At 57.6% G+C, this 115,343-nt stretch carries 101 protein-coding genes and 1 riboswitch (2 of these 102 cut by a window edge); of the genes, 11 read left to right on the plus strand and 90 right to left on the minus strand.

The features are described from left to right. From ACQCLF_RS12405 to ACQCLF_RS12535, 27 genes are all read right to left on the minus strand, one after another. Positions 1-2,118 carry the 5' portion of a chemotaxis protein CheW gene (locus ACQCLF_RS12405; RefSeq protein WP_426987720.1) on the minus strand. It extends 114 nt beyond the left edge of the window, so 2,118 of the gene's 2,232 nt are visible here — the first part of the coding sequence; the start codon lies at positions 2,116-2,118; its stop codon lies beyond the left edge, outside the window. 129 nt (positions 2,119-2,247) lie between these two features. Next, on the minus strand, positions 2,248-3,048 hold the full coding sequence (locus ACQCLF_RS12410) for a protein phosphatase CheZ (RefSeq protein ID WP_426987722.1): 801 nt from the start codon (positions 3,046-3,048) through the stop codon (positions 2,248-2,250). Between the two features lie 49 nt (positions 3,049-3,097). Next, positions 3,098-3,481, minus strand: coding sequence for a chemotaxis response regulator CheY (cheY, locus tag ACQCLF_RS12415; protein WP_426987724.1), 384 nt, complete (start codon positions 3,479-3,481; stop codon positions 3,098-3,100). A 171-nt stretch (positions 3,482-3,652) separates the two neighbouring features. Further along, positions 3,653-4,396: an RNA polymerase sigma factor FliA gene (locus ACQCLF_RS12420; protein WP_426987726.1), complete on the minus strand. Its 744-nt coding sequence runs from the start codon at positions 4,394-4,396 to the stop codon at positions 3,653-3,655. A gap of 24 nt (positions 4,397-4,420) precedes the next feature. Continuing rightward, on the minus strand, positions 4,421-5,245 hold the full coding sequence (locus ACQCLF_RS12425; RefSeq protein ID WP_426987728.1) for a MinD/ParA family protein: 825 nt from the start codon (positions 5,243-5,245) through the stop codon (positions 4,421-4,423). A gap of 56 nt (positions 5,246-5,301) precedes the next feature. Then, positions 5,302-6,705: a flagellar biosynthesis protein FlhF gene (gene flhF, locus ACQCLF_RS12430; protein ID WP_426987730.1), complete on the minus strand. Its 1,404-nt coding sequence runs from the start codon at positions 6,703-6,705 to the stop codon at positions 5,302-5,304. Positions 6,706-6,728: 23 nt separating this feature from the next. Beyond that, complete coding sequence (flhA, locus tag ACQCLF_RS12435) at positions 6,729-8,948, minus strand: flagellar biosynthesis protein FlhA (RefSeq protein ID WP_426987732.1); 2,220 nt, start codon at positions 8,946-8,948, stop codon at positions 6,729-6,731. Positions 8,949-9,405: 457 nt separating this feature from the next. Further along, positions 9,406-10,542, minus strand: a complete 1,137-nt coding sequence (gene flhB, locus ACQCLF_RS12440) for a flagellar biosynthesis protein FlhB (RefSeq protein ID WP_426987734.1) — start codon at positions 10,540-10,542, stop codon at positions 9,406-9,408. Further along, positions 10,542-11,327 carry a flagellar biosynthetic protein FliR gene (gene fliR, locus ACQCLF_RS12445; protein WP_426987736.1) on the minus strand — a complete coding sequence of 262 codons (786 nt, stop codon included), beginning with the start codon at positions 11,325-11,327 and terminating at the stop codon, positions 10,542-10,544. The genes flhB and fliR overlap by 1 nt, the downstream gene beginning before the upstream one ends. A 191-nt stretch (positions 11,328-11,518) precedes the next feature. Continuing rightward, positions 11,519-11,788 (minus strand): flagellar biosynthesis protein FliQ, encoded by a 270-nt coding sequence (gene fliQ / locus ACQCLF_RS12450; protein WP_426987738.1) that lies wholly within the window; start codon positions 11,786-11,788, stop codon positions 11,519-11,521. Between the two features lie 3 nt (positions 11,789-11,791). After that, positions 11,792-12,625, minus strand: coding sequence for a flagellar type III secretion system pore protein FliP (gene fliP / locus ACQCLF_RS12455; RefSeq protein WP_426987740.1), 834 nt, complete (start codon positions 12,623-12,625; stop codon positions 11,792-11,794). 11 nt (positions 12,626-12,636) lie between these two features. Next, positions 12,637-12,978 carry a flagellar biosynthetic protein FliO gene (fliO, locus tag ACQCLF_RS12460; RefSeq protein WP_426987742.1) on the minus strand — a complete coding sequence of 114 codons (342 nt, stop codon included), beginning with the start codon at positions 12,976-12,978 and terminating at the stop codon, positions 12,637-12,639. Next, a complete protein-coding gene (gene fliN / locus ACQCLF_RS12465) occupies positions 12,978-13,397 on the minus strand; it encodes a flagellar motor switch protein FliN (protein ID WP_426988026.1) in 420 nt (139 codons plus the stop codon). The genes fliO and fliN overlap by 1 nt, the downstream gene beginning before the upstream one ends. A gap of 31 nt (positions 13,398-13,428) precedes the next feature. Then, positions 13,429-14,442 carry a flagellar motor switch protein FliM gene (gene fliM, locus ACQCLF_RS12470; protein ID WP_426987744.1) on the minus strand — a complete coding sequence of 338 codons (1,014 nt, stop codon included), beginning with the start codon at positions 14,440-14,442 and terminating at the stop codon, positions 13,429-13,431. A gap of 33 nt (positions 14,443-14,475) precedes the next feature. Continuing rightward, positions 14,476-15,009: a flagellar basal body-associated FliL family protein gene (locus tag ACQCLF_RS12475; RefSeq protein ID WP_426987746.1), complete on the minus strand. Its 534-nt coding sequence runs from the start codon at positions 15,007-15,009 to the stop codon at positions 14,476-14,478. A gap of 146 nt (positions 15,010-15,155) precedes the next feature. Then, positions 15,156-16,604, minus strand: a complete 1,449-nt coding sequence (locus ACQCLF_RS12480) for a flagellar hook-length control protein FliK (protein WP_426987748.1) — start codon at positions 16,602-16,604, stop codon at positions 15,156-15,158. A gap of 166 nt (positions 16,605-16,770) precedes the next feature. Then, complete coding sequence (locus ACQCLF_RS12485) at positions 16,771-17,115, minus strand: Hpt domain-containing protein (protein WP_426987750.1); 345 nt, start codon at positions 17,113-17,115, stop codon at positions 16,771-16,773. A 17-nt stretch (positions 17,116-17,132) separates the two neighbouring features. After that, the gene (locus ACQCLF_RS12490) at positions 17,133-18,839 is read right to left on the minus strand and encodes a SpoIIE family protein phosphatase (RefSeq protein ID WP_426987752.1); all 1,707 of its coding nucleotides are present in this window, start codon (positions 18,837-18,839) and stop codon (positions 17,133-17,135) included. A 67-nt stretch (positions 18,840-18,906) separates the two neighbouring features. Then, the gene (locus ACQCLF_RS12495) at positions 18,907-19,212 is read right to left on the minus strand and encodes an STAS domain-containing protein (RefSeq protein WP_426987754.1); all 306 of its coding nucleotides are present in this window, start codon (positions 19,210-19,212) and stop codon (positions 18,907-18,909) included. A 120-nt stretch (positions 19,213-19,332) separates the two neighbouring features. After that, positions 19,333-19,794, minus strand: coding sequence for a flagellar export protein FliJ (gene fliJ, locus ACQCLF_RS12500; protein WP_426987756.1), 462 nt, complete (start codon positions 19,792-19,794; stop codon positions 19,333-19,335). Further along, a complete protein-coding gene (fliI, locus tag ACQCLF_RS12505; RefSeq protein WP_426987758.1) occupies positions 19,794-21,290 on the minus strand; it encodes a flagellar protein export ATPase FliI in 1,497 nt (498 codons plus the stop codon). The genes fliJ and fliI overlap by 1 nt, the downstream gene beginning before the upstream one ends. Next, positions 21,287-22,114, minus strand: a complete 828-nt coding sequence (locus ACQCLF_RS12510) for a flagellar assembly protein FliH (RefSeq protein WP_426987760.1) — start codon at positions 22,112-22,114, stop codon at positions 21,287-21,289. Before ACQCLF_RS12510 ends, fliI begins: the two co-directional genes overlap by 4 nt. Before the next feature lie 44 nt (positions 22,115-22,158). Further along, positions 22,159-23,145 carry a flagellar motor switch protein FliG gene (gene fliG / locus ACQCLF_RS12515; protein ID WP_426988028.1) on the minus strand — a complete coding sequence of 329 codons (987 nt, stop codon included), beginning with the start codon at positions 23,143-23,145 and terminating at the stop codon, positions 22,159-22,161. 70 nt (positions 23,146-23,215) lie between these two features. Beyond that, complete coding sequence (gene fliF / locus ACQCLF_RS12520) at positions 23,216-24,940, minus strand: flagellar basal-body MS-ring/collar protein FliF (protein ID WP_426987762.1); 1,725 nt, start codon at positions 24,938-24,940, stop codon at positions 23,216-23,218. A gap of 35 nt (positions 24,941-24,975) precedes the next feature. Then, on the minus strand, positions 24,976-25,344 hold the full coding sequence (gene fliE / locus ACQCLF_RS12525) for a flagellar hook-basal body complex protein FliE (protein WP_426987764.1): 369 nt from the start codon (positions 25,342-25,344) through the stop codon (positions 24,976-24,978). 103 nt (positions 25,345-25,447) lie between these two features. Next, positions 25,448-26,896, minus strand: a complete 1,449-nt coding sequence (locus tag ACQCLF_RS12530) for a sigma-54-dependent transcriptional regulator (RefSeq protein ID WP_426987766.1) — start codon at positions 26,894-26,896, stop codon at positions 25,448-25,450. Between the two features lie 22 nt (positions 26,897-26,918). Next, complete coding sequence (locus ACQCLF_RS12535; RefSeq protein ID WP_426987768.1) at positions 26,919-28,220, minus strand: sensor histidine kinase; 1,302 nt, start codon at positions 28,218-28,220, stop codon at positions 26,919-26,921. A gap of 339 nt (positions 28,221-28,559) precedes the next feature. On the opposite strand from ACQCLF_RS12535, the gene ACQCLF_RS12540 reads away from it, so the two are divergent. Beyond that, positions 28,560-29,921 (plus strand): DEAD/DEAH box helicase, encoded by a 1,362-nt coding sequence (locus ACQCLF_RS12540; protein WP_426987770.1) that lies wholly within the window; start codon positions 28,560-28,562, stop codon positions 29,919-29,921. 59 nt (positions 29,922-29,980) lie between these two features. On the opposite strand, the gene ACQCLF_RS12545 is transcribed toward ACQCLF_RS12540, so the two are convergent. From ACQCLF_RS12545 to fliS, 4 genes are all read right to left on the minus strand, one after another. Then, on the minus strand, positions 29,981-32,737 hold the full coding sequence (locus ACQCLF_RS12545) for a di-heme oxidoredictase family protein (RefSeq protein ID WP_426987772.1): 2,757 nt from the start codon (positions 32,735-32,737) through the stop codon (positions 29,981-29,983). 296 nt (positions 32,738-33,033) lie between these two features. After that, positions 33,034-34,476 carry a sigma-54 dependent transcriptional regulator gene (locus ACQCLF_RS12550; RefSeq protein ID WP_426987774.1) on the minus strand — a complete coding sequence of 481 codons (1,443 nt, stop codon included), beginning with the start codon at positions 34,474-34,476 and terminating at the stop codon, positions 33,034-33,036. A 398-nt stretch (positions 34,477-34,874) separates the two neighbouring features. Then, positions 34,875-35,150, minus strand: a complete 276-nt coding sequence (locus ACQCLF_RS12555; protein ID WP_426987776.1) for a hypothetical protein — start codon at positions 35,148-35,150, stop codon at positions 34,875-34,877. Continuing rightward, a complete protein-coding gene (gene fliS, locus ACQCLF_RS12560; protein WP_426987778.1) occupies positions 35,147-35,584 on the minus strand; it encodes a flagellar export chaperone FliS in 438 nt (145 codons plus the stop codon). Before fliS ends, ACQCLF_RS12555 begins: the two co-directional genes overlap by 4 nt. 124 nt (positions 35,585-35,708) lie before the next feature. On the opposite strand from fliS, the gene ACQCLF_RS12565 reads away from it, so the two are divergent. Continuing rightward, complete coding sequence (locus tag ACQCLF_RS12565; RefSeq protein WP_426987780.1) at positions 35,709-36,143, plus strand: lysozyme inhibitor LprI family protein; 435 nt, start codon at positions 35,709-35,711, stop codon at positions 36,141-36,143. A gap of 32 nt (positions 36,144-36,175) precedes the next feature. Here ACQCLF_RS12565 and fliD read toward each other — a convergent pair whose 3' ends face one another. From fliD to ACQCLF_RS12650, 17 genes are all read right to left on the minus strand, one after another. Further along, positions 36,176-38,206 carry a flagellar filament capping protein FliD gene (gene fliD, locus ACQCLF_RS12570; RefSeq protein WP_426987782.1) on the minus strand — a complete coding sequence of 677 codons (2,031 nt, stop codon included), beginning with the start codon at positions 38,204-38,206 and terminating at the stop codon, positions 36,176-36,178. Positions 38,207-38,423: 217 nt separating this feature from the next. Next, a complete protein-coding gene (locus ACQCLF_RS12575; protein WP_426987784.1) occupies positions 38,424-38,831 on the minus strand; it encodes a flagellar protein FlaG in 408 nt (135 codons plus the stop codon). Between the two features lie 52 nt (positions 38,832-38,883). Further along, complete coding sequence (locus ACQCLF_RS12580; RefSeq protein WP_426987786.1) at positions 38,884-40,608, minus strand: flagellin; 1,725 nt, start codon at positions 40,606-40,608, stop codon at positions 38,884-38,886. Positions 40,609-40,806: 198 nt separating this feature from the next. Next, complete coding sequence (locus tag ACQCLF_RS12585; protein ID WP_426987788.1) at positions 40,807-41,145, minus strand: hypothetical protein; 339 nt, start codon at positions 41,143-41,145, stop codon at positions 40,807-40,809. Between the two features lie 17 nt (positions 41,146-41,162). Further along, a complete protein-coding gene (gene flgL / locus ACQCLF_RS12590; protein ID WP_426987790.1) occupies positions 41,163-42,773 on the minus strand; it encodes a flagellar hook-associated protein FlgL in 1,611 nt (536 codons plus the stop codon). A 14-nt stretch (positions 42,774-42,787) separates the two neighbouring features. Then, complete coding sequence (gene flgK / locus ACQCLF_RS12595; protein WP_426987792.1) at positions 42,788-45,535, minus strand: flagellar hook-associated protein FlgK; 2,748 nt, start codon at positions 45,533-45,535, stop codon at positions 42,788-42,790. A gap of 22 nt (positions 45,536-45,557) precedes the next feature. Continuing rightward, positions 45,558-46,541, minus strand: coding sequence for a flagellar assembly peptidoglycan hydrolase FlgJ (gene flgJ, locus ACQCLF_RS12600; RefSeq protein ID WP_426987794.1), 984 nt, complete (start codon positions 46,539-46,541; stop codon positions 45,558-45,560). A gap of 2 nt (positions 46,542-46,543) precedes the next feature. After that, on the minus strand, positions 46,544-47,650 hold the full coding sequence (locus ACQCLF_RS12605) for a flagellar basal body P-ring protein FlgI (RefSeq protein WP_426987796.1): 1,107 nt from the start codon (positions 47,648-47,650) through the stop codon (positions 46,544-46,546). 23 nt (positions 47,651-47,673) lie between these two features. After that, the gene (gene flgH, locus ACQCLF_RS12610) at positions 47,674-48,378 is read right to left on the minus strand and encodes a flagellar basal body L-ring protein FlgH (RefSeq protein WP_426988030.1); all 705 of its coding nucleotides are present in this window, start codon (positions 48,376-48,378) and stop codon (positions 47,674-47,676) included. Between the two features lie 49 nt (positions 48,379-48,427). Next, on the minus strand, positions 48,428-49,213 hold the full coding sequence (flgG, locus tag ACQCLF_RS12615) for a flagellar basal-body rod protein FlgG (protein WP_426987798.1): 786 nt from the start codon (positions 49,211-49,213) through the stop codon (positions 48,428-48,430). Positions 49,214-49,299: 86 nt separating this feature from the next. Further along, complete coding sequence (gene flgF / locus ACQCLF_RS12620) at positions 49,300-50,040, minus strand: flagellar basal-body rod protein FlgF (protein ID WP_426987800.1); 741 nt, start codon at positions 50,038-50,040, stop codon at positions 49,300-49,302. 198 nt (positions 50,041-50,238) lie between these two features. Then, a complete protein-coding gene (locus tag ACQCLF_RS12625; protein WP_426987802.1) occupies positions 50,239-52,596 on the minus strand; it encodes a flagellar hook-basal body complex protein in 2,358 nt (785 codons plus the stop codon). Positions 52,597-52,628: 32 nt separating this feature from the next. Beyond that, positions 52,629-53,345: a flagellar hook assembly protein FlgD gene (locus ACQCLF_RS12630; RefSeq protein ID WP_426987804.1), complete on the minus strand. Its 717-nt coding sequence runs from the start codon at positions 53,343-53,345 to the stop codon at positions 52,629-52,631. 28 nt (positions 53,346-53,373) lie between these two features. Beyond that, positions 53,374-53,841: a flagellar basal body rod protein FlgC gene (gene flgC, locus ACQCLF_RS12635; protein ID WP_426987805.1), complete on the minus strand. Its 468-nt coding sequence runs from the start codon at positions 53,839-53,841 to the stop codon at positions 53,374-53,376. A 25-nt stretch (positions 53,842-53,866) separates the two neighbouring features. Further along, positions 53,867-54,265, minus strand: coding sequence for a flagellar basal body rod protein FlgB (gene flgB / locus ACQCLF_RS12640; RefSeq protein WP_426987807.1), 399 nt, complete (start codon positions 54,263-54,265; stop codon positions 53,867-53,869). Positions 54,266-54,487: 222 nt separating this feature from the next. Beyond that, a complete protein-coding gene (locus tag ACQCLF_RS12645; protein WP_426987809.1) occupies positions 54,488-55,663 on the minus strand; it encodes a phosphoglycerate dehydrogenase in 1,176 nt (391 codons plus the stop codon). Between the two features lie 32 nt (positions 55,664-55,695). After that, positions 55,696-56,814: a phosphoserine transaminase gene (locus tag ACQCLF_RS12650; RefSeq protein ID WP_426987811.1), complete on the minus strand. Its 1,119-nt coding sequence runs from the start codon at positions 56,812-56,814 to the stop codon at positions 55,696-55,698. Positions 56,815-57,722: 908 nt separating this feature from the next. Here ACQCLF_RS12650 and glk point away from each other — a divergent pair. Beyond that, positions 57,723-58,739, plus strand: coding sequence for a glucokinase (gene glk, locus ACQCLF_RS12655; protein ID WP_426987813.1), 1,017 nt, complete (start codon positions 57,723-57,725; stop codon positions 58,737-58,739). Here the strand turns inward: glk and ACQCLF_RS12660 are convergent. The 4 genes from ACQCLF_RS12660 to prfB all read right to left on the minus strand — a co-directional run bounded on the left by ACQCLF_RS12660 (position 58,702) and on the right by prfB (position 63,674). After that, positions 58,702-59,790, minus strand: coding sequence for a LacI family DNA-binding transcriptional regulator (locus tag ACQCLF_RS12660; RefSeq protein WP_426987815.1), 1,089 nt, complete (start codon positions 59,788-59,790; stop codon positions 58,702-58,704). The genes glk and ACQCLF_RS12660 overlap by 38 nt on opposite strands. A gap of 368 nt (positions 59,791-60,158) precedes the next feature. Then, positions 60,159-61,007, minus strand: coding sequence for a thioredoxin (gene trxA, locus ACQCLF_RS12665; RefSeq protein WP_426987817.1), 849 nt, complete (start codon positions 61,005-61,007; stop codon positions 60,159-60,161). Positions 61,008-61,052: 45 nt separating this feature from the next. Further along, the gene (gene lysS / locus ACQCLF_RS12670; RefSeq protein WP_426987819.1) at positions 61,053-62,537 is read right to left on the minus strand and encodes a lysine--tRNA ligase; all 1,485 of its coding nucleotides are present in this window, start codon (positions 62,535-62,537) and stop codon (positions 61,053-61,055) included. Positions 62,538-62,578: 41 nt separating this feature from the next. Continuing rightward, positions 62,579-63,674 (minus strand): peptide chain release factor 2 gene (prfB, locus tag ACQCLF_RS12675; RefSeq protein ID WP_426987821.1). Its coding sequence is split into 2 segments (ribosomal slippage): positions 62,579-63,601 and positions 63,603-63,674, totalling 1,095 coding nucleotides; the frame shifts between segments, so codons are not numbered across the junction. Positions 63,675-64,058: 384 nt separating this feature from the next. Between prfB and ACQCLF_RS12680 the strand changes: the two genes are divergently transcribed. Both ACQCLF_RS12680 and ACQCLF_RS12685 read left to right on the plus strand, forming a co-directional pair. Continuing rightward, positions 64,059-65,012: a glycosyltransferase family 2 protein gene (locus ACQCLF_RS12680; RefSeq protein WP_426987823.1), complete on the plus strand. Its 954-nt coding sequence runs from the start codon at positions 64,059-64,061 to the stop codon at positions 65,010-65,012. Further along, positions 64,999-65,385 (plus strand): GtrA family protein, encoded by a 387-nt coding sequence (locus tag ACQCLF_RS12685; protein WP_426987825.1) that lies wholly within the window; start codon positions 64,999-65,001, stop codon positions 65,383-65,385. The genes ACQCLF_RS12680 and ACQCLF_RS12685 overlap by 14 nt, the downstream gene beginning before the upstream one ends. 15 nt (positions 65,386-65,400) lie before the next feature. Here the strand turns inward: ACQCLF_RS12685 and cueR are convergent, their stop codons facing one another. Further along, positions 65,401-65,805: a Cu(I)-responsive transcriptional regulator gene (gene cueR / locus ACQCLF_RS12690; RefSeq protein WP_426987827.1), complete on the minus strand. Its 405-nt coding sequence runs from the start codon at positions 65,803-65,805 to the stop codon at positions 65,401-65,403. Between the two features lie 256 nt (positions 65,806-66,061). On the opposite strand from cueR, the gene ACQCLF_RS12695 reads away from it, so the two are divergent. After that, the gene (locus tag ACQCLF_RS12695) at positions 66,062-66,292 is read left to right on the plus strand and encodes a 4-diphosphocytidyl-2C-methyl-D-erythritol kinase (protein WP_426987829.1); all 231 of its coding nucleotides are present in this window, start codon (positions 66,062-66,064) and stop codon (positions 66,290-66,292) included. A 48-nt stretch (positions 66,293-66,340) separates the two neighbouring features. Here ACQCLF_RS12695 and ACQCLF_RS12700 read toward each other — a convergent pair whose 3' ends face one another. The 4 genes from ACQCLF_RS12700 to ACQCLF_RS12715 all read right to left on the minus strand — a co-directional run bounded on the left by ACQCLF_RS12700 (position 66,341) and on the right by ACQCLF_RS12715 (position 71,611). Beyond that, positions 66,341-66,598: a DUF4404 family protein gene (locus ACQCLF_RS12700; RefSeq protein ID WP_426987831.1), complete on the minus strand. Its 258-nt coding sequence runs from the start codon at positions 66,596-66,598 to the stop codon at positions 66,341-66,343. Between the two features lie 281 nt (positions 66,599-66,879). Then, entirely contained in the window at positions 66,880-68,274 is a 1,395-nt protein-coding gene (locus ACQCLF_RS12705; RefSeq protein WP_426987833.1) for an MATE family efflux transporter, read from the minus strand. A gap of 158 nt (positions 68,275-68,432) precedes the next feature. After that, positions 68,433-70,898 (minus strand): ABC transporter permease, encoded by a 2,466-nt coding sequence (locus tag ACQCLF_RS12710; protein ID WP_426987835.1) that lies wholly within the window; start codon positions 70,896-70,898, stop codon positions 68,433-68,435. 2 nt (positions 70,899-70,900) lie between these two features. Then, on the minus strand, positions 70,901-71,611 hold the full coding sequence (locus ACQCLF_RS12715; RefSeq protein WP_426987837.1) for an ABC transporter ATP-binding protein: 711 nt from the start codon (positions 71,609-71,611) through the stop codon (positions 70,901-70,903). 180 nt (positions 71,612-71,791) lie between these two features. Here ACQCLF_RS12715 and ACQCLF_RS12720 point away from each other — a divergent pair, with 180 nt between their 5' ends. Together ACQCLF_RS12720 and sodC are read left to right on the plus strand one after the other, a co-directional pair. After that, on the plus strand, positions 71,792-72,457 hold the full coding sequence (locus ACQCLF_RS12720) for an arylesterase (RefSeq protein ID WP_426987842.1): 666 nt from the start codon (positions 71,792-71,794) through the stop codon (positions 72,455-72,457). 62 nt (positions 72,458-72,519) lie between these two features. After that, the gene (gene sodC, locus ACQCLF_RS12725) at positions 72,520-73,065 is read left to right on the plus strand and encodes a superoxide dismutase [Cu-Zn] SodC (protein ID WP_426987844.1); all 546 of its coding nucleotides are present in this window, start codon (positions 72,520-72,522) and stop codon (positions 73,063-73,065) included. Between the two features lie 76 nt (positions 73,066-73,141). On the opposite strand, the gene recJ is transcribed toward sodC, so the two are convergent. From recJ to ACQCLF_RS12775, 10 genes are all read right to left on the minus strand, one after another. Then, on the minus strand, positions 73,142-74,881 hold the full coding sequence (recJ, locus tag ACQCLF_RS12730; protein ID WP_426987846.1) for a single-stranded-DNA-specific exonuclease RecJ: 1,740 nt from the start codon (positions 74,879-74,881) through the stop codon (positions 73,142-73,144). Positions 74,882-74,970: 89 nt separating this feature from the next. After that, positions 74,971-76,368: a threonine synthase gene (thrC, locus tag ACQCLF_RS12735; protein WP_426987848.1), complete on the minus strand. Its 1,398-nt coding sequence runs from the start codon at positions 76,366-76,368 to the stop codon at positions 74,971-74,973. Positions 76,369-76,465: 97 nt separating this feature from the next. Next, positions 76,466-77,773 (minus strand): homoserine dehydrogenase, encoded by a 1,308-nt coding sequence (locus ACQCLF_RS12740; protein ID WP_426987850.1) that lies wholly within the window; start codon positions 77,771-77,773, stop codon positions 76,466-76,468. A 208-nt stretch (positions 77,774-77,981) separates the two neighbouring features. Continuing rightward, entirely contained in the window at positions 77,982-78,740 is a 759-nt protein-coding gene (locus tag ACQCLF_RS12745; protein WP_426987851.1) for a DsbC family protein, read from the minus strand. Positions 78,741-78,778: 38 nt separating this feature from the next. Continuing rightward, entirely contained in the window at positions 78,779-79,624 is an 846-nt protein-coding gene (gene xerD / locus ACQCLF_RS12750) for a site-specific tyrosine recombinase XerD (RefSeq protein ID WP_426988032.1), read from the minus strand. 261 nt (positions 79,625-79,885) lie between these two features. After that, the gene (gene rplS, locus ACQCLF_RS12755) at positions 79,886-80,236 is read right to left on the minus strand and encodes a 50S ribosomal protein L19 (RefSeq protein ID WP_426987853.1); all 351 of its coding nucleotides are present in this window, start codon (positions 80,234-80,236) and stop codon (positions 79,886-79,888) included. After that, positions 80,229-81,047, minus strand: coding sequence for a tRNA (guanosine(37)-N1)-methyltransferase TrmD (gene trmD / locus ACQCLF_RS12760; protein WP_426987855.1), 819 nt, complete (start codon positions 81,045-81,047; stop codon positions 80,229-80,231). The genes rplS and trmD overlap by 8 nt, the downstream gene beginning before the upstream one ends. A 2-nt stretch (positions 81,048-81,049) precedes the next feature. Further along, positions 81,050-81,604, minus strand: a complete 555-nt coding sequence (rimM, locus tag ACQCLF_RS12765; RefSeq protein WP_426987857.1) for a ribosome maturation factor RimM — start codon at positions 81,602-81,604, stop codon at positions 81,050-81,052. Between the two features lie 19 nt (positions 81,605-81,623). Next, positions 81,624-81,875 carry a 30S ribosomal protein S16 gene (gene rpsP, locus ACQCLF_RS12770; protein ID WP_426987859.1) on the minus strand — a complete coding sequence of 84 codons (252 nt, stop codon included), beginning with the start codon at positions 81,873-81,875 and terminating at the stop codon, positions 81,624-81,626. A 179-nt stretch (positions 81,876-82,054) separates the two neighbouring features. Continuing rightward, the gene (locus ACQCLF_RS12775) at positions 82,055-83,968 is read right to left on the minus strand and encodes a beta-ketoacyl synthase (protein ID WP_426987861.1); all 1,914 of its coding nucleotides are present in this window, start codon (positions 83,966-83,968) and stop codon (positions 82,055-82,057) included. A gap of 178 nt (positions 83,969-84,146) precedes the next feature. On the opposite strand from ACQCLF_RS12775, the gene ACQCLF_RS12780 reads away from it, so the two are divergent. Continuing rightward, positions 84,147-85,157 (plus strand): GlxA family transcriptional regulator, encoded by a 1,011-nt coding sequence (locus ACQCLF_RS12780; protein ID WP_426987863.1) that lies wholly within the window; start codon positions 84,147-84,149, stop codon positions 85,155-85,157. A 103-nt stretch (positions 85,158-85,260) separates the two neighbouring features. On the opposite strand, the gene ACQCLF_RS12785 is transcribed toward ACQCLF_RS12780, so the two are convergent. The 6 genes from ACQCLF_RS12785 to ACQCLF_RS12810 form a co-directional block, all read right to left on the minus strand. Continuing rightward, positions 85,261-85,737, minus strand: a complete 477-nt coding sequence (locus ACQCLF_RS12785) for an Hsp20 family protein (RefSeq protein ID WP_426987865.1) — start codon at positions 85,735-85,737, stop codon at positions 85,261-85,263. Between the two features lie 195 nt (positions 85,738-85,932). Then, the gene (locus tag ACQCLF_RS12790; RefSeq protein WP_426987867.1) at positions 85,933-86,190 is read right to left on the minus strand and encodes a hypothetical protein; all 258 of its coding nucleotides are present in this window, start codon (positions 86,188-86,190) and stop codon (positions 85,933-85,935) included. 82 nt (positions 86,191-86,272) lie between these two features. Then, a complete protein-coding gene (locus tag ACQCLF_RS12795; RefSeq protein ID WP_426987869.1) occupies positions 86,273-87,133 on the minus strand; it encodes a DNA ligase in 861 nt (286 codons plus the stop codon). 242 nt (positions 87,134-87,375) lie between these two features. Beyond that, positions 87,376-88,125, minus strand: a complete 750-nt coding sequence (locus tag ACQCLF_RS12800; protein WP_426987871.1) for a SapC family protein — start codon at positions 88,123-88,125, stop codon at positions 87,376-87,378. Between the two features lie 139 nt (positions 88,126-88,264). Then, positions 88,265-89,182, minus strand: coding sequence for a cobalamin-binding protein (locus ACQCLF_RS12805; RefSeq protein ID WP_426987873.1), 918 nt, complete (start codon positions 89,180-89,182; stop codon positions 88,265-88,267). Between the two features lie 30 nt (positions 89,183-89,212). Continuing rightward, a complete protein-coding gene (locus ACQCLF_RS12810; RefSeq protein WP_426987875.1) occupies positions 89,213-90,139 on the minus strand; it encodes a LysR family transcriptional regulator in 927 nt (308 codons plus the stop codon). Positions 90,140-90,343: 204 nt separating this feature from the next. On the opposite strand from ACQCLF_RS12810, the gene ACQCLF_RS12815 reads away from it, so the two are divergent. Further along, a complete protein-coding gene (locus tag ACQCLF_RS12815; RefSeq protein ID WP_426987877.1) occupies positions 90,344-91,102 on the plus strand; it encodes an SDR family NAD(P)-dependent oxidoreductase in 759 nt (252 codons plus the stop codon). A 24-nt stretch (positions 91,103-91,126) separates the two neighbouring features. Here the strand turns inward: ACQCLF_RS12815 and ACQCLF_RS12820 are convergent, their stop codons facing one another. The 12 genes from ACQCLF_RS12820 to ACQCLF_RS12875 all read right to left on the minus strand — a co-directional run bounded on the left by ACQCLF_RS12820 (position 91,127) and on the right by ACQCLF_RS12875 (position 103,284). Beyond that, the gene (locus ACQCLF_RS12820; RefSeq protein WP_426987879.1) at positions 91,127-92,221 is read right to left on the minus strand and encodes an aminotransferase class I/II-fold pyridoxal phosphate-dependent enzyme; all 1,095 of its coding nucleotides are present in this window, start codon (positions 92,219-92,221) and stop codon (positions 91,127-91,129) included. After that, positions 92,218-93,195, minus strand: coding sequence for a CobD/CbiB family cobalamin biosynthesis protein (locus ACQCLF_RS12825; RefSeq protein ID WP_426987881.1), 978 nt, complete (start codon positions 93,193-93,195; stop codon positions 92,218-92,220). The genes ACQCLF_RS12820 and ACQCLF_RS12825 overlap by 4 nt, the downstream gene beginning before the upstream one ends. Continuing rightward, positions 93,192-93,989, minus strand: coding sequence for an adenosylcobinamide-GDP ribazoletransferase (locus ACQCLF_RS12830; RefSeq protein ID WP_426987883.1), 798 nt, complete (start codon positions 93,987-93,989; stop codon positions 93,192-93,194). The genes ACQCLF_RS12825 and ACQCLF_RS12830 overlap by 4 nt, the downstream gene beginning before the upstream one ends. Further along, entirely contained in the window at positions 93,986-94,570 is a 585-nt protein-coding gene (locus ACQCLF_RS12835) for a histidine phosphatase family protein (protein ID WP_426987885.1), read from the minus strand. The genes ACQCLF_RS12830 and ACQCLF_RS12835 overlap by 4 nt, the downstream gene beginning before the upstream one ends. Further along, a complete protein-coding gene (gene cobT, locus ACQCLF_RS12840) occupies positions 94,563-95,609 on the minus strand; it encodes a nicotinate-nucleotide--dimethylbenzimidazole phosphoribosyltransferase (protein ID WP_426987887.1) in 1,047 nt (348 codons plus the stop codon). The genes ACQCLF_RS12835 and cobT overlap by 8 nt, the downstream gene beginning before the upstream one ends. Then, positions 95,606-96,160 carry a bifunctional adenosylcobinamide kinase/adenosylcobinamide-phosphate guanylyltransferase gene (gene cobU / locus ACQCLF_RS12845; RefSeq protein WP_426987889.1) on the minus strand — a complete coding sequence of 185 codons (555 nt, stop codon included), beginning with the start codon at positions 96,158-96,160 and terminating at the stop codon, positions 95,606-95,608. The genes cobT and cobU overlap by 4 nt, the downstream gene beginning before the upstream one ends. Positions 96,161-96,186: 26 nt before the next feature. Then, on the minus strand, positions 96,187-96,972 hold the full coding sequence (locus ACQCLF_RS12850) for a heme ABC transporter ATP-binding protein (RefSeq protein WP_426987891.1): 786 nt from the start codon (positions 96,970-96,972) through the stop codon (positions 96,187-96,189). Further along, a complete protein-coding gene (locus ACQCLF_RS12855; RefSeq protein ID WP_426988034.1) occupies positions 96,969-98,012 on the minus strand; it encodes a FecCD family ABC transporter permease in 1,044 nt (347 codons plus the stop codon). The genes ACQCLF_RS12850 and ACQCLF_RS12855 overlap by 4 nt, the downstream gene beginning before the upstream one ends. A 4-nt stretch (positions 98,013-98,016) precedes the next feature. Then, positions 98,017-99,528: a cobyric acid synthase gene (locus ACQCLF_RS12860; RefSeq protein ID WP_426987893.1), complete on the minus strand. Its 1,512-nt coding sequence runs from the start codon at positions 99,526-99,528 to the stop codon at positions 98,017-98,019. A gap of 10 nt (positions 99,529-99,538) precedes the next feature. Next, positions 99,539-100,168 (minus strand): cob(I)yrinic acid a,c-diamide adenosyltransferase, encoded by a 630-nt coding sequence (gene cobO, locus ACQCLF_RS12865; protein ID WP_426987895.1) that lies wholly within the window; start codon positions 100,166-100,168, stop codon positions 99,539-99,541. 19 nt (positions 100,169-100,187) lie between these two features. Beyond that, complete coding sequence (locus tag ACQCLF_RS12870; RefSeq protein ID WP_426987896.1) at positions 100,188-102,044, minus strand: TonB-dependent receptor plug domain-containing protein; 1,857 nt, start codon at positions 102,042-102,044, stop codon at positions 100,188-100,190. Between the two features lie 156 nt (positions 102,045-102,200). Further along, positions 102,201-102,357: riboswitch (cobalamin riboswitch) on the minus strand. A 45-nt stretch (positions 102,358-102,402) separates the two neighbouring features. Further along, positions 102,403-103,284 (minus strand): 3-keto-disaccharide hydrolase, encoded by an 882-nt coding sequence (locus ACQCLF_RS12875; protein ID WP_426987898.1) that lies wholly within the window; start codon positions 103,282-103,284, stop codon positions 102,403-102,405. Between the two features lie 264 nt (positions 103,285-103,548). Between ACQCLF_RS12875 and ACQCLF_RS12880 the strand changes: the two genes are divergently transcribed. Further along, a complete protein-coding gene (locus ACQCLF_RS12880; protein ID WP_426987900.1) occupies positions 103,549-109,491 on the plus strand; it encodes a DUF6049 family protein in 5,943 nt (1,980 codons plus the stop codon). 106 nt (positions 109,492-109,597) lie between these two features. On the opposite strand, the gene ACQCLF_RS12885 is transcribed toward ACQCLF_RS12880, so the two are convergent. The 5 genes from ACQCLF_RS12885 to ACQCLF_RS12905 form a co-directional block, all read right to left on the minus strand. Further along, the gene (locus tag ACQCLF_RS12885; RefSeq protein ID WP_426987902.1) at positions 109,598-111,517 is read right to left on the minus strand and encodes a choice-of-anchor I family protein; all 1,920 of its coding nucleotides are present in this window, start codon (positions 111,515-111,517) and stop codon (positions 109,598-109,600) included. 178 nt (positions 111,518-111,695) lie between these two features. Continuing rightward, positions 111,696-112,385 (minus strand): PqiC family protein, encoded by a 690-nt coding sequence (locus tag ACQCLF_RS12890; RefSeq protein ID WP_426987904.1) that lies wholly within the window; start codon positions 112,383-112,385, stop codon positions 111,696-111,698. Next, positions 112,382-114,055 carry an intermembrane transport protein PqiB gene (locus tag ACQCLF_RS12895; RefSeq protein ID WP_426987906.1) on the minus strand — a complete coding sequence of 558 codons (1,674 nt, stop codon included), beginning with the start codon at positions 114,053-114,055 and terminating at the stop codon, positions 112,382-112,384. Before ACQCLF_RS12895 ends, ACQCLF_RS12890 begins: the two co-directional genes overlap by 4 nt. Continuing rightward, positions 114,045-114,674 carry a paraquat-inducible protein A gene (locus ACQCLF_RS12900; protein ID WP_426987908.1) on the minus strand — a complete coding sequence of 210 codons (630 nt, stop codon included), beginning with the start codon at positions 114,672-114,674 and terminating at the stop codon, positions 114,045-114,047. Before ACQCLF_RS12900 ends, ACQCLF_RS12895 begins: the two co-directional genes overlap by 11 nt. Next, a protein-coding gene (locus ACQCLF_RS12905; RefSeq protein ID WP_426987910.1) for a paraquat-inducible protein A crosses the window boundary here: on the minus strand, positions 114,671-115,343 show its 3' portion. It continues 17 nt past the right edge of the window; the window shows 673 of its 690 coding nt (coding positions 18-690); its start codon lies off the right edge, out of view; its stop codon occupies positions 114,671-114,673. Before ACQCLF_RS12905 ends, ACQCLF_RS12900 begins: the two co-directional genes overlap by 4 nt.

Below are 115,343 nucleotides of genomic sequence, written 5' to 3' on the forward strand. Positions count from 1 at the left end.
GCCGAGCGGCTTGATCACGACCTCTTCCTGGCCCAGCAGCTGATCTACCACGAAGCCGACGATGCGAGTGCCAATCGCAACGATCACCACATGAGCTTCCTGCTCCCGTTGTCGAGCAGCGCCTTTAATCAACCAGTCCTTGAGGTAGAAAACTGGAATGGCCCGGTCCCGAATCGTGACGCACTCCTGCCCATCCACCACGTGGCTTTTTCTCATATCCATGTGGAAAATTTCTTGCACACTGGCCAAGGGCAGCGCAAAAGCCTGCTCTCCCAGCATCACCATCAAGGTGGGCATAATCGCCAATGTCAGCGGGACCTTGATGTTCAGCCGAGTGCCTTGACCCTTGGTGGACTGAATTTCGATGGTGCCGTTAAGCTGGCTGATTTTGGTTTTCACCACATCCATTCCCACGCCCCGGCCGGAGACATCGGAAATTTCTTTTTTGGTAGAGAAACCCGGCGCAAAAATCAGGTTAAACGCTTCGGCGTCAGACAGACGGTCTGCGCCATCACGATCCATCACACCCTTATCAACGGCAATATTCCGCAATTTATCAGGGTCCATACCGGCGCCATCGTCAGTAATGGAGAGCAGAATATGATCACCCTCCTGCTCGGCAGCGAGTACCACTTTACCCGCCTTGGGTTTACCCTCGGCTTCCCGAACCTCCGGCAATTCAATGCCGTGATCCACAGAGTTGCGCACCAGGTGAATCAAAGGGTCGGACAGCGCCTCTACCAGGTTTTTATCCAGATCGGTGTCTTCTCCCACCAGTTCCAACGTGACTTCTTTTTTCAGGTTGCGAGCCAGGTCGCGTACCACCCGCGGGAATCGACCAAACACTTTTTTGATCGGTTGCATGCGAGTTTTCATCACGGAGCTTTGCAGATCGGCTGTCACCACATCCAGATTGGAAACGGCTTTGGCCAGGGATTCATTCTCAATATCATCACCCAGGCGCACCAAACGGTTGCGGACCAACACCAACTCACCCACCATGTTCATGATGTCGTCCAGACGCTGCGTGTCCACGCGCACTGTGGTCTCTGCGGGCGTAGCGTCCTTGTCGGTCTTGCCCGGGCCTTTCTCTGGCTTAGCGGCACTGCCGGCTTTGCTTTCAAGAGGCTTATTTGAAGGGGCTTTGTTGGCAGGAGCTGCGCCGGCAGACTTTTTGGTACCGGCCCCAGGGCTACGTCCTTTACCGTGCAATTCATCCAGCAAAGACTCGAACTCGTCGTCGGTAATCAGCGCCTGCTCTTCCTGTTTGGGGGCTGCCGCTTTGGCGGAGCTATCCGGTTTAGCGTTCGTGGTGCCGGGACCCTTGCCCTTACCGTGTAACTCATCCAGCAAGGCTTCAAATTCATCATCGTCGATCTCATCGCCGGACGATGATGAGGTCGCCGAACTTTTATTAGCATTAGCGACATTACCGTCTTCGGTTTTGCCTTCGTGTTTGCCCGGTGCTTTCCCTTTACCATGCAACTCGTCGAGCAACGCTTCGAACTCGTCCTCTTCGATCACATCGCTGGACGAATCCGCTGGCGCAGAAGGTTTGGATGCCGGTCCCTCGTCGGTGATCGCATCCAGCAATTGCTCGAACTCCTCGTCGGTGATATCACCTCCGACGTTACCCGATGCCGAGGCGGGTTGCCCGGTAAACGATACGGGGGCTGCTTCACTATCGACCGCCGGGTCTTCACCGGAAGAATCGCTCTCGGCAACAGGCTGGCCATCTACCAGGCGCTGCAGAGTGGCAATCAGCTCCGGATCAGCCTGCGACATTTCTTCCCGTTGGGAGAGGTCATTAAATTGCTGGTTGATGGTGTCTAGCGATTGCAGCACCACATCCATAAGCTCAGAGGTGACTTGGCGCTGACCGTTTCGGAGAACATCAAACAGGTTTTCGGTAACGTGGCAGCATTCCACCATGGGATCGAGCTGAAGAAAGCCCGCGCCACCTTTGACGGTATGGAAGCCGCGGAAGATTGCGTTGAGCAAATCGGTGTCATCGGGCCGCTGCTCCAGTTGGACCAGTTGCTCCGACAATTTCTCCAATATTTCACTTGCCTCAACCAGGAAGTCCTGGAGAATTTCTTCGTCGTCACCGAAACCCATTCAGCGCTCCTATATACGCTTTATACGCTTTTTTCACACCCGCTCCTGCCTTTAATCGCTTTGGCGCAAGGCTCTCACTCGGCGAGCGGCTTAACGCCGTATCTCAACTGGAAATCACTGCCCCGTCATTTAAAAGCCCAGGCTGGAGAGCAGATCGTCAACTTCATCCTGGTTGGAGACCACATCTTTTCGCTCGCTGGCATTGATTTGTGGCCCTTCACCGGAGCTTTTCTGGCGTGTTTTCACCACTCGCTCTTCGTTATCGGCCTCAACGGTTAAACCTGTAACATCTTCTACCTGTGAGGCAATACACACCAGGCTGACCAGGTCCTGCTCAACATCGTTGATCAGGCCAATCACCCGCTTCAGCACCTGTCCTGTCAGATCCTGGAAGCCTTGCTCCAGTACGATTTCCTGAAGGTTACTGCCAATCTGCTCGGTACCCGACACCATCTGGCCGAGAAAGTCATCCATTCGGTGATACAGATCCCGAAACTCATCCGAGCTCATTTCCCGGCGCTTTAAGCGTGCCCATTCGGTACGCAAAGCGGCTGCCTCCTGACCGAGATTGGTGGAGATGGGCGCGGACTCATCCACCATATCCATGGTCCGCTCAGCGGCCTTCTGGGTCAGGTCGATCACATAATTGAGGCGATTGGACGCATCCCGAATTTCAGAATTTTCGATGCTGGGCGGCTCTGAGCTGAAATCGCCATCAACGTTCATATTGACAATGGCATCGTGCAACCCGCGGGTCAGCCTGCCCACGGATTGATAAATATGCCGATCACGCACTTCGGTGATCGCGTGAATCAATTCCGATGCTTCCTGAAAATGATCGCCCTGCAGTTTTTCAATCAGCAGTTTGGCGCATTCCTTAAGCTCGGAAATGAATGCATCGTTTTCATGCAATTGAGTTGTGGAAGCCATGGGAGTGCCTTATTGTATCCGGCGCTAACAAATGTAACCGCCGACGCGATCAACCAACGCGCTCGAAAATCTTTTCAATTTTTTCCTTAAGGGCTGCGGCCGTGAACGGCTTGACCACATAACCATTGACCCCGGCCTGGGCCGCCTCAATGATCTGGTCGCGCTTGGCTTCAGCGGTCACCATCAGGACCGGCAAGGCATGCAGTTTTTCTTCCTCGCGCACGGCTCGAAGCAGGTCAATACCCGTCATCCCCGGCATATTCCAATCCGTGATCAGGAAATCAAAATCACCACTGCGCAGCATGGGCAATGCAGTCACGCCATCATCCGCCTCGTGGGTGTTACTGAAACCCAAATCTCTGAGCAGGTTCTTGATAATCCGTCGCATTGTCGAAAAATCGTCGACAATCAGGATCTTCATGTTTTTATCCAATGCAACCTCCGTCTCGTATGGCGGGAGCCGTTTGATCGGACGAGGCCTAAACGGCCCCGATACGTTTTACTGATTCGTTACTGGTTTGAACGCGTCACGCTCACCATACCGGCCAATGTGCCAGATGAGAGTCCGTTATCTCAGGCAAGTTACCCAGATTCGGCAGGCTGGTCAATCATTCTCGCGCCAATCTGCCAGACGCGTGCGCAGGCGCAACGCCGCCTGGCTGTGAATTTGGCTGACCCTGGACTCACTGACACCCAGCACCTGGCCAATTTCCTTAAGGTTCAATTCCTGATCGTAGTACAGCGCAAGAACCAGTTGTTCGCGCTCCGGTAATTGGGTTATCGCCTGAGAGAGGGATTGCTTTAGCGCTGAACGCTGGATACCTTCAAGCGGGCTGTGGTGCTCAAGGCTTGAGCCGCTCGTCAGACTGGACTCGTCGTCCCCAAAGGTCTCCTCATAGCTGAAAAGGCGGCTGGCGCTGGCATCGCGCAACATATCAAAGTAATTGTTGAGATCGACACCCAGCTCATCGGCCACTTCGGCATCCTGAGCATCCCGTCCGGTGCGGGCTTCAACCTGCCCTATCGCCTCGCTGATGCGCCGGGCGTTACGGTGCACGGAGCGCGGTGCCCAGTCACCGCGACGCATTTCGTCCACGATTGCCCCGCGAATCCGGATACCGGCGTAAGTTTCGAAGCTGGCACCCCGAGAGGCGTCGTATTTCTGAGAAGCCTCCAGAAGACCGATCATGCCGGCCTGGATCAGATCCTCAACCTGAACACAAGCCGGCATGCGCAGCATCATATGGTGGGCAATCCGCTTGACCAGCGGCGCATAGTCTTCCACCCGAATATCATTGGTGTACTGGCGGGTTCTGTCATACATGGCAAGTTGATCGGTTGCAGCCATTCTCAGTTACCTCAAGCTCACCCATTAGCGTTGATTGGCAACCTGAAGGAGGCGTTCCACAAAGAACTCCAGCCGACCGGTCGGCGCACTGGGCAATGGCCATTTATCCACCTCTTTAGCGAGTTCCCGAATAGCCTGGGCCGCCTTCGCATGCGGGGCGAACTCCAACAATGATTTTTGCTTCTGCACCGCTTTGCGGACGCTTTCGTCAAACGGAATGTGCCCGACGTATTGCAGCGTAACGTCCAAAAACCGTTCGCATACGCTGTTGAGCTTGTTGAACATTGACTGACCCTCCCGGGGAGTACGAGTCATGTTCGCCACCACGCGAAAACGTTGCAGATCATGATCGCGGTTGAGCACTTTGATCAGCGCATAGGCGTCGGTAATGGATGACGGTTCATCGCACACCACGACCAGCACTTCGTGAGCGGCACGAACAAAGCTGACCACGGTGTCAGAAATACCCGCAGCAGTATCTACCACCAGAATATCCACTTGGTCGCTCAGTTCACTGAACGCATTGATCAGCCCCGCGTGCTCACGCGGGCCGAGCATCGTCATGCGCTGAACGCCGGAGGCCGCCGGCACTATTTTCAAACCCGCCGGGCCGTCCACGAGCACATCCATCAGGGAAAGCTGGCCTTCCAGGACATCCGATAATGTATGCCGGGTTTTCAGCCCCAACAGAACATCGACGTTGGCCAACCCCAGGTCGGCATCCAGCAGCACTACCCGTCGACGCAGCTCGGCCAGCGCAATGCTCAGATTAACCGAGATATTGCTTTTGCCAACGCCACCTTTGCCGCCGGAAACCGCGATGACTTGAACCGGACGCATCTGACTCATCTGGTTATTGATCTCCTCCGCTGCCCTTAATACCCCGAATTGGGAGGGCAATGTCATTATATAGCTCGCGCACCCGATGCAGACACAGGGCGATCACCTGCCGGTCGGCTGATCAATCCCGCCGCCCGAGTCACCAGTTGATGGGGTCTGACCACCTCCAGATCCTTGGGAATGTCCTGGCCGTCCGTAGTATAGACGATTGGCACCCCGCCCTGCACCGCCACGCCGAGTGCCTCTCCCAGGCTGGCGCACTCGTCCAGCTTACTCAGCACACACCCCGCCAACGCATCATCGCCGTAAGCGTGCAGAACGGCTTTAAGAACCCCGGGCTGGCTGTTGGCCGGCAATACCAACAGCGGTTGGATGTGAGGCTGGCGTAGCAACGCCTCCCACTGTTCCGTCAGGCGCGAGTCACCTGGCCGGAAGCCTGCTGTATCAATTAGCACAAGCGAATGACGACGCAAACCGTACAACACTGAGCCGAGCTGTTCGCGATCCTCGACCACTTTCAAGGTGACCCCCAATACGCGCGCCAGGGAACGCAACGGGTCGTGTCCACCTATGCGATGAGTATCCAGCGTCACCAGAGCCACCTCTCCGGCCCCCTTGGACATAACGTGCCGGGCAGCCAGCTTCCCAATCGTGGTGGTTTTTCCGGCCCCGGTGGGCCCCACCAGCGCAAATACGCCGCCCCGACTGACGGGATCGTTGCCTTGCACAGGAATCCGGCGAGACAGCTGCGCCAGAGCGGATGTCCAGGACTGCCCCAACGCCTGGCTTTCCGGGATGGATTCAAGCACTTGCGCACTGACTTCGGCGGGCAATCCCAACCGTTCCAGGCGCCGCCCCACACTGGAGTGTACCGGGGAGCGTGGTCCATCGTCTGTCGGCATCATCCGGGACAGCTGCTCTTCCAGCAAATACCGCATTTCAGCCAGCTCGACCTGCAGCGTTTCCAGTCGGGTGTCCTCAACGGGTGCTGAAGGAGGCTCGGACTCATCCCGCAGACCATAGCGCTGCGCAGCGCTCGTGGAACGGGCGCGACGGACCTCCAAATCATCAATGGCGTTCGCCCCCCCGCTGGCTTGCCCTTCCAGCAGTGAGCGACGCACCGGTATTCCGGCATTAACCCGCTGGTTGGGTTGCAGGAACTCGCGAGCGGAGGCTTCCAGCTCACGCTGTCGGTGCTGGCTGGAGCGCGCCATTAGCTGGGCGACGATATCTTCGGACTCAGAGGCGGCCGCCCTGGCACTTGTCACCTCATGGCCGGCCTGAGCAACCGGTTCTGGGGCTTCGGGCGCAGAGGGCTCGGAGATAGCGTTCGTAGCGGGCACCGTCAGCAATTCGACACCGTCTTTGGTACGGTTACTCGAAAGGATAACCGCATCGGGACCCAGTTCCTGACGGACCATTTCCAGCGCGCGTCGCATATCGGCTGCAAGAAATCGTTTTACCTGCATTGTCTACTCCTCATTCAACCGGGCTAGCGGTTGGCCGTGTTGCCGGCACCCACGCTGGCATCGATGGAAATCTGTTTGTTCTCAGGCACTTCGGTATAAGCCAAAACGTGTATGTCCGTCACGCTGTTGCGCGCAAACCGGGCCAGCACATTGCGAAGCGGTGCCGCTACCAGCAAAACCACCGGTTTACCGGCCACTTCCTGCCGCTGTGCGGCTTCCTGCAGCGACTGCCGCAACCGCTCGGCCAGCCCCGGCTCAATAAAGGCGCCCTCATCGGCGCCAGATTTCTGTGCCTGTTGAATGGTGTTGAGCAATAACTGTTCCAACTCGGGCTGAAGTGTGATGACGGGCAGCTCTGCATCAGAGCCCACAATGCCCTGTACGATTTGACGAGCCAGTGCCACCCGAGCCAGGCTCGTTAAAGTGGCGGGATCTTGACTCTTTCCGCCACTGCCGGCCAACGCTTCCGCAATCGATCGCATATCGCGAATTGGCACACGCTCGCGCAAAAGATTCTGCAACACTTTCAGCAGCACATTGAGTGACACCGTATTCGGAACCAGCTCTTCCACCAATTTAGGGGAGGTGCGAGCCAGCATGTCCAACAGCTTCTGCACATCCTCGTGGCCGAGCAACTCCCACGTGTGTTGTTGCAACAGCTGGTTGAGATGGGTGGCCACGACCGTACTCGCATCCACTACGGTATAACCCAGTGTCTGGGCTTTTTCTTTCTGGGAAGCATCAATCCAGACTGCATCCAGCCCAAAGGCTGGGTCTTTGGTTTTTGCCCCGTCGAGCTCTCCAAACACCTGTCCGGGGTTAATCGCCATTTCGCGATCGGCGTAAACTTCGGCTTGCGCCAGGGGCACACCCATCAGACTAATGCGGTAACCGTTGGGCAGTAAATCGAGGTTATCCCGAATATGCACGGACGGAATCAGAAACCCCATATCCTGTGACAACTTGCGCCGCACACCTTTAATTCTGCCCAGTAATTCCCCACCCTGCGCACGATCCACCAGGGGAATGAGGCGATACCCCACCTCAAGACCGATAATATCGACCGGCTGCACATCGTCCCAGTCCAGCTCGGCCGTTTCACGCGCTGGCGGCAACGACGCCGTGTTGCCTTGCGGTGACGACACCGTAGCGCCACCACCGCGCCCGCTATCGCCCGCGCGCTCACGCTGGGAAAACTGACCGGTGTCATCCACCGGCTCAGGCTGCTGGCTGCGCCAATAAATAAAATACGCCAACCCGGCACACAGTAAACCCAGGCCGAGAAACGCAAAATGCGGCATACCGGGAATGGAGCCCATCAGCAGTAAAACGCCAGCGGAGATAGCCAGCGCCTTGGGCGAGGCGAACATCTGGCTCATCACCTGCTCGCGCATATCCTCGGAACTGTTGACCCGCGTCACCAGAATCGCCGCCGAGGTGGACAGAAGAAGCGAGGGAATCTGAGCGACCAGGCCGTCACCAATGGTCAGCAGAATGTAGTTTTGCAGCGCGGTGGAAAAGTCCAGACCGTGCTGGACCATACCGATGCCGAGCCCACCGATGATGTTAATGATCAGGATCAAAATCCCGGCAATGGCATCCCCGCGCACAAATTTGCTGGCACCGTCCATCGCCCCGTAGAAATCTGCCTCACTGGCGACGTCTTTACGTCGCTCGCGCGCCTCTTCCTGATCAATCAACCCCGCATTCAGGTCCGCATCAATGGCCATCTGTTTGCCGGGCATGGCATCCAGCGTAAACCGGGCGCTCACCTCGGAAATCCGGCCAGCACCCTTGGTGACCACGATAAAATTGATAATCATCAAAATCAGGAACACGACCAGCCCCACCGCGTAGTTCCCGCCGATGACCACTTCCCCAAAGGCCTGAATCACTTTACCGGCGGCATCCCCGCCTTCGTGACCATTGAGCAGCACCACGCGGGTGGAGGCAACGTTGAGTGCCAACCGCAGGAGAGTAGCCACGAGCAAAATGGTGGGGAAAGCGGCAAAATCGAGCGGTCGCATGGCGTAGACGCTGACCAGCAATACCACGAGCGACAGTGCGATATTGAAGGAGAAAAAGGCGTCGAGCATCAGGGGTGGAATGGGCAGGATCATCATGCCCAGGAGCATCAGCAACAGGATGGGAATGCCGAGGTTGCCACGACCGAGGCCACGGATCTGCCGGACGGCGTTGCCCCGGTCGAAGTTACGAAGTTGGCTGAAGCTGGGTAATGCCATGGAGGTCGCTTTTTTGACGGTTTTCAATCTCTGAGCGACCTATCGCAAGATCTATACCATTAATGGTTTTTCACAGACAACTCTATTGAATTACGTGAATAAGCGGATGCGGAGTAGACCGGTTGGAGACTCTTGGACGCCTACAAGGATGTAGGTGGTAGAGCGACGCAGGAGCCAAAGCCGAGGCATGGATGCCGACATGAAGCCTACAGGGAAGTATTTACGGCGGGTCTCCAGCCGGTCTACTCCGCAGCCGCTGGAGCCAGATAAAACGCTCGGTGCCTAAGTACAGCCCGGCGGCTACAGCGTTGGTTGTTCGGAGACCCGCCGTGAACCCATCCATGGGGGCTTCATGTCGGCATCCATGCCTCCAAGAGTCTCCGAACAACCAACGCTGCATCCGCCTCATACGTATCATCACGCATGACGGATTCTGGACCGGAAAATCTCAGCAGCGCTAATCAAACTGCATGTTGCGGGGCACTTTGATATTTCGTGGATACTGCGGGCGCTCACCCCTGCCCTTGCGATAGTTACGCAACTGGAACACATAAGCCAGCACCTGCGCCACCGCCATATACAGATCCTGAGGGATTTCCTGCTCCAAATCCGTTGTGTGGTAAATAGCCCGCGTCAACATTGGCGATTCCATAATCTGGATATCATGCGCCCGCGCGATCTCCCGGATCTTCATTGCGGTCTGATCCGCCCCCTTCGCCAACAGCACCGGCGTGTTCATCGAATCCGGATCGTATTTAAGCGCTACCGAATAGTGTGTCGGGTTGGTAATGACGACATCGGCTTTGGGCACTTCGGACATCATGCGCCGTTGGGCCATTTCCCGTTGTAATTGACGAATGCGGCTTTTGACTTCAGGTTTGCCGTCGGTGTCCTTCATTTCGTCTTTCACTTCCTGTTTGGTCATTTTCAATTTTTTGTTGTTTTCATAGATCTGGAAGGGAATATCGATGGCCGCCACGGCGATGGTCACGGCGGCAAGGGCAATGGCTCCAATGGCACTGAGCCACACAGAGTTTTTGATGGCTGTTGCCGGTTCCTGATCGGATAATCGCAGCATATCCTGTTGTTGCACTATTAACAGGCCAACAGCCACCGCCATGATCAGTAACACTTTGCCCAGGGCTTTGGCCAGCTCCACCAGCGCTTTGAGCGAGAACATGCGCTTCAGGCCGGATATCGGGTTCATTCGACTGGCTTTCGGCGCCATGGCTTTGCTGCTGAATAACCAGCCGCCAAGGCCGATCGGGCCAAAGATGGACGCCAGCAATAACAGCCCGAACACGGGCATCATGCTGAGGGTGCCGTGGTAAAGGGAAGCGGTCAGGTGCTCGAGCATGGCGTCGGTGCTGAACACGACTTCCCGCTCAATGGCGAAGTTAAACTGGAGAATGCCGGCGAGTTTACCGGCCATATAAGGACCAAATATTAACAGGCCAATGGTTCCGGCGAGCAACAAAAAGGTGGTGGTCAGTTCTCGGGATCGGGGAATCTGGCCGTCTTCGCGTGCTTTTTCAAGTTTTCGCGCCGTGGGCTCTTCTGTCTTTTCCTGACTGCTGTCGTTTTCTTCGGCCATCAGGGAATTCCTATAATCTCTCGTACGTAACGGAAGGCCTCTTGGCTAAGCACTTCAAATACTGGCAGAAATGCCGGCAGGGCCAGCCACATCACCAGCAGTCCAAAAATCAGTGTCATCGGGAAGCCAACGGTGAAGACGTTCATTTGCGGCGCAGAACGATTCATCGCGCCAAACGCCATATTAATGATCATAATGGCGGTGAACACCGGCAGCACAATCACTAACGCGGCACTAAACATCCAGGTACCGAGGCTGGCAAGGGCTGCAAACTGTGTTGCGCTCAGCCCCGCGCCTTGCAAAGGAAGCGCTACATAGCTGTCAACCAGCATCTGAATCAGAATGAGGTGTCCATTGAAGCTGAGGAATAGCAGTGTTGCCAACATTAAGTAAAACTGGGACAGCACTGAAGTGGAGACACCCGTGGATGGGTCGTTCATGGCCGCGAAGCCAAGACCCATTTTCATGGCGACAAATTCTCCAGAGAGCACGAATACTTGCAGGAATACTTGCAGGATAAAACCCATGGCTACACCGATCAAAAGCTCTTTGGCGATCAGTGTCATGGCGTTCAGCGATACCAGGTCAATCGCGGGCGGCGGGGGCAACATGGGGGCGAGTAGTAATGTGGTGAATACGGCGAGCACGACTCTTACCCGTGCGGTTATCGTTTGTGCTCCGATGATGGGCATCGCCAGGAACAGGCCACTGATGCGGATCATCGGCCACAGGTATTGACCGATGAATTGCATGAGTTGTTGTTCGCTCAGGACCAGTTCGTTCATAGCTGTATTGTGGTATGGGCTCTTTTAACGGTGTAGAGAGTCCGGCTCTGATGGAGGCCTGCGTTTCCAAAACGCGATGGATACGTCCCTGTAGCTCCCCCACTTCTTCCCTGAAGTGAGGGTTTGGAAAGCGTCACCACCACCAAAGCCTCAGAGATAATGTCACGTTCTATTTCTGAACCATTTTTTGGTTAACCGATCAGGTTTGGGACGTTGGTGTATAAGCGGTTGAACAGGTCCATGAATTCCCGCAGCAGCCAGGGGCCGGCGATCATGACCGACGACAGGGTGACCAGCAGGCGCGGGAGGAAGCTAAGCGTTTGTTCGTTGATCTGGGTGGCGGCCTGGAACATGCTGACTACTAAACCGACCACAAGGCCCGGCCCGACGATGACGATTAGCATCAGGACGGTGAGGTATAGGGCGTCGGCAAACAGGTCCATAACGACTTCGGGTGTCATGCTCTAGACTCCAAAGCTGGCGGCCAGTGTGCCGATCAACATGGCCCACCCGTCGACAAGGACGAACAGCATGATTTTGAACGGCAGGGAGATAATTAACGGCGAGAGCATCATCATACCCATGGCCATCAATACACTGGCCACAACGATATCGATCACCAGAAAAGGAATGAAGATGATAAAGCCGATCTGGAAGGCGGTTTTCAGTTCGCTGGTAATGAAGGCAGGCACCAGAATACTGAACGGTGTGTCCTGCGGTGTCTGGATTTCCGGGTTACCGGCGATGCCTACGAACAGGGAGATATCGGACTCCCTTGTCTGCGCGAGCATGAAGCTGTGAAACGGTTCCGCGGTTCTGGCCAGAGCTGTCTGGGCGTTGATTTGTTCGTTGATGTAGGGTTGCAGCGCGTTGGCGTTCACCTGTTGCAGCACGGGCTGCATGATAAACAGCGTCAAGAACAGAGCAAGCCCTATCAATATCTGATTGGAGGGTGACTGCTGCAACCCCAGCGCCTGGCGCAGGATGGAGAAGACAATAATGATGCGTGTAAAGGACGTCATCATCAACAGGATGGCAGGCAGGAAGGTCAGCGCCGTCATGATCGCAAGGATCTGCAACGTAACGGTGTACTCTTCCGAGCCGTCCGGGTTGGTCGTCACGGTCAGGGCGGGCAAACCGGGGATGGCCGGGATCGCACCGCCCACACTGTTTTGTTGAGGGGTGGCCAGTTCCGGTTCGCTGTCCTGCGCCTGCGACAATACCGAAAGACCAAGCAGCATGGCGAGCAATAGCAGGCGCGTTAACAGGCGCGTTAAATAGGAGCGAGGTGAAACCATGGCAGGGCTCATCACTCTTGCGGGGGGTTCTTGTTCATCAGTGTCATGAGCCGATGGCGGAAATCCGGAGTCACTGTGTCCGTCGCTTCGATAATCGGTTCATCGAAAACGTGCAGGGTGCGAATCTGTTGAGGCGTTATCCCCAGCAAAAGCTGTTGCCCTCCCACCTCCACCAGCATCAGTCGCTCGCGGGTTCCCAGCGGCAGGCTGGCCACTACCTTCATAGTCTGACGATTAAAGGGGCCACCGTGGCCAAAACGGCGCAGCATCCAGGCCAGCGCCAGAATGAGACCGACCACCAGTAACAGGCTCAGCGCGATATTCAACAACTGGGTAGCGGCACCGCCTTCCATTAGCGCAGCTTCTTGATACGTTCGGAGGGGCTGATAACGTCGGTCATGCGGATACCGAACTTCTCATTGACCACCACTACCTCACCGTGCGCGATCAATGTGCCATTCACCAGAACATCCAGTGGCTCACCCGCAAGACGGTCCAATTCAATCACTGACCCCTGGTTTAACTGCAACAGGTTGCGGATGGTTATGGACGTGCGTCCCACTTCCATCGAAATGGAAACCGGAATATCCAGAATCACATCGAGATCAGGGTTGGTATTGGGGCGCTCATCTTCGGTTAGTTCATCGAGGGCTACCCGGTCTACATCCTGCTGGGCGTCCGACATCTGGGCGTCAACACTCCCGGTGCTATCAGTGCCTTTCTCGTCGACCGTCTCCTGCTCCAGCATGGCCGCTTCCCACTCGGCTGCCATGGCGTCCTGATCCTGTTCTCCATCGTGGGTGTCATTCTCGTTCGCCACTGGAACCCCCTTCATTTGCCGTAATGTTGTAGGCCGAACTGTGATCGATCAAGCCATTGATTTTCAGTGCCAGATTGCCTCGAATCTGGCCCAGGCGTGTGCGGAACATGGGCACTCCATTCGCGGTAACCACATGGTGGTCGGGCATTTCCATGGGTATAACGTCCCCGGCCTTGAGATTGATAATGTCCCGCAGGGTAATCTCGCGCCGCACAATATCGCATTCCAGATCCACTTGAGCGGCGAGCACATCCTCGCGCAGCGCTTTTACCCAGCGCTCGTCCTGCTCATCGCTGTCACTTTGCAACCCCGAGTCAAGCACTTCACGAATCGGTTCGATCATGGAATACGGCACGGTGATATGCATATCACCGCCGCCGCCATCAAGCTCCACATGGAAGGTGCTGACCACAACAACCTCACTGGGGCTGACGATATTCGCCAGCGACGGATTCACTTCGGAGTTGATGTACTCGAAGGTAATGGGCATGACGGCCTTCCATGCCTCACCGAGATCAATAAAAATCTGATCCAGTACCATTTGCACCACGCGCAACTCGGTGGGCGTAAATTCCCGGCCTTCAATCTTGGCATGGCGACCATCACCGCCAAAAAAGTTATCCACCAGTTTGAACACCAGGCGCGCATCGAGAATGATCAGCGCATTACCGCGCAAGGGGCGGAATTTTACGATGTTGAGGCTGGTGGGCACATAAAGGGTGTGGACGTATTCGCCGAATTTCTGGATCTGAATGCCGCCGACAGAAACATCGGCCGTGCGACGCAACATATTGAACATGCTGATTCGCGTGTAACGCGCGAAACGCTCGTTGATCATTTCCAGCGTGGGCATCCGTCCGCGGACAATACGGTCCTGACTGGTCAGGTCGTAGGCTTTGACCGGATCGATGTCGAGATCATCATCCGTGTCGATATCGCCATCGTCCACGCCGTGGAGCAACGCATCGATTTCATCTTGTGAGAGTAGGTCTTGCACGATCCGTTACCTTAGCGCCGGTTAATCGCCGAATTACTGCATGACAAAACTGGTAAAAAGCACTTGCTCCACGCCGGGCTGCCCGATTTCTTCGTCCATGATCGATTGCACCACCCGCAACGCATCTTGCCTCAGTAACTCTCGGCCTTCCGGGGTTTGCAGATCTTCAAAGCGCTGCCCGCTGAACAACATGATCAAGTCATTTCGTACCCGCGGCAAGTGCTGCTCTAATGCAGCAGGCACGGCATTATCCCGGCACATCAGAGTAATTTCCGTTTGCAGAAAACGCTGCCGCCCTTTGACCTCATAATTGATGAGTATTTTTTCCTTTAATGGAAAATATATCGCCTTCTGATCAGCGGGCTCCACGGGCTCTGCCTGCGCTTCCGCATCGGTTGGCGATGCGGGTTCTTCCCCTAAAAAGTGCAACAAAGCGAGGGTGACACCCACCGATAAGAGGATCAGCACCAATCCCAGAACCGCCAGCTTAATCCGCCGGCTCCGACGAGCTTTTCGGTCGGCTTCCGTCCGTTCTTCCTCAGTCAGTTCTCGTTCTTCTTCGGCCATGCCAAAATTCCGTCACTCATTCTTACCAATAGGAGGGTGAGCAAGCGCCGTGCCAATTACGGCACAGCGCGCAAAGTAGCGATACTGTCACAGGCGGGGAAGACGGGCAAGCGCTCGGGTAAGCGCTTTTTATCCAACACGGAGATTCAGGCGTAGTGATCCACCAGATAATTCGAGCGCAGCACGGTCACTTGCCCGTTCTCGGGTTCGCTGTCCTCCTCACTGCCCGAGGTGCCTCCGCCGCGACGGCTGCCATCCTCGGCCAGCGACTGCTCGCCAGACTGGTCGGAGACGTTCACATCCACCAGATTGAGCCCTTGCTCGGAGAACATCTCGCGCAGCCGGTTGGCGCTTTGATCCAGTGCTTCGCGCACGCCTGTCTGAGGGCTGGTAAACGTGACGCTGATTTGGTCGTTATGGCTGCTGACTCGAACGTGAACGGGTCCCAGATCCGGGGGGTCAAGACGCAATTCAGCACTGCCCAGCTTCTGACTGGCCAGCCAAAGCACCCGCTCGCCAACGGCTTGTCCCCACTGTGCCTGACCCACTGGCACCCGCACTTCGGACTGAATGGTGAATTGCCGTTCAGCCGGCGATAGTGGCTGAGCCCGACTGCCGCCTTCCAATTGCGCGGTGGCGGCCACATTTTGAGAGGAGGACGCCGTCGCTTCATGAGGCTTCGCGTTTTCACCGCTCACCTTCGCAAGGAGCGCCTCCATCAGCACCCCCCTTTCCGCTTTAGGGTCGGAGGCAATGGTTTTATTCAGCGCAAGTAATTGGTCCAGTGACGAGGGCTCTGCGTCCGCTCCCTGAGAGACTGTTAGTAGCGAGGCGGACGATGGGCGCTCTGAGGACACCTGCTGCGTGGGTAACATGGCACCCAATTGAGCGAGGTAAGCCGCGCCACTTCGTCCCAACACATCTTTCAGGGTTTGCGCACCCGGAAACTGGCTGGCCAGTTGGGGAAATGAATGGATCGGAATGGCGTCCAGCCCCGCGATAATATCCTCCAGAGGGGCACCACTTTCCAGGTCTGAGAGCAAATCCTGCAATGCCGCTGTCAATTCCTGAGGAAGCTCGCCAGCGTCCAACGCGGTTTTCAGTTCGCTCAGTATGGCGTCTATATTCTCATTTAAATTTTCCCATTCACCGTCAGACAGTTTTTGCAAAATGGCGCTGGCATCGAGGTCGGAGACGGGGGTGTTTTCCGCGCTCTTGGAGACCGCCTCATTCGGAGCGTCGGCCCTACCCGGTTGAGATTCATTTGCTGTAGCGGCGTCGGCGCGCTGGGGGGAAGCCTCTTGCCGGGAGTGAACCTGTCGGTCAGAGGCATGAGCCGAGGACGCTTTGGAGGGTTCTCTACCCCGCGCTGAAGGCTCCCTACCCCGCGCTGAAGGCTCTCTATTCTGGGCTAAGGGCTCTCCATTCTTCTGAGCTGAAGGCTCTTTAAAAACCGGGCGGTTTTGGCTGGGGTCGGATTGCCGGAATGCCTGTTGAAAAGCGGCACCACCATCGCTGGCCCGAGCGCTGGGTCGGTGTTGGTCCACCCGCGAACCCACAGAGAGAATATCGGCGATACTATTTTGCGTTGGCATCCACACCACTCCGGCAATACAGGCGGCAAGAGTTTGCCGCCCGGTCATTGAATCCGGGCAAATTCCCGGTCGCTGGAGAGAAGATAGCAATGTTGATGCCAATGCATCACGTCGTCAATTTTTTGGCAGGCTATTCTTCGTACAGCCACCGCCCAACGGACATGGGTCACCCCGAGAAGCGTTTCAACATCGGCTTAAGGCGGGAGAACTCGTTCTGGATTTCGACCAGCAGCTGTTCCAGGCCGTCAAGCTCGCCGTCGCGGCCACGCTGCTCCATCCCAGCACAAAGATTGCCCAGTCGTTCCGCACCGATATTGTGGCAGCTGCCCTTAAAGCTGTGCGCCTGCCGGCGGACCATGTCGGCCTCTCCCGAGGCGATTGCCCGCTGTAACTGCCGGATGCGATCTTCGGAATCCGAGAGAAAGGTTTCGATCAATACCGGGAACTGATCTTCCATCACATCCTGCAATGTTTCCAGAATATCCCTGTTCAGGCGGTTATCCGAACTCATGGGCGAAACCTCTTCAATCAATCATCAGTGCGCCACGAAAAGGTCGCCTCAATCCGGCTGCCTTCACCGAGGTATTGAACAGAATCGCACAGTTTCTCCACCAGCGCGAGCCCCCGACCACTATAACGGGAAGGCACTGTTTCCGTTTGAGACGCGCCCCCGCGAAAGCCTTCGCCACTGTCTTCCACAGAAATGCGTAGAATCCCGCCATCCTCCGTGGTGCAATGCCAGAGGTGTATCTGAATCAATCCGTCATTCACTGCGGCCAGGCGCACACGACGTTGTTCATAATACTGCCCAAAGCCTTCGACGGTTTCCTTGAGCGACGAATCCAACCCCAGAATCCCGTGTTCAAGAGCGTTGGAGTAAAGCTCAGAGAGGATGGTGTACAAGGTACCACTGTGTTGGCGCAGACCCGGCACCTCCACCAGAATATTCAGCAAGAGAGGCATGGGGTCGAATTGCCGAAAGCTGGAGGCCAGGATATCGAAGTTCATGGTCCACTCAGAGAGCGTGGAGCGGTTTCGACGCTCTGCCTCCGCCGCAACGGCGTTTATGTTTTCCGGCCGATCCATGCGAACCTCTACCAGCGAGAGATCGTCGTGGTGGTCTCTGGAGCCCACAAAATCACACACTCTCTGTAACAGCCGATCAAACAGCGTTTCATCGTTGTCTGACGACTCATCAAATACCGCTTGCAAGCGATCTTCACCAAACATTTCTCCCTGAGCGTTCCTCGCTTCATGGATACCATCTGACCACAAATACAAGCGGTCCCCCCAGGCGAGGGGGTACGTTTGAAGATCGCCTTTGAAAGCCGCGCTGTCTAATACGCCGAGAGGCAAGTGTGTCGAGGTAATCGGTTCGGTTGCCCCTCCGGCACGACGAAAATACCCCGGTGGCAAACCACCATTCCATACTCGAACACGCTGCTGCCGAAAGTTGACCTCCGCCATGGTGGCGCAACAAAAAATACCGACCGGCAAAATGCTCTTCAGTTTTTCATTGATCTCCCGCAGGATGTCCGTCATCGCAAAGCCTTTGCCCACCATTCCATAGAAGGTAGACGCCAGCGGGATAGCCCCCACGGCCGCCGGCAATCCGTGGCCAGTGAAGTCGCCGAGCAGTACCATCATACTGCCTGAAGGCCGCATGGCAGCCACCAGAATATCCCCGTTGAACACCGCCAGCGACGAGAGGTAGTACTTGACGTTATTGGCATCCAGGCAGCCACTGTGGGCAATGTTGTCGAACACCTGTTTGGCCACCGTTTGCTCCTGCAACAAATGCTCGTGGTGGCGGCTGATTTGATCGCGCTGATCCAGAATCGTGGCGTGCATGGCCCGCATGCGGTTGAAGGCCCGGATCTTGGCTTGAATAATGATGTGATTGTAAGGCTTGGAGAGAAAGTCATCGCCGCCCGCTTCCAGGCACTGCACCAGAGACTCCGTATCGGTGAGCGATGTCAGAAAGATAATCGGCACCAGCGCTTCACCCGCCAGCGCCTTGATCTGCTGAGCGGCGGCAAAACCGTCCAGATTCGGCATCAATGCGTCGAGTAACACCAGATCGGGTCGTTCGCGCTCAAAAACCGCTACGGCTTCCCGTCCATCCCTGGCACTGACCACTCTGTGGCCATCGCGAACCACAATGGCCTCCAGAATACGTCGATCCGGCTCCGCGTCATCGGCGACCAGAATAGTCAGAGGCGTGTCAGCCGTCATACGCACTGCTCCAGACCGCGGGATAATCCAACCAGACCGGGCGACCTCCGTGAACGATCAATGGCATTTACTGGATATCGAACAGCTGGTCAAAATTGGAGATAGTCAGGATTTTGCGGACATCCGCGCTGCAATTGCGGATTTCAATATGAGCGCTGTCCCCACCCGCGTAATCGCGCAGCAGCAACAACATTCCCAGTGCGGAGCTGTCCAGATAGATCGTATCTTTGAGGTCCACGCGATAACGCTCCGCCGGCGGATCCAGGCTTTCATAGGAAGTGCGGAAATCCTGATGCGAACTGAAATCAAAACGCCCCTGAATGTAAATGGTCAGGAGAGTTCCATCGGCGGATAAGGTGGAAGTGATGGCCATAACGCTTTCTCATCCCTATACACTGTCGTTGCCTGCCCAAATACGGGCTACCAGTAAGCTCCTGGAGGGGTTCGGCCTGGAGCGGACGTTTTTAAAGAATAGTCGAATTCCCCAGTGATGTCAGAATTTTCGCGCCGCCCCACCCCGGCCGTGGCGACGCTGCCCGGCCAGATCATCCAGTTCCCTCTGCTGGCGGCGATCCTGTTCTGACAACTCCTCGCGGCGCAGCCGTTTAATCATCTCCTCAAGGGAGCATCGGCGGTGGTAGCGACGCTGCCACTCCATCCGCCCTTGTTCGAGCCACTGGTGAGCCTGGGCAAGCTTTTGCTGCTGACCGGCCAGAGCGTCCCCCAACCGTTGCAAAAACCCACTGTAGCTCTGTAGCGTGGCGGCGTCCACTCCCCGTGTCATTTCTCGGTAATCGGAAAAGTATTGCCCGCGGTACGCCTCCAACTGGGCCAACTGCTGCTGCTCGCGCTCAACGTGGTCCCGCCGCTCCCGCAGACGACTGGCGGCGGCCTGTTCCTCGCGCTCAGCGATGCGCAGCACCACCGCTAGCCGCTCCGAACGCCGCGCCGCCATTAGTGGTCGCTACCGCGGTGTTGCGCCGCCAGAGGGCCGCGGTTACGGGCCGGCGCGGGCTCCTGACTGGCCGCATTACCTCGGGCTGGTGCTCCGCGCAGCGGCACATTCGCCGCCCGGCCAGTGCCATTCGGCTCGAGCGTGCGCTGTAAATGCGTCAGGCTCTCGGCCAGGTGGACTGACTGATTCAACCCCTGCTGGATAAAGGCCCGCAGGTGTGGGAAGCGCTCAATCGCTGCATCGGTTTCCGGGTCGGCACCGGGGGTGTAGGCCCCAATGTTCACCAGGTCCCGGTTTTGCTCATAGCGGGACAATAACTGTTTGAATCGCTGCATGGACTTCAGGTGTGATTCATCCACAATGTTCGGCATCGCCCGGCTGATAGACGCTTCCACATCAATGGCCGGGTATACGCCCTCCTCCGCCAACGACCGGGACAGCACAATATGGCCATCGAGAATAGCACGTGCGGCGTCGGCGATAGGATCTTGCAGATCATCCCCTTCCGAGAGCACCGTGTAGAACGCGGTAATGGAACCCTCGCCTTCCGCCGCATTGCCCGCCCGCTCCACCAGCTGGGGAATTTTGGCAAACACCGACGGTGGATAACCTTTCGTGGCAGGCGGCTCGCCAATGGCTAACGAAATCTCCCGTTGCGCCTGTGCATAGCGCGTCAAGGAGTCCATCAACAGCAGGACATTCCGCCCCTGGTCCCGGTAATACTCGGCGATGCGACTGCACAACTGCGCCGCGCGAAGGCGCATGAGCGGCGCATCATCCGCCGGCGAGGCCACCACCACAGAGCGCGCCATACCCTCGGGGCCCAGAATGTGGTCAATAAACTCTTTTACTTCCCGACCGCGTTCCCCCACCAGGCCCACGACCACAATGTCTGCCGTGGTGTACTTGGTCATCATGCCCATCAGGACACTCTTACCCACACCGCTGCCGGCAAACAGCCCCAGTCGCTGCCCCCGCCCCACGGTGACCAGCGCGTTAATCGCGCGAATTCCCACATCCAGTGGTTCGCTGATCGGATGACGCTTGAGGGGGTTAATATCGTGAGGGGCGAAATCCAGAAAGTCATCGCCGCGCAAAGCACCGCCATCATCGAGCGGCTGACCCAGTCCGTTGACCACCCGGCCGAGCAGTTTCGGGCCTATGCGCATTTGCTGGTGACCGGCCACCGGGATCACTCGGGCACCCGGCTGAAGCCCTTCCACTCGCTTGACCGGCATGAGGTACACAATATCGTCGTCAAAGCCGACCACTTCCGCTTCTATGCACCGGCCGTCGCGATTAATGACCTGGCACTGGCGGCCTACCGAGACGTTGAGCCCCACCGCCTCCAGGGTCATGCCCACTGAACGCGTCAAACGGCCTTCGGCCTCCGGGCGGGGAGCGGGTGGCGGGGAAACCGGGGAATAGCTGCGCAGCCGCTGCAATAACGGGGCAACGCCAGAGGGGGCCGAACGGCGATCCTCTGGTGAATTCACGACGAAAACTCCCCGTCCGTCGGGGCTTGATCTTCCGCGGGCTTGTCACTGTCCTCGTCCGTATCACGACCCAGTTGTCGGTGGACAAAGGCTTCAAGTTGCTGGGAGAGGCGGTGTTCGACCGAAAAGTCCACCCGGCTTTCCTCGGTTTCTACCCGACAGCCGCCTGGCAATAACGCGTTGTCCGTGTGGAACTGCCAGTCCAACTGGTGCTCCTCCGCAAAGGCTTCCACCAGCGCCAGATCATCGGCATTCAGGTAAATACGCATATGTTCGGCCCCGGCTGGTAACGCACTCACCGCGGCGCGCACCTGATCCAGTATCATGCCGGAATCCGTCAGCAGTTCACGGGACACCAGGCTTCGGGTCAGTACACACACGGTATCCAGCAGCCACTGCTCCAGGGCAACTTCCTGATCGGCCAGCGGATCTCGCAATGCTTGGACCAAATGCTGAAAGCGCTGTTGCTCTGCGGCCAGTTTTTGCCGCATTTCTTCCCAGCCCTTTTTCTCCCCGACGTCATAACCCTCCGCGCGCCCCTGCTCAAAACCGGCCTGATAGCCCTGCTCGCGTCCCGCCTGTTCGGCCTCATCAACAATGCGCTGCATTTCCTCGGCGCTCATTCCGGAATGGCCGCCCTGGTAATCCACGTCTTCGATTTTTTCCTGCTGGCGCCTGTCGTCTTCCTCGCGCTGCTTGCGCGCTTCACGCTGCGTCGAGGGCAGCACGCGATCATCCTCTCCATGGATCGGCGGCAGCACCCAGGGCTGATAATCCTCAAGGTCTTCGGCGGGAATGCGGTTAGAGAGTTTCTTGGTGGTCATGAAGAGAGTACCCGGTCAGGCAAGCGCGGCGATGCATGGCCCCATTACAACATTTTTTCGCCGCTGTTGCTCAAAACAATCTCGCCAGCGTCGGCCATCCGTCGAGCGATCGTGAGAATCTCTTTCTGGGCGGACTCCACTTCGGAAAGCCGCACCGGGCCCTTGACCTCCAGGTCGTCGCGCAGCAGCTCGGCCGCGCGCTTTGACATGTTGTTGAAAATTTTGTCCTGTAACTGACCATCTGCGCCCTTGAGCGCCACGATCAGTACCTCAGAGGACACTTCGCGCAGCAGCATTTGAATGCCGCGGTCGTCCACATCTTTGAGGTTGTCGAATACAAACATCAGATCCTGGATCTGGTTGCCCATATCCTCGTCCAGCTCTTTGATGGCGTCCATCAAATCGGCTTCGATGCTGCCGTCGAGATGGTTCATGATCTCCGCGGCGGTTTTATAACCGCCGACGGCTTTGGTCTGGGAGGACGCGTTGCCCGTGAACTGTTTTTCCAGAATGTCGTTCAATTCCTGAAGCGCACTGGGCTGCACGGTATCCAGTGAAGCGACGCGCATCATGATATCGAGCCGCATTTTTTCGCTCAAAAAGCTCAAGACTTCCGCCGCCTGGTCCGGGTCCAGATAGGAGACGACAATGGCCTGAATCTGAGGATGCTCATTGCGAATAACATCGGCAACCGAGCGGGCCTCCATCCATTTGAGCGTATCCAGGCCAGTGGTATTGCCGCCGAGCAGAATACGGTCAATCAGGCCGCTGGCTTTATCTTCACCCAGAGCGGTAACCAGCATGTTGCGAATGTAGGCGTCCGAGTCGGTACCCAGCCCGGTCAAGGTACGCACTTCCTCGAGAAAATTGGTCAGAACCGCATGAACATCCGTCTGCCGAACGTTTTTCATTTGTGCCATGGCTGCGCCAATACGCTGAACTTCCTTCGGGCCCATATGACGCAACACCTCGGCCGCATCCGCCTCCCCGAGGGACATCAGGAGAATGGCCGCCTGGTCCACATGGTTCAGTTTTGAAACCGGTGTCGCCGGTTTGGCGTCAGGGGCCGGAGCCGCCGCTTTTTCTGCCACAGTTCAAACCTCAGTCGTCTCGATTGATCCAGCTTTTCACTACCTGAGCCACACGGCCGGGATCATCCGCTACCAGCCCCTTCACCGCGTTGAGCTGCTGCTCGTAGCTTTCTTCCGGTCCCGGTAATCCCAGAGCTCCCCCGGTCAGCGTTACCGTCTCGTCGGACAGCCCATCGTAACCACCCAGCCCGGACTCTTCCAGAGCAGCCAGTTCGCGCGCCTCTTCCTCTTCGGAGGCACGGCCACCGGTGCGAGCCAGGCTTTTCAATACCGGGCGCAACAAACCGAAGATTAGCAGCAGAATGACGAGAATGCCGGCGGCCTGCTTCAGATAGGGAAATAACCACGGCTGCTGCCACCAGGGCACTTCCGGCGCGGTGAAATCGCCGAGATTTCGGGCACGGAACGGCGAATTCAGAACATTGACGCTATCGCCGCGAGCGGCGGAAAAACCCACCGCGTCACGTACCAGCATCTCCAGTCGTTGCAGCTCGGCGTCCGTCCAGGGTGTGCGCGTTTCAGCGCCACCGGCATCGGTCTGTACTTTGTCATCCACCACGACGGCAACGGACAACCGCCCGAGCCTCCCTTGCTGGAATCGGGTATAACTGACGGTGCGATCCAGTTCATAGTTGCGGGTAGCGCGCTCACGAACCTGACGGCGTGCCTGTTCCCCTTGCGGCTCGCCCGTTTCCGGGTCCACTTGCTCAGGCGCTTCCGCATTAACACCCGGTGGCTGATTGGTCAGTGCGCCGGGAATACCCGCTTCCTCTCCCCCGATCCGGGACTCGTTCAGCGTTTGTTCGCTACGGATGGCAGGCACATCGGGATTGAACGTTTCGGCGGCCTCCTCTGTCGCGGTAAAGTCCACATCCGCGGTCACTTCGGCTCGGAAATTGTCACCACCGATCACCGGTTCGAGAATACGATTCACCCGCTGGACAAAACTCTCTTCCAGGCGACGAGTGTATTCACGCTGCCGGTCTGCCAGCAGCAGCTCACTGTTCTCTTCTTTGGCGGAAAGCAATTCACCGCGCTGATCCACGATGGTGACGGCATCGGGTTTGAGTTCGGCGACACTGGACGAAACGAGATTGACGATGGCCTTTACCTGACTGGCGTCCATGTCACGCCCTGGGTTGACATCAACAAAGACCGAAGCGCGCGGTTCTCTCACCTCACGCACAAACACTGATCGCTTGGGAATCGCCAAATGAACGCGCGCGCCGCGCACATTGTTCATGCTGGAAATCGTGCGAGCCAGTTCGCCTTCGATGGCCCGGTGGTAACGAGTGCTTTCTATAAACTGACTCGTTCCCAGAGGCTGTTCCTGGTCCATGAGTTCAAAGCCAGTCGAGTTGTCTCTGGGAATGCCTGCCTGCGCCAATTTAATCCGCGCGGTATGCATATTGTCGGTGGCTACCAGCAAGCCGCCCGTGGACGGATCGATGCGAAATGGGATTTTATTCTGTTCAAGAATCGTCACGACATCGGGTGACTGCCGAGGGTCCAGGTCGGGCAGCAAGGGGCGGTATTCTTCTCCCTGCGTCCACAGCACTACGGCAAAACCAATGGCCACGCTGGCCGCCAGCCCCACCATCAAACCGGCTTGACGCAGCAGGTTCAGGTTGCTGAAACCCTCGATTAAATCATTGCCGGCACGCTTGCCTTTGCCGCGATCGCCTGCGCCATCATTGGAAAAGGTATCGTTGGTTGCGGAATCCGATGCGGCCATCGCGGTCTATCTCGTGAGTCAGAGGATCGGTGCCATTAAATTGGCATGTTCATTATGTCGCGGTAGGCTTCCACCAGTTTATTCCGCACTTGCAAAGTCGCCTGGAAAGCGACACTGGATTTTTGCGAAGCAACCATGACGTCGGTAATGTCTACGCCGGCTTCGCCCCGCTCATAAGCATCCTGCAAATCACCGGACGCTTTTTGGATATCGTTGACTTTGTTGATCGCCTGGCTCATGACTTCGCTGAAACCGGGAACGTCGCGTGCTTCCCCCACTCGCAAGGCAGACTCTCTGGAAGTTGCTTCCGGATTCAGGCCCTCGGGTTTTTGAAACGCCTGGGTCTGGGCCTTCAAAGAGCGCATTTCCACCAGTAAGCGGTTGATGTCAACGCGGTCAGTCATGATTTTTCCCCTGCGACAAGATTTTGGCGATTCACCCGCGTTCGGGCCACTGAGCGCTTTTTCTGCATAAAGCGGGCCAACTCAAAGAAGAGCGCGAATCGGTCTAGACAACGCCATCAACCGGAAAGCCAGCCTCGCGCAGTCGAGCCATTTTGTAACGCAGGGTGCGCGGGCTGATTCCGAGGCGCTCTGCCGTTCGCTTCTTGCTGCCGCGCTCACTGTTCAACGTGTTGATGATAATTTCATATTCGCGCTGTTTCAGATCACTTCCCAGAGCTTGCGCCTCTGCTGGTGTCATTTCAGCCCCACGTGACGTCGGCACTGCGACGACAGGCGCTTCGGTTTCCGGCGTACCGGTTTCCGCCACCGGCAAGTCCGCTTCCAGCCCGAGATCCATTGCCTCAACGACGTCTCCCGGCTGTAGAATCAGGGCTCTTTGCATTACGTTATCCAGCTCCCTGACGTTACCCGGCCAGTTGTGCGCCACCAATGCCCGCCGCGCGGACTCTCCAAGCTGCACCCAGCCTCGGCGCTGTTTTTGCGCATGTCGGGTCAACAGTTGTTCCGCCAGCGGCAGGATGTCTTCTCGACGATCGCGCAGCGGCGCCCATTGCAGCGGCAACACGCTCAAACGGTAGTAAAGGTCTTCACGGAACTGCCCCTGTGCGACGTGCTCACGCATGTCGCGGTTCGAGGTGGCAATCACGCGCACGTCCAACGGAATCGTCTTGCGCCCGCCGAGCCGTTCCACCTCACGTTCCTGCAAGACTCTCAGCAATTTAGCCTGCAAGCCCACATCCATCTCGGAAATTTCATCGAGTAACAGCGTCCCGCCGTTGGCTTGCTCAAATTTGCCCGGCGCACTGCTGTGAGCGCCGGTATAAGCACCCTTTTCGTGACCAAACAGCATCGCTTCCAACATGTTTTCCGGAATCGCCGCGCAATTAATCGCCACGAACGGCTGGTCGTGCCGGGGAGAGTGATCGTGAATATAGCGGGCCAGCACCTCCTTACCCGTACCGGACTCGCCGAGAATCAACACGGTGGATTCCGACTGGGCCACCCGTTGAGCCAACTGCAACAATTTCAAGCTGGTCTCAGCCCGCACAACCGGTTCGCTGCCAGTGACGGGTCGGCGACTCAGATGACGCTCCAGGGTATCCACCAGTAATTGCGGCTCAAAAGGTTTCACCAGATAATCCACCGCGCCCTGCCGAATCGCATCCACCGACTGGCTGATGCTGGCATAAGCGGTAATCAACATCATGGGAATATGCGGGTAATGGCGTTTAATCGCCAACAGTAATTCCTGCCCGCTGATCCCTCCCATGTTCACATCGGAAATCACCATATCGCACGCTTCACCGGCGCTCAGGTGCGCGAGCGCCTGCTCGCCACTGTCTGCCTGCAATACGTCGTAATCGGCCAGCTCCAGGGTATCGCACAATGCTTCGCGCAATGCCGCATCGTCTTCGACAATCAAAAGGCGCGCGCGAGACCGTACCGATGAGGAAACGCTGCGCAACGAGTGTGAATAGGCGGTTTGAGCCATAAACCAATCTCCAGTGCGATTATCAGGCGCGAGCCGTTGGGTGTGTCTGGGAGGAAAGCTGAGCGTAAGAGGACTGCAACGGCAGCAGCAGCGTGGCACAGGCCCCCTCGCCGGGCGTTGACTGCAAATCAAAAGCCCCACCGTGAGCGCGCGCTACCGCCTGAACCACGGCCAATCCCAACCCTGTACCCTGGGCTTTTGTGGTAATGAACAATTCCTTGACGCGCGGCAACAGCTCGGGATCAATACCGGGGCCATTGTCCGACAGATAAATCGCCAACCAGTCACTCCCTTTGACGGTTTCTTTTTCGAAACGAATGTGCAGGCGGGCCTGACGCTGGGTGGCTTGAATGCTGTTGTTAGCGAGGTTCAGCAAGGCGCCGACCAGGGCTTCCCGGTTACAGCGAAAGGCCACCTCCCCGCAGTCGTTGCACCATTCGCATTCGCTCTGCGATGTGCTCAGCGGCACTTCAAGCGCTTCCGCCAGGCAGCTTTGCAATTCGCTGACGGATACGTAGTCGTTCAGAGGCAGCTCGCCTTTGACGAACAACAACATATCCTGCACTTGTCGCTCGATATGATTGAGCCGATTGGAGAGCTTACCGGCAAACTCCTCACGCTTGCCTTCATCCAGTTGGCGATGGCGTAAATGCCCTGCATAAAGCATGGCCGCCGACAACGGCGTACGAATCTGGTGAGCCAGGGCCGATACCATTTTCCCCAGCGCGGACAAGCGCTCATTGCGACTGACGTCACTTTGCAGACGTCGGGTTTCCGTCAGGTCCGTCAACAGGATAATTTGCCCGTCGTCGCCGAGATTGCGGGTGGCGATGCGAATGCGACGGCCATCGTGCAGCGATACTTCGTGCCCATCGTCACTGCGCGGCTTAAAGGCCCGGGTAATAATCACCCGCCAGGCCAGCCCTTGCAGCGGCTCACCCAGCAGCTCCACCGCAACGGGGTTGCATTCGGTGACCTGTCCGAAGGAGTCCAGCACCACGACCCCACCGGGCAGGAAATTCAAGAGGTTTTCCAGACGGTTGGCCAGTTGTTCTTTTTCGGCCAGTTCCTGCTCCCGCTGGCGGTTTACCGCCGAAAGCTCGCCCGTCAGCGACTCGACACGATGTTCGAGCTTCTCGTAAGAGGCCACCAACTGCTGCGAGACATCGCCAAACAGGTCAAACGCCTGCTTGAGTTCCTCCACATCGGCCGCGGACGGCTCCGCGCGCAGGGGCACCACATCGGCTTGAGGCGGCTTGCTGGATGCAGTATCGCCGCTGGTCGCTTTGCGATACCGCGCTGCGGTGGAGGCACCATCCGCCATGAAAGACTCCCGAGAACATCAGTTACGGTTTTTCGGCATTAAACCGAGGCTTAACCGTCGTTCAGCAAATAAGGTGCCAACATAAAAAACTATTATTTTTCATACACTTAAAGAAAACCGACCCGCAAGCAGAGTCAATTTACCGTCGCCTCGGGAGAGCGCGCCAGCAGATACCGTTGGTGCAGCGCCACACAACCTGCTACACTCCCGCGCCCGGCGTCCATCGGTCGACGCCGCCCTTCTTTTGCTCACATTTCAAGGCTCGCCCGGACCGTAACCGCACCCTGTCTTGTAACGCTGACAGGCTCTGGGGAGTGCGCGAGCCACAGGACATACTTCATGACGTTTTCCGAACTCGGCCTGCGTGCCGAAATACTGCGTGCGCTCGATAAAGCAGGCTATCAGACTCCCACTCCTATTCAGGCTAAAGCGATTCCTACCGTGCTTAACGGTGGCGACCTCATGGCCGCAGCACAAACCGGCACCGGTAAAACCGCGGGTTTCACCTTGCCATTGCTGGAGAACCTGAGCCGCAACACCAGCACGGGCAAGTTCCGCCCGGTGCGTGCGCTGATTCTGACACCCACTCGCGAACTGGCCGCCCAGGTGCACGAGAATGTGCAAACCTACAACCAATATTTGCCGCTGCGCTCCACCGTCGTGTTTGGCGGCGTTAGCATTAACCCTCAGATCGATAAACTGCGCCGCGGCGTGGACATTCTGGTCGCAACACCCGGTCGACTGCTGGATCTGGTTCAGCAACAGGCGCTGAATCTGGACCGAGTGGAAACGCTGGTGCTGGACGAAGCCGACCGCATGTTGGACATGGGCTTTATTCACGATATTCGCAAAGTGCTGAAAATGGTGCCGGCCCAAAAACAGTCGCTGCTTTTCTCCGCGACTTTTTCCGATGATATCAAGGCGCTGGCACAAGGCTTACTCAACAAACCGGATTTGATTGAGGTTGCGCCTCGTAACACCACCGCCGAACGTATCACGCAGCGCGTCCATCCCGTGGATCGCCAGCGTAAGCGCGAGTTGCTGTCTTATCTCATTGGCGACGGAGACTGGCGACAAGTGCTGGTTTTCACTCGCACCAAGCACGGTGCCAACCGACTGACCGAACAGTTACAGCAGGATGGCATCACCGCGGCGGCCATTCATGGCAATAAAAGCCAGGGCGCACGGACACGAGCCCTGGCCGATTTTAAATCGGGCCGGGTTCGCGCTCTGATTGCCACGGATATTGCCGCGCGCGGCATTGATATCGATCAATTGCCTCACGTTGTGAACTACGAGTTACCCAACGTGCCGGAAGATTACGTTCACCGTATCGGCCGTACTGGACGTGCGGAGCGCGAAGGCGTTGCCATCTCTCTGGTGTGTGTGGATGAGCACGAATTTCTGCGCAATATTGAGCGGCTGATTAAAAGCAAAGTGGAACAGCAAGTCGTGCCAGGTTTCGAACCCGACCCGAGCATCAAACCGGAACCGATTGCGCTCGGCGGTCAGAAAACCGGCGGTCGTCGACGTCCTGGTGGGGGCAACTCTTCCGGCAGAAAACAAACGCCGGGAAGATCGGCCTCGGGCAGAAAACCGGGGGGCAATAATAATTCCCGCGCTAATGCGCGAAGCGATGGCGGTCGCCGAAACGACAATGGCGGCCGCCCCAACCAGGGCCGCCGCCAAAGACGTTCATAAAACCGCGCAACACTATCGGGCGGATACGAGCGAAGCTCGTATCCGCCACCCTTCAGCGCTTACAACGATTCGAGGAAACGAATCAGGTCCTGTTTGTCGTTCGCCGACAGGGACTGATAATTGTTGTTGGCGGCCTGCCCTTCTCCGCCATGCCATAGAATCGCTTCTTCAATAGACTCCGCGCGTCCGTCGTGGAGATAGCTGGGCTCCGGTGTACAAACTTCATTGCCCTGCCCTCCAATCGGATTTTCTACCCCACCGGTCACGCAAGCGGAAAGTCCCAGGCTCCACAACGGCGGGGTACGCCATTCAGCACCAGACGCTTCGCCTTCACCCAGGTTATCCGCCAACCCCGGTCCCATATCGTGCAATAGCATATCGGTATAGGGGTAGATCGTCTGGCCTCTCAACTCAGCCAACGGATGATACTCGCTGGTTTCAAAGGATGGCGTATGGCAAGCGGCACAACCCGTGCTTTCGAACAGGGACTCGCCGTTTTGTACCGCTGGATCGTTGTAGTCCCGCTGCGGACGCACACCCAGCAGGGACACGTATTTAACCAGATCATCTAAATGGTGATCGGCCAACTCCGGTCCGCTGCTGCCACAGTTGCTTTGATTGCTGCCACAATCGGGGCTTGGCAGAACGGACGTCATCACGCCCATATCCGTATTAAACGCCGTCGCCAGTTGATGGCGCACACTGACCGTGCCCGCTTTCCAGCCAAAACGGCCGAGACGGGTTTCACTGGTTTGCGGATCAATAATACGGTTCGGGCGACCAGAAATGCCATCGCCATTTAAATCATCGGGATCGGCTTGCGCCAGAATAGCCGATTCAGGAATCGCTTCGAGCAAGCCTATGCCCACCAGGTTCGGGGCAATACGTGCGGAGAAACGCTCAGGCGTTACACCATCGAACGAAAAGACCGGGGAGCGCAAACCGTTGGGCTCTGGCGTCCAGGAAGCGATGCGAACGGCGCCCTCACCACTGGCCCCTTGCGTACCTTCAGGCTGCAATACACGGCCCAACATCGGGTGTGGGTTACCGTTGGCATCCGCCACTTTGAACGACCACTTATCCAGCGGCTGACCAATCGGTGCAGCGGCGGCGCGCCCATTTCGATCATGACAGCTTGCACAACTGGTGTTGATATAACGCGGCCCCGCTTTACCAATCGCATCGCTGAGCGGCGGATTTTCAATCGGGCGCTCATCGTGCACGCCATCCACAAACGAGGAGTGCAGAACGCGGCGGCCACGCACAAAGGGTTGTCCGTTATCGTAGGCGAGGTTAGTGGCCATTTGCAGGAAATGGTTGTCAGTTTCACCGGAAGTGGCCGCATGAATGGTCGTCTCGCCACCCAGCCACGCTTGCTCGGGAATCTTGACAGAATCCTTGATACCCCCGGCGGGCGTCGCGCCACCGACATCCCAGGGCACCAGACCTTCACCCACGATATACAGGTAGGTAGTCCCGTAATAATTCGCACGTCCGTTGGGTACGCCGGGGTCCAGGAACTGACTGATTTCAAATTCCAGTTTATCGCCCACTTGAATGGGACGACCTTCACGGCAATTGAAATCACGCTCTTTATAGTAATTCAGGTTATCGACCACGACCATGGTGCCGTTATCGCAATACTCAGCTACAGTCCCGACACCGCGGTAAAACCAGCGGTTCTCCGCCTCGGTATCACTCAGTTTGAACTCCGTGCGCACATTCATGCGAACGGTATCGCCGCCTTTGGCCACTTCATCGATAATCTCAATGGCGGCGGTACGATCTTCCCAGTAAAAGCTCAGGTAATGATCGTAGGACTGGAACTGATCTTCTTTCGCGTGGCGATCCCGGGCCCGGTCAGAGAAACGGGTCACCAGCGCCGTGGACGTTTCGTACTTGATTACCGGCTCCAGCGCTGTCGTGCCATCGTACAATGGCACGATCGTGCCCAGATCCACCGAGCTGCTGGACGAGCTGGAACTGCTTGATGGGTCAGAGCTTGAGGAGCTGGAGGAACTGGAAGAGGAACTGGAACTGCTTTGGCTCGACGAAGAGCCGCCGGAACCGTTACCGGCAAAGACATGGGTCTGCCATCCGGTATTCTCACCAACGCCGTTGTTGATAATGGTAAACGAGGCGTCGACGCTGTCACCTTCAGAGAGATTACCGATATCGTAGTACCAGCGGCTGCCGTCATTATTCATGCGTACGTTTTGCTGCGCACCGCCATTAACACTGAAGTGAATATCCACCACATCGCCATCGGTCACCACGGCTTGCAGGGTGCTGCTGTCGGTTTCCTGAAGGCAGCCATCATCGCAGCCGGAAAGCGGTTCGCTTCCGTAGACCTCCAGTTCCCAAATGGAATAACCCCATTGGTTACCGGCGCTGCGGCTGACACCGTAGATGCGCACGAACTGATACGTGCCCGACACAGACACCGTGTCGGTGCGGTTGCCAAAGCTGCCACCGGTTTCCGTCGCCAGCGTGGTCCATTGACTGCCATTGGCAGAGCCTTGCACTTCATAGGTCTCAGCATTCGCCGCTTCCCAGTGAACTACCACCTGGGAGAGGTCATAGCTTTGCCCCAGGTTGACGGTGATATGGGAGGGGTCGGTCTGGGCCGCCGAGGCCCAGCGGGTGTTCATATCGCCATCCACCGCATTGCCCGATGGCAAGTCCGCTGTACTGGCACTGGTTAACGCGCTCAACGCGCGATTCGGTGACTGCGCGAGCGCTTGCGCGCCCAACAACATGAAAAACATTGCTCCCACCAAGGGGAACCGATACTTCATACGTATCATTAGAGGCATGATCACGATCCTCACTCTTCAATATTATGGTTATTCAAAGACAGCCCGGATCGCCTACCTGCGACGTTCGCTGAAGCTTGCTTGCCTTCGGGCACGTATTGAGTGACAGCGTTGTGATAGTAGACACAACCTGCTGAGGGGTCGTCCCACTTTGGACGGGAGAAGGAAAGTGGCGCACCGGGAAGCAGCGCCACCAAAAGAGAAAATAATCTTTAAAATCAGAGAGTTAGAAATGTACCACTTTACGTCGGGACTACTGGCACCCGGATGTTGTGAACCGGTTCACTTCCCAACGCTCAGCGCTGCAAATCGTATTTGCGCATTTTTTCCACCAGCGTAGTGCGGCGAACGCTCAGTTTGTCCGCGGCGCGGGCTACTACGCCGCCACAGTCATTCAACGCCTGCTGGATGAGCTCTTTTTCCAGGTTATTAATGTATTCACGCAAGTCGATGCCCTGCTCCGGCAGCAGCGGCGTATCTTTCATACTGACGTAACCGGCCTGTCCATTGAGCGCGTCCTTTTCAGACTCGATGCCAAAGTCCTCATCCACCACATCAACGTGCCGATACTTCGGTGGCAAGTCCTGCACGCCCACCACACCATAGGGGTGCATAATCGCCATTCTTTCCACCAGGTTCGCCAATTCCCGGACGTTGCCGCTCCAGGGGTGACGACACAGAGAGAGAATGGCGGCGGAGTTAAAGCGAATGGAGCCGCGCTCCTCACTTTCCAGCCGGGAGATCAATTCGTTAATCAACAGCGGGATGTCTTCCGAGCGGTCTTTCAGCGCTGGTAGTTCAATGGGGAAAACGTTCAGACGGTAATACAAGTCCTCCCGGAACTGACTGTCCGAGATCATCGTTTCAAGGTCCCGGTGGGTCGCCGCAATAATTCGCACATCCACTTGCGTGGTCTTGTTGCTGCCCACCCGCTCAAAGCAACGCTCCTGCAAAACGCGCAAAATCTTGACTTGCATGTTCAGCGGCATATCGCCGATTTCATCGAGGAACAATGTGCCGCCTTCGGCCAGCTCGAAACGGCCCGCCCGAGCATTAATGGCCCCGGTAAACGCCCCTTTTTCATGGCCAAACAGCTCGCTCTCCAGCAACTCCGCTGGAATCGCACCACAGTTAACAGGTACAAACGGTTTATCGCGCCGGGGTGAGTTGTAGTGAAGGTTACGGGCGACCACTTCTTTGCCGGTGCCGGACTCACCGGTAATCAGCACCGAAACGTCCTTATCCGCGACTTGCGACATCATATCCCGCACATGCTGGATCTGACGGCTGGTGCCAACGAGGCTGCGAAATAAATGCACGGGACGGCGTGTGGGCTGACGTCGGCTGCTCTGCTGAGCCTGTCGATAAAGCTGGGCGCGATGAAGGGTATCCAATAACTGATTGTAAGCCGGTGGGACGCTGAGGGTAGCAATGACCATTCTGGCCAGCACGGGTGAGGCGTCGTTCGCCAACGGTCGCTCATCGAGAAGAATGACCGGCACATCATCCTGCCATTGCCGAACCTCCTGAAGCTGGGACTCCAGGGCACGGGGCCGTACCGACGCACCGAGGAAGACCGCCATAACGCCCCTGTCATCCTCTACCGACTCAACCGCATCTTGCCAGTTCGGCCATGCCGTTTCTTTTACGGTTTTTCCCAGGAATTCCAGGATAACTGCCAGCTCCCGGCGCCTTTGTTCGTTATCATCCAAAACCAGAACATTGGTATTTCGCCACATTCCAGGCCCTTCCATCATTCTTCTGAGCGACGACGGCGAGTGTGCTCCGCGCGTGCCGGCCTTTCTACATAGATAGACGAAACGTTGCAGCCAGTCAAATAATCGACGACTTACGTAAAATCGACTGACTGGTGACGAGATTCGTCAATTTCCCCAAGAAACCGTGACGCAGGTCACAGTCATTTTGCGGATTCTGGCAGGCTTATTCGATTTGAGCAATCCCAAATCGGCAAGAATGACAAAAAAATGGCGAGATACCTGTCAAAAAATCGCCTGGAGCGATTTTTAACATCGTTTACGATGGCCCGAAGGGGGCACGCCAGGGAAGGCGGGCATCAAAAATCGCCTGGAGCGATTTTTAACATCGGATACGATGGCCCGGAGGGGGCACGAAATCACTACAGGGCCATACGGGTCACTTCGTCCTGACAACGCTCAATCAAGCTGAAATAAACCCCCTTAAGGTCGCTCAACGTCTCGACCAGGGCGTCCTTATCATCCAGCTCGGCGTGCAGCACCCGGTCAACCAGGGCGCCGCAAACTCGATCCAGCTCCCGGACTCGGGGCCAATCCCCGTCGCGCAATGCCTTGATGAGGTCATTGCGTACCTCTCGCAGCTGCGAGATGCCCTCCTGTCCCTGATAAGCGGGTGTTGGGACCAGACTGAGTCTCATGCACGAGCCTCGTCGGCAATTCCGTCCCAGGCGCTTTTGAGTTCCCCCAGCAGTCGGCCACATTCATCGAGCCGCGCCTGGCTGTTGTGCAAATTGGCCTCGGTCAAGGCCCGAATGATGTAGTCATAGAGGTCATCCAGATTACCTGCCAGCTGGCCGCCTTCATTATCGCTCAGGCTACCCTGCAACCCCGCGACAATGTTGATAGCCTTACCGATCAACTCCCCTTTTCGGGCCGTTTGCGACTGCTGCATAGCCCCTTTCGCCTGGGCGATTCTCTCCAGAGCACCCTCAAACAGCATTTGAATCAGGCGGTGAGGAGAGGCATCCATCGCACTGGACTGCACTTTCATGGACGAGTAATTCTGAGCCGCGCGAGCGTAGGCGTTCATACCGGTTCCCCGTGGGTGGTTATCGTGGGAGGACTTTGTCATCCGCTTACTCTCTATGGCGGCCATTCTCTACAGAACTTTAGCCGCTCCTCCGAGGTTTTCAACACCCTCCGCTTCACTTTCCCAGGGCACTCCGGCACACTGGAGCGCTACAAGGAGCCTCGCTATGAAATTGAACGTCCTGACCTTTGCCCTCTTGTGTACCCTGGCCAACACGGCCTGTGCCGCGACACCGTGTACAACCAGCGCCACGGGAGAAAACCCGGATGGCAAAAGCACTGACACCACAATGAGCTTTCAGGAAGCCGACGCCGAACTGAACCGGGTATACCAGCAAATACGTGCGGCTTACGCCGACGACGACGCTTTTCTGGGAAAATTGAAAAAAGCGCAACAAGCGTGGATAACGTTGCGCGATGCCGACCTTGAAGCACGCTTTCCGGCCGACAACAAACAGGCGTACTACGGCAGCGTTTACGCGACCTGCGCGGCGAACGTGAAGACGACGGCGACAATTGAACGAATCGCGTTTTTGCAGCAGTGGCTGGACGGGGTGGAAGAAGGGGAAACCTGTGCGGGGTCTATCCGCCGCGCGGAGTAGCCCCCAATTAACCTTTAGTTAACCGTTAGCCTTTAACCTTTTGGCGCCGTGAACGGCAAGCGGTCGATAATACCGTCCAGGAAATCACCCGAGCTGTTCAGGCTGCGTACGATGCGCTCCATGGCCAGGAATTGCGCCTCCTGGCGCGCTCGAAACGCTTCGATGCGACGGTCCAGGGCTTCACGGTCTTCCTCGATGCCGCTGAGATTTTTACCGAGCGTTTCCTCCCGCTCACTGATAAAGCCGGAGTTGCTGGTAAAGGAGTCCACGGCGGACTTCAAGGACGCACCCAGCCCCCAGGAGAAGTTGATCGTTGCGGTATCCACCCCCGGCGCTACTTCCACGGCCAGGCCTTCGGTGGGTCCACCGGAGTAGGCGCGCAGGATATTGCCAAAGCCCATGCCCTCGCGACCGTTGATCGTGCCCTGTACGTCCTGCCCTGTAGTGCCGGCACCTTCATTAATACCGAAGTCTGCCATATCCGCACCGAGCGACAGGAAGTCAATCTTGCTGGACGCGCCGTATCGGCCCGACTCAAAATTCAACGTACCGGTGGCGTCATCAAAGCTGATATTGACGCGCGTATTAGACTCTTTCAGCGCGGCATCACTGTTAATCAGCGTCTGCAACTCTTTGGCCAGCTCGGCGCCGCTGTTATATACCTTGTCTTCCGGCAGAGTGATTTCCGCCGTCTCCCGGCCATCAACCGCTACGACAAAGCTGTAGTCCTTGCCGGTAGTGTCCAATGGAAAGCCGCCCGCCAGCGCGCCCTCTACGCCCGAATAGGTTCCGCGAGTGGCATGCTGAGTAATTTCCACCTCGTAGGTGCCCGCTTGTGTGCGTTCACTGTAATCAAACACATCCAGCCGGGAATCCGAGGACGAGGTGCGTGGTATAAAGATATCTTTCACTTGATCGTAATATTGATCAAACACTTTATCGAAATCCGTGCCCCAACCATTGGACGGAATTTCCAGCGTGCCGTCTTTCTTCGTGACGATACCGATACTGGCCAGCGAACTGAATGCATCGTCCAGCGCCGGAACAGAGCCGGACATCATTTCACGAATCGTGTTCACCACATTGCTGCCAATGGGATCCCCCCGCAAACTGCCCTGCCCGTCTTCACCTTCCTCGTTACTCTGCAAAAACTGCATTTGCTGGATGAAGGTGTTGTAGCTGTCGACAAAATCACGGATGGCCTGCTCAGCCATTGAGCGATCTTCGGTAATGTTGATGCTGATTTCTTCGTCGGGATTGCTGTTGAATACTTCGAACTCAACACCCTCGATCACATCAGAAATCACATTGGAGTTGCGGGATACCTGGAGACCGTTGATGCTCAAGATCGCATCTTTGCCCTCCTGTTGCTGGGTAAACTGCTGATCCGCCTCGTTAAAATTGAATGCAGACAAGCCGGCCACGTCACCCTCTGTGGCCGTAATTTCCATTTCGCGCGTGGCACCAGTTGGTCCGGTCAACAGCAGTTGATAGCTGCCATTCTGGCCAACAATACTGGCCTGCACACCAATATCCGCCGCATTGATGGCATCACGCAGGCCACGAAGACTGTTGTTGCTCTCATTAATTTCAATGGTGGCACCTTCCGCCGAGGCATCCAACGTAAATGCGCCATCGTCCCAATCGCCAAACCGAATGGTCAGCGAGCCCGTTCCCACCGGAGAACTGGTGCTCTCGAACTGGCCTGAACTCAACGATTGGGATTGGGCCACCTGTTCTACCCTGATACGGTAGTTGCCCGGCACCGCTTCGGGGTTGAGGCTATTGACGGCCATCAGCATTGTGTCGGAAATGGAGGCCTGCTTTGCGTTGAAGGTATCGGGATTAGCCAGCGCATCCAACGAAGCGCCAAACTCATCCATCGCGCTGCGCACCAGCCCTAAAGCAGAGATCTGCGCTTCGAGCTTGGCCTCGCGCTGATCGAGCCGATTCTGGGTGGGCGCGCGCTCCAGCTCAACCAGCTGATCCACCAGCTGTTTGGTATCAATGCCGGAGCCGCCCCCCAGTTGGTTGATGATGCTGCTGGAAATATCATTGGCCATATCAGAACCTCGTGTTTTTCTGATGAGCACGCGCTGAATCGCCCGATGTCGGGCCTATATGCCGTTTTCGGCCGCTTTTGACCAAACTTTAACCATCAAGAGAAAAAAGCGGCAATGTTGTGATCAGCTTCACGATTAACGAAGCGTTCCCCCTCACAAAAGCAAAAAGGGTGCCTGTTCAGCACCCTTTTTGCTTTTCATGGAAAACCCGTTAACACTAAACATGATCATTGAAGAAGTGGATAGGTTCCTGTTCACGAATACTGCGTGCCAGTTTCAGAAAAGTCTCATCCGGAATCTGACGCACCACCTCTTCCGTCTGCCGGTCAACCACTTTGACAATCGTCTCACCCAACTCCCGGTCAATGGTAAAACGGAGGTCACGCTGGGTGGACTGGATATACTCGTTCATTTGAGTAATCGCTTCCCGTACCGCCTCAGAAGCATCCTGATGAACCGCCTCTACAGGAGCCAATTTTGCAGGCACAGACGAAAACGAGGGCGGCAATGCCTTGCCCCCCTCTTTTTCCGTTTGCTGGGTTGAGTCCGGTGAAGCGCGCCGGGCACCCATCAAGTCCGGAAACTCAACACGCACCCCGCTGTTAACAATAGCTACTTCACTCATATCGTTACCCTCGAACGGGCTCCGTCAACCGGGGTTGACGGAGCGTTCCGGCTTACTGGAGAAGCTGCAGAACCTGCTGCGGACGGGCATTGGCCTGGGCCAGCATCGCCTGGGCCGCCTGTTGCAACACCTGGCTTTTGCTCAGGTTAGCGGTTTCCGCCGCAAAGTCAGCGTCCATAATCCGTGAGCGGGCCGCTGAGGTCTTCTCACTGATATTGGACAGGTTGGCTACGGTGAATTCGAGACGGTTGTTAATCGCACCCAGATCCGCACGAGTCTGACCAACCTGGTCAATGGCTTCGTCCAAAATACCGATAGCTTTTTGAGCGCCAGCCGCGGTGGAGATGTTGATGCTTGCGACAGAGCCTACACCATTCGCCGCATTACGCTCTTGCAAACCAGTAGCTTCGTACATATTGCTTGCATCCACTGACTCACCATACTGGATAGAAATTTCATCTCCAGTACTTGAACGCAACTTAAGCGCATCACTATCTACAATGGCCACAACCCCTGTTTCGGATGAGATATCGTTGATTTTCTCCGCCAGGATTTCTGCGTTCTCAGCAGCAGTTGCACCATCAAGATTCATTGCTCCCACAGCAACACCATTGATGATGAGGTCTCCCTTATTGAGAGTATCCAAAGTGGGAGCGGCCACGAGATCAGCGCCAAGCAAGTTACCGCTGTCATCGTTGAAGTCAATACCGAGGTTATCGGCCACCGCTTCAGTACCATCACCTGAAATGGTAACGCCACGTTTTTCTGTGCTGGTGTCATTAATCACCAGAGAGAAATTCGTAGTGGTTGCCTCGAGGCCAGTATTATCCAGGGAATCCCCAGTGCCAGCGACCTCGATAGAGGTAGCACCTTCAGCGCTCAGAATCAAACGCCCATTGGTGTCCAGAGACGCTTCGATAGAGCTGCTGCTGTTAATCTTTTCTACCAGCTCTTCCATGTTGTTGGTGTTGGCAATATCAATTTCCTGAGTGTTGTTGTCGCCATCCGTCAGCGTCAACGTCAGTACGTCACCACTGCGCAGCACACCTGAACCACCGCTGTCACCCTCAACCTGCACCAGCGTAGTCACTTCAGCGCCTTTGCCTTCCAGGTCCGCATTAATGATGTTCAACGCTTCGTTCAGAGTGTTGGCGCCATCAAGAGCACTGATATCCGTATCGTTAATGACCAGATTTCCGTCAGTCTCGATAGCCTGCAAAGCGCCCAAACCGGTGGATTCTTCGCCCACCAAATCACCGGAGTTCCCACCCAAAGAGCTGGTGCTGAATGAACCAATGTCCAAACCAATGGTTTGGTTTTGCTCAGAACCTACTTGCAGCAAAGTGTTTTGCAGAGAGCCATCCAACAGCGCTTTACCGTTGAAAGTCGTATCTTTGGCAATACGATCCAATTCCACTTTCAGCAACTGGACTTCTGAGTCCAAGCGAGAGCGGTCGACATCCTCGTAACTACCGTTAGCCGCCTGAATGGACAGTTCGCGCATACGCTGCAGGATATTGGTCGCTTCCTGCAGAGCACCTTCGGCGGTCTGTACCATGGAGATACCGTCGTTGGCGTTACGTACCGCCTGGTTCAAGCCGCGAACCTGGGACGTCATGCGGTTGGCAATGGCCAGACCGGCGGCATCGTCTTTCGCGGAGTTAATGCGGTTGCCTGAAGACAGGCGTTCGGTGGCCTGGTCCAGAGCGTTACCGGATTGCAGCAACTGACGCTGGGCGTTCAGAGAGGCAACGTTGGTATTGATAACGAGAGACATAGTCTTTCTCCTAAATGTATTTTCCGGTTCACAGGCTTTACCAGCCGTGGATCTTCAGTCGGACAGTGAAGCCTGGGAACGCGAACACCAGGTCTTCTGTAAAGGTTATCGACGAGATAGAGGGGAGCTTTAGGAGATTTTTTAACTTTTTGTGCCAGGGGCGTTGATTTTTTTTATTTATTCTTATAAATCAATAATTTAAGGCTTATAGGCGCGAATGGCCTTTTTCTGGACGCTGTGTTGGCGAAGCTGGCCAGCGGCCTCATCCCTGGCCTGTTCGGCAAGAACGCCGATGCGGTCGTTCAGCGCCTGCAACTCGGCGACTTGATCTTTCAGGTACTCTGCCTCGCCCTGTTCCGTTACCGCCTGCAGAAAATCGTCCTCTCCCAGGGCTTGTTGCCAGCCCTGACGCGCTTTGGCCATCGCCTCAAAGGCTTCCCAGTCGCCAGCCTCGGCCAGGGACAACAGCGCTTCTGTACACTGGCGGAATTTGTCCAGTGGGGTCCAGAGGCGGTCAGTCACAGAGGGTTTCGTCACAGGGCACAGACTCACTATTACAGATAGTTGAACAGGTTAAGGTTGGCAACCTTCACGAAGGTCTGCTGGGCGGCGCTCAGCACCAGGCTCTGCATTTGCAGGCGGGTGGTGGCTTTGGCGTAGTCCAACCCCTCCAGATCGCCGATGACTTCTTCGTTGTGAAGACGGGTGTCCAACAACAGCTCCTGACTGGACTCCAGCGTATTCATGCGGGCACCCAGTTCGCCCTGGGCCGACGTCAAGTGAGTCTCGGCGCGGTCAATATTATCGATGGTCTGGGCGATCACTTCGTTCAGCGCCTCAATGGATTCCGGCGAGCCGTCCAGATTCTGCATGGCCAGACTAAAACGGGACACCGTGGTCAACAACCCCTGTTTGTTGCTGGATTCAAGCACGAAGCTGTCACCCGGGGTAGCCAGCTCGCCGTTGGTTGAGGTGGTACCCTGGTTTTGGGTGGTCACGCCGAACACCTGGTCGGTGTCGGCCGTGCCATTGCGAACCGTAATGTTCTGACCACGGGCTGCCTCCAGGCCGGTTGGCGACACCGTCAGGCCCAGATTCGCCAGCTTTTGCGCGTTGCGATCCGCGCCACTGCCCGTTATCTCTTCTGCGGTAGCGGACAATGCAGCAGCCAGGTCGGCGGCGTTGTTGACGAGACGATCCAGTACCAGGGTTTCCGATTTACCACCCACCGTCAGGGTCACGCTTTGCGCCGCCCCTGAGAAGTCCACGAGCGTGACTGCCCCAAAATCAATTGTCGCCGGGGTTGCGGCTTCGCCGGGATAAGGCTGACCGGTAATTCTCACCCGTGCGCCATTGATCTCAATGGCTTCGCCCTGTTCGTAGGGAACGTTCTCCGCCAGAACCCGGCCACGATCATCGGTGATGGTGTAGTTGGTGCCAGCCGGGGAGACGGATTCCGGGGCGTTGAAGGTGATTTTCATATCGCGGGGATAGAACGCCTCGTAGGCGTCCTGATCGATAATTTCCCCGACATCAATACGTGCTGGAGGCACGGCCTGGTTGGCGGCGCTGGGGCGGGTATTGAAGGTGCTGTGCCCGCTGGGAATATCCACAAACAGGTTTTTCCCGGAATCGGACACCGCCACGGAGCCGGTTTCGGACACCTGTATTCTCATTTGGCCTTCGTCGCCCTGATACACGTACTTGCCGCTACCCTCCCGAGTGAACGGCTGGGTATTGCCCTGGTGGCCCGAGAAAATATACTGGCCAGACGAATTACGGGTATTTTGTAAGTCAAACAGTTCACCCAGGCGGCTTTCGACTTCCGCCGCGACCGAGTCATAATCGGACGGCGTCATGGTACCGGTGTTACCCGCCTGAATGGCCAATTCTTTGACCCGCTGCATTAGCGTAATCACCGACTGCACAGCGACCTCTTCCTGATCCAGGCTGTTCTGCGCGGCGCTGATGTTTTTTTCGTACTGTTCAATGCGACCGAGGTGCTGGGTGAGCCTCAGGATGCTGCTTGCGGCCACGGGGTCATCGGCGGGGGTCAGCAGGCGTTTGCCCGCACTCATTTGTTCACTGGTCTTGTTGATCGCCGACTGGGCATTGCGCATCCCGATATCGGAAACGCTGTAGATTTGCAGGGTGGATATGCGCATGACCAATACCCCGGTTAGATCGAGTTCAATAGCGTGTCAAAAATATCCCGTGCGATGGTAATCACCCGGGAGTTCGCGTTGTAAGCCTGCTCGAAGCGAATCAGGTTGGCGGCCTCTTCATCGAGGTTAACGCCGCTGATGCTGTCGCGCATGGACTGTGTCTGCTCAACCAGGCTGCGGGCGGCCTCGGTGTTGGTGCGGGCCGAAGCGCTCTCGGTACCCACCTGCTCGACCAGACGGCCGTAGGCATCACTGAGCCCCATATTACCGTTGCCCATTACCTTGGCCGTTTCCAATGCAGCCATGGCCAGGCCATTGCGGTTGTCGCTGCTGGCGTCGTTGTTGAAGTCCAGAGTAAAGGTATCGCCCGCTTTCGGCTGACCTTTAATCACGGCCTGAAAACCCAGATAGGACGACTGCGCAAAATCCTCCGCCTGGCTGTCGCCGAACAGCTGGCTGTCAGAGGGCGCGGTATTCAGGGTAACACCGTCCGCCAGCGTGAGATCCACCCGGCCACCCACGGTCACCGTGGATTCGGTGCCGGCGCCCTGACCACTTAAACGCACGTTCGGATTACCGTTGCTGTCATTGACGCTGAGCTGGTTCTCACCGGCACCATCCGCCTGGAGACGAATATCCATATCGACACCGGAGGAGGCCACCATCCGTACTTCCAGTTCACCGGTTACCGGGTTGGCACCGGCTTCCGCGCGAAAGCCCAGCGCCTGCAGGTTGGGATTGTCGTTGATGCGTTCCGCCAGATATTCCTGGAATTCCGCTGGCTCGGTTTGTGGATTCGGCACCTCGGGAGAGAGCGCCCCACCCTGGTACTCCAGCAGGTTTTCACCGTTGACGGTGATTTGCAGTGGTGAGCTGAAATCCTCGAAATTGAAATCGGTCAATGTGGCTTCGGTAAACGCATTGGCGGACACCCCCGGCACGCGACCCAGTTGCTCAGCCAAATTCGCCGCCGACATATTCGGCCCGGTCACCACGTTCTGGGTGCTGGTGACGCCGGTTTCCGGATCAGTGATGCGAAAGCGCATCTGCTCCACCGGATAACCGTTGCCCTGGGCAGCGCCTCCGGCCGCCACTACTTGCGCATTGCGGCCATCGGGCAGGCCAAGCTTGCCGCCGTTACCGACCACCCGAGTCTCTCCCGGATCGGAGGTAAAGAGCGCATTGTCCTGCCCCGGCACATAAAGCTGCTCGCGAATGGGCGGCTCCAACGGCTTCGGGTTGGACGGGTCGGAATTATCGAGAATCTCGTAGGTGGTCTCAGAGGTAAAACGGATAATCACCGGAGGGGAGAGCTGCCCAGCGTTGGCAAACGCCGGCAACAAAGTGCCATCGGGCGCAAACATGCCCAGCACTTCACCTTGACTGATTTCCGCCGTGCCTTCGTTGCCGCTGTTCGTGCCAGTCCGTACCGGCGATGCCAACGCCAGATCTTCCGGGCGAGACAAACGTGCCTCCATATAACGGGCCGCGTCGGTGGTGGGTTTTATCGTAAAGGTATCGCCACCCTGAAACGAGCCAGCTTCCAGCGTAACCGTCACCCCGTCGAAAGAAATGCTCTCCGGGTAAGCGCCCGTCAACATTCCCTGCCCCACTACCTTGTCATCCCCCAGCCGGGTAATGACATAGTTATTGGTGTTCTCCAGGATTTCAAACTTGTAGTCACTGGCGGTTAACTGATTAATATCATCGATAGTGACCGACAGTTCCCGATCATCGGGCGCCGCGTTGTTACCGGACACCACACGCTGTTTGGTGAGGTCGGGTGAATTGATGTCTTTGAACATGCGCTCGCCGAAGTCGCCGTCCAGATCCAGCCCCTGAAGCTGTTGTTCATTGAAAACCCCGGAGAGCACCAGAGAGACACGCCCCAACTCATTTTTGGCGGTGTGCAATATGCCATCGCGGAATTCTGCCAAACCGCTGAGCTGCCCGCCCGTGAGTTGCTCGGTGACATTGCGGGTGCGAGACCCCTGGCCCAGAACGACTTCGCCGGCATTGGTAACGCGAAATCGGTTGGCATCAGCCCCGACCACCAGCGCTTGCCCCTGGCCCATAAAAACATTAACGGTGCCATCGCCCTGCGAAACGACATTCACACCCACCAATTCCGATAACTGGCGCAATGCCTCGTCTCTCTGATCCAGAAGATCATTGGGAGAGTGACCATTTCCCCCTTCGGATTTATCGGCTATGGCCGTGTTCAGGTTGGCCACTGTAGCCGCCAGGTCATTGATCTGCTCGGTAATGGCTTCCATTTCCCGGATAACGTTGCGCTCGATATCCATCAGGCGGTCATAGAGTGTGTTGAAACGCGTGCTCAGACTTTCGGCCTGGGTAACGACCAACTGGCGCGCAGGCGTGGATGACGGATCGTCCGCCGCGTTCTGGATGGCCGCAAAAAAACTCTCCAGTCCGCCGGTCAACCCGGTGGACTGGTCGGCAAACAGCTTGTCAATTTTTTCCAGATTCGCACTGTAGCTGTTCAGGGAATGGTAGTTGGTGGTGTCGGTACGCAGTTGCGTCAGCACGAACTGATCAACGATTCGCTTGATGTTCTGAGTCGCGGCCCCACTGCCCACATAACCGGCACCGCCCGCCTGTTGAGCAGGCTGGGAAACATCCTCGGTGCGCTGCCGGCTAAAGCCCGGCGTATTCACATTGCTGATATTGTGGCCGGTGGTGCGCATTCCCGCCTGGCTGACGCGCAGCCCCGAAATCGCCGTGTTCAGTAATCCGGACATATCTGTTCCTGTTTAATCAGAGCTATGTGTTAGGGCCAGAATCGAGTGACGCGAGAGGCGTGGCCGATTCGAAAGACTCCAGAGTCGCGAGCGGGTCAGTGCGCATAATGGTTTTCAGTTTTTCGGCATAAGCCGGGTCGGTGGCATAACCGGCATCCTGCAGTGCGTCCACATAACGGTCGGCGTTCTCACCCGCGGCCAGCGCTTCCTGGTAACGGGGGTTATCACGCAAGAAATCCACGTAATCGGCGAAACTGTCTTCGAAACTGTCGTAACGTCGGAAATCAGCGCGCTCCTGTCGTGGCAGGCCGTGGCGGTATTCCAGTGTCGACACATTGATACGATCACCCTGCCAGCGCTGATCCGCTTTAATGTTGAAGAGATTGAAGCTGCTATCGCCGTTGCCTGAATGGATAACGTGACGCCCCCAGCCCGTTTCCAACGCAGCCTGAGCCACCAATGCCTGCGGCGCTACGCCCAGGGCTTTGGCGGCCCGGTGAGCATGTTCGCTGATATGATTGACAAACGCTTCCGGTGAGTCGGTCATTGCCGCTTTGCCACCGGAAAGCGTTTTAACGGTGGGTGTCTTAGCCGAGACAGAAGCGTCCACCCGGATATCAGCCGTGCGCTCAATCGGATCGCTCTTTGCAAGATCCGGCGCGCGTTCCGGCCCCTGCCCGTAGGCTTTCTCCATTTGCTGATACAGCATTTCCGCCAGGCCCAGCCCGCGACCTTGTGTCAGCTCCAGCGACATTTGTTCATCCAGCATTTGCTGGTGAAAGCGCATTTCCTCACTGTCCAAAAAGCTGTCTTCGCTGAAAATTTCATTGGTGGAGCGCATTTGCTTGAACATCTGTTGCACGAACATGGATTCAAACTGACGCGCCACTTCACGCAGTGCTGACGGGTCACCCTTGCGACCGCGGGCACGCAGCGCCTCCAGCCCATCGTTGTTCAGATGGGTGTCCTTGATGGTCGACAGGCTGGAGGCGCTATTCGTCATCATGATCAAATCACCATCAGCTGGGCTTTCAGGGCCCCGGACTGTTTGAGCGCTTCCAGAATAGCCATCAGGTCGCCCGGGGAGGCGCCCACATTGTTAACGGACCGCACGATGTCCTCCAGGGTATTGCCGGGCGAGAATTTGAACATCGGGTTGGTTTCTTCGGTAATTTCAATGTTGGAGTTCGGCAGTACAGCCGTGTCTCCGCCCGCCAGTGGGTTGGGCTGCACGGCGGTGTAATCTTCGGAAACGGAAACCGTCAGGCTGCCGTGCGTCACGGCCACCGGGGAAACCCGCACATGCTGCCCCACCACGATGGTACCGGTGCGGGAGTTAATCACCACCTTGGCGGCTTCCTCGCCGGGCTCGACATTGATGTTTTCCAGAAGCGATATAAAGTCCACCCGGTGAGACGGATCTTGTGGCGCACTGACGGCCACCGACACCGCGTCCTGCGCACGAGCCACATCCGGGCCGAGCATTTCATTGATGCTCTGCGCGACACGGTTGGCCGTGGTGAAATCGGCGCGATGAAGGTTGAGCACCACCGGCTGGCCGGCGGAAAAATTATTGGGGATCGCCCGTTCGACGGTGGCACCGCTCGGGATGCGCCCCACGCTCGGCACATTCACGGTAATGCGCGACCCGTCCCGACCCTGGGCACCAAAACCACCCACCACCAGATTGCCCTGGGCAATGGCGTACACTTCACCGTCCGGACCTTTGAGAGACGTCATCAACAGGCTGCCACCGCGCAGGCTGGTGGCATTACTGATGGAGGAAACGGTCACATCCAACCCTTGCCCAGGCTTGGCGAACGGCGGCAATTCGGCCTGAATCATCACCGCTGCCACATTCTTGGTTTGCACACGAGTGCCCGGCGGCACAGTAATACCGAATTGCTGCAGCATGTTGTTGAACGATTGAATGGTAAATGGCGACTGGTTGGTCTGATCCCCTGTGCCGTCCAACCCGACCACCAGGCCGTAACCGATCAACTGATTCGAACGCACACCGGCCACCGTCGCGATGTCTTTGATGCGTTCGGCCTGAGAGGCGCTGGCCATCAGGAGCATGAGCGCGATGGTGATTGCCCGTTGTATTGAATTCATACTCATCTCACACCTTCAATGGCTCAAAAAGGCCAGTAGCCGCTGTTAAAAAACCGGGATAGCCAACCCATGGATTGAGAGTCGGCCAGGGTGCCCGTGCCGCTGTAGGAAATCTGCGCGTTGGCCAGCCGAGTGGAAGGAACGGTATTGTCCGGCGCTACGTCTTCCGGACGCACGATGCCATTAATGCGAATGAATTCGTCACCCCGGTTGATCGTGATCCACTTTTCACCTCTGACCACCAACCCCCCGTTCGGCAAAACCTCTGCCACCGTCACGGTAATGTTGCCTTGCAGGCTGTTGCTCTGATCCGCCCCGGCGTCTCCGGCAAACTCCCGGTTCTGGGTGAGATTGGTTTCCAGTGTATTGCCGCGAAACGTCGGGTTACTGCCCAGTAAAGGACCGGCGTTGAAGTTCGTGCTGCTGTCTTTCTGAACGGACACTCCGGAGCTTTTGCTGGAAACCGTGCGTTCGGACAACGTGACCGTGATGATATCGCCCACATTCAACGCTTTGCGATCGGTGTAAAGCATCATGCCGTAATTGCCCTGATACAAAGAACCTTCCGTGCGGCGAGGCAGGTCGGCCGCCGAAGGAATCGTGGCCGCGTAATAAGGGTCTCCCGGCACGGGGCGCTCGTAGGTCACACAGCCGGACAAGCCGAGCACCAGTGGCAAACTACAAGCCAGCAGCCGGCGAGCAAAACGCTTGAGTGTATGGCACGGCATGAACATGGTGTTATCTCCACAGCCCCATTTGGGTTTCAGCGGTTTTGGTTTAAAGCGTCTGGTTAATGTATTGCAGCATCTGGTCCGCACTGGAAACGACTTTGGAGTTCAACTCGTACGCGCGCTGTGCGGAAATCATATCCACCATTTCCTGAACAATATCGACGTTGGAGCTTTCCAGCATTCCTTGTTTAAGTGCTCCCATTCCTTCCTGAGAGGGCGCACCGATAACCGGGTTGCCACTGGCTACGGTTTCCACGTAGAGATTGCCACCGATGGCTTCCAGGCCGGACGGGTTAATGAAGTCGGCCAATTGCAACTGCCCGATTTCCTGCGGCTGGGGATCGTCGTCAAAGTGCGCGCTGATAATGCCGTCTTCGCTGATATTAATCTGGCTGGTGTTTTCCGGCACCACGATGCCCGGCTCGACCAGCAAACCCCCATTGGTCACCAGTTCGCCCTCGCCGTTAATTTGCAACTGGCCGTTGCGGGTATAAGCCAGCGTGCCGTCGGGGCGCAGCACCTGCAAAAAGCCGCGACCGTCAATCGCCACGTCCAGGGCCTGGTCAGTCACTTCCAGGTTGCCTTCGGTAAACTCTTTTTGCGTCGACACCACTCGCACACCGGTACCCAGTTGCAGACCGGAGGGGAGTTCATCGTTCTGGTTGGCGAGGCCACCGGGCTGACGTTGTGTCTGATACAGCAAATCTTCGAATACCACGCGATCGCGCTTGAACCCCACCGTGCCCACATTGGACAGATTGTTCGCGATGGTGGTCAGTTGTTTGTCCTGGGCGCTGAGGCCGGTTTTACTGACGTACAGGGCTGCGTGCATGGTGTGTTCTCTCTGTCGGTTGCCGCCAGGGCGGCAAACTGTTTCCGCTTTGCGGCCATTCAGCCGCGCTCAAGCCTTGCTGTTAACTAGTTTTGCAATAGCCGTGCCGAGGTTTCAGAATTCTGGCGGGCAGTCTGCATTACTTTCACTTGCATTTCGTACTGCCGGGACTGACTGAGGATTTGAGTAAATTCCTCTACCGCATTGACGTTGCTGCCCTCCAGGAACCCGGTCAGCACACTGACCCCGGCGTCCGCAGGCGCCGGAATATTATTGTCCTGGCGGAAAAGCCCATCTTCACCTTTGGAGAGCGCCTCCGCCCCGGGGTTAACGAGTTTGATCCGATCCACTTCGACCATGGCTTCCGGCCCCAGCCCCTGCGCCACCACCGAAATGGTGCCGTCTGAGCCAATCTCCATTTTTTCCATGGGCGGAAGGGCTACAGGCCCCTCATTACCCATCACCGGCAATCCACTCCCGTTACGGAGAATACCCAGTGGGTCGACATGTAACCCACCCGCCCGCGTGTAAGCTTCGGTGCCATCGGGCGCCTGAACGGCGATAAATCCTTCGCCCTGCACGGCAATATCCAGGTCACGACCTGTCTCATTCATCGGGCCCGGTTGAAAATTCGTGGCGGGCCGCTCCGTCAGAGCGTAGGCCCGAGACGGATGCCCATCCCCATAATAAATGGGCATACTGCGTGCCTGAGCGAAGTCTGCACGAAATCCGGTGGTGTTCAGGTTGGCCAGGTTATTGGAATGGTTGGTCTGGGCCAGCATATTGTTCTTGGCGCCAGTCATCGCCACGTATAAGGCTTTATCCATGAGTACTCCCCCGAAAAGCGGCAAAAAATTACCTGATATCAAGGGTATTGCAAGAGCAATGCCAACTGATGATTATCGCGGTGAAAACAAAGGGAGGTGGCCGGCGCGTACTGTGTTGACACGCATCCACGCCGGATAAAAAAAGCGGATGCGGGCATAAACCCGCATCCGCTTTTACCGATCTATAGCCCGCTGTGACTATCGGAGGTTAATGATTGTTTGCGTGATCTGGTTGGCGGTCTCAATGGTTTTTGAGCTGGCCTGGAAATTTCGCTGGGCAATAATCAAATTGACCAACTGCGCCGATAAATCGACGTTGGATTCTTCCAGCGCCCCCGCAATCACATCGCCAAGCTGCGCGGTGCCGGGTGCGCCAATAATCGGTTCGCCGGAGTCCGCCGTTTGCACCCAACTGGTATCCCCAACGGGCTTCAACCCTTCAATGTTATTGAAGTTTGCCAAAGCCACCTGGCCCAGAACCTCGGCTTCGCCGTTGGTAAAGCGGGCAAAAATAGTACCATCCTCACCGATATCCAACCCTGACAAACGACCGGTGCTGTAACCGTTTTGATCCTGCTGCTCGACGCCAAACCGCTCGCCAAACTGGGTGGTGCCATCCAGGCTGATTTCAAAGTTGGAACTGCTGGGCGGCTCGGTCACAGGCAGCTGGCCGCCTTGCAACACATTCAGAGGCCCCAGTGCACCGGTGCTGGAACCGTCATCGTTCAGCGGCGTCCAGTTGGAGATGAGCATTTCATCCGACAACGTTTCATTCAACGTGCCATCACTATTGAAATGGACATTAAAAGAAGCCATGGTCGCTTCGGTATTTTGCGGTGGCGGTAGCGTCGGATCTGGATCACCCACATTCTGGCCGTCCACTTGAACGTACATTACCCAGTGATTGGGCGATGTGGACGGGTCAGCCGGGTCATAAGGCTGACGCACAAAGTACTGCTCAAGGGTATGCGGATTACCCATGCTGTCATAAATGGATGAACTGGTTGAGTGGTTGAAACTGCCCTGATTGTCCGGATCAAACGCGTTGATCGCCACTTCGGTAAAACTGTCATCGGTCAGGGGCGCAAAAATATTACCCACCGTCGGGGACGTGGAATTCAGAGCGTAGCCCTCTTCCATTTGCACCGTCACACTGCCGCCAATAATGACATCATCGGTGTTGTTGTTAACGGACTGGATGCCCGTGCCCGTTCTCCCCACCACGTCCATGGAGCCGGGCGCCAGGCTGCCACCAAACCCAAAACGCAGGTCGGTACCGACGCGGGAGGTGATCTGTAAATCCCCAGTGGCGGTCACTTCCGCTCGGATACCCGGCAGTTGGGACGTGCTCAAGCCGTTGATTTCGTTGGCCAGCGCATCGAGCGTGGTTGAGCTCAGCGTCACTCCGTTCAGGGTAAAGTTGTTATTGCCGTTATTGAACGTACCGGAGAGAATTCGCGCATTGGTCTGAGCCGAGGCGGTAATGCCGGTTAACGCGTTAAGCTCGGAGGCGGTTTGAGCGGCAGAGGCGTTCTCTTCGCTGGTGAACGTCACACTACCGCCATCGGGTGTTTCGAATTCCAGAGTTTGCGCCAGGTAGCCATTCGTCACTTCAGGAATGCCCGCGACAGAAGGTGGAGCGGCATTCAAGGCGTTGGACAACGCATTGGCGCCCGAAGGAGCGTTGATATTGCTCAGGTTAATATTGGAGCTGACGCCTTCGGTCAAATCCTGGAACACCAGCTGCCCACCGTTCACCACGGCTTGCACATTAATCGGGGAAGGAGCCCCAAAAATTTCGCTGTTGATCAGGTTGGCAATGTCCTGCATCGAGTTGGCGGTGGAAGAGTCGAGCGTAACGCTAACCGTGCCATTACCGGATGCCGGAGAGGAGCCTACCAGTTCGATGTCGAAGGTGGTGGGGTTCGCCGAGAAGTCAATCGGTGTGGCAATCGCACCCAAATCCATACGCGTAGAGGTCGCTTCCTTCAAACCTGTTTGAGCCAGCCCTACGGCTGCACCATCTGTCCCGAAGGAGGTACCGCGGCTCTCGAGCACAGCCTGGTTGGCATCCAGATTAAACCGCGCCAGACTCAAGGTGGTCTGCCGGGGAGCCTGTACACTCACATCCACTTGCAAGTCACCCAGGGTGCCATTGATGTTGCCATTCGCATCCGCTGAGAACCCCTGCAGAAGCGCGCCGGTGTTCGACACGATAAAGCCGTCGTCGTTAATACCAAATGCCCCCGCACGAGTGTACTGACGCTCGCCGGCATTGCTGGTCACAAAAAAGCCCGTGCCGTTAATGGCCAGATCCAGGGAGTTATCCGTAATGTTGCGGTTACCCTGGTTGAACTGCTGGCGAATTTTCTGCAAATTGACACCACTACCGGGCGTTGTCGCCGTGGTGCCGAGAATACTGCCGCCGTAGATATCTCCAAACTCCGCCCGCGACGACTTGAAGCCCGTCGTGCTGGCGTTGGCAATGTTATTACCGGTCACATCCAGATCCGCGCTGGCTGCGCGGATACCACTGAGCGCGATATTAAAAGGCATGGAATAGTCCTCGTTTCAACGCCATTGAGCGATTAGTTGAATTGTTTTACATCGCCGATATTAACGGCACCCAGCCCGGCCAGATTCAACGTCAGGCGGCCATCATCACCCATGCTGACGCTGTTTACATTGGCACTGAGCGCGGTTTCAAGCTGTTCGGTTTTTCCATCCTGGGTAACGAGCACTTCAAAACGGTACTCTCCCCCCGGGAGCGGCTCTTCTCCACCGATCCAGTCAAGCAGTTCGCCATTCACTTCCACGTTCTGACCATCCCAGCGGAAGGAAAGATCGCCGGCGGGGCGGGAACCCAGCGGAATGGCAGAAACCTGCTCGCCGGCCTCGTCATAAACATTGATGCGCATATCGTTGGTGGACTCTTCCAGCCGGACAGAACCGCTGACAATGCCACCATCAAACAGCAGGGTTTTTTCCGTCGGCACCGTGACTTGCCGTCCAACCAGCGAGGAGGCCTGCAGGGCCTGGTTCGACATAAACGAACCACTGAATTCTTCAAAACGGTTGTTCAGGCGCTCCAGCCCTTCCACCGAGCTGAACTGTGCCAGTTGCGCGATAAAGTCGCCGTTGTCCTGTGGCGAGAGCGGGTCCTGGTTGTTCATCTGGGTAATCATCAATTCCAGAAAGGCGGACTGCCCCAATTCGTTGGAGTTTTTATCATCCTTGTTTTTGTTGGCAATATTCAGATTGCTCAGAATACTATTGGTGGTGTTGTCGTTGTTGACCTGGCTCATGGCGATAGGCTCTCGCTGAGTGTTCGGCTTACTGACCCAGGGTCAGTGCACGTTGAATCATTTGTTTGGCTGAGTTCATGACTTCCACATTCATTTGGAAAGAACGGGAAGCGGAAATCATGTTGGCCATTTCCTCCACCGGGTTGACGTTGGGGTAGAACACATAGCCCTCTTCGTCCGCTTCGGGGTGGTCGGGCTCATAGCGGCGCTGCAGCGGCGCATCGCTCTCGACAATGCCCATCACGCGTACACCACGCCCTGCTGGTTCTTGCCCCCACGCTGAAGGCTCTTGTCCCCACGCTGAAGGCTCTCTACCAAAAGCGGCCATGGCATCGGATTGCATTTGAGAGAATACGGGTTGGCGGTTGCGATAAACCTGATCGGCGCTGGAGCTGGCCGTTTGGGCGTTGGCGAGATTACTGGCGGTCGTGTTCAGGCGCACGCTCTGCGCGCTCATGCCGGAACCTGCCACATCAAACACATTAACCAGTGCCATTGTATAACTCCGTCGTCAGCCGTAATTACTCACCGCGCAGCGCGCTGGTCAGACCTTTGAATTTGCCGTTGAGAAAAGTAAAGCTCGCCTGAAAATCCAGTGCGTTTTTCATGTACGCGGCGTGTTCAATGTGTTCTTCCACTGTATTGCCATCCACCGAGGGTTGGTTTGGCACACGATACTTCGCTTCCGCGTCACCCAATTCGCTGACACCGTGCAGATGACGCTGATGGGTAGCATCCAGAGAAAAGCGGCTTTGCTCACCGCGCTCCACCGCCAGCGCCTGCCGAAAATCCAGGTCTTTGGCTTTGTAATTGGGCGTATCCACGTTGGCCATGTTGTCGGCCAGAATCTCGGCGCGACGGGCCCGCAGCTTGAAGGCGGACTCATGAACGCCCAGGGCAGATTCGAAACTGATGGCCATAACCGATCTCTCCAGCGGCAATACCTAAAAATGACATCAGTGACTAAGCAACGGTTGTGCCACAACCAGAAGAAAAGGTTAAGTTGTTGTTTTTAAAATAGTTTTTGGTCGAGTTTTTAGAGGCGGGGAAAGGGAGAGGGAAAGGCGGCAATAATCAGGCGGCAAGGGTTTACCGCTTTGGAGAACACGGACCGGCAAACCGGTCCGTGTGGCGGCAGGTAATTACACCACTCGGACCGAGATAACATGGTCCACCTGAGTGACCGCCTGCACTACCGCTTCAGAGGGTGCCTGGTCGAGATCGATAATGTTGTAGGCGATCTCTCCACGGCTTTTATTCACCATATCAATCACGTTGATATCATGATCCGCCAATACGGAGAGCACATTACCCAACACACCGGAGACGTTGTCATTGCAGAAGGTAATACGCGTGCCCTTCTCGCCGGAGCGCTCCATGTTGACCAGGGGGAAATTAACGGCGTTCAGGATGTTGCCGTTTTCCAGGTAATCCTTGAGCTGGTCAGCCGCCATTACCGCGCAATTCTCTTCCGCCTCACGGGTGCTGGCACCGATATGCGGCATGGCATAGACGTCTTCACGGGACAGGAGGCAGGGCTCCGGGAAGTCACACACGTAACGCCCCAGCTGCCCCGCTTCCAGACTGCGAACGATGGCTTCCGGCTCTACAATAGCGTCACGCGCAAAGTTCAACAGCACGGCGCCCTGTTTGACAGAACGAAGTGACTCATCATTAATCAGGCCACGAGTGGCATCCAGGGCCGGCACATGCAGGCTGATGTAGTCAGAACGGCTCAGCAGCGATTGCAGGTTTTCCATACGCCCGACCTGACTGGGCAGACGCCAGGCGGCTTCAACAGACAACGCCGGGTCATAGCCAACCACATTCATTCCCAGGGATAAGGCCGTCTCGGCCACCATGGAGCCGATAGCACCCAGGCCCACGACACCGAGTGTCTTGCCTTTCAGCTCGGAACCGGCGAAATTGGATTTCTGCTTCTCCAGCAGCTTGCTCATTTCCTCGGCATCGGTCATGTCGGTCAGGGTCTGGACGTAATCCATCCCCTGCAGGATGCCACGAGAGGCCAGCAGCATGCCGCCCAGCACCAGCTCTTTTACCGCGTTGGCGTTGGCACCCGGCGTATTGAATACCACCACCCCTTTCTTTGTGTACTCCGCCACCGGCACATTGTTCACGCCCGCGCCCGCACGGGCGACCGCTTTCACGCTGGAGGGCAGCGCTTCGTCGTGCAATTTGTGACTGCGAAGAATATACGCATCCGGGTCGTTCAAATCACTGGCGACTTCATAGTGATCGCGCCCGAAGCGATCCAGCCCTTTGACGGAAATCTTGTTGTAGGTTTTGATCTTGAACATGAGTCTTCCTGTATCGAATGTATTTGCGGCGATCAGCCCTGCACAACCTGTTCATAGGCCCAACTCAACCAAGGCAACAACGCTTCAATATCCGCGGCTTCCACGGTGGCACCGCACCAGATACGCAGTCCAGGAGGCGCATCGCGGTAGGCACCGATGTCATAAGCGACACCTTCCTGGTCCAGCAACTTAACCATTGCTTTCACTTGCTCCGGCTCGGCTTTCAGGATGAAGCAAACGCTGGTATTGGACACCGTGCCAGGAGCCTGCGCCAGAAATTCAATCCAGGGGTTCTGCTCGACAAAACCACTCAGCACCGCGAGATTCGCTTCGGAGCGACGAATGGCTTCGCGCACACCGCCGATCTCTTCAATCCAGTCCAGCGCGTCCAGATAATCCGCCACACACAGCATTGACGGCGTATTGATGGTTTCTCCTCGGAAAATGCCCTCAATCAGCTTGCCGCCTTTGGTCATGCGGAAGATTTTCGGCAGAGGCCAATCCGGCTCATAACTCTCCAAACGTTCGACCGCGCGCGGGCTCAAAATCAGCATACCGTGAGCACCTTCCCCGCCCAGCACTTTCTGCCAGCTGAACGTCACCACATCGAGCTTCTCCCAGGGCAGTTCCATGGCGAATACCGCCGAGGTGGCGTCACAGATGGTCAACCCCTGACGATCATCGGCAATCCAGTCTCCATTGGGGACTTTTACGCCCGAGGTAGTGCCATTCCAGGTAAAAATAACGTCGTGATCAAAGTTGACCCGCGTCAAGTCCGGCAGCAGGCCATAGTCCGCTTCCAGAGGCGTGACATCCTTAAGCTTGAGTTGCTTGGTAATATCGGTCAGCCAGCCCTTACCGAACGACTCCCATTGCAGTACGTCAACCGGCCGCTCGCCCAGCAAAGACCACATGGCCATTTCCACCGCGCCGGTGTCAGAAGCGGGCACCACGCCCACCCGATACCCTTCTGGCAATCCGAGCAGGCGAGCGGTGTCTTCACAGGCCCGCTTCAAAGCCTCTTTTCCCAAGCCGGAACGATGTGAACGGCCCAATGTGGCGGTATCCAGCTTGCTCACGTCGTAGCCGGGACGCTTGCTGCATGGACCTGAGGAAAAATTGGGGTTGCGGGGCTTAACCTGTGGTTGCATGGGAATCCTCGAACAGTTGACGGTGGTAACAGTTCCAGTGAAGCCGTGACCCGGGGCCTGGCTTCAGAAAGGCGCCGATTATGCCAGTTAATGGCAAAAACCACTAGGCATCACACAAGGATCAGCATCGACTTGGGGAAAAGGTGAAAACGATTGAGGACTGCACCCAAATCCAATGGGCACGTCTTGCCGAGGGTGCGTTAATCGTGAAACATCAGGCAAAAAAAAGCCCTTTACAATGTAAAGGGCAAGAGGGAGACCTCGATGCATCAACCAGACATCGAGGGTGAGAGACCGTGGTGCTCGGCTTGACGCAATAGTTCCATCGGGGCGTTCAGCCTGCTACCGAATGCCAACTCCATGCGGCATCTTCCTGAAAGAACTTTACTGAGGGCTGACAGCGCTGTCAACACCTTCTCCCGCCGCAGGCCACCATTAAGTGGCTGCCTTACCTTATCAAAAGCACGCTGCAACTCAAAGGCATCCTGCAGCGCAGCGATGTAACCGTTTTCACGGCATATCTCCCTTAATAAGGTTTTCCAGAGGCTCGCCTGTCGCGGGCTTGGTAGCACAGTGAGTATCCTGTTTACTGGCTATGTCGAAGACTTTAGCACATTTTCTGAAAAAACAAAATGTTACCGATTACATCAAGACCAACCTGCATCTCGTTATCGAAACCTGCACCTGATCACCAAACCAGCGCTCGGCAAAACAGCCTCATTCAGACGCTTAACACGGTTTATCCCTATCGAAAACGATCAATATTCAACCAGATTGAGCGGCGATGCTGCCCCACTGATTGACAGCGCTGTCAACCACCCTTAGACTCTCTCAACTTTTCATTGGGGCCGCTCCCCCATTCCAATAACGTCGGCCCAGGGCCACAGAACGATGAAACGGGGAAGTTTATGAGCTTTATTCTGGTTGCGGATATTGGTGGCACCAACGCCCGCTTTGGTCTGGTGGATATCGCCGAGGCCACCTCAGCAACCCCGGATTTTACGGCTCGCCATCAACACGGTCTGCGTTGTGCCGATTACAGCGGCATCGACGACATGATTCGCGCCTACGCCGAGACCGTAGACTGTGCCCTGCCCGAATACGCTTGCTTCGCCATTGCCGGCCCGATCCACAATGGCCGGGTGCGCATGACGAACCTTGACTGGGAGTTCGACACCGAGTCACTCCGGCAGCAGCTGGGCATGAAAGCGCTGGATGTCATCAACGATTTTGCGGCACTCGCCTACGCGACCCCTCACCTGAAACCGGACATGCTGCGCTCGCTGGTAAAAGGCGGCACCGACCCCGACGCTCCTATGCTCATTCTCGGTCCCGGTACCGGGTTTGGCATGGCGGCGCTGGTGCCTTGCGGCGGACGATGGAAAATTCTGCCCACCGAGGGCGGCCACACCAACTTCGCTCCTGGCAATGCGCGCGAACTGGCTATTCTGGGACGTATGCTGACCAAACAGGAACACGTTTCAGTGGAAACCCTGATTTGCGGCAAGGGCCTGGTCCGTATCTATCAATCCCTGGCCGAACTGGACGGTGTGACCGTTCAAGACTACGAACCGGCGGACGTCAACGAGAAAGGCCAAAGCGGTGAAGACCCCTTGTGCCGCGAGGCATTAGACCTGTTCTGCGCCATGCTCGGCAGCGCGACCGGTGACCGGGCGCTCTGCCTCGGTGCTCAGGGCGGTGTCTTCCTGGGCGGTGGTATTGCCCCCAAACTGGCCGATTATATTGAAGGGACAGAGTTGGTAACCCGCTACCAGAGCAAAGGGCCCATGAGCGATTACGTGGGCCGCATCCCCCTGAATATTATTATGCACGACAAGTCGGCACTGATTGGCACCGCCGCCTGGCTGGTGGACAATGTACCAGAACTCAGCGCCCGCCCGACGACGACTTCCGCGGCACGCTAGGTTTTCCTGCGACCGGGCCGGAACGCCCGGCAGGTCCTGTCCCGGCAGGCCCTGTAGAATCCCGCCGGATCATGCTGGAACTAAGCATGCTGGCGGGAAGCTGCACATCTTTCCCTTTCAACTGTTTAAGCAGCAAGTCAGTCGCCTTCTGCGCCATCGCCTGAATCGGCTGCCGCACCGTGGTCAGTGACGGCCATATCTGATGGGCCACTGGCGTATCATCAAACCCCGCGACAGAAAGATCTTCCGGAATGCGCAGCCCGCTCTGATGAGCGACCATCATCGCCCCCGCTGCCATATCATCGTTCGCCGCAAAAATGGCGGTGGGCGCCGGATTCAGCGCCAACAGTTTCCTGGCAGCCTCTTCACCGGACTCAAACGAGTTGTACCCCTGCACGACCAGTTGCTTGTCAACCTTAAGGTGGTTTTCCACCAAGGCCGCACGATACCCTTCAAAACGATGAGCAACGGCTTTATGGTCCGGATGGCCAGCGATAAACCCAATGCGTTGGTGCCCGAGGGCAATCAGCTCACACGTCATATCGTACGCGGCTTCGGCATCGTTGGTTTCCACAAACGGGCACATGGCTTTATCGAAGGTCGGTGCAATGCGCACGAAGGGCAGCTGCCGCTGCTCAAGCACCGACAGAATGGGCTCCACATCGGACAGCGGCGGCGTCAGAATCACACCGTCGATGCGCGTCTGACGAATCAAATCACTCACCTCACGGCCAATCTCGGGGTCTTGATGGTTGCAGGGGTGAATCAACACGTCGTAACCCTGGGCACGGCAGATGGACAGAACCCCATCCTGAACGTCAATGACGTAGTTGGCACTGGGATTGTCATACAGCAACCCGATCACAAATGAACGGTTGCCCGCCAGGCTTCGCGCGGAAAGATTCGGGCGATAGTCCAGCTCGGCAATGGCCTTGAGCACTTTGTCACGAGTGCCCTGGCGCACATTGGGCTCTTTATTGACTACCCGTGAGACCGTTTTGATGGAGACGCCCGCCAGCGCCGCCACATTGTCGATGGTCGCTTTAACCACAGATTATTCGCTCCGTCAGATCGCAGACAGCTCGCACTATCGGGGAAACGGACGGCGAAGGCAAGAACCTTACCCCACAGACCAACAAATAAACGGGTTGGCTGAAAATTTAGCCAAGACCTGGTGACAGCGCTGTCAATCTATTCTATAGTGTGATGACCTTGCGGACGAATGGCAATGTCCGCGAGCCTGAAAAGTCGGCACTTAAAGCGCTGTTGAAAGATGGCGATATTCGGTCAATACAAGGTGCCCGCACTGCAGCCTCGGCGCTGCCGTCAGCGGGCCATGAAGCGCCGCATGGCCATCCACCCGACCCGGGTGGATGGCTTCCATTCCAGTCTTACACGCCTCTATTCAAGCCTTACCCATTAGTACAGCAGAGTGAACAGCTTGCGCTGGTATTCAATCGCCAAGGGATCGCCTTTGCCCAGGGCGGCGAGAATATCGTTAAAGGTTTTGCGCGCAGCGCCCTCTTCGTAGGCGAGGTCTTTGCGAAGTACCACCATCAAGCATTCCAGCGCTTCACGCTGATAGCCTTCCTGATGATATTGCACCGCCAGCTTATAATTGAGTGGCAGGCTCTCCGGGTCGTTTTCCAGCTCAGTTTCCAACGCTTCGATTTCCGGGTTTTTGGCCGCTTGTCGTTTCAGCTCCAGCTTGGCCTTTACCTGTTCGTACAGCGTATCCTGATCCGCCAGCTTAACGGTGGCCAACATTCGTTCGGCTTCGTCCAGACGATTCAGCTCCACCTGCGCCATGGCCACCAGGCAGGCAATTTGCGGCTGTTGGCCGGACTCTTCGTAAACTCGCTGCAACACCGGTAAAGCGGCGCTGAAATCTTCGTTCTCCAGTAAGGCCTGGGCTTCCTGCAAATCGGCTTCCCAGGCTTTCGGCAAATGCTGGGCCAGCATATCGCGCACCTGCACCTCGGATTGCGCACCGGTGAAGCCATCCAGCGGTTGCCCGTCTTTGATCAACATCACTGTAGGCAGGCTGCGAACGCCGAACTGGCTGGCGAGCATTTGCTGGTCATCCGCGTTGACACGAGCGAGGAGAAACTGGCCGTTGTACTCTTCGGCCAGCTTTTCCAGAATGGGCATGAGGGTTTTGCAGGGACCGCACCAGTCGGCCCAGAAATCCACCAGCACCGGCCGCTTAAAAGACTCGTCGATGACGTATTGCTGGGCGTTGTCGAGGGTAACGTCGATGATATGCATGGCTTGCCTTCTATCGAATCCGCACGAAAAAGCGAGAGTTTAGCATTATTGCTCCGGGCGCATATGCGGGAACAACAGCACATCCCGAATAGAAGCCGCGTCCGCAAACAACATGACCAGCCGGTCAATCCCAATCCCCTCACCGGCTGTCGGGGGCAAGCCATACTCCAGCGCACGAACATAGTCCGCGTCGTAATGCATCGCTTCATCGTCCCCGGCGTCTTTTTCCCGCACTTGCTCCCGGAAACGCTCGGCTTGATCCTCGGCGTCATTCAGCTCCGAGAAACCGTTGGCCAGTTCGCGCCCACCCACGAAAAACTCGAAGCGCTCGGTCACCTCAGGTCTGGCATCCATACGCCGCGCCAGTGGTGACACTTCGGTGGGATATTCGGTAATGAACGTCGGCTGGTCGAGTTTATGCTCAACCGTTGCCTCGAAAATTTCGATCTGTACTTTGCCGAGGCCCCAGGAATCCTTCAATGGGATCTTCAGCCCCTCCGCCACCGCCCTAGCCCCCTCCAGGGTACTGATATGCTCAGCGCTGATGTCAGCGTTGTATTCCAGAATGCTGTCGAAAACGCTGATCCGGCGGAACGGCTTACCGAAATCGTATTCACTGCCCTGATACTGAATCACCGATTGGCCCATGACATGCTGGCAGAGGCCCCGCAGCATATCTTCGGTCAAATCCATCAGATCATTGAAATCAGCGTACGCCTGGTAGAACTCGAGCATCGTAAACTCAGGGTTGTGCCGCGTGGACAGGCCTTCGTTACGGAAATTGCGATTGATTTCGTACACGCGCTCGAAACCGCCCACAACCAGCCGCTTCAGATACAGTTCCGGCGCAATACGCAGGTACATATCAATGTCCAGCGCATTGTGGTGGGTAATAAAAGGACGTGCCGTGGCGCCACCAGGAATTACCTGCAGCATGGGCGTTTCCACTTCCATGAAATCCCGACCATTCAGGTAACGGCGAATGTAATCGATGCAGCGAGAGCGCAACCGGAACGTATCGCGCACTTCCGGGTTAACAATCAAATCCACGTAGCGCTGCCGGTAGCGCTGTTCCTGGTCGTGCAGGCCGTGATATTTTTCCGGCAGCGGGCGCAGGGACTTGGTGAGCAGCTGGTAGTGCTCCATATTCACGTAAAGATCGCCTCGACCGGAACGGTGCAACGTGCCTTTCGCCCCGACGATATCGCCAATATCCCATTGCCCCCACTGCGTCTTGATGGCTTTTTGAGTGTCCTTGTCGGCGTACAGCTGCACAGTGCCGGAAGCGTCCTGAAGCACCATGAACGGGCCGCGCTTGGCCATAATACGACCGGCCACACTGGCCTGAAGCCCGGCCGACTCCAGGTCCTCCTTGGACTGGTCCCGATGCCTGTCTTGCAGTTCCGCACAGGTGCTGTCGCGACGAAAGTCGTTCGGAAAGGGGTTGCCCTTCTCCCGAATAGCCGTCAATTTGGCACGACGTTCGGCGATCAGGTTGTTTTCGTCCTGGGGGGCATTGGGCTTGCTCATGGCATCTCTAACGGTTGCGGGTCAATGGGTTGGGCCTGCGGTTACAGGCCCGCTTTTAAACTGGCGACGATAAACGGATCCAACGCACCATCGAGCACAGATTGGCAGTTGCTGGTCTGTACGCTGGTGCGCAAATCCTTGATGCGCTGGTCGTCGAGTACGTAGGAACGAATCTGGCTTCCCCAGCCAATGTCGGCTTTGTTGTCTTCCATGGCTTGTTTCTCGGCGTTACGCTTGAGGATTTCCTGCTCATACATTTTCGCGCGCAACATGTTCATGGCACGGTCCCGGTTCTGGTGCTGGGAACGCTCACTCTGACAGCTCACCACGATGCCGGTGGGAACGTGGGTAATACGCACGGCCGAGTCGGTTTTGTTCACGTGCTGACCACCGGCCCCGCTCGCGCGATAGGTGTCGGTCCGCAAATCGCCCGGATTGATGTCGATTTCAATATTTTCATCAATTTCCGGCGAGACAAACACGGAACAAAAGGAGGTGTGGCGACGATTGCCTGAGTCGAACGGGGATTTACGCACCAGGCGGTGAACGCCGGTTTCCGTGCGCAGCCAGCCAAAGGCGTACTCGCCCTCAAAGCGGATCGTGGCGCTCTTGATACCGGCCACCTCACCAGCGGAGACTTCCTCCAGCGTGGTTTTGAAACCTTTGTGCTCGCCCCAGCGCAGGTACATGCGCAGCACCATTTCCGCCCAGTCCTGGGCTTCGGTGCCGCCGGAACCGGACTGAATATCGAGATAGGCGTTGTTCTCATCCATTTCGCCGGAAAACATGCGGCGGAACTCGAGCACCTGAAGCTGCTCGTCCAGGCGTTCGATTTCGCTGGCCACGTCGTTGACGCTGTCTTCGTCGTTCTCTTCCACCGCCAGCTCGAGCAGCTCGCGGCAGTCGCCGACGCCAGCGTCAAGGTCCTCGATGGTTTTCACCACCAGCTCCAGAGACGAGCGCTCTTTGCCCAGGGCCTGGGCCCGGTCCGGTTCTTCCCAAACGTCGGGCTGGCTCAGTTCGAGTTCAACTTCCGTCAGACGCTCTTTCTTGTGAGCGTAGTCAAAGATACCCCCTAAGCACATCGGTGCGCTCAGCCAGGTCTTTAAGTTGATTCAACAGCGGATTGATTTCCATAGTGCTCCGATAACGGTGTTCGCGCGATAACAACGGTGCGCCACCGGACCATAACGGGACCGGACAATAACCGGAAGAACCCCGTAAACTCGCGCCGCGGCAGCGCCTCAAGGGCGCGCATTCTACCGCACAAGCCGCCACTCCTGCCAGTAGCGTCTCCCCTTCCAGCCTGACTTACCGTGTCATGTGACCTTTTCCACGTTCCGTTAACACGCTGGGAAAGCGCCATGGCGATCTGCGCCACAAACTGGCAAACTGATGCTGTCAAACCCGGCCAAAACCCGTCACAATGCCCGGAAGCCTGGCAGGCCTGCCAGCTGACGGCATTCTGGTGAGGTACGAACCGACATGGACCCGAACAATAAACCGCCCGGAGCGACCGGTATGAAGAACCCGTTGTTGTCGATCCTTACCCCAATGTTCAATGAGTCGAGCGGCATTGACCGCTTTTTTTCCACACTTGAACACGCCATGAAGGCCGTACCCATTGACTACGAAATCCTCTGTGTGGACGACGGCTCAACCGATGACACGCTGGCGCGGCTGCGCGCTCACGCGGAACGCAACCCCTGCATTCGCGTCCTGGCATTAACCCGCAACTTCGGTAAGGAAGCCGCGATGACCGCGGCTCTTGATCACGCGGAGGGGGACGCGGTGTTGCCCATTGACGCTGACCTGCAAGACCCCCCGGAGCTGATCGGCGCCATGGTGGAACAATGGCGTACAGGCCAATACGAAGTGGTCTACGCCAAGCGGGCCTCCCGCCAGACCGATAGCCTGCTCAAGCGCAAAACCGCGCAGTGGTTCTATCGCCTGTTCAATCGCATGAGTGAAATTCACATTCCGGAGAATGTCGGTGACTTTCGCCTGATGGACCGCAAGGCGGTAGACGCCATCAAGCAGTTACCGGAGAAAGACCGGTTTATGAAAGGCCTGTTCTGCTGGCCGGGCTTTCGCCACACCGTCATTGAGTTTGATCGCCAAGAGCGCGCCAGTGGGCAGAGCAAGTTCAATTACTGGCGGCTGTGGAATTTTGCACTGAGCGGCATCACCTCGTTCAGTACCTTTCCGATCCGCGCCGGCACGTACTTTGGCCTTCTGGTTTCTCTGTTCGCGTTTATCTACGCCGTCATCGTCATCATCAAGACCTTGTTCACCGGTGTAGACGTGCCGGGTTATGCCTCCACCATGGTGGTTATTCTGTTTCTCGGCGGCATTCAACTGTTCTTCCTCGGTCTGCTCGGCGAGTACGTGGGGCGCATTTATAAAGAAGTGAAAAACCGGCCCATTTATCTGGTGGCCGCCAAATGGGGTTTCGAAGAGCGTGATACTGATTAGGCAGCTGCTCTGCTTTGGCCTGGTAGGCGTTACGGCCACCCTGACACATTATTTTATCGCGCTCGGGAGCCACGAAGGGCTGCACATTGATCTGTACCTGGCCAACCTGATCGGTTACCTGACCGCCATGGCCGTGTCTTACCTTGGGCACGGGCTACTCACTTTTCAGGTTCGCCTGACACGCCAGACCCTGCACCGGTTTGCCATCGCCTCCTTTTCCACGTTTCTGTTCAGCGAGGTCCTCCTGTGGGTACTGGAGAACGGCACTGACCTACCCCACCGGATTACGTTAAGCGCCGTGGTACTCTGCGTGCCCATTGTGTCTTTTTTATTGAACAAACTCTGGGTTTACCGGGTGCCGGACCGACATTAAGACTCAGGGTTCGGTTCAAACCAGCTTGAACGGCATGGGCCTGGCAAGGCTATCGATGATGGCACACTCGGCATGCTCATCACCCTGACACTGGTTCGCCATGGCCAGTAACGTCGTGCGCATGGCTTCCAGCTGCTCCAATTGCGCTTCCACCTGCTCCACGTGAGACATCACCAGCGCCTTTACCTCAGCGCTTCTCCGGTTCGGGTCACGATACAGCGTCAGTAACTCCCGGCACTCATCCAGACTGAACCCCACTGAACGGCAATGCTGCAGAAACCGCAATTGCACCACATCCTCATCGCGATAATCGCGGTAACCATTCGCGGAGCGCTTGGGCACTACCAGACCCAGAGTCTCGTAGTAACGAATCGTCTTGTTGCCTAATCCGCACCGGCGAGCGGCTTCCCCGATATTCATAGCCTCACCTTCCTCCCAGTCATCGCCTGTTGCCGCAAAAAGCAGCACTGATCAATCAAACATTACGTCCATTGTAAGGTTTAATGGCTAAAAAACCCAAATTTCAAGCCAAAAACGCTGAAAATCGCTGTTTTCGAAGAGTTATAGTTGGCATGAAAAATACTTTTTATTATTTTAAAACAATGGCTTATATAATTTATTTGACAAACATGATGAAACTACTAAAGTAACACTATTAAAAGCCGGAGTATTCATCATGGAATATCTCAGTATGACCCACCCGGAGTGGGAAGGCATGTGGGATCAGCTCGCTCAGGAACGCCTCAATGGCGGTGATCCCCTGTGCGAATACGCGGGTCGCGGCTGGGAGTACATGGGGTCGACGCCCGATCACCATCATTTTCGGCACGACTGTCACCCCGAAACGGAAAAGACCGAGTACCTCTATATCGAGCGCACCGGCATGGCTTTCGCGTGGGTGGGTTGATTGTGAAATAGCCCGGTCTCGTCAGGTGCAAACCGGGCTCAGCAGGCGTTACACCCCGATATTTTTCAACGTTTCCAAAATTTCCCGCATGGCTGCCGCCGTCCTGGGATGTTCAGCCTCCATATCCTCCACCAGTAACTCCAGCGTTTCCAACGGGACCGGCTCACCGTAGGTATCTTTCATCCCCCTCGGGTGCGTGTGTAGTTCCAGTTGCTCCATCAGATGTTTTTGTTGATCGCTGGGCTGATCACTGCCAAATGTCTCGTGCATGCGAGTCATCAGATTACGTATTTTTTCCTGGGGCATAGTCACCTCGAGTAATGTCACAATTGTTAATCAATATCCTTTTTGGAGTTCCGGCGTGGCAATGTGCCAGGGCCTTCGGGTGGGGGCAGGCTTTATCGAAGACTCTTGGAGGCATGGATGCCGACATGAAGCCTACAGGGATGTATTCACGGCGGGTCTTCGATAAAGCCTGCCCCCACCCGGAGGCCCGGAATGCTCCCACCAGAACTCAACAACACTGTTACACAAACCAAGGATATAGACCAGTATAGCGAAGGTAGGTTCTCGGAGCGGTTGCCGCGTTATACCTCTGACTTCATATCGCGACGGCGCGCTTCCCGTGCTTCACGAGCGGCTACGCCGTACTCCCGCCAATGCCCCCGTCGCCAGCGCCACCACTTGATAACCGCCCTCACCGATTCGTCCACCACCGCTGCGGCCAGCACGCCATAGATGCCCCACGCCAGCGTAATGGTGAGTACATACGCCAAGGGTACGGAGAATAACCATATAACGGCAATGGTCGAATAGGAAATAAAAGCGGCATCACCCGTCGAGCGTAATGCACCGCCCATCACAATGTTCACCGTGCGTGCCGGCTCCGACAAAAAGGCCAGCACGAACACCCAGAAGCCCAGCGCAAGGATCGCCGGATCATCCGTGTATATACCCAACACGGGGCGGTAAAAAATCACCCAGAACAACGCCAACAGCCCCGTTCCCCACAGCGCGACCTTCACGCTTTGCCGCATCTGGCGATCCGCTTCGTCCAGTTCGTTGCGTCCCACGCGCTGCGCAATAATCACTTCCGTAGCCATGCTGAGCGCTACCGAAATCATCAGGCAGAACAAAAACGTGTTGAAGGTGTACACCTTTACCTTCAAGGCGAGGTCCCCCACCCCGGCCACGATCCAGTTAAGCGCAATCATGTACATATTAAACGACACGGGCTCCAGGCTCGCCGGAGCCGCGATACGAACCACGGGTCGAATCAGTGAGGGAAACTCGGCCAGCCCGCGCCGCAAGGGCAGCCGCAGACCAAGCTTCCAGTGTACGATGGCGACCGTGAAAAACAGGCTGCAACCAATGGCCGCCACACTGGCCCAGGCCACGCCGATCACACCCAGCGGTGGCACACCAAACAATCCGAACACCACGATGCTATTGCCAATGATGTTGGCCGCAAAAAAGACGAAATTGCTGGCGGTGTTCCACTTGGGTTCACCGTACACATTGAGGATGGTTTGAAAGGCGGCGCGCAGCCCCCACAGCGCGACCATCCAGCCAATGACGCCCAGATAGGCCACCGCATGCTGTTCCACCACCGCCGACAGCGGCATCCACCCCGCGACAAACACGCCACCGATATTGATCGCCAGTGCCGTGAGTAATGCCAGACCAGTGATCAGCAGTACATACGCCATCATGGTGGCAGTGGCGAGGTCGTAACGGTTAGCACCGATGCGCTGGCTGGCAATGCTGGAGCCCGCAAAGGCGGTCACCATCAAGAGTGTATTCCCGGCGAATACCAGGGGCGACACAGCGCCCACCGCCGCAGCCGCGCTGTCAGAGACGCGGCTGAGGAAGAACATATCGGTCAAGGGGATGGTAAAGGTGACAGCCTGGTCAACCAGCATGGGGGCACTCATTCCCCACAGCCCTTTGTCCAGCACTCGACTTGTTGGTTGGCGACTCAAACCGACTCCCACTTGCAGAAAACCGAATCGCATTATAGTCGAGTGGACACAATAGGTGGTGCCCCTCGAGCCTCGAAAACGTTTTCGAGGCTCTTTTTAAAAACTTCAAGGGGATTTAACGGAGGCCTTGATCCTGGCTGGCGGCTTCCTGCCGCTCGTTAAACGGCTTCCCGGAGGACTACGGCCGGAGGCGTCGTCACCGCACGCCGACAGCTCACGGCCCCCAGCAGGCCAACGAATGCTGCGCCGAGCAGCGGCCCCATCAACCAGAACAGGTAGTGCGGTCGTATGGGAATTTCCAGTACCAGATGTTGCAGGCTAAGCAGCAGGGCTTCGGAACCGAGCACCGCTATGATACCGGCCAGACCGCCCAGCAACGAGAACTCGGCCCACACACTGCCCACCACGAGACGTCGCGGGCAACCCAGCGCACGCAGCAGACCTGCCTCCTGTTTGCGCGCATCGAGGCTGGTGGTCACGGAGGCGAGCAGCACCAGTACTCCGCCGATGATCGTTAATATCAGAACGAGCTGTAACCCTCGAGTCACCTGGCTGATGATCGAGTGAATCTGTTCAAACACCCGGTCAAGCTCAATCAGCAAAATGGTGGGATGAGCGCGCATCAAATCGTTCACCAGCGACTTCTGCGCGGCCGGAATGTAGGCACTGGTAATATAGGTGGCCGAAAAGTCGTCCAGGGCACCGGGCTCAAAAATGAAAAAGAAGTTCGGGTTCATTGACTGCCAGTCGAGGGTACGCAAGCTCGCGACCTGCGCTTCCAGCGTCAAACCGCCGATTGAAAATGACAGACTGTCCCCCAGCGCAATACCCAGTTCATCCGCCACTTCCTGCTCGACAGAAACGCCGGGTAAACCGTCGCGCTGCCATTGATCCCACCACTGACCGGCCACCACCTCGTTGTCCTCGGCGAGCGTGTCGGTCCAGGTTAGATTCGCTTCCCGGTTGAGCCGGTTGTCCGGTTTCTCCTGACCGTTAATGTGCGTCAAACGACCGCGTACCATCGGATATAACGGCTGACGATCCACCTGGTTCTGGTCCAGTAATGCCTGCACATGCTTCACATCGTCTGGAGCCACATTGACCAGAAAGTGATTCGGCGCCTCTTCCGGCAGTTGCATGCGCCAGTCCTCTACGAGGGAGGTGCGCACCACCGTCAACGTAATCAGTAACATGATGGCAATGGCGAAGATCACCATTTGCATCAAACTGTGGCCGCGCCGCCGCTGCAAATTGGCCACCGCCAGTCGCCAGACACTCCCGGCACCCGTTGTAAGACGACGACTCAGGCTTAACAGCCCCAGGCCAAGCGCCGCTGCGGCCAATACCACCACTAACAGTGCCCCGACCACGCTCAGTGCCAACACCCAGTCGCGACTGAACAGAACCACCAGCAAGGTTACCGCCAGCAGGGCCAATACCACTTGCGTCCCGGCTTGCACGCGATCAACGCCCAGTTCGCGGCGCAAAATTTTCAACGGCGGTACGCTCGGCAAAAACCAAAGGGCCGGAAACGCAAAAAACATCAGGCAGACCAGACCGCTGAGCACGCTCAATCCATAAGCCAGCCAGCCGGGTTGAGCGAGCGGCAATTCAAACAGTGCAGAGAGACCGTAGGCGACGAGTTGCTGGAGTCCTTCACCAAGCAAGACCCCAAGAGTGGAAGCACCCAGCGACAGTAAAAACAGTTGCCCAAAATACAATCGGCGAATACGCTGGCTGCCCGCGCCCAGACTCTTCATCAGCGCGACCTGATCGACGTGCCGATCCGCAAACTGACGTGCCGCCAGGCCAATCGCAACACCGGCAAGCAATACGCCAACCACCGCCGCCAGCAACAAAAACTGCTTACCCCGATCAAGGGTTTGCGCCAGGCGCTGCTGGGAGTTTTCAATGTCCATCACCCGGTAATGATCGGAGAGCTGAGGCTCCAGCCACTCCAGAAAACTCTCCAGATTTTCCGGACGATCCGCCGCAAGCAGCCACTGGTAACTGACGCGGCTGCCGGGTTGTACCACCTGGGTCTTCTCCAGATCCTCCAGGTTCATCAACACCCGGCCGCCGCTCATAAAAATAGACGTCGCCCCATCGGGCTGCCGCACCAGAGTCTGCGTAGCTCGCAGTTGGTATTCACCGATCCAGAAGGTGTCGCCGAGTTCTATGCCCAGAAGCGGCAGCAGCCGCGCGTCGATCCAAGCTTCACCGGGTGCAGGAATCCCTTCCGCCACGGCCGGTGGTTCGGTGCTCCAGGGCCGATCGGTAATTTCCACCTCTCCCCGCAGCGGGTACCCTTCACTGACCGCCCGGACCGATGCCAGGTGCATTTGGTCTTCGCGATACACCATGGAAGAGAATTCCACCAACCGGGCCTGCTGCAAACCGCGTTCCCGTGCCTCATCCTCCCAGGCCGGCTCATGCAATTGCGAGGCTCGTACCACACGGTCTGCGCCCAGCAGGTTATTGCTTTGCTGTACCAGCGTCGCTTCCAGGCGGTCGGTAAATATGGCAATAGCGCTGACAACCATCACCGCCATCACCAGCGCTACGCTCAGCAGGCGTACCTCTCCACTGCGCCAGTTACGCCAAAGGAGTTTTGCTGCCAGCATTTTCAAACCTCCGCCGGTTGCGCGGCAGAAGACGGTGTGTCCTCAGCCAGTGAACCGGCGACCAGATGCACTCGCCGACCACAACGTTGCGCCAAACGCTCTTCGTGGGTAATCAGAACCAAAGTCGTGTTTTGTTCACGGTTGAGATCAAACAAAAGATCAATGATTTTGGCACCCGTGTGCTGGTCCAGATTCCCCGTCGGTTCATCGGCAAACAACACGTCCGGCTGACTCGCAAATGCCCGGGCGATGGCCACCCGTTGCTGTTCCCCACCGGACAGTTGCTGCGGGTAATGGCTGAGACGTTCCGCCAGGCCGACTCTCGCTAGATAGTCCCGGGCCAGCGAACGGGCGTCCTTCAATCCGTGCAACTCCATGGGCAACATAACGTTTTCCAGCGCGGTCAAGCCCGGTAACAACTGAAACGACTGGAACACAAACCCGACGTGCTTCGCCCGCACCCCCGCGCGTTTCTCTTCGTCCATTCGGGTCAGGTTTTGGCCGCACAGGATCACCTCGCCACTGGAGGGCACATCCAGTCCGGCCAGAATACCCAGCAACGTCGATTTACCAGAGCCGGAAGGACCGGTGATTGCCAGGCTTTCACCCTCACGCACCGCCAATGACAGGTCCTGCAAAATGGTCAGTTCCCCTTCCGCCGTGGGCACGACTTTTCCCACGTTGCGGGCGTCCAACAGAACCTGCTCGGTCATGCTATTCTCCAGATTGATTGCACAAAGCCTCCATTGCACCCGCAAAGCGGGAGGCTGTCAAAACGGTTCACAATTCTTTACCGTGCAAGCAGCGCCCGGCCCTTTGCGTACTTCCCGGGGCTGGTACCATAAGTCTCACGCTTTCACCCGGATACCCTCCCTTAAACCCGGATACTCTCTATGCGCCCACTGGCTATGCACCCACTGGTTCAACGTTTGCTGCTGTTCAGCACTTTACTCTTTTGCGGCAGCCTCAGCATGGCCCAGCAGGCACCGGTCATTCTCGTGATGGGAGACAGCCTCAGTGCCGGTTACGGCATTGACGTCCAGGAAGGCTGGGTGACACTGCTGGAGGAACGGCTCAGCGAGCAGGGGTTTCCGCATCAGGTGGTCAATGGCAGCGTCAGTGGGGAAACCAGTGGAGGCGGACTCAACCGCCTGCCTCGGTTGCTGGAGCAACACGAGCCGTCTTGGGTCATTCTGGAACTGGGTGGCAACGATGGGTTGCGCGGTTACCCGGTCTCTGACCTGCGCGGCAACCTGGAAGAGATCGTGGCTATGAGCCGGGACAGTGGCGCTGACGTACTGTTGCTTGGCATGCAAATCCCGCCTAATTATGGCCCTCGCTATACGCGCCAGTTTGCGGAGGTATACCCGGCACTCGCCGAGGAGCTTGATCTGGCACTGGTGCCCTTCATGCTCGAAGGGGTGGCCACTGACAGCACGCTGATGCAGCGCGACGGGATTCACCCCAATGCCGACGCCCAGCCTCTGATCCTGGAGACAGTCTGGCCTGTACTTCACCCGCAACTCAAGGCCCTCGGCTCTCAACGTCAAACAGATTGAACAATCGGCCTTCGGCGCTTTCCAAGGACTTGGATCGTCCACTTACACAGTAAGGAGAACTTATGAAACCGAAGATGCTTGTCATAGCCAGCTTGCTCAGCACGTCTGCCCTTATGGCCTCCACAGGCTTCGCCGACGAGCCACTGAGCATTGACCTCTATCAGGCCACCGAGGATGGGCAAGGCTCGCCAATCGGCGACGTCACCTTTGAAGACACCCAGTATGGCCTATTAATCACTCCTTCGTTGAAAAATCTGACACCGGGCGAACACGGTTGGCATGTGCATGAACGCCCCGATTGTGGTCCGGCGACAAAAGACGGGGAAAAAACCGCAGCGGCGGCGGCGGGAAGTCACTACGACCCGCAAAAGAAAGGCGCTCACAAGGGGCCTTATCACTCAGACGGTCATTTGGGTGACCTCCCCGCCCTGTTTGTCGCAGACGATGGACAGGCCACTCGTTCAGTATTGGCCCCCCGTCTGGAAGCCGCTGATTTACACGGGCGCGCGCTCGTCGTCCACGAAGGCGGTGATAATTATTCCGATGACCCCAAAGCGCTGGGTGGTGGCGGCGCCCGCGTGGCATGCGGGGTGATTCAAGCGCCCTGATCGGGAAAGCATGTTTGCTATCAGAAAAACCCTTTGCCCGTTGAACAATACGGGCAAAGGGTTTTAGATCGGAGATTCAAGTTAACGCTTCGAGATACTCGACGATCAGTTGCACAGACTGTCGGCCCCGGAACTCATTAACGTCCAGCCGGTAAGCGAGCTTTACCTGTTGCACTGAAGGGTTGGGCCACTGTTCTGCATCGACATTAAAGGCGATGGCATCCACCAGGTGTTGTCCATTCGAGTCCAGGGCCAGGGTCATTTTCAAGTGATTCTGGCCCACCCGCTTTTGTTGTACCACCCCGAAGTCACCGTCGAACAGTGGCTCTGGAAAATACTGTCCCCAGGGGCCAGCCTGCCGCAATACAGAAGCCAGCTCCAGGCTCATTTCCTGCGGTGACAAGTGTCCGTCACTGACCAGGACCGCCTGCAAGTCCTGCGGCTGCAATTGACGCCTTACCTCCTCGTCAAACGCCTGCTGGAAGGCCGCAAAGTTCTCTCGGGACAGACTCATTCCCGCCGCCATGGCGTGGCCGCCAAACTTGGTCAGTAACTCTGGATGACGCGCCGCGACCGCGTCCAGCGCATCGCGAATATGCAAACCGGGGATGGATCGGGCGGACCCTTTGATTTCCCCATTATCAGCGTCCGCGAATACAATCACCGGCCGATGCAGGCGGTCCTTAATGCGCGAGGCCAGAATACCGATCACCCCCTGATGCCAGTTACCGTCGTACAGGCACAGGCCCCAGGGCAGATCCTCCCCGGTATCCTGCAACTGAAGACGCTCCAGCATGGCCAGTGCTTCTTTCTGCATGCCGCTTTCAATGGCCTTGCGATCACGATTCAACTCATCCAGAGACAGCGCCATTTCACGAGCCAGCGCATCGCTATCACACAAAAGGCACTGTATTCCCAGCGACATATCGTCGAGTCGGCCAGCGGCGTTGAGGCGCGGGCCGATCGCGAAGCCGAGATCGCTGGCCACGAGGCGGTGCATTTGTCGTCCTGCAATATCCAGCAGCGCCAGGATACCCGGGCGAGCCACGCCAGCGCGAATGCGTTGCAGCCCCTGGGAGACGAGAATGCGGTTGTTGTGGTCCAGAGGCACCACATCGGCCACGGTCCCCAAAGCCACGAGGTCGAGGTAGCTGGCCATGTTCGGCAGCGCCCGATGTTCAAACCAGCCCCGCTGACGCAATTCGGTGCGCAGCGCGTTCATCACGTAAAAAATAACCCCCACCCCGGCAAGATGTTTACTGGGAAAGGGGCAGCCCGGCTGGTTCGGATTCACAATGGCTTCGGCCGGAGGCAATGTATCGCCTGGCAAGTGGTGATCCGTCACCACCACGGCGATGCCTTTGTCCTGCGCGGCGCGAACCCCCTCCACGCTGGAAATGCCGTTGTCTACCGTCACAATAACGTCCGGTGCCAACGCCGAGGCGACCTCGACAATTTCAGGCGTCAGGCCATAACCGTATTCGAAACGGTTGGGCACCAGAAAATCCACTTTCTCCAGCCCCATGGCCTTCAGTGCCAATACGGCCAGTGCCGAGCTGGTGGCGCCATCCGCGTCAAAATCCCCCACGACCAGTACGTTCGCCTGCGCCTCAACGGCGTCAGCAAGTAAAGCCACGGCATCGGGCAGACCTTTGAAATCCGGCTTGTGCAACAGCTTCAACGAATATTGCAGTTCCTCGGCGCGAGAGACGCCGCGCAAGCGATACAGTCGATCCAGGAGCGGCGGCAGGTGTTCTGCCAGCGGGAGATCCTCTTTGGCATCGGAGAAAGATCGACGAAGAATGGTTTTTTGCATGTGAGGCTTCAACGGCTGTACGGCGGAGAATGAATAACACCGCCCCGGCCAGGATAAGACTGAGACCGGAGCGGGTTTTGTTGCAGTGCCTACGCCTTGAGATTACCCGCGATGTAGGACTGCACGGCATCCAGTTTATTGCCCAACACGTCGTAACGCTCTTCCCTCTGGAACAAATCGGCCATATGGACCGGCAAGGCGGGATCGCTTTCCTGCCCGGCCTTGCGCACCGCTTCGGGAAACTTGGCCGGGTGTGCCGTGGCCAGACACACCATCGGGATGTCCTGGCGACGACGGGTTTCACGGGCGGCTTTTACGCCAATCGCCGTATGCGGATCGAGTAAGTATTCCGTGTGCGCGAACACATCGCGAATCACCTCCAGCGTTGTGGCATCATCCACTTTATAACTGCTGAACAGTTCGCGAGCCTGGCTCAGCGCGGCTTCGTCCAGGTGCATTTCGCCGGACTTGAAGTCGTTCATCAAGCCACGAATCTTATCGCCATCACGCCCGTAAAGATCGAACAACATCCGCTCAAAGTTACTGGACACCATAATGTCCATACTGGGAGACAAGGTGTGTTGCAGTGACTGCTTGCTGTGATCGTTGTCACTCAGGCAGCGATGCAAAATATCGTTACTGTTGGTGGCGATCACCAATTGGTCGATGGGCAAGCCCATACGCTTGGCCAGATAACCGGCAAAAATATCGCCGAAGTTGCCGGTCGGCACCGAAAAAGACACGGGGCGTGCCGGCGCACCCAGGGCGAGCGCGGCGTAAAAATAGTACACAATCTGGGCCATGATACGCGCCCAGTTGATGGAGTTCACTGCCACCAACTGTCGTCCTTCCGGCAAAAACGATTGATCGCCAAAGCTGGCCTTCACCATGTTCTGGCAATCATCGAAATTCCCTTCCAGCGCGATGTTGTGCACGTTGCTTTCCAGCACAGTGGTCATCTGCCGACGCTGCACATCGGAGACCCGCTGATAGGGGTGCAGGATAAAAATATCAATGTTGTCGCAGCGGCGGCAGCCTTCAATCGCTGCGGACCCCGTATCGCCGGACGTTGCCCCCATGACTACCACCTTCTGGTCACGCTTCTTCAACAAGTGGTCCAGCAAGTGGCCGAGGAACTGCAACGCAAAATCCTTGAACGCTAACGTAGGCCCCTGGAACAATTCCAAAACCCATTCGTTGTGCGCTGTTTGCACCAGGGGGGCAATCGCATCGTGGCGAAATGTGCTGTACGCCTCACGAATAATTTGCTTGAGCTCATCGTCCGACACGGCTCCCGCAACAAAGGGAGACATCACCTTGAACGCCAGCTCCTGATAACTCAGACCTGCCCAGGAGGCGATTTCTTCCCGGCTAAACTCCGGCAACGTTTCCGGCACATAGAGGCCACCGTCGGGCGCCAGTCCAGTCAGTACGACGTCTTCAAAATCGAGAGCCGGGGCCTCGCCCCGCGTGCTGATGTATTTCACTGTCTTTTCCCACATAAAATGGACGTTGTGCGATTGACGGAAGGAAGAACCAGCGGCTCGTCCTTCCACATAGGCCACGGTGTTATTAGGCCACGGGTTATTTCAGCGGCTCTACCCGGATGCGAGTAATCGGCCCTGTAATCGAACTCAGGGATTCAATTTTGATAATCGCTTCAACCAGCTGTTTTTCCACCGCGCGGTTGGTCAGAAGAATCAACGGAACGATCTCCTCCTCATCCGCCGCCTCTTTTTGGATCAGTGCTTCGATACTGATACCGGAGTCGCTGAGAATCTGAGCGACCTGGGACAAAACACCCGGCTTGTCCAGGGCGGACATGCGCAGGTAATACGCCGTTTCCACTTCCTCGATCGGCAGGATTTCCAGCTCGCTGCGCAGCTGCTCCTGCTGGAAGCCGAGATAGGGAACCCGGTGTTCGGGATCAGCGGTCAGGGTACGCGCCACATCCACAATATCTGCCAACACCGCCGACGCGGTGGGCTCTGCACCTGCACCCGCCCCATAGTACAGCGTTGGTCCTACCGCATCGCCCTTCACAAGCACAGCGTTCATGACGCCGTCGACATTGGCAATCAAGCGCTTCTGCGGAATCAAGGTGGGATGAACACGCAGTTCAATACCTTTCGGTCCTTTTTGGGCGATGCCCAGGTGTTTAATGCGATAGCCCAGCTCCTGAGCGTACTGCACGTCCTGAGGTGCGATCCGACTGATCCCCTCGGTAAAGACTTTATCGAATTGCAGCGGTATCCCGAAGGCGATGGAGGCCAGAATCACCAGCTTGTGCGCCGCATCAATCCCCTCCACATCAAAAGTGGGGTCAGCCTCCGCATAGCCCAGTTCCTGGGCCTCTTCCAGGACTTCCGAGAAACCGCGGCCCTTATCGCGCATTTCGGTCAGAATGAAGTTGCCCGTCCCATTGATGATGCCGGCCAGCCATTCAATCTTGTTCGCCGAAAGCCCTTCGCGAATCGCTTTAATAATTGGGATCCCCCCCGCCACGGCAGCCTCGAAGGCTACCGTCACCCCTTTTTCATTGGCGGCCGCGAAGATTTCATTGCCATGTTCGGCAATCAGGGCCTTATTGGCCGTCACGACGTGCTTGCCGTGCTCAATCGCTGTGAGAATTAACTCGCGCGCCACATCAATGCCACCGATCAGTTCGACGACAATATCAATCTCGGGGTTGGTCACCACGTCAAAAATGTCGCGCGTCACGTTCAGCTCGGTAATATCGCACGCCACGTCATCGCGACGGCTCGCTACCTGGCCGATAATAATGTCGCAACCGGCGCGGGCATTGATGACCTTGCTGTTTCTTTTGAGGACGTTGACAGTGCCGCTGCCTACGGTCCCCAGACCGCAAATACCTATTTTGACCGGTTTCAAACGCTTCTCCCCTATAGTCGGTTCGGCGCTCTGCCGAACCGGAATTCAACGACTTTACCTAGAAGGCCGTGTATCGTAACGCAACGCCCGCCCACACAGCGGTGAGGGCGGGCGAAGGCGGTATTCTACTGGAATGCGCGCCTCGGAGCGAGACGCGGGCCACCTTACTGGGCCTCTGAACGCGTGTCAATCAGCGCCAGATGACGGATTACAGGCCAAGCGTCTGAGCCAGGCGCTCGGGTGGCAGGTAACCGGGTTGCATAGAGCCGTCGGGCAGAATCAACGCTGGCGTGCCGTTGACGCCAAACTGGCCGCCCAGGCGGTAGTGTTCGGCAACCGGGTTACTGTCGCAGCTTTGGGTGTCCACTGCCTGGAGGTTCTTGAGGCGGTCCATCACAGCCTGACGGTCGTCGGCACACCAGGCGGTTTCCAGCTTGCGAGCCGAAGGACTGTTTACCCCCGCGCGCGGATAGGCCAGATAGCGAATCTCAATACCCAAGTCGTTGTAGCCGGGCTTGGTCTCACCACCGTCCTGATAGCTGTGCATCTGGCTGTGTAAGCGACGACAGAAGCCGCAGTCCACATCGGTAAACACGTAAACCACCGCTTTGCTCTCGCCCTCCGGGGCAAAGGCAATGGAATCCTTATCTTTCAGCGAAGCCGCCAGTTCCTTGCGTTTTTTAACCAGCTCCGGGTCTTCGTAACGGGCAAAACCATTCGGACCGACAGTAAACACGTCACCGGCAATCATCAGGCTGGCATCTTCATTAACGTACAGAACCGGTCCACCGGTGACCTGCACCTGATAGAGCCCGTCAAATGGCGCAGGGCGCACATCGGTAAACTCAAAGTCCGGGCGAGCCTCCGACAGCGACTCGATAATATTGTCCTCCACCGAGGAAGACTGGGCGCTGACCGCACTGGCTCCAGCTAACGCGATCAACCCGACAGCAAGTTGTTTCCACATAACGGTTTCCTGTGTGTTATTCGGTAAATCATCCCATTTTAGCCGCGGGGATGATGGCGCGCATGCTGCTCCTGCATTCTGGCCCGCGCCACGTGAGTGTATATCTGCGTGGTGGACAAATCACTGTGCCCCAGCAGTAATTGAACGACCCGCAAATCCGCACCATGATTCAATAAGTGAGTGGCAAATGCATGCCTTAACGTGTGCGGCGACAGGGGTTTATCAATACCAGCCACCGCAGCCCAGTGCTTGATTCTATGCCAAAACGTCTGGCGGGTCATGATCCGCGCCCGGGTACTGGGGAAGAGTACTTCACTGGGCGCATTATGCAAGAGCGAAGGCCTGGCCTCGCGCAGATAGCGTGTTAACCAGTCCACAGCCTCATCACCCAACGGCACCAACCGCTCCTTGCTGCCTTTGCCCATGACCCGCACAACGCCCTGTCGAAGATTAACCTGGGCCAGCGTCAGGCCAACCAGCTCAGAGACGCGCAGGCCACAGGCATACAGCACTTCAAGCATGGTTCGATCCCGCAGCCCCACGGGCTCGTCAGTTTCCGGCGCATTAAGCAGCCGTTCGACGTCAGTTTCGGTCAGCGATTTGGGCAACGCTGTGGGCAGTTTGGGATTGTCCACCAGGGCCAGCGGATTATCCTGCAGGCGCCCCTCCCGGATCTGATGACGATAGAAGCCACGCGCACAGGAGAGAAAGCGTGCGGTGGACCGACTGGAATAGCCTTTGCGGTGACGGACAGCGAGGTAATCGTAAGCCGCCACCGGGTCCAGAGCCATCAGAGTTTTGCCCTGATCGGCAAGCCAGAGGGCGAAATGCTCCAGATCACGGCGATAAGAAGCCAAGGTGTTCTCACTCAGGCCTTTTTCCATCCAGATGGCGTCGAGGTACTGCTCGAGAATTTGGCTTTCCTGGGTAGATAGCGTCACGAATAACGGCGCCTGTCAGTCAATGTCAGCGGTGAGAATAACACAATCGATCCGTTGGCTTTTTGTTGCCGGAGGCATTCGCGTTTTGCCGGAGGCATTCGCGCGCAGGGGCATTCTCTCAGGCGCCTCCATTCTATTAAGGCGGGCATAAAAAAAACCGGAGCACAGGGCTCCGGTTTCTCTGGTTCGGATAAAACCGACCTCTTAGGACAGCTTTTCCTTAATACGCGCCGCTTTACCAGTCAGGTCACGCAAGTAGTACAACTTGGCCTGACGCACATCACCTTTACGCTTGACCTGGATGCTGTCAACCTGCGGGCTGTGGGTCTGGAAAGTCCGCTCAACGCCCACGCCGTGGGAGACTTTGCGCACAGTGAACGCGGAGTTCAGGCCGCGGTTGCGCTTGCCGATTACCACGCCTTCAAAGGCCTGCAGACGTTCGCGGTTGCCTTCCGTTACCTTAACCTGTACCACAACGGTGTCACCGGGGGCGAAGTCGGGTACGTCTTTTTTCAACTGTTCTTCTTCGATCTGCTGAATAATTTTGTTAGTCATGCCTAGTCTCCTGAGAGTCCGTAGCTTCACAGCTAGAGTGATTCAATTCAAGGTCCCGACGAAAGTCCGTCAACAGCGCCCGCTGTTCCTCGGTTAGGTCAATTGCTTCAAGCAAGTCTGGCCGTTTCTGCCAGGTCCGCCCCAGCGCCTGTTTAAGGCGCCAGCGCCGAATTCTTTCATGGTCTCCGGACAGTAAAACGTCCGGAACCGGTCGCCCCTCAAACACTTCCGGGCGAGTATAATGTGGACAATCCAGCAGCCCCCCGGCAAAGGAATCCTGCTCAGCCGACTGCGCATGCCCCAGCGCCCCGGGAATCAGCCGGGCGATGGCATCGATTAAAACCATCGCCGGCAGTTCACCACCGCTCAGAACATAGTCACCAATGGACCACTCCTGATCGATCACCGTATCCAACAGGCGTTCGTCTATTCCTTCATAGCGTCCCGCCACCAAAATCATGGCACCGCGGTGTTGCGTCTCCCCGGCCAGAGTCTCGACCCCTTCCTGCGTCAAGGTGCGCCCCTGAGGCGAGAGATAGATAACCGGGGCCTCGGTGCCCGCCCACCGCTTTGCGGCGCTAATGGCATCGCGCAACGGCTCCACCATCATCACCATGCCGGGGCCACCACCATAAGGGCGGTCATCCACTGTACGATGCCGATCGCGGGTAAAGTCACGCGGATTCCAGCACTGTACATCGATCAGCTTCTGTTTAACCGCTCGACCGGTGACACCGTAACGGGTGACCGCGTCCAACATTTCCGGAAACAAACTGATCACCGCCACTTTGACCGGTGTGTCACCCGTCATGGCTAAAACTCCGGGTCCCAATCCACCTCGATTACCTCGGCAGAGAGGTCCACTGACAGTACAAACTGCTCCGGTACATAGGGAATCAAGCGCTCCTGCTGATCGATACTGTCAGTATCCCCTTGCACCACCAGTACGTCGTTAGCGCCGGTTTCCAGCAGACGGACAACCACGCCCAAGTCCTGCTGCTGCCCTTCCCAATGGCTAACCACACGCAAACCCTGCAACTGATACCAGTAGAAGTCATCACCCTCAAGATTCGGCAACTGATCCCTATCCACCGCAATCGTAATACCGGTGTAAAGCGCCGCCTGATCGCGATCACTGACACCTTTGAGGCGGGCCACAAACCCTTTCCCGTGAGGGCGACTGTCTTCAATTTCCACCGTTTTCACCCCGTGCGCGGTTTTTAACCACCAGGGGGCGTAGCCAAACAGGTTTTCCTGAGGCTCGGTGTAGGAGTGGATTTTTACCCACCCCTCAATACCGAATACAGCCGTAATGCGCCCGACATCAATCAAATGACTTCCCTTACTGGCGGGGCGGGCACTGGCCATAATCGCACCTGACCTGAAATCAGGCAGCCGCTTTCTTCTGCTCTTTCAGCAGACCAGCCACGCGCTCGCTCAGCTGTGCGCCCTGCTCTACCCAGTAATCAACACGCTCATTGTTGACACGCAGACGCTCTTCCTGGCCGCGAGCAACCGGGTTGAAGAAACCCACGCGCTCAATGTAGCGACCGTTACGGGCGCTGCGGCTGTCGGTTACGGTCAGGTGGTAAAACGGACGCTTTTTGGAGCCGCCACGTGACAGACGAATAGTTACCATTGAGGAATTTCCTGTATTTTTCCTGTTGGGCCCGGTGTTGACCGGCACCCGGTGAAAAGACGCCATCGCACTCGGGGTGCGAAAGGCGCGGTATTTTAAGGGAAACAACCGGCTTTGTATAGGCCGGGGCGGCAAAAATCAGCGCACCCCGCCGGGCCCTGTCTCACCCCGGTGATTGATCACGATTGCCCTGTCATGTCGGAGTAGCGATTGGGAAGATTCAGGTCAATACTCTGGGTCATTCCCGGCAGACGCATTTCCCCGCTATCGAACTCAATCAAGCGCTCGTCAATCATGCTCTCGCCAAAATGATACAGGGTATCGAACTGGCCCCGTAGCGCTCGCTGATCGTACTCGAGGGCGCGATCACGGGTATTCTGGCGGCGTTGGCGGTAGCTCTCGAACGCCGAGTCTCCATACCGCTTGCGAAGCATACCGTCCACCACCGAGGGCGACAGCACACTGGCGGTGGCATTATTCCCGCCAAACCCTTTGGAGTTCAGAAACGCGACATCCACCGGCTTTTCGCGCCGATCCAGATCTTGCAGCGGAATGTGCAACCGCTCAGCAAATACGTCGTCCGCCACCCGATCGATGGTTTTGACGCCCGGCACCCAGCCGTGGCGGAAAATACCCAGCGTGTTGATTAACTGTTCGCCGCTGGCGGCGGACAATGAATGACCGACAAACGCTTTGACCGCGGTAACCGGCCATTCAGTAATGCCGAAGACCTCAGCCACCCGATGGAATATCTCGGATTCGGTGACCCGGTTCTGAGGCGTACTGGAGCCGTGCGCCTGCACCAGCGACCGCTCGCGCACCGACTCGTCGCCCAAAATCGCGCGCGCAGAAGCCACTGCCTTGGCCATGGTGATGTAGTTGCCCGGGCCCGGCGCGGAAATGGATTTCTTGAAACCGTCCGCGTTGATGAACACATCGTTGACCGCGCCATGAACATCCGCGCCCAACTCAAGCGCCAGGGCATCGTCCATCAGCACGACGTACTGTGAGGATTCAGCAATGGTAAATCCACAGTTTTCGCCAAATGGCCGGCTGGAGCGACGGGGGTCGGTTTCATCGGCGTTGTCGAGCTTTTTCAGTTTCTCTTCGGCCGCCAGTGCACCCATGGTGGCGTAGCCGTCGATAATCTCCGGCGTAATGGGTGCCTCGGCATTCCCCACGACAGCGACTCGGCAACGTCCGGCGCCAATATCTTCCACGGCCGCTCTCAAATTATAGAGAAAGGAAGCACAGGCGCCCGCGATAGCGCCGGTCTGACCCACGCTGCCAATGATATAGGCATTCACGAAGTCCGCCGGCATACTGTTCAGTCCCAGTGGGCACTGTTTGGTGCTGACGCGATGCCCCTTCAATCGCGATTGCAGCAAGCCACCAAAGCCGGCATCGTCCATCTGGCTCATGACATTGCTGGCGTAGACGCTGATTTGATCGGGGCGCACGGCGGCGGCAATATCGCCCCAGGGAATACCGACGGATTGAATGGCGTCAGAGGCACCGGCGACGGTCAGTTGCAGGGCTCTCGGATGAAAACGGGAGTTATACAACGCCCCGGGATCAAACCCTTTGGGCAATTGACCGGCGGATTTGACGGGAAGATCACGGTAGCTGTCCCATTTCACCTGAACCTCACCGGACAGGGTGACTCGAACCCGGCGCTCGTCAATGTCTTCCAATTGCCAGTCTGAGGGAACAGGCTCCGGCAAATCGCGGTGCGACAACTCAAAGCTCAGGGAGGTAGCGCCTTCACCGCGCAGACTGGCATTTTTTTGCCAGTGCACAGCGTCTACATCGAAGAAGCTGGGGTCAATCCGACGAATCAGCGTGCCTTCCATCACGGTGGGACCAAACTGTTGTTCCACCGCCTGGGCATCGTAAGCACGATCATCGGCATCCAGGTAGCGGTCACCTTCACAGCGCACCAGCCCCATCATCACGGCCAGACCTACCAGGGTTTCCCGGCGCTCCTCGGCGGACAGACTTTCCAGCACCATGCGTCGATAAGCGTGATGTCCAGAACTGCGGCCTGCCGCGTTAAAACCACCAAAACCCACGATAACCGGCAGTGATAACATGACAAGCTCCTCTCGACAAAACATGCGACAAAACGTGTGACAAAACATGGGGGCAAGCCCGACGCACGGACATCAGGCAGGAATGGAGGGAAGTGTATTGCGATGCTTGCACTTTGTCATGGTGCTTTCAGCCATTTTGTATGGTAATTTGGCCAAACAGTAGCCTGCGAGAGCGTTTATGTCCAAAACCACTCACGGCGTCACACAAATCGCCTTCCTGTTGAGCGACAACATGCTCGCCACCAGTGCCACTCTGCCCATGGAAATGCTGCTCACCGCCGAGAGCGCTGCCCACCGACAGTACAAGGTTCAGCAGCCCGGGCTAAACCTCTTTACGGTGGGTGCCAGCCTCCAACCCGCCCAAACCCGATCGGCTCTGCAATGGCCGCCGGACTTCACGCTAAAAGATGCACCCGCCCCCGACCTGATTTACGTACCGGGGCTCTGGCGAAACCCGCGACCCGTGATTCGCCGCCAACCACAGATTCTGGAGTGGTTGCGGGAGCAGTACCAAAACGGCGCCCTGATCAGCGCGGTGGGCACCGGGTGCTGTTTTCTGGCCGAGGCCGGGCTGCTGGACGGCAAACCCGCCACCACTCACTGGCATTACTTTGATCAGTTCCAGAGGGATTATCCGGATATATTGCTCAAACGGCAGTATTTTATTACCCAGGCAGGCAGCCTGTATTGCGCGGCCAGCGTGAACTCGCTGGCCGATCTGACGGTGCACTTTATTCAGCGCCTGTACAACAAGGCCATTGCCAGCCATGTCGAACGTCATTTTTCCCATGAAATCCGCCGTTCTTACGAAAGCAGCGGTTACTTTGAGGATGCCCATAGCCGTCATCCCGACGAAGAGGTGGCTCAGGTGCAGCTTTGGTTGCAGGATAACTATCCCAGAGCTATTGCGCTGTCACAGGTGGCGCAGCGTTTCGGCTTCAGCAACCGCACGCTCAATCGACGCTTCAAGGCCGCGACTGGCCAAACCCCTCTGGAATATCTCCAGGAGATTCGCATCAACAACGCGCGCGATTTGCTCAAGACCAGCAATCTGACGATTGGCGAAATTGCCGAAAAGGTGGGCTATCAGGATACCGGATACTTCACGGGGCTATTTAAAAAACAATTGACCACTACGCCACGGGAATATCGGGCCACAGTACGGGCCAAGCTCTTTAGCGCCGAGTAATTGGTGTGACAAAAAAAGCGCCGGAGGGGTATCCGGCGCGCAGGCTGTGCGGCTGAAAAGCCGCACGAGTGAAGTTCAAAATGCTAAGTCCGTGACGGACGTACTAAGCGGCTTTATGACTGTCCGCATTGTGCGTAACGCGAGCGGTTTCATCGCCACTGTTTTCAATCTGAATCGTGCGCGGTTTCATCGCCTCGGGGATTTCGCGCTTCAGATCAATATGCAGCAAGCCGTTTTCAAACGTGGCTGCTTTCACCTCCACATGGTCTGCTAACTGGAAGCGACGCTCAAAGTTTCGAGCGGCAATTCCCTGATGCAGGTAGGTGCGCTCTTTCTCGTCGGAGCCTTTGTTGGCCGAGATCGTCAAGTTGCCCTGGTTAACTTCAATGTTCAACTCGGCACGATCAAAACCAGCAACGGCCATTGTAATTCGGTACTGATCTTCACCCGTCAACTCAATGTTGTAAGGCGGATAACTGGGTTGGTTCTGCTCAGCACGGCTGATGGAATCCAACAGCGACGCCATGCGGTCAAAACCAATGGCAGAACGGTACAGGGGAGAAAAATCAAAGCTACGCATAATCATATCCTCAATTCAGAGCAATATTTGAAAGTGGCTCATCACAATGATCGAGCCTTCTACTCACCCGCCAACACCTCGCATAGGTGAAGGCTGAGTAACCTGACCCCTCTTATCGAGCGGGCCTGTTACGAATATAGGGTCGATCCAAACGGTTTCAAGTCGAAGAGAATATTTTTTTAATGCTGTCGCTACTTACTGGAAATACTGCGCCGCAAAACCAGCGCCGGCCCCATCGGATTCCGTGAGTGGACGATCACCTCCGTCGCCATAGAAACCGATGGCACTGCCATTGATCAGGGTCACTGGAAACGTATCACGCTGCTGAAAATACCTGAGCAGCGCTTCGGTCGTGCCAATGCGGCTACGCCGAAAGGCCTCTTTACGGGAGTCGTTCCAGCGACCATTGGCCAACGGTTCGCCCGCGAGATTGATGACAGTGTGCACGGGCACATCCGGTTGGGTCTTCGGCAGAGCAAATGCTCCGGTAGTCCCACCACCGCGTTACTGTAGATGACCGCACCGGAATAAGCCTTCAGCGTTCTGGCTCGTCATTACGGATTCGCAGAAAACTGGCAAAACGAGGCAGTCCGGTGGACGTCAAACCATAATACTTATAAGTAACCGTGCTGCCTATGGCCGGGGGGTCACGGCGCTCAGCATCGCTAAACCCCGAGCCAAGGCGAAACCGTCGTCCATCGGGCGTCTCTACCACAATCGAGCCCATCATCCCCCGGTACTTGCCCTTCCCTTCGAGGTGGCCTACCACCTGCGCTTCGGCGTCTTCATGGGTTTTCACTTTCAGCAGCGCGTCAGTGCGACCCGACGCATAAAGATTGTCGCCGTGATGCAGCATTAATCCCTCCCCGCCTCTGGCCAGCACCTTTTCCAGCCGTCTCTGAAGCGCCTGATGATCGGTCGCCAGGGACTGGGGAATCATGTCCAGCGACTCGGCGGACGATGTCGCCACCAGTTCGCGCATTTGCACCACGCGCTCGGAAAACGACGCTTCGCTGCCGGGCAGGTCAAACAGCATGTAGCGAATTTCCCGCCACTCGGCCGGGTCTGGCACCTTGCGCCTGATCGCCGCCGATACTTCTGAAAACCGCTGCCGCCCCATCCATAACTCCCCATCCAACGGAAATGAGGGAAAGCCGCGGGTGAACCACTCCGGCGCGGCAATGCCGTGTCCGCCACGGGACAGGAAGCGCTCGCCATCCCAGTAAGCCCGAACCCCGTCGAGCTTTTCACTGACCCAGTAACCGCTCAATGGCATGCCTTGTTCATAGACATTGGCCAGTTGCAGCTCCGGCCGTTCGTCGGGCAACGACGGGGCCGACAGAGTCCATAGCAAACCGCAACCCACACACAGTAAAATCCTTTTCAGCGACATCATTCAAACGCCCCCAGGCAGTCATCATCAAAATCCGGCATTGTGCCGAAAGCAGCCTCGGTATTCTGTAGGAAGACACCGGCACTCGCTGTAGGAAATCAGCGGCGTTTTGTTAAAGGGAAGGTTTCAGCGACAACACGGCGGAACGCGCAGAGGATGGCAGAGGGAGGGCATTGACGCATAAAAAACCCGCCAGCGAAGTGGCGGGTTTCAGAACAACACCTCAGAACAACACCGATAGTGAATCAGGCGGCGTCCTGATTCACCTCGGCGTACTTGTTCACCAGGCTGTTCAGATTCTGCATGGATTGCAAGTGGCTGAAGATCAGCTCCAGTCCGTCTTTCTTGAACAAATCCAGTACATCTTCGTCTTTCAGCGCTTTCAGTTTTTCACGGTTTACCACGTAGAAGCCGGTCAGATTGAAACCACCTTCTTTGTTGTTATTGAGTTTGATGTTGGCTTCCATGGGCTCCAGCAACTCCAGCTCGCCGAGGCGCTTGCAGAACACGTTGGTCAGCTCGGCGCGATACTGGTAGTCCTTCAGGAAGTCCATCACCCCTTTCAACTCTTCGGTCTGCTCGCCCTGTTCGGTAAACAGACGCTTGCCGGTGCTGCCGTCTTTGTTCCAGCCTTCGAACTGATCGTCAATGCACAGTGTGAAATTCTCGCTCTTGCCATCGTTGGCGAAAGCGAAAGGATAACGGCGCAGGAAGCCGGGTACGTAGCGAAGGGTCAACTTCTGCTCCGCATCGACAAACAGGTTCTGGCCTTTCTTCAACCCCAGGACACCCAAGGGCACGAAACCGCCATCGTCCTGGGTTTTGGCAAAAATCACGGGCAGCTCACGTGCCACGCTGGCGATCTCGGTCGCCAGCAGCGGAACGGAGTTCAGTTCGGTGGCAAACGCGTGATTATCGATCTGGATGGACCAGTCGCGGTGCGCTTCGCTGGAGACAGGCTGAATGTTGTTGTAGATCAGAAGTTGTTTCGACACAGTATTACCTCAATCATTATTCTCAAGCGCCGCACCGGGCGCCACGGAGCGAAAAGAGGGCAAATACTAGCATTATCCGCTGCCGTGTCACCACCCGTAATCGCACCGTGCGGCGTTCTTCGCTTCATAAACCTGTGCCTCACGAACCCAAACGCTGCCGCGCCGTGTCGATATGCCGACAGAACAACGCTGCCCCTTCCAGAATACGCAAGGTGTGGCGCTGAATGATGTCCGGCGGCACGAAAAACAGGTTGTTGTGGCGCACCGCCGTGAGTCCCGGCCATTGACGCCAGTCATTGAGCCACTCGGGTCGCTCCTCACCCATGCCGCTGGCCACAATGGCCTGAGGGTCGCGCTCCAGCACCGACTCCATATTGATCTTGGGCGCAATCGGCTCGGCGTTGGCGTAGGCATTACGGCCTCCGCAGAGGCGAATAACATCACTGACCAGATGCTCGCCGTTCAGGGTTTGCAGCGGCTGATTCCAGACCTGGTAGAGTACCGACACGGGCGTTGCCTCACGATACTGGCTGCGCAGCAGATCCATCCGTTCCAGAAACTGGTCTGCCGCCCGGTCCGCCACGGCCTGAGTGCCGGCCAGGGTGCCGATCTCACGCACCGAGCGAGCCACATCCTCCAGCGTACGCGGTTCGTTCACGTACACCGTCACCCCCAGCCGTTCCAGCTGGCGAATCAGCGTGTCCCCATTACCACTGCCCCAGGCCAGCACCAGGTCCGGCTGGCGGGCGACAATGGCTTCCAGGCTCAGGGACTGGTAGCCACCCAATTGCGGAAGCTCGCGCGCTTCGGGGGGATAATCGCTGTAGTTCACGGCCGCAATGAGTTTATCCCCTGCCCCCGCGCTGTAGACGTTTTCAACGATATGCGGTGCCAGCGCGATAATGCGCGAGGCGGGCTGCGCCAGTTGAACGGTGCGGCCCAGATAATCTGTCACCTGGATATCCGCCCGCGCAGCGGTCGCGGTGCTTAACGCCACGATCACTACCGTAACTACCGCGCCAACACTGAGGAGCCTCTGTTTTATCGATGTCTTCATTGCTGTTCCCAATTGATGTATTCCCGGTCGCTAACGACCGCCACCCGGCGCTTCCAGAATAGGCGCCATCAACTCTGCCAGCCAGTCCATAAACACGCGCACCCGTTGCGGCAGATGCCGACGGTTGGCGTACAACAACGTGACGGGCATCGGTGCGCACCGATATTCCGGTAACACTTCGACCAGATCCCCGGCGTCCAGCTGCGCACGCACCGGGGGTTCAGGCACCTGAATAATACCCAGCCCTGCCAGGCAAGCCTTTCGGTATGAATCCGAATTGCTGACCGTCACTGAACCCGCCATGGGCAGAAATCGGACTCGCCCCGCCTCTCCGGGCAGCACGTACTCGAACCCCGAAGACCGATTGCCCAGATCCGGCACATAATGGATCAGCCGGTGCCGCTCCAGATCCTCCAGTGACGTCGGCATTCCATATGCGTCGATATAGGCCCGACTGGCGACATTGACGATCCGATAAGCCCCCAGAGGGCGCGCGACCAGACTGGAATCCACAATGTCCCCCACCCGCAGAACACAATCGAACCCCTCGCTGACCACATCGACCCGCCGATCCGTGCTGCTTAATTCCACACTCAATCCAGGGTGGCGCTCCAGAAACGCTGGCAGGTTGGGCAAGATCACCCGGCCGGTCACCCCCAGCGGCGCATCCACACGCAATCGCCCTCGCAATTCCCCACGGTGCTCGCGAAACATCTGCTGCACCGTCTCCACCTGATCCAGCAGATCCAGTGTCGTCTCATAGAGACGTTCACCGTCGGGGGTCAGACGCACCCGCCGCGTGGTGCGGTGCAAAAGCCGCGTTCCCACGAACGCTTCCAGCTGTCTCACCGAGGTGGACACCCGGGATTTAGGCAGCCCCAGGCTTTCGGCGGCCGCTGTAAAACTGCTCAGCTCCGCCACCCGGCGAAAAATTTCCATGGCTTCCAAAGGTTTCATCGAGGCTTACTCCGCACCGCTTGGCTCCGCACTGCTTGTCTCTGCGCTGTTTGTCTCGGCGGTATCTATCCACTCTTCATTGTTCGAAATAGAAGAACAGTTTAATCATTTTTTCCCGGTTTATCGAACCAATTGGCACACCTACACTACCTCCATGGTCATCAAGCCATTGCCCCTTCTTCCCTTCACTCACGGAGACGCTCCATGAATCGCAAAATTGCATTGATCACCGGAGGCAGCCGCGGCCTCGGAAAAAACACCGCTGAGCATCTGGCCCGCCACAACGTCGATGTCATCCTCACCTATCACAGCCGCCACGAAGAGGCCGAGGCCGTGGTCGCCGAACTTCAAGCCAGTGGCGTTCAGGCTCAGTCCCTGCAACTGGATATTGGCGACGCCAGTACCTTTGCGGACTTTGCCACGCAAGTGCAACACGTGCTCAAGCAGCACTGGCAGCGCGATACCTTTGACTTTCTCATCAACAACGCCGGTATCGGCATCACCGCGCCTTTTGCCGAAACCACGGAGGCCCAGTTTGACCAGTTGATGAATATTCACCTGAAAGGCACTTTCTTCCTGACCCAGGCGCTGCTGAACCTGTTGGCGGACGGCGGGCGCATTGTCAACCTGTCCTCTGGGCTGACCCGCTTTGCCCTGCCCGGCTACTCCGCTTACGCCGCGATGAAGGGGGCAGTGGAGGTCCTCACCCGCTACCTGGCCAAGGAGCTGGGGCCGCGCGGTATTGCCGTCAACACACTGGCACCCGGCGCCATTGAAACTGACTTCGGCGGCGGCGTGGTGCGGGACAATGAGGAGATTAACCACTTCATTGCCTCGCAGACGGCCCTCGGCCGGGTCGGGCTGCCCGACGATATCGGCGGAGCCATTGCTACGTTGCTCTCTGACGACAATCACTGGATGACGGCCCAGCGCCTTGAAGTCTCCGGCGGCATGTTCTTGTAAACCACTCTGGTGCTGCGGGCGAATTCACCGCACGCTCACGGCACCCAAGGCACGGCGTAGCCGTTCTCCGCCATCCTCAGGTAAACCGCAGCGCAGCCATCCTTCCCCCGGGTGGCTGGCGCTGTCACCGAGTCGCAACCACAGGCGTTGCTGTGCCAACTGGTGATGCACGGCCTCCAGTGTCGATGCCTCGCCACGCAAGGTGACAAACAGGCCGCCATTGGCCAATGTCGCTCTCCCCTCCAAATTCTTTTTTACCCGGCCCTTTTCGTTCAGTAACGGCAACGCCTGCCACATTTCTTCCAGTGCTGCGGACGCCCGAAGTAACCGCTCTCGCTGGACTTCTTGCCAAGACCTGTCCCGCAGCGCCTGGCACCCAATCCATTGCGCGGGGTGGGACACACCCCAGGGGCATACCTCGTTGCGCAGAGCCTCGAACAACGTCGGTGCTCCCCGCCGTTCCCCTATGCCAGGACGGCCCAGTAAAAACCCCAGACGAACCCCCGCCAGCCCAAAAAATTTTCCCAACGACCGCAGTACCCACAGCCTTGCCCGCTCGCCTACTTGAGAATGTTCATCCAACAGCGGCGCGACACTTCGTTCAGGCGTCAAGTCGATAAACGCCTCGTCCACGAGAACGACCGAGCGTTCGTTGAGCCCCGACAAATAGCGTTCCACGCGCTCACAGGCCAACCTTTCGCCCGTGGGGTTATTGGGGTTGATCAGTACCAGATGGTCGATCCGGCGTTGCGCCACATACTCATCCAGTTCGTCAAGGTGACGGTAAAACACGGGCTGATGTCCGGCGGCCACCCAGGCGCGTTCGTGCTCTCGGTAACCGGGGCAAGGGAGCGCCACGCGACCGCGCGCCACATGCGTGGGCAGCCGGGCAATTCCGAACTGGCTGCCAGGCAATGGCAACACCTGTTCCCCCGAAATCCGGTAGTAACTGGCCGCTACCTCGCACAGCGCTGTGCCCGGCTCCGGCAAACGCTGCCAGACGTCGTTGGGGACTGGCGGCACCGGCCAGCTCCAGGGGCTGATGCCCGTGGACAGGTCCTGCCAGTCGCCCTCCCCATACAACGAGCGCGCGCTATCGAGATTGCCGCCGTGCCTCATGCGACGGCGCCACACAGAAGACAGAGCGCCAGAATATAGAACGAAAGTACCCCCAGGACGCCCAGCACCGTGCGCCGGATCAAACCCAACACACGCTGAAGATCACCGTCCTGCGGTTCTCTGCTGGTGCCAAACCAGGGCTTTTCCCGACGGTGACCGTGGTAGAGGGCAGGTCCTCCTAAATGGCATTCCAGTGCCCCCGCGCCCGCACACATCACGGGGCCAGCATTGGGGCTATCGCATTGAGCCGCCTGGGTTTGCCAGCAATGCCACGCCGCTCGACGAGCCGCAGTGCCGGGCGCGGCCAGCACGAAGCCGAGTGCGGTCAATCGCGCCGGCAGAACATTGAGCAGATCATCGGTGCGGGCCGCCGCCCAGCCAAACGCACTAAAGCGAGCATTGCGATACCCCCACATGGCATCCAGTGTATTCACCAGCCGATAGAGCACCACGCCCGGCAGCCCCAACAGCGTCAACCAAAACAGCGGCGCCACAATCGCGTCACTGGTATTTTCCAGCGCCGATTCCAGCGCAGCCCGGCGCAATTCTGGCCAGTCGGCGTCAGTACAGTCACGACTGACAATACGGCCAACGGCATCGCGTGCGGCCATTAAATCTTCATGATGGAACGCCTGTTGGATGTCCTGCAGATGATCCAGCAGACTTTTGTGACCGAGCGCCCAATACAACCCCAGCGCACAGAGCAATCCGTACACTCCCGATCCAAACATCCCTGAACCTGACTGGGCAACGGATAACAACAGCCATTGCAGCCCCGCCGCCACCCCCACAAACGGAGCCACGGCCAGTAACAGGGCGACCACGCCTTGCCCGCGCCGCCTGCGATTCAATCCGGCCTCCAGCTCAGCCGCGTACCGGCCAAAACCGACCAGAGGGTGCCAGCGACGGGGCTCACCCAGCCAACCGTCTAGTACATAGCCCAGCCACAGCGCCGGCAGCACGATCAGACTCATGACGGCCATCCCATCAACACCAGCAACCAATACCACAGCAGGAGCACTTCCAGACATTCCACCAGGGCGCCCAGCGTGTCGCCGGTATACCCCCCGATCTGCCGTTGCCAAAACGCTCGCCACGCCCAGGTCACCAGGCCCAGCATCACCAGCAGCCCCACCGCCGGAACGGCGGGAAAGACCATCAATGGCGCTGAAAGGGTCACTCCCAGCGCCGCCCAGTACGCCAGGGACGAACGACCACCACTCAGCCCGGACGCCAACCCCATTGGCCGCGCATACCGGGACGACATCAACACTGGCAACAGCATGACGCGAGGCAATGCCAGCAGCAGGCACCAAAATGCCACCTCGGCCGTCAAGGGCCGGGTCAGTAGTGCCTCCAGTGCCAGCCATTTACCCAGCAGCACCGACACCAGGGCAACTACCGCCATCGGACCGCTGGCCGGGTCGTGCATCACACGCAATATACGGTCGCTTCGCTCCGCCGCATCGGTGCAGCGATGACCGGCGGCATAGCCATCGACGCTGTCGGCCAACCCGTCCAGGTGCAGCGCCCCGGTCAGAGCCACCCATAGCACCACGATGACAAACGCGGTCAGTCCGACCGGCCAAGCCGCCATTAACCAGGATACGGCCCACAACACACCGCCCAGCAATGCCCCCACCAGTGGGTAATAGACCGGGGACAAATGCTGTGCTGCCGCACTCCATTGAAAGCGCGGCACAAAAGGTAACCGGGACATCAGTGCCAACGCCCCCAGCAGCGCCCGCCAATGCTCAAGCAGGTTCACGGATTGCCCTCTGACAAGTGCCCGTCTTTCCAGCGCAGGGAGACATAGTGCGCATAAGGCACGTGGTGACCACGCAGTAAGCCGCGCGGCTGTTGATGGGCGCGAGTCAGCAACAACCGGATGACGCCCCCATGGGTAATCAGTAGCAGGCGTTGCCCGTTGTGCTGGCTGGCCAGACGATCCAGCGCGGTCATCACCCGATCGGCAAAAACCGCCAGTGGTTCACCCCCCGGTGGCGTATAGCGCTCGGGATCATCGCCCCAGTCTTTCAACAGCTGCGAATGGGTCTCCCAGAGTTCATCGTACCGGCGCCTCTCCCAATCGCCGAAGTGCATCTCGCGCAGATCCGGCTCTACGATCAAAGGCAGGGACAGCCTGGCCGCCGTCGCTTCTGCGAAGTGATAACAGCGTTTCAGCGGCGAGCTGACCACACCGTCCCACCTGTCATCGCGCCGCGCCTGAATTTGCGCCTCCATGGCCGCTCGCCCTTCCGGCGTCAATAACACATCGCTGGAACCGCGAAACATTTCGCCGCCTTCACACTGCCCATGGCGTAAAAGATCCAACCGTGTGTCAACCATCACTTACCCCGGCAGATTCAAACGTGGCCATTTCCCGGTGCATGGCCAACGCACTGCGAATCAGCGGTACCGCCAGCGCCGCGCCGCTACCTTCCCCCAGACGCATATCCAACGCCAGCAGGGGTCGGGCATCAAGCGCCGCCAGCAACGCTTGGTGGCCCGGCTCGCCCGAAGCATGGGCGAACAGCAACCAGTCCTTCGTCGCGGGCAGCAACCGCACCGCCAGCAGCGCCGCCACAGTGGTGATATAGCCATCAACCAGTGCCGGAACCCCACGCTGAGCGCAGCGAATGTAGGCGCCGGTCAGTGCCGCAATTTCAAAACCGCCCAGGCAGCGCAGCGTCTGCATCGGATCACTGAGATGGTCGGCATGTCGCTCCAGGCTCTGTGCCACCACCGTTTGCTTGTGTCGGAGAGTCGGCGCATCTACCCCAGTGCCGGGGCCGACGACCTGCTCGGGCGACTGGCTCAACAGCGCCGCCTGTATGGCGGAAGCCGAGGTGGTATTGCCAATGCCCATTTCCCCACCAATCCAGAGGTCACACTGGCCCACCGCGTCCCGGCCAGCGTCCAAAGCGCTGCGCAGCTGATGATCAGTCATCGCCGCTTCAACGGTAAAGTCTGCCGTGCCCGGCCCCAGTGGGCTGTCGATCAACCGCGGATCGGCACTCACCGGAGCGACACACCCCAGATTCACCACCTTGAAATCCGCCTCGCAATGGCGGGCCAGCACACTGATGGCGGCACCGCCCTGGCAAAAATTGGCCACCATCTGCGCAGTCACCGCTTGGGGGTAAGCCGACACGCCCTGTGCCGCCACCCCATGATCGGCGGCAAACACGCGCACAGCCACGTCTTCTATAGAGGGGCAACTCTTGCCCTGCCAGGCGGCAAAGCACTCGGCCAACCGCTCCAACTGACCGAGCGAGCCTCGCGGTTTGGTCAGCTGCTGCTGGCGGGTACGAGCCGCTTCCAGCGCTTCCGCGTTCAGGGGAGCAGCGCCCTCCTGCCACCAATCGATGTTTGTCGAGTGACTCACGACTCCCCCTTGAGCGTCAACGGCAAACCGGCCACCACCAGAGTGACGGTGTCACACAACGGCACCAGCGCCTGATGAAGCCAGCCGCTGGCATCCACAAATTCGCGGGACAGCTGTCCCATCGGGACGACGCCCGAACCCACTTCGTTACTCACCAGCACCACCGAGAGCGGCGCGTCCTGCAACGAGTGCATCACCTCCAACAGTTGATCCCGCTCTTGTAGCCAGCACGCTTCATGCAGAGCGTTGCTGATCCACAGCGTCAAGCAATCCACCAGCACACAGGCGGAACGATCCCGCAACCGATCGAGCACTTCCGCCAGTTTCAGGGGCGCTTCGACCAGTTGCCAACGCGCATCGCGATCCGCCTGGTGGGCGCGGATACGCTGCCGCATTTCGTCATCACCCGCTTTGGCGGTCGCGACATAAATCAATTCGCCCCGACCTATTTCAGAACACGTGTCAGGACACTCGTCAGACCATTCCAAAGCCCGGGCTTCCGCCAGACGACTTTTGCCGCTGCGGGCACCGCCGAGAATCAGTTGTTTCATCCTCCGCTTCCTTTGTCCGAACCCATTTAATCCCCCGGCAATACTACGGGCTTGCCAGTATGAGGGTGTGACAGCACCGTCACACCCGTGTCGAAGAGGCGGCTTATGCACGCCTCGGTCACCACGGCTTCGGGCGTACCGTAAGCCGCACATTGCCCCTGTTGCAACGCCAGAAGGTGATCGCTGTAGGCCGCCGCCAAGGTAATGTCATGGACCACCATCACGACCGCCACGCCGCTGTCGGCAAAGGTGCGCACGGCCTGCATGAGTTGCCTCTGATGACCGAGATCGAGCGATGTCACCGGCTCGTCGAGCAGCAATAAACGCCCCCTTTTTCCGTCGTCTCGCCAGATTTGCGCCATCACCCGAGCCAGTTGCACTCGCTGCTTTTCCCCGCCGGAAAGGGACGGGTACAGTCGGCCCGACAGGTGGGCGACATCCAGCGCCGCCATGGCGGCCCGGCACACCTGATGATCCACCGCTGCGCCGGTACTGTGCGGCGTGCGCCCCAGCGCCACCACCTCGGCCACGGTGAAGGGAAAAGACAGCGGGTTGGCCTGGGTCAACACCGCCATGGACAGGGCGCGCTCGGCTGTCGACCACTGTGACAGCCGCTGGCCGCCAAAAAACAGAGAGCCGCTGGCCGGTTCCAGATCCCCACTGATGGTGCGCAGCAAGGTGGTTTTACCGGCGCCGTTGGGGCCGATAATGGACAGCACCTCGCCCGGCTGCACCGCGAATGACACATCGGAAAGCAATTCGCGACCGCTGACCTGCACGGACAGATGGTCGATGTTCAGCAGCGGGTTCATTCACTCCCCTCACGACGCCGATGACGCAACAGAGAGATAAAAAACGGGGCACCCAGCAAAGCGGTGATCAACCCCACTGGCAATTCCGCCGGGGCCATCACAGTGCGCGCCAACACGTCCGCCAGCAGCAGAAGCACCGCCCCGCCAAGCGCACACAACGGCAGCAGAACGCGATGATCCGGCCCCACCCAAAGCCGAACCATATGAGGCACCACCAGCCCCACGAAAGCAATGCTGCCAGACACCGCCACCGACAGGCCAACGCCGGCCGCGACCAGGAGGATCAGACGGGTTTTAAGACGCTCGACATCGATACCCAGATGTCGCGCCTGAGACTCACCCAGCAACAGCGTATTCAAAGCACGCCCAAAAGCGGGCAGCGCCACCAGCAGCAGCAACAGCAACGCGGCCGCAAGTCCGGCTCGGGGAAAATTCGCTCCCTCCAGGCCACCCATGCGCCACAGACTCATTCGCCGGAGCATTTCATTATCGGCTACATAGTCCAGCAGCCCCGTCGCACTGGCGGCCAGGGCCGAGACCGCAATGCCCATTAATAGCATTGTTGCCACGGAGGTGCCGTTGACACTGGTGGCCACGCGATACACCAGCCAGACGGCCAGCAGACCGCCACTAAAAGCGCCCAGGGAAATCAGTGAAAGACCGGCCACGCCGCCCAGCGCGGCGCCCAGCCCGGCGCCGAACATAATCATCAAGCTGGCACCGACGGAGGCACCGGCGGTGACTCCAATCAGGGAGGGGTCGGCCAGGGGATTGCGAAACAGCCCCTGCAAAATCGCACCACACACCGCGAGAATCGCACCAACGCTGGCCGCCAGCAGTGCGCGGGGAATCCGAATGGAATGAATGATCAACGCCAGGTGCTGTGGTACTTCACCGCCCGTCAGAGCCTTCCACACGGTGGCGGGCGGCAGCGATACCGACCCCATGGCCAGCGCCAGCACTGTGCTGATGCCCAGCAGGCCCAGTAATACCAGGGTCGCTTGCCGGCGTCGGCGAAGGCGCTGCTCCGTATGCACCACCACGTCAGGGAGCCCGCACCAGTTCGTTGGTACTCATCGGCGTGGCCTTCGCTCGCCATCGCTGTAACCAGCAAGCATCCATATGCGTCGCCAGGGTGTCGGCCAAACGATTGAGCGAGGCCTCGCGCTGTTCTGTAATGGACACCCCGGGGGACGACGTCAACCCGGCCCAACCCAGCAACAGCCCCTGCACCTCCGGCTGGTCGAGAATCCCGTGCACATAGGTGCCGATTATCTGGCCATCTTCGCTGATAGCCCCGTCGGCACGACCGGATGAGTCGGTATGGCCGGAGGAAAAAGTCAGCAACGGCTTCTCCAGCGCCGTACCGGTGGTTTCACCGCAATGAATTTCATAACCCTTAAAAGGAACGCTTTCTCCGTCCAGGCTCAGCCGCCCTTCGACATTGTGCAGCGCTTTTTCGGCTCTCAGGCATGTATCGATATCGAGCAGCCCCAGCCCGCGACTTTCCCCGGGTAAGCCTTCCACCCCCTCCGGATCGGCAATGCGCTGGCCCAGCATTTGATAACCGCCGCACAACCCCAGCACTTTGCCGCCGTAGCGCAAGTGGCGTTTCAGATCATTGTCCCAGCCACTGTCGCGAAGCAGGTTCAAATCCCGGCGCACATTTTTCGTGCCGGGCAGAATCACCCAGTCACAAGCGGGCAAAGGCTCGCCCGGCAACACCCAGCACAACTCAACGTCCGGGTTGAGGCGCAAGCTGTCAACGTCGGTGTGATTACTGATGCGGGAAAACACCGGCACGGCCACCCGCATTTTGGCACCGGGCTTTCGGGCACTGTGGGTCAAGGCGTCCTCGGCATCCAGATACAGGCCGTGCAAATAGGGCAAAACGCCGAGCACCGGCTTGCCGGTTTTTTGCTCGAGCCAGTCCAACCCCGGCTGCAACAGTGCGAGGTCACCCCGGAAGCGATTAATGACAACCCCTTCCACCCGCTGGCGCTCCGAATCCGACAGCAGCGCCAGCGTCCCCACCAACTGTGCGAACACACCGCCTTTGTCGATATCCGCCACCAGGATGACCGGACAGTCCACGGCTTCGGCAAACCCCATATTGGCAATGTCGTTATCGCGCAAATTGATCTCAGCGGGGCTACCCGCGCCTTCGGCCACAATCAGGCGATAGCGTTCGCCGAGGCGTCGGTGGGACAGCTGCACAGCGGCCATCGCTTCACGCTTATAAGCGTGATACCGGTCAGCATCCATGTTGGACAGGGCCCGCCCATGCACAATCACCTGGGCGCCGATATCGCTGTTGGGTTTGAGCAGAACCGGATTCATATCCGTATGCGGCGGAAGAAAACAGGCCTGCGCCTGCAAGGCCTGGGAGCGACCGATTTCACCCCCATCCACCGTCACGGCACTGTTGAGCGCCATGTTCTGGGGTTTGAAAGGCGCGACCGATAGGCCGTCCCTCGCCAGCAGCCGGCACAACCCCGCCACTACCGTACTTTTTCCGGCGTCGGAGGTAGTGCCTTGAACCATCAGGGTAGCCATGCGGGCGCGCTCAGTAATCCACGCCCTGGCGGGCCTTGATACCGGCACGGAAGGCATGTTTAACGTCTTTGACGTCGGAGACAGTATCCATAATGTCTTGCAGGGCACTACCGCCACCGCGCCCCGTTACCACAACGCTCTGCGCCGACGGGCGATTCTGGATGGCCTGCAGTATCCGCTGTTCGTCCAGGTATTGATAGGCAATCATATACGTGAGTTCATCCAGCACCACCAGTGCGACGTCCGGATTCTTGAGCAAGGCTTCCGCTTCTGCCCAGGTCTGTTCCGCAGCGGATATATCGCCGCTGCGATCCTGGGTATTCCAGGTAAAACCGGTGCCCATCTGGTAAAAATGTACCTGCGGGCAATGATCCCGCAGGTACAGCTCTTCACCGGACAACTGCGCCCCTTTAATAAACTGCACGACGCCGACACGCTGCCCATAACCCAACGCACGCATCACCATGCCAAACGCGGAACTGGATTTACCCTTGCCGTTGCCAGTCAGGAGCAAGGCTATGCCGCGCTCGGTTTTTGCCTCGGCAATGCGGGCGTCCACTTTCGCCTTCTGCTTTTGCATCGACGCTTTGTGTTTGTCATCCTTGCGAGTGTGTTCGGTGTGCGGGTCCTGGTCAGTCATCGGTGTACCTCGTGTATGATCAGAAGGTGAATTCCACCCCGGCGTAGCCGGCGGCGCCAGCGGTGTAGTAGTTGGGCACTTCCACGTAATCCTCATCCAGGATGTTTTCGCCGCGGACATACACCACGACACTCTCGCTCCAGTGATAACGCACGTTGGCATTCAGTACGTGGTAATTTTCCAGCCGGGTGAGGCCGTCGTAACGGTCCCGTGCTACGCGCCAGTCCAGACTCGCCAACCAGTCGGCGGTGGGCGTAAAGCGTACACCGATATTGGCCAGATGTTTGGGCCGACGCGAACGCGGGTTGCCGTCATCGGCTTCAGTGTCCACGTAGGTGTAGTTGGTGGTCAGTGCCCAGGTATCGGCCAGCGGCCACTGCGCGATCAGCTCCACACCCTGTGACTCGCTGCTCTGCTCACCCTGCATATAGCCAGCATAATTCACCAGATCGAAATAAATTTCATCGTCGATGGTCTGGTCGAACAGAACGGCTTCCAGGTGCAGGCCATTATTACCCAGGTACTCGATGCCGACATCCACACCGCGACTCTCTTCGGGGCTCACTGGTGACAGTACCTCCGGCATGGCCGAGGTGCGGTTGTAGTCGATCTCATACAGACTCGGCGCCCGGAAGCCGGTTCCCACACTGGATTTGAGTTTCAAGGTGCCATTGCCAACACCGGGGAATAAATACGCCGCGCTCACCCGATAGCTGGTGTTATCACCAAAATCCTCGTTGTCATCGTAGCGCACACCCGCGGTGACATACAGGCGGGACGCGTAATCGCCCTGATACTCCAGATACACGCCGTCCTGATCGCGCTCCAACACACCGACTGTATCTTCGCGGTGTTCCAGGCCGTAAACGAGCGTGTGAACATCGCTCAATCGGGTGTGACCGTTGAATTCCAGCTTGGCAATTTCCCCTTCCGTGTCATAGGACACATCGCCAGCGGCATAATTGGTACGAGAGACATCGGTTCGGGAGTACGACAGCGTATTTTCGCCACGCGTGTTGCGGTGCGTCAGGCTGCCGCGCACATTGGTCTGATCGAAAAAGCCCACGCAATCGTGAATGTACTCACCGGAGAAACAACGATCAAACTCATTGCGCGCGTCGACATCGCGCACGACGAGATCCGCATGCAAATTGTCACGAATATTCAACCCGACGCGAGCGTGCAGCGTGGTATTCTCGTAACCGTCCTTTTCACCGGACGTATCTTCCATGTGGGTATTGAAACCGTCGGTTTCCGCCCGTGCGGCGGACAGGTAAAAATCACCGGTCTCGTTGCCGCCACCGAGATAACCCGAATACTGCTGGCTGTTGTAGCGCCCTGCCTCGGCGTTGACGCCACCTTGAACCCCCTGGGACACATGGTCCGTGGTGATATTGATAACGCCGCCGGCATCGGCGCCGTACATTAAGCCCTGCGGACCGCGCAGCACTTCCACACTGGCAACCTGGGCGTTGAGCAGGTGTTGCACCTGACCAGTGGCCTGGGTGCCGGTGGGGTCCGAAACATCCACCCCGTCCACACGCACGAGCGTGCGATACCCCTCTTCGCCACGAATACTCAATGAGGTGGCTTTACCCATACCACCGGAGTTACTGACCGATACAGAAGGCAGACTGCGCAGGGCGTCGACCAGCGAGGGAGTGCCCAGTGCTTTCAGGTCTTCCTTATCCAATATCGACACGGAGCTTCCCACTTGACGCACCGGGGTAGGCGTCCTGGAAGACACAATCACCAGGGTTTCCAGCGCGGTTTGAGCATCGCTGCCGTTGCTGGCAGCGGTACGACTTTGCGCCACAGCGGGCACGGCGGAACTGGCGGCCATTAACGCCACCGATAGAAAAGACGGCTTAAACACAGTCGATCCCCTATGTTATAAAGTGGGCAAACATGGGGAGGGAGGAGTAGCAACGCGACTCGGCCGGGGCGCAGGACACCCCCACAGCGCGTGAAGAATTGCCGGATGGTAGCCCTCCGCTCCATCTCTGGTGAAGTGCGCCCGCCTAAAGCAGGCACATCACCGCGACGCAGGGCCGGTATCGGGCTGACAGGAGCGCGTTCTCCTGATCACCGTTGCGGGGGCAGCGCTGGATTTCCAGACTTCCCGTTTAACCTGCTCAGCCGCCCGAATAGCTCCGGGGGCAACAGGCACCCTGTGACGAGGTGCGCAATGTAGGGGAGCCGCGCGCCAAAGTCAACGCGCGGGGTGCGTCCGGCTACTCGAAGTAGTGCTGGTACTGTTCGGGAATGCCGTCGATGGATTTGATGTCAATACGCCGGAAAAAGGCTTCACCTGCTTCGCTTTGCAGCACGATCTGTCCTTCTGTCAATGGTTTGATCTCACCGTCTTCCGGAAAGGAAGAACCGCTGAGTGCCATAACCACTTCGCCATTCACAATATGTAGGCTCTTGTCGCCGTAGGTGATCAGATCCAGAGTGTTCCACTCACCGGAGGGCTTCTCATGGTCTTCTGACGCCCGGCAGGTAATATCGCTGCCATGCCCGCCGAAGGTTTTCAGTGGCGCTGTCGGGCTGTAGACCGGAGGCTCATCTTCGTTCACGGTTTCGCAGCGAATATCAATTTGCGAGTGGGCGATTTTCCACCAATCACCCGTGGTGCCATCCACGCCTTTCTCAACGATTTGAAATTCCTGGGACAGCGGCCAGGCTCGCCAGTAGTCCACGCCATGCTCACCCTGGCCGTGGTACAAAATACCGGTGTCCAATGGCAACTCTTTACGCGGTTGCCACTTTTGCGAGCCCCACTTAATTTGCAGACGCAGGTGATAATTGCTGAAGTCCTTGCGGGTAAAGATACCGCCATAGATTTCGCCGCTCACCCGCAACACCGGCTCACCGCTGTCGGTGCTGACGCTGAAGACATTCCACTCATCGCGACCGTAGCCCACCGGTTCCAGGTATTCACCTTGTTCATCGCGCTTGAGATCGCTCACCTCGGTGTCCGTGCTCGGGTAACCGAGATAGATTTCCCATTGGCTCAACTCTTCATCCAGCAGCGGTTGCCAGTCCGCCGCCTGAACACTCAACGAGCACAGCGCGCCCAATGTCGCAATCGATACCGTTCTCAAACAAGTCATTGCCGATTCCTTTTTGTCAAAATGACGGGGCGAACCCCTTATAGTTAGGACGACCTATCTTACGCGATTCCATGGGAAGGCGTCACGGATGCGCATCGCAAACCGAACCCAAGTGACACACAAAGGTCTGAAAACCGGCATTTTGCTCTACACTCTGTTGAGCCCCTAAATAACTTTACAACTTTGTCGCCACGAATCGATTAACCTGACGGCCTGGGCCGGAAAACACAGCGCACACATTACTGTAGAGAAAAGGATAGAAAAATGGATAGAACGCATTGGTTGGCCTGCTCCCTGATCGGCGCGACCGTCCTGTTCGGAGGCTGCCAGCAACCCGAACCCTCCGAGTCGGAACCCTTGTCGACAGAGGAAAGAGAAGCCCTTCTCGAGCAACTGCCTACCCTGGAGCAATCTTCTTCCAGTGCGCCGACCGAAGCCCCCGCCTCCGAGCCCTCTGATGCACCCTCCCCACCGGAACCAGGCGAAACACCCACAACGGCTTTTCCGCCGCCAGAGCCAGCACAGGCCGCAGACGGTGAGCCAGCCGGAGAAGCGCTCAGAATTGAAAGGTTCGCGCCGCAGGGGGACATCGATCGCGCCCGGCTGATCAGCCTGACGTTTTCCCAACCCATGGTCGATATCGGAGCACATGCCGAGCAGCCCACCCCCCCCATTACCGTAGAGCCCGCCGTGGACGGGCAATGGCGCTGGCTCGATACTTACAGTCTGGTTTTTGAGCCCAACACCGATGCCTTGCCCATGGCCACGGAATACACGGTCACCGTGGATGACTCACTGCGCTCTCTGGCCGGGCAATCGCTGAACGAGCGCCACCAATGGCACTTTGCCACGTCCGCTCTGGAAGTCACCCGTTATCATCCCGCCGCCGATCAACCGCTGGCCCAGCAACCCGTGCTGGTACTCATCTTTAATCAGCCCGTCGAGGCCGAGACGCTCATTCCCCGGCTACAAATCCGTTCTGCAAACGGCGACGATCAGGCTGATGGACAAACCTGGCCCGTCGAGCAAGCCCCGCCCGCCCTGATTGAGCGGGACCTCTACCAGGCCGGTGATGTGATTGAAGGACTCGCCGAGGGGCACTGGGTGGCCGTAACACCGAGCGAGCCTCTCCCGAAAGATCACACGTTCACCCTGACATTGCCAGCCGGAACGACGGTTACCAACGGCAACAGGGTCTCCAACGACAGCAAAGCCACCAACGGCAACAGAGCCACCCCCGAGGCCCAACACCACACACTGCGCACCGCCGGCCCGCTGGCCATGGAGCCCAGTCAATGCACTGAGCGCTCGCCCTGCAGCCCTGAAGCCGGCTTCCGGATTTCACTGAATAATCCGCTGAGCGATGACTGGAGCAAAGACCAACTCACCGTCTCCCCGGACGTACCGGAATTGGCTGTCAGTGTGTATGGCAACCGCCTTTATCTCAGCGGCGACTTCGAGCCCGAAACGCGCTACACCGTGACACTGAAAGCGGGCACCACTGACCAGTTTGAGCAGGTATTACAACAAGACCTCTCCGTGGAGCAGTTCACCCGCACATTCAATCCGATGCTGCAATTACCGGGAGGGCGTGTCGTGACGCTGCCCGCTCATCTGCGCCACGAATTACCCGTCTACAGTCGCAACGTTCAACATCTTGATGTGGAGCTGCGCCGGGTTACGCCAGAGGATTGGTCGGCGTTTCAGCAGTTCGAACGCCAGCCTCGCGACACGACAGCCGCCGCAAGCCCACCCGGCGAAGTGGCCGCGCGCTTCCGCCTTGAACTGGATGACCAGGGCCGAGCGGTCACCACCACCGGAATCCCGCTGGATGAGGCGCTGGACGATCGCGGGCCGGGCCATGTCATCGTAACGTTGCGCGCCACCGAACTCGATCAAGAGCGACACCCCACTTATTCACGTTCTGACCGCCACGTCTGGGTCCAGGTCAGCAACCTTGGAGTCAGCACCTACACCGATGCACAGGACATCGTCAGCTGGGCCACACGACTGGATAACGGACAACCCGTGGAGGGAGCGGAGCTGCGCATCAACGCCGAGCGCGCGACCACCGATGCCGACGGCATTGCGGTTCTCGACACCAGCGCCGTCGACGACAGTGAGAGCGCCGCGCTGCTCTCTCTCGGTAACGATCAACTGCTGCTGCCCGAACTGAATCGGCGGCGGCCATGGCTATACGACAGCGGTGCCCAGTTCCCTACCCTGACCTTTACTGATCGCGGCCTTTACCAGCCGGGGGAAACCGTTCACTTAAAAGGAATCACCCGTCAACTGACGGCGGGCCCCGAGGGCGATGTTGTACTACCGACATCGATCACCCACGCCCAGTGGCACGCCTACGATGGCCAGAGCCAGGAAGTTGCCAAGGGCCGCGTCGAGCTAAACTCGATGGGTGCGTTTGATTTGAGTTTTGCCATTCCCAAGTCTGCGGCTTCCGGCATGGGTCATGTGGAGTTGCAGCTGCAGCGCGATGGCTCCGACCAGAAACCACAAAATGTCACGCGCCTTTATCAGGGATTCCAGATCGAGGAGTACCGCCGCCCGGAGTACGAAGTGGTTACCACACTGGCGGAAGATGATGACTTTTACATCGCACAAACCGAGCTGAACGCCGACGTCACCGCCACCTATTATTCCGGCGGTGCCCTGCCCAACGCCCCGGTTCAATGGCAGGTTTCTTTGAACAAAACGCATTTTGCCCCGCCCGGCTGGAGCGAATATGTCTTTGGCCAGTGGCGACCCATCTGGTATCGCAGCCTATGGCCTATGCCGGAGCCGGAAGTGTGGCGCAAGCCCTTTGACGGGGTCACCGGTAGCGATGGTAAGCACCGCTTGCCGCTGGAGCCCAACGACCAGCTCGCGCTGGATGATCTGCGCTACGCTCACCGGCTGACCGCCGAAGCAACCGTCACCGATGTGAACCGCCAGCAGTGGAGCAGCCGCAGCGAGCAACTGATACACCCGGCCAGCCGCTATGTGGGATTGCGGACCGAAAACACCCTGGCCAAAGCAGACAATCCCATTACGCTGCACTGGGTGACTGTTGATATCGAGGGTGAGCGCGCGAGCGGGACAGCGCCCGACTTACGCATTGAACGAATGACCTGGGAGAACGATGATTGGACCGTCGCTGAAACACTGACCTGCGAAAAGGGTAGCGAGAACAGCTGTACGTTTACGCCGGAACAGGCCGGACAATATCGTTTGACGGCATCCGTTAGCGATGAACACCAACGCATCAGCGAAACGCAAATGACCCTGTGGGTTGCCGGTGAAAATGCGCCTGATTTTCCCTCCCCCGCCAATATGGAACCCGCGGTTCAGTTGATTCCGGATCAGGAAAGCTACGAGCCCGGCGACACCGCGCGGCTACAGATTCAGGCTCCGTTTTCTGGAAACGGCCAACAAGCCAGCGCGTTGATAACCGTTCAACAGCAGGGGTTGAAGGCTTACTACCCTATCGTGCTGGACAACGGCCAATATACGCTGGAGCTCCCTATCGGTGAGACGGACATGCCCGGGCTTACTATCCAGGTTGACGCTATCCAGGTTGATGCTATCCAAGTTGACGCCGCCGGCAATCGCCAGGGTAGTCGACGGCCGCAATACGCCACCGGCATGATGCGACTCCCGGTCAGTACGGAATCGCGGGCATTGAACGTAACTCTTGACACCGATAAACAAACGCTAAAACCGGGGCAGACCGTGACCGCCTCTCTCGCCGTTAAAGACCACGAAGGTCACGCCTTCAGCGAAGGGCAGGTGACGCTCTACGCGGTGGACGATGCCGTGCTGGGATTAACCGGGTACACCGCTCCGGCGGCTCTGGACGCGTTCTATCGTGATCGTCCGCTGGGCGTTGACACCACTCATTCCCGGTTCGGTCTCCTGGAACCGCCTCAGGAAGAGATGATGGTCAGTGGCAGCCTGGCGGAAAAAGCTTCGGCCCGTTTTGCCGCCGACATGGCCGCTCCGCCATCAGGCAACGGCGGTGTGACACCTCGCTCCGATTTCAATCCACTGGCCACGTTCCAATCCACGGTTGCACTCAACGGCAACGGTGAGGCTGACGTTTCCTTCACGCTACCCGACACATTGACACGCTACCGATTGATTGCAGTGGCTTATGGTGAACAGCAGTTTGGTGTGGGTGAATCCGAACTGACGGTGGGTCTGCCACTCATGGTGCGTCCTTCCCTCCCTCGCTTCCTCAATCTCGGTGACAACGCCGAGTTGCCGGTGGTGGTTCAGAACACGACCGACCAACCGATGACGGTCAAGCTGGCATTGCGCGCCGCCAACCTGACCATTACCGGTGAACCTGGTCGACGTTTAACGATTCCCGCCAACGACCGCCGCGAAATCCGCTTCACAGCCGAGCCGATTGAAACCGGCACAGCCACGGTGCAAGTAATCGTGCAATCGGGACAACATCAGGACGCGGCAGAAATCTCCCTGCCGGTGGAAAGACCCGCGACCCGCGAAGCCTTTGCACAATACGGCAGTTTGACCGAGGGCAATACTTTCCTGGGAATGGCCGTGCCGGACAATGTCTATCGCGACTTCGGTGGCCTAAGCCTCACCACCAGCAGCAGCCAGCTTCAGTCATTAAGCGACGCGTTCCTGTATTTGCTGGACTACCCCTACGGTGGCTCGGAACAACTGGCCTCCCGACTGATGGCCATTACCGTGTTGAAAGACTTGCTCGGCGAGTTTCACGCCGAGGGACTTCCGGAGCCACAAGCCATTGAGAACAGCGTCTCCGATATCCTCGCACGCTTGCAGGAATTGCAGAACAGCGATGGCGGCTGGGGTTTCTGGAGTCGGGATGGCCGGTCCTATCCCTGGGTGTCGGTTCACGTGACCCACGCGCTGCTGCGTGCCCGCGAAGCCGGTTATGCCATTGAGCCCTCCGTGCTTGACGCCGCCCTTGCCTATAACCGGGATATCACCCAACACCTGCCCGACACTCTCGGTGCCAAAGCCGAGAACAGTACGCACGCCTACAGTCTGTATGTGCGGTCGCTCAATGGTACGCCGGTGGCAGAACAGGCGGTGACACTGTTTGAGAACGCCGATGAAGACGCGGTGAGTCTGGAGGCGATGGGCTGGCTGCTCAGCGTCGCTGGTAACGCGGATTCCGCTCGCGGCATGCGGCAGGAAATCCACCGCCGCCTCAATAACCAGTTGCGGGAAACGGCGGCCACCGCGCAGTTCGTGGATGACTACCCGCAGAACGGCCATTGGATCCTTTATGGCAGCCGTCGTACCGACGCTGTGGTGTTGGACGCTCTGCTCACGCACGACACGGACACAAATCAAGTCGAAAAAAGTGACCTGCCCGAAAAACTCGCCCGCGGTTTACTCAATGACCGTCGCAACGGTCGTTGGGGCAATACACAGGAAAACGTATTTGCGTTGCTTGCGTTGAAACGCTACTTCCTGGCTCGGGAGAGCGAGGTTCCCGACTTGACGTTGCGAGCCTGGCTCGGCGATACCTACCTCGGCGACGCAACATTTCAGGGCCGTCAAACCGAACCGCACACGACCCAGGTTGCCATGAACACACTGCAAACCATGACCGAGTCGCAAAGCAGTGATCGCACCTCAACGCTGACGCTGCAACACCAGGGCAGCGGCCGTGTATATTATCGGGTGGGGCTGCAATACGCACCGGCGGACTTGCAGCTGGATTCGGCCAGTCACGGTTTCCGGGTGACACGGCAATACGAACCCATCAATGACCCCGACGACGTCAAGCGAGCGGAGGATGGCACCTGGGAAATTCGTGCCGGGGCGGCGGTGAACGTCAAACTGACCCTGACCGTGCCCGCGCGCCGACACCATGTGGCGCTCACCGATTATCTACCCGCCGGCTTTGAAGCGCTGAACCCGGCGCTACAAACCACGGCCACGGCCCGGCCACCGGAAATTTCAAGGGGTTCCCTGATCCGCCGCCCCGCTCCCTGGCCTCAGCACTGGTACGAGCATCAGCAATTGCGCAATGAGCGCACCGACGCGTTCAGCACTGAAGTGGAAGCGGGTGTTTACGAGTACGAATACACGGCGCTGGCGACAACCCCTGGCACGTTTATCGCGCCTCCGGCAATCGCCGAGGAACTGTATCAACCGGAAACGTTTGGCCGAACGGCGACAAATGTGGTTCGCATTCGAGCCAGGCCTTAAGTGATCAAAAACGGGAGAGGCGTCAGGGATGACGCGATCATAAAACGGCGCCGTCCCTGGCACCTATTGTGTATCAGACCTTTGGCATAACGGTCTTTATGGTTTGTTATTCTTCGAACGTCAATTCGATACGGTAAGCCGACGTGGTACCACTGACCTCATTGCCCACAATCAGCAGCGGCTCGCCGGTGGGAGAATCCTCTGCCGCGATAAACGTGGAGGCTTCAGGGCCGAGATCACCAGCCGCCTTCAGGTTGTCTTCCGGGTTATCTTCCCAGTTGTCACGCGAGTTGTAGTAGTCCACAAACCTAGCGTCGGTGGGGTCAGTGATGTCGTACACCATGATGCCGCCCATCCGCTCCAGATTGACGAAAGCGAACACTTTCTCACCGATCTGCCCGAGGGTAACGCCTTCCGGCTCAGGGCCTTTGGCATCGCTGCGGCTGTCAAACGCCTGCTCTTCATCATGACCGGAGTTAAAGTAATCCGCACAGGGAATCGTGCGTTCAGATCCCGCCATGCACGAATCGCTTGCCAGGAATTGCTCAAAACGATCACCGGAATCCCAGACCCGTTCACCCTCGGCATTAAAGATACTGAAGCTGCGTGCGCCGAAGCTGTAGAGGTTGTCATACATGAGCCAATCGCCGGCCGGATCTTCGACGCCCGCTTCGGTAAACATCACCGGATTGCCTTCATCGTCCTGGCGGTAACCTTTTGTCCAGGTCACGTTAAGGCGACCCAGCATCTCATCTTCACGGCAATCACCGGGATCACCCGCTGTGGCGCCACAATAGGCAAAGGTTTCCGGATTCAGCAAAGCGCCTTTGGCCATGGCGGCCAGATGTGCGGGCATATCATCGCCAACGCGACGTTCGAAACCGCTGGAGTGAACCAGGTGTTTTACGCGAATTTCTTCCACAAACCCCTGTGCGGTATCCCCATCCCAGTACGCCTGATTGTCTTCGCCCCAGGCACGTGCGTCGCCCTCGTTGGCGGTAACAATATAGGTCTGGCCGCCAACATCGTACGCGGCAATCGCATCGGGGTGATACATTCCGTAAAGACCGGCCCACTCGTTGCTAATGTTAATTTCGCCATCCTCATCACTGACATCGAGGCCGCGGCCAGCACCAAAGAAGTCATCATCGCCCCAGTGCTGCTTGTAACCCAAAGGAAGAATATCCGTGACGGTGGCAGACTCAATATCCACGCGCGCAAGCGCATTGTTTTCCTGCAATGAAACAAACGCTAATTGGCTGTCGGCTGACACCGCGATGTATTCCGGCTCCAGATCCTGGGCGACACTCGCGTTCGGACCAAAAATCCGAACGCCGTCCGCCAGCAGTTGTTCTTTGCGGTCGTTAAACGCGTGGAAATCCGCAGTGCGCACCTGAATATCATCCAGGTCGGAAATGCCCACTATACTGATGGAGCCTTCCGGGTCGACGCTGTAGTCGTCGCTGGGCTCACCTTCGTTGGCGGTCAGAATATATTGGCCATCCGGCGTAAAAGTCACCATATCCGGCAGAGCACCCACTTCCACGAAGCTAATACGCTCAAGGGTATCCGCCCGGTGAATGGCCACATAGCCGTTATCCGTTTTTACAGGAGCTTCTACCGCGACGGCGATTAAATCACCGTGCACAGCGACGCTGTTCACCACGGAATTCTCTTCAATTCCGGTCGCATCAATCGTATCGATTTTTTCGGGGGCGGCGGGGTCACTCATATCCAGCACATCCACGGCACCTGCCAGCGCGTTGACCACAAATGCACGCTGAGTGCCCGCGTGAAACGCGGTGACTTCGGCAGCAGACTCATCAAACTGTCCCGTGGCGTGGCGACCCATCAGTTTCAGGGTGAGCCCGGAGGGCGTCACAACCTGATCGTCATCCGTGTCATCGGGTTGCTCGGTATCGGGAGTGTTGTCATTCACATCGTTGTTATCATTGTCACTGGCACAGGCAATCAGGGTGGTCGCCAGCAACAGAGCCATGAATAATCTCAGGTAGCTCAACAACATGTATGGTTCCTCGTTGTTAAAGTGGTCAATCAGTGTTGGAAAGAACGAGCAGAGCTTAAAGACGCGGTGTGACAGTAATGTGTACAGAGCGTGTCGGCCGGGTACAGGAACCCGGACCAGAGAAGCGGAGTGAGAGCGGCAGGAAAGACAGAGGTAGGAAAGGGCCTGCTCGCAGGCCCTAGGGGCAACGGGGCTTGTTCGCCCCCGCTGTGGAAGACGCCGAGGTTGAAATCTCCGACATGGACAGCATCGACCAGGCCGTTTCCGCCATGGCGTCGGCCAGCGTGGTTATCATATCCTGATAAGACTGCACCAGAGCGGCGTAATGCGTCGGAGGATGATCGCCTGGGGCGTTGCTGTCGATCAGGCTGTGGCACTCAAGCCGCTGGCGCAACTCACCTGTCAGCCGCAGGGACCAGAGCGCTTCCAGTTGCGCACGATGCCCCGGCCAGGCGTCCAGACGTTGCACCGCCACACGAGCCCGCAAGCGGGGACGCTCCCCGTCGTGTTGCCCGTCGTTATCCTCGCGTGCCAGCTCCGCCAGACGGCGGCCCAACGCGGCCTGCACGGCGCGTTGCATTTCCTCCGGCAGCGCACCGGCCCAGCGCTCATCACGCAGCACCACTACGCCGGTCTCGCCCTGGCGCACCACCAGCGCTTCGCGATCCACCGCAGACGGCATTCGCACGGGCAGCACCTCTAACCGAACCGGCATGAACCGAACCAGAGCATCCCGAGAAGAGGTGGCAGCCGGTTCCACCAGGGTGTAGTAACGCACCGTGGGCGAAGATGAACAACCTGCCAGTAAAACAACCGCGCACACCCACATCATTGAGCGGCGTAAAAACAAAAAGCGTCGCCAGGTCACGGTGCATCCTCCCGGAGTTGGTCAGCGTTTCGGGGCGGCCGGAAGTCCCTCGGTGGTCGGTCTTCCGGCAGGCCCCGCAGCAGCGCTTCGGGGTTCTCTCCCAGCCGCTCGGTCACCGAGCGTAGAGAACGCGCGGCACGCTGTACTTCGCGCAGCGTTTGATCAAGATTGTGTTGCAACGGCGCATCCTCGCCCACCAGTTCCTCAGCCAGCCCGAACGTCCGGCGGGCCTGCTTCAAGGTGTCGAGCGTTTCGGGCAGTAAGTCTCGATTAACCGACTCCAGGGTTCGGTTCAGGTTAACCAGCGTCGCATTCAGGTTCTGGCCAATGGCATCCAGAGGCATCCGCTCTACCTTGGCGACGATACTCGCCACTTGGTCCTGAAGTTGCTCGAAGTCACCGCGCACGGTGGGCAAGGTCAAGGGTCGCGCATTGACATCAAAGCTCGCCGGGGCGGCGTTTTCCACAAATTCAAGCGAAATATACAGCTGCCCGGTCAACAGGTTGCCGGTGCGACCGCGCGCGCGCAGGCCCTGAGCCACCATGTCCCGGAGAAATTCTGCCATTTGTTGGCGATTGTCGTCGTCGGTCATTTGCGGCAATTGTTCGCGAACGCCTTCACCGAGACGGTCCGGATACACGACAACGCCCACCACGCTTGGGAAGCGTAAGGCCTCAGCATCGTAGTCCAGATCAATAGACACCACCCGGCCCAACTCGATACCGGAAAAGCGCACCGGCGCATCCGTGCCCAAACCGTGCAACGCCTGGTCAAAATACAGTCTCAAATACAGGGGCGGCCCATCTCGTGGGGCCATGGCGGTGCGCTGGTCTTCCTCCAGATCAAATTCGGTTTTTTCCGGGGCTGGCTCGGCCCCTTCCCAGCGGGGTGTGGCAAACGCAATGCCCCCAGCCACCACCGAGGCCATGGACTGGGTTTTTAGCTGCAACCCTTCCGCCCCGAATGACACGTCCACACCGCTGGCATTCCAAAACCGGGAGTTTGTCGTCACAAACTTATCGTAAGGATCATCGATAAACACCTGAATATTGACATCGCTGCCATCATCCGCCAGTTGGTAGGAGGCCACGCGCCCGACCTGTATACGCCGATAGAAAACCGGCGACCCAATATCCAGGGAACCGAGATCGCGTGCATGCAGAATAAAGGCCGTACCCGGAGTGCCGCCAATTACCGTGGGCGGATTCTCCATGCCGGTAAAGCGTCGGCTGGTTTCCTCCGACGCACCGGCATCGGCGGCGATATAGGCCCCGGAGAAAAGCGTATCAAAGCCGGAGACGCCCCCCGCGCCGATACGGGGTCGAACTACCCAGAAGCGGGAGTCTTCGCGGGTCAGACGCTCGGCGTCCCGGTCCAGCGTAATACGGACCACCACATGGGTCCCGTCCTCGCTGAGCGAAATGTCCTCTACAGCCCCCACCACCACATCCCGATAACGCACCTGTGTCTTGCCGGCTTCCAGTCCGGACGCGGTACGAAAGGTCACGGTAATCTCCGGACCGATGGATACCCAGGAGTGCAGCAGCATGGAGACGCCGATCACCGCCGCCACCAGCGGCACCAGCCAGACCAGCGAAATAGCCCAGCGCGGTCGACTCACCACCTGGGGAGAGCCGGGTTCCGGCGTTGTCACAGTCTTATCCGTCATCCTTCCTGTCATCCCATATCAAGCGGGGGTCGAAGCACATCGCGGACAACATGGTCAGCACTACCACCATACCAAAAAACAAAATGCCCAGCCGGGGCTCAACCGTGCTCAGACTCTGAAACTGCACCAGCGCCGAGACCACCGCCACTACCAGCACATCCAGCATAGACCAATAACCGACCAGCTCCACCAGGCGATACAAGCGCGCCCTCTCCAGTCGGGCCCAGCGAACCCGCCGCTGGCAGGTCAACAACAGAAGCCCCATAATCAAAAACTTGGTGCAGGGCACCACCACACTGGCCACGAATATAATCAAAGCCACACCGTAGGAGCCACCGTTCCAAAACTGCACGACGCCACTCATGATCGTGCTATCGTAACTTCGGCCCAGAAACCCGGTATGCATTACCGGCAATACATTGGCCGGAATATAGAAGATCATGGCCGCGATCAGAAACGCCCAGGCTCGCGGGATGGCATCCTTGCGGCGGCGATACAGCGACGCCCCACAGCGCGGGCATCGGGCACGAGGATCGCGGCGAGACACATCCTCACAAACCAGCCCACAGCCATGACAGCTCAACACACTCCATTCATGAGCGCGCGGCAAAGAGATCATACGGACCCCGCTTTGGGTGTTGTGGGACTCCCGGACGGTGCGGTCTCTTCTTCCGCTTCATCGTCTTCATAAATTTTGAGGGCCTCGGGCTCGGTCAGCGGCCACAGCCACTGCGTATCGCGATTGGCAATGATCGTAATCAACACCATCAACGCCGCCATCGCCCAGAGTCCGGGCTGCAACGTCACCTGAACCGTGCTGGAGAGCTTGATCAACGCGACGAGAATGCCCAACAGGCAAACTTCAATCATTCCCCAGGGCCGCAGCACCACCAGGGCTCGCATCGCCAGCGCAAACCCCGGAGCGCGGCGGGCGCCCCGGGCGTTCAATAATACCCAGGCCAGCAGCACTATTTGCGCGCCAGGCACCAGAATGATCGCCATCAGCGTAGGGGCCGCGATCAAGGCAATGGGTCCCTGAACCAACGCCATAGCCGCTTCCCACAGCGTGGCGTCATTGCTCGACCCCTGTAACCCCACCGAGACCAGCGGCGTCACATTCGCGATAATAAACGCCACCGCCGCCGCGAGCGTCAGCGCCAGCCAGCGGTCCACATCCAAACGCCCCGCCCGATACAGCACGGCGGCACAGCGCTCGCAATACGCCACCTGCCCCGCCGACAGGGTCTCGCGGTGGTATACGGTGTCGCAGTGCTCACAGACCACCAAG

This window comes from Marinimicrobium sp. ARAG 43.8 (assembly GCF_050113635.1).
Classification (GTDB): domain Bacteria; phylum Pseudomonadota; class Gammaproteobacteria; order Pseudomonadales; family Cellvibrionaceae; genus Marinimicrobium.

Excerpts from the sequence above, each read along its gene's own strand:
- flgB (WP_426987807.1), bottom strand. The coding sequence starts at position 54,265 with ATGGCCATCAGTTTCGAATCTGCCCTGGGCGTTCATGAGTCCGCCTTC.
- ACQCLF_RS12775 (WP_426987861.1), bottom strand. The coding sequence starts at position 83,968 with ATGTTATCACTGCCGGTTATCGTGGGTTTTGGTGGTTTTAACGCGGCA.
- rimM (WP_426987857.1), bottom strand. The coding sequence starts at position 81,604 with ATGGCCAGTGCCCGCCCCGCCAGTAAGGGAAGTCATTTGATTGATGTC.
- ACQCLF_RS12580 (WP_426987786.1), bottom strand. The coding sequence starts at position 40,608 with ATGTCTCTCGTTATCAATACCAACGTTGCCTCTCTGAACGCCCAGCGT.
- ACQCLF_RS12815 (WP_426987877.1), top strand. The coding sequence starts at position 90,344 with ATGAATCGCAAAATTGCATTGATCACCGGAGGCAGCCGCGGCCTCGGA.
- ACQCLF_RS12715 (WP_426987837.1), bottom strand. The coding sequence starts at position 71,611 with ATGACCGAGCAGGTTCTGTTGGACGCCCGCAACGTGGGAAAAGTCGTG.
- flhB (WP_426987734.1), bottom strand. The coding sequence starts at position 10,542 with ATGGCCGAAGAAAACGACAGCAGTCAGGAAAAGACAGAAGAGCCCACG.
- ACQCLF_RS12420 (WP_426987726.1), bottom strand. The coding sequence starts at position 4,396 with ATGGCTGCAACCGATCAACTTGCCATGTATGACAGAACCCGCCAGTAC.
- ACQCLF_RS12825 (WP_426987881.1), bottom strand. The coding sequence starts at position 93,195 with ATGAGTCTGATCGTGCTGCCGGCGCTGTGGCTGGGCTATGTACTAGAC.
- ACQCLF_RS12780 (WP_426987863.1), top strand. The coding sequence starts at position 84,147 with ATGTCCAAAACCACTCACGGCGTCACACAAATCGCCTTCCTGTTGAGC.
- ACQCLF_RS12605 (WP_426987796.1), bottom strand. The coding sequence starts at position 47,650 with ATGAATTCAATACAACGGGCAATCACCATCGCGCTCATGCTCCTGATG.
- lysS (WP_426987819.1), bottom strand. The coding sequence starts at position 62,537 with ATGAGCAAGCCCAATGCCCCCCAGGACGAAAACAACCTGATCGCCGAA.
- fliQ (WP_426987738.1), bottom strand. The coding sequence starts at position 11,788 with ATGACACCCGAAGTCGTTATGGACCTGTTTGCCGACGCCCTATACCTC.
- ACQCLF_RS12645 (WP_426987809.1), bottom strand. The coding sequence starts at position 55,663 with ATGTTCAAGATCAAAACCTACAACAAGATTTCCGTCAAAGGGCTGGAT.
- flhA (WP_426987732.1), bottom strand. The coding sequence starts at position 8,948 with ATGGCATTACCCAGCTTCAGCCAACTTCGTAACTTCGACCGGGGCAAC.
- cobO (WP_426987895.1), bottom strand. The coding sequence starts at position 100,168 with ATGACTGACCAGGACCCGCACACCGAACACACTCGCAAGGATGACAAA.
- ACQCLF_RS12820 (WP_426987879.1), bottom strand. The coding sequence starts at position 92,221 with ATGAGGCACGGCGGCAATCTCGATAGCGCGCGCTCGTTGTATGGGGAG.
- ACQCLF_RS12710 (WP_426987835.1), bottom strand. The coding sequence starts at position 70,898 with ATGCTGGCAGCAAAACTCCTTTGGCGTAACTGGCGCAGTGGAGAGGTA.
- fliD (WP_426987782.1), bottom strand. The coding sequence starts at position 38,206 with ATGGCCAATGATATTTCCAGCAGCATCATCAACCAACTGGGGGGCGGC.
- ACQCLF_RS12885 (WP_426987902.1), bottom strand. The coding sequence starts at position 111,517 with ATGTTGTTGAGCTACCTGAGATTATTCATGGCTCTGTTGCTGGCGACC.
- ACQCLF_RS12485 (WP_426987750.1), bottom strand. The coding sequence starts at position 17,115 with ATGAGTTCGGATAACCGCCTGAACAGGGATATTCTGGAAACATTGCAG.
- ACQCLF_RS12410 (WP_426987722.1), bottom strand. The coding sequence starts at position 3,048 with ATGGCTTCCACAACTCAATTGCATGAAAACGATGCATTCATTTCCGAG.
- ACQCLF_RS12720 (WP_426987842.1), top strand. The coding sequence starts at position 71,792 with ATGCGCCCACTGGCTATGCACCCACTGGTTCAACGTTTGCTGCTGTTC.
- flgH (WP_426988030.1), bottom strand. The coding sequence starts at position 48,378 with ATGCCGTGCCATACACTCAAGCGTTTTGCTCGCCGGCTGCTGGCTTGT.
- ACQCLF_RS12555 (WP_426987776.1), bottom strand. The coding sequence starts at position 35,150 with ATGAGACTCAGTCTGGTCCCAACACCCGCTTATCAGGGACAGGAGGGC.
- cueR (WP_426987827.1), bottom strand. The coding sequence starts at position 65,805 with ATGAATATCGGGGAAGCCGCTCGCCGGTGCGGATTAGGCAACAAGACG.
- fliJ (WP_426987756.1), bottom strand. The coding sequence starts at position 19,794 with ATGGCGGCGCGGCGTTCGGAGCGGCTAGCGGTGGTGCTGCGCATCGCT.
- ACQCLF_RS12545 (WP_426987772.1), bottom strand. The coding sequence starts at position 32,737 with ATGCCTCTAATGATACGTATGAAGTATCGGTTCCCCTTGGTGGGAGCA.
- recJ (WP_426987846.1), bottom strand. The coding sequence starts at position 74,881 with ATGCAAAAAACCATTCTTCGTCGATCTTTCTCCGATGCCAAAGAGGAT.
- ACQCLF_RS12535 (WP_426987768.1), bottom strand. The coding sequence starts at position 28,220 with ATGGCGGATGGTGCCTCCACCGCAGCGCGGTATCGCAAAGCGACCAGC.
- rplS (WP_426987853.1), bottom strand. The coding sequence starts at position 80,236 with ATGACTAACAAAATTATTCAGCAGATCGAAGAAGAACAGTTGAAAAAA.
- ACQCLF_RS12530 (WP_426987766.1), bottom strand. The coding sequence starts at position 26,896 with ATGGCTCAAACCGCCTATTCACACTCGTTGCGCAGCGTTTCCTCATCG.
- ACQCLF_RS12575 (WP_426987784.1), bottom strand. The coding sequence starts at position 38,831 with ATGAGTGAAGTAGCTATTGTTAACAGCGGGGTGCGTGTTGAGTTTCCG.
- flgK (WP_426987792.1), bottom strand. The coding sequence starts at position 45,535 with ATGTCCGGATTACTGAACACGGCGATTTCGGGGCTGCGCGTCAGCCAG.
- ACQCLF_RS12550 (WP_426987774.1), bottom strand. The coding sequence starts at position 34,476 with ATGTGGCGAAATACCAATGTTCTGGTTTTGGATGATAACGAACAAAGG.
- fliO (WP_426987742.1), bottom strand. The coding sequence starts at position 12,978 with ATGGAAGGCGGTGCCGCTACCCAGTTGTTGAATATCGCGCTGAGCCTG.
- flgJ (WP_426987794.1), bottom strand. The coding sequence starts at position 46,541 with ATGATGACGAATAGCGCCTCCAGCCTGTCGACCATCAAGGACACCCAT.
- ACQCLF_RS12745 (WP_426987851.1), bottom strand. The coding sequence starts at position 78,740 with ATGTGGAAACAACTTGCTGTCGGGTTGATCGCGTTAGCTGGAGCCAGT.
- ACQCLF_RS12805 (WP_426987873.1), bottom strand. The coding sequence starts at position 89,182 with ATGAAGACATCGATAAAACAGAGGCTCCTCAGTGTTGGCGCGGTAGTT.
- flgG (WP_426987798.1), bottom strand. The coding sequence starts at position 49,213 with ATGCACGCAGCCCTGTACGTCAGTAAAACCGGCCTCAGCGCCCAGGAC.
- ACQCLF_RS12835 (WP_426987885.1), bottom strand. The coding sequence starts at position 94,570 with ATGGTTGACACACGGTTGGATCTTTTACGCCATGGGCAGTGTGAAGGC.
- fliP (WP_426987740.1), bottom strand. The coding sequence starts at position 12,625 with ATGGTTTCACCTCGCTCCTATTTAACGCGCCTGTTAACGCGCCTGCTA.
- fliN (WP_426988026.1), bottom strand. The coding sequence starts at position 13,397 with ATGGCAGCCGAGTGGGAAGCGGCCATGCTGGAGCAGGAGACGGTCGAC.
- ACQCLF_RS12900 (WP_426987908.1), bottom strand. The coding sequence starts at position 114,674 with ATGATCTCTTTGCCGCGCGCTCATGAATGGAGTGTGTTGAGCTGTCAT.
- ACQCLF_RS12540 (WP_426987770.1), top strand. The coding sequence starts at position 28,560 with ATGACGTTTTCCGAACTCGGCCTGCGTGCCGAAATACTGCGTGCGCTC.
- rpsP (WP_426987859.1), bottom strand. The coding sequence starts at position 81,875 with ATGGTAACTATTCGTCTGTCACGTGGCGGCTCCAAAAAGCGTCCGTTT.
- ACQCLF_RS12490 (WP_426987752.1), bottom strand. The coding sequence starts at position 18,839 with ATGACGGCTGACACGCCTCTGACTATTCTGGTCGCCGATGACGCGGAG.
- fliR (WP_426987736.1), bottom strand. The coding sequence starts at position 11,327 with ATGAACGAACTGGTCCTGAGCGAACAACAACTCATGCAATTCATCGGT.
- flgF (WP_426987800.1), bottom strand. The coding sequence starts at position 50,040 with ATGGATAAAGCCTTATACGTGGCGATGACTGGCGCCAAGAACAATATG.
- ACQCLF_RS12480 (WP_426987748.1), bottom strand. The coding sequence starts at position 16,604 with ATGCCAACGCAAAATAGTATCGCCGATATTCTCTCTGTGGGTTCGCGG.
- ACQCLF_RS12630 (WP_426987804.1), bottom strand. The coding sequence starts at position 53,345 with ATGAGCCAGGTCAACAACGACAACACCACCAATAGTATTCTGAGCAAT.
- ACQCLF_RS12680 (WP_426987823.1), top strand. The coding sequence starts at position 64,059 with ATGAAGAACCCGTTGTTGTCGATCCTTACCCCAATGTTCAATGAGTCG.
- trmD (WP_426987855.1), bottom strand. The coding sequence starts at position 81,047 with ATGACGGGTGACACACCGGTCAAAGTGGCGGTGATCAGTTTGTTTCCG.
- ACQCLF_RS12695 (WP_426987829.1), top strand. The coding sequence starts at position 66,062 with ATGGAATATCTCAGTATGACCCACCCGGAGTGGGAAGGCATGTGGGAT.
- cobU (WP_426987889.1), bottom strand. The coding sequence starts at position 96,160 with ATGAAACAACTGATTCTCGGCGGTGCCCGCAGCGGCAAAAGTCGTCTG.
- ACQCLF_RS12810 (WP_426987875.1), bottom strand. The coding sequence starts at position 90,139 with ATGAAACCTTTGGAAGCCATGGAAATTTTTCGCCGGGTGGCGGAGCTG.
- fliF (WP_426987762.1), bottom strand. The coding sequence starts at position 24,940 with ATGGCCGCATCGGATTCCGCAACCAACGATACCTTTTCCAATGATGGC.
- ACQCLF_RS12650 (WP_426987811.1), bottom strand. The coding sequence starts at position 56,814 with ATGCAACCACAGGTTAAGCCCCGCAACCCCAATTTTTCCTCAGGTCCA.
- ACQCLF_RS12495 (WP_426987754.1), bottom strand. The coding sequence starts at position 19,212 with ATGGCCATCACTTCCACCTTATCCGCCGATGGAACTCTCCTGACCATT.
- glk (WP_426987813.1), top strand. The coding sequence starts at position 57,723 with ATGAGCTTTATTCTGGTTGCGGATATTGGTGGCACCAACGCCCGCTTT.
- fliE (WP_426987764.1), bottom strand. The coding sequence starts at position 25,344 with ATGACTGACCGCGTTGACATCAACCGCTTACTGGTGGAAATGCGCTCT.
- ACQCLF_RS12625 (WP_426987802.1), bottom strand. The coding sequence starts at position 52,596 with ATGCCTTTTAATATCGCGCTCAGTGGTATCCGCGCAGCCAGCGCGGAT.
- ACQCLF_RS12475 (WP_426987746.1), bottom strand. The coding sequence starts at position 15,009 with ATGGCCGAAGAAGAACGAGAACTGACTGAGGAAGAACGGACGGAAGCC.
- fliS (WP_426987778.1), bottom strand. The coding sequence starts at position 35,584 with ATGACAAAGTCCTCCCACGATAACCACCCACGGGGAACCGGTATGAAC.
- sodC (WP_426987844.1), top strand. The coding sequence starts at position 72,520 with ATGAAACCGAAGATGCTTGTCATAGCCAGCTTGCTCAGCACGTCTGCC.
- ACQCLF_RS12895 (WP_426987906.1), bottom strand. The coding sequence starts at position 114,055 with ATGACGGATAAGACTGTGACAACGCCGGAACCCGGCTCTCCCCAGGTG.
- ACQCLF_RS12565 (WP_426987780.1), top strand. The coding sequence starts at position 35,709 with ATGAAATTGAACGTCCTGACCTTTGCCCTCTTGTGTACCCTGGCCAAC.
- ACQCLF_RS12880 (WP_426987900.1), top strand. The coding sequence starts at position 103,549 with ATGGATAGAACGCATTGGTTGGCCTGCTCCCTGATCGGCGCGACCGTC.
- ACQCLF_RS12785 (WP_426987865.1), bottom strand. The coding sequence starts at position 85,737 with ATGCGTAGCTTTGATTTTTCTCCCCTGTACCGTTCTGCCATTGGTTTT.
- flhF (WP_426987730.1), bottom strand. The coding sequence starts at position 6,705 with ATGCAGGTAAAACGATTTCTTGCAGCCGATATGCGACGCGCGCTGGAA.
- ACQCLF_RS12700 (WP_426987831.1), bottom strand. The coding sequence starts at position 66,598 with ATGCCCCAGGAAAAAATACGTAATCTGATGACTCGCATGCACGAGACA.
- flgL (WP_426987790.1), bottom strand. The coding sequence starts at position 42,773 with ATGCGCATATCCACCCTGCAAATCTACAGCGTTTCCGATATCGGGATG.
- ACQCLF_RS12510 (WP_426987760.1), bottom strand. The coding sequence starts at position 22,114 with ATGACCACCAAGAAACTCTCTAACCGCATTCCCGCCGAAGACCTTGAG.
- trxA (WP_426987817.1), bottom strand. The coding sequence starts at position 61,007 with ATGCATATCATCGACGTTACCCTCGACAACGCCCAGCAATACGTCATC.
- ACQCLF_RS12860 (WP_426987893.1), bottom strand. The coding sequence starts at position 99,528 with ATGGCTACCCTGATGGTTCAAGGCACTACCTCCGACGCCGGAAAAAGT.
- xerD (WP_426988032.1), bottom strand. The coding sequence starts at position 79,624 with ATGGAAAAAGGCCTGAGTGAGAACACCTTGGCTTCTTATCGCCGTGAT.
- flgC (WP_426987805.1), bottom strand. The coding sequence starts at position 53,841 with ATGGCACTGGTTAATGTGTTTGATGTGGCAGGTTCCGGCATGAGCGCG.
- ACQCLF_RS12875 (WP_426987898.1), bottom strand. The coding sequence starts at position 103,284 with ATGACTTGTTTGAGAACGGTATCGATTGCGACATTGGGCGCGCTGTGC.
- ACQCLF_RS12425 (WP_426987728.1), bottom strand. The coding sequence starts at position 5,245 with ATGAGTCAGATGCGTCCGGTTCAAGTCATCGCGGTTTCCGGCGGCAAA.
- ACQCLF_RS12795 (WP_426987869.1), bottom strand. The coding sequence starts at position 87,133 with ATGATGTCGCTGAAAAGGATTTTACTGTGTGTGGGTTGCGGTTTGCTA.
- ACQCLF_RS12850 (WP_426987891.1), bottom strand. The coding sequence starts at position 96,972 with ATGAACCCGCTGCTGAACATCGACCATCTGTCCGTGCAGGTCAGCGGT.